The organism is Streptomyces sp. NPDC025833, from assembly GCF_055558055.1.
The window spans coordinates 170,595-282,655 of sequence record NZ_JBVHNF010000005.1 but is presented as its reverse complement, the minus strand read 5'-3'; the positions used below and the strand labels follow the sequence as shown (position 1 = coordinate 282,655).

Annotated in this window: 99 protein-coding genes and 4 tRNA genes (2 of these 103 cut by a window edge); 50 read left to right on the top strand and 53 right to left on the bottom strand. The window is 73.8% G+C overall.

Annotated features, from left to right (window positions below; translation table 11 throughout):
• The 6 genes from ACZ4K2_RS10755 to ACZ4K2_RS10730 form a co-directional block, all read left to right on the top strand.
• Positions 1-1,824: the 3' portion of an ABC transporter permease/substrate-binding protein gene (locus ACZ4K2_RS10755; RefSeq protein ID WP_467471759.1), read on the top strand. 126 nt of this gene lie to the left of the window's left edge; the window shows 1,824 of its 1,950 coding nt (coding positions 127-1,950); its start codon lies beyond the left edge, outside the window; the stop codon is at positions 1,822-1,824.
• Between the two features lie 80 nt (positions 1,825-1,904).
• Positions 1,905-2,840 carry a ribokinase gene (locus ACZ4K2_RS10750; RefSeq protein ID WP_467471758.1) on the top strand — a complete coding sequence of 312 codons (936 nt, stop codon included), beginning with the start codon at positions 1,905-1,907 and terminating at the stop codon, positions 2,838-2,840.
• On the top strand, positions 2,837-3,226 hold the full coding sequence (rbsD, locus tag ACZ4K2_RS10745; protein WP_467471756.1) for a D-ribose pyranase: 390 nt from the start codon (positions 2,837-2,839) through the stop codon (positions 3,224-3,226). Before ACZ4K2_RS10750 ends, rbsD begins: the two co-directional genes overlap by 4 nt.
• A 103-nt stretch (positions 3,227-3,329) precedes the next feature.
• Positions 3,330-4,376 carry a LacI family DNA-binding transcriptional regulator gene (locus ACZ4K2_RS10740; RefSeq protein ID WP_467471753.1) on the top strand — a complete coding sequence of 349 codons (1,047 nt, stop codon included), beginning with the start codon at positions 3,330-3,332 and terminating at the stop codon, positions 4,374-4,376.
• 102 nt (positions 4,377-4,478) lie between these two features.
• The gene (locus ACZ4K2_RS10735) at positions 4,479-5,273 is read left to right on the top strand and encodes a sugar phosphate isomerase/epimerase family protein (protein WP_467471751.1); all 795 of its coding nucleotides are present in this window, start codon (positions 4,479-4,481) and stop codon (positions 5,271-5,273) included.
• Between the two features lie 77 nt (positions 5,274-5,350).
• A complete protein-coding gene (locus ACZ4K2_RS10730; protein ID WP_467471748.1) occupies positions 5,351-6,598 on the top strand; it encodes an MFS transporter in 1,248 nt (415 codons plus the stop codon).
• A 72-nt stretch (positions 6,599-6,670) separates the two neighbouring features.
• Here ACZ4K2_RS10730 and aroA read toward each other — a convergent pair whose 3' ends face one another.
• Entirely contained in the window at positions 6,671-7,906 is a 1,236-nt protein-coding gene (aroA, locus tag ACZ4K2_RS10725) for a 3-phosphoshikimate 1-carboxyvinyltransferase (protein WP_467471746.1), read from the bottom strand.
• Between the two features lie 186 nt (positions 7,907-8,092).
• On the opposite strand from aroA, the gene ACZ4K2_RS10720 reads away from it, so the two are divergent.
• Positions 8,093-9,961, top strand: coding sequence for a glycoside hydrolase family 3 protein (locus tag ACZ4K2_RS10720; RefSeq protein WP_467471744.1), 1,869 nt, complete (start codon positions 8,093-8,095; stop codon positions 9,959-9,961).
• A gap of 63 nt (positions 9,962-10,024) precedes the next feature.
• Here ACZ4K2_RS10720 and ACZ4K2_RS10715 read toward each other — a convergent pair whose 3' ends face one another.
• From ACZ4K2_RS10715 to ACZ4K2_RS10695, 5 genes are all read right to left on the bottom strand, one after another.
• Positions 10,025-11,440, bottom strand: a complete 1,416-nt coding sequence (locus tag ACZ4K2_RS10715; protein WP_467471742.1) for an aminopeptidase — start codon at positions 11,438-11,440, stop codon at positions 10,025-10,027.
• A 104-nt stretch (positions 11,441-11,544) separates the two neighbouring features.
• Entirely contained in the window at positions 11,545-11,934 is a 390-nt protein-coding gene (locus ACZ4K2_RS10710) for a hypothetical protein (RefSeq protein ID WP_467471741.1), read from the bottom strand.
• A gap of 134 nt (positions 11,935-12,068) precedes the next feature.
• Entirely contained in the window at positions 12,069-15,791 is a 3,723-nt protein-coding gene (locus ACZ4K2_RS10705; RefSeq protein WP_467471739.1) for an ABC transporter ATP-binding protein, read from the bottom strand.
• 453 nt (positions 15,792-16,244) lie between these two features.
• Positions 16,245-16,799, bottom strand: coding sequence for a GNAT family N-acetyltransferase (locus ACZ4K2_RS10700; protein ID WP_467471737.1), 555 nt, complete (start codon positions 16,797-16,799; stop codon positions 16,245-16,247).
• A gap of 435 nt (positions 16,800-17,234) precedes the next feature.
• Positions 17,235-18,152 carry a serine hydrolase gene (locus ACZ4K2_RS10695; RefSeq protein ID WP_467471735.1) on the bottom strand — a complete coding sequence of 306 codons (918 nt, stop codon included), beginning with the start codon at positions 18,150-18,152 and terminating at the stop codon, positions 17,235-17,237.
• Between the two features lie 264 nt (positions 18,153-18,416).
• On the opposite strand from ACZ4K2_RS10695, the gene ACZ4K2_RS10690 reads away from it, so the two are divergent.
• Positions 18,417-18,797: a hypothetical protein gene (locus ACZ4K2_RS10690; protein WP_467471733.1), complete on the top strand. Its 381-nt coding sequence runs from the start codon at positions 18,417-18,419 to the stop codon at positions 18,795-18,797.
• A 26-nt stretch (positions 18,798-18,823) separates the two neighbouring features.
• On the opposite strand, the gene ACZ4K2_RS10685 is transcribed toward ACZ4K2_RS10690, so the two are convergent.
• A complete protein-coding gene (locus ACZ4K2_RS10685) occupies positions 18,824-19,747 on the bottom strand; it encodes a serine hydrolase (RefSeq protein WP_467471731.1) in 924 nt (307 codons plus the stop codon).
• 199 nt (positions 19,748-19,946) lie between these two features.
• Positions 19,947-20,705: a GntR family transcriptional regulator gene (locus ACZ4K2_RS10680; protein WP_467472053.1), complete on the bottom strand. Its 759-nt coding sequence runs from the start codon at positions 20,703-20,705 to the stop codon at positions 19,947-19,949.
• Between the two features lie 105 nt (positions 20,706-20,810).
• Between ACZ4K2_RS10680 and ACZ4K2_RS10675 the strand changes: the two genes are divergently transcribed.
• Positions 20,811-21,089, top strand: a complete 279-nt coding sequence (locus tag ACZ4K2_RS10675) for an ATP-binding protein (protein WP_467471729.1) — start codon at positions 20,811-20,813, stop codon at positions 21,087-21,089.
• On the opposite strand, the gene ACZ4K2_RS10670 is transcribed toward ACZ4K2_RS10675, so the two are convergent.
• Genes ACZ4K2_RS10670 through ACZ4K2_RS10660 form a run of 3 tightly spaced genes read right to left on the bottom strand, consistent with a single transcriptional unit; the run spans position 21,086 to position 25,263 of the window.
• Positions 21,086-22,771: a thiamine pyrophosphate-binding protein gene (locus ACZ4K2_RS10670; protein ID WP_467471726.1), complete on the bottom strand. Its 1,686-nt coding sequence runs from the start codon at positions 22,769-22,771 to the stop codon at positions 21,086-21,088. The two genes, ACZ4K2_RS10675 and ACZ4K2_RS10670, sit on opposite strands and share 4 nt — an antisense overlap.
• Positions 22,768-23,748, bottom strand: coding sequence for an agmatinase (gene speB / locus ACZ4K2_RS10665; RefSeq protein ID WP_467471722.1), 981 nt, complete (start codon positions 23,746-23,748; stop codon positions 22,768-22,770). Before speB ends, ACZ4K2_RS10670 begins: the two co-directional genes overlap by 4 nt.
• 54 nt (positions 23,749-23,802) lie before the next feature.
• Positions 23,803-25,263 (bottom strand): sodium:solute symporter family protein, encoded by a 1,461-nt coding sequence (locus tag ACZ4K2_RS10660; RefSeq protein ID WP_467471721.1) that lies wholly within the window; start codon positions 25,261-25,263, stop codon positions 23,803-23,805.
• A gap of 191 nt (positions 25,264-25,454) precedes the next feature.
• Between ACZ4K2_RS10660 and ACZ4K2_RS10655 the strand changes: the two genes are divergently transcribed.
• Together ACZ4K2_RS10655 and ACZ4K2_RS10650 are read left to right on the top strand one after the other, a co-directional pair.
• Positions 25,455-27,047, top strand: a complete 1,593-nt coding sequence (locus ACZ4K2_RS10655) for a helix-turn-helix domain-containing protein (RefSeq protein WP_467471717.1) — start codon at positions 25,455-25,457, stop codon at positions 27,045-27,047.
• A gap of 78 nt (positions 27,048-27,125) precedes the next feature.
• Positions 27,126-27,914 carry a phosphatase gene (locus ACZ4K2_RS10650; protein ID WP_467471715.1) on the top strand — a complete coding sequence of 263 codons (789 nt, stop codon included), beginning with the start codon at positions 27,126-27,128 and terminating at the stop codon, positions 27,912-27,914.
• A gap of 68 nt (positions 27,915-27,982) precedes the next feature.
• Here the strand turns inward: ACZ4K2_RS10650 and ACZ4K2_RS10645 are convergent, their stop codons facing one another.
• The 4 genes from ACZ4K2_RS10645 to ACZ4K2_RS10630 all read right to left on the bottom strand — a co-directional run bounded on the left by ACZ4K2_RS10645 (position 27,983) and on the right by ACZ4K2_RS10630 (position 31,507).
• The gene (locus ACZ4K2_RS10645) at positions 27,983-28,435 is read right to left on the bottom strand and encodes a hypothetical protein (protein WP_467471712.1); all 453 of its coding nucleotides are present in this window, start codon (positions 28,433-28,435) and stop codon (positions 27,983-27,985) included.
• A gap of 304 nt (positions 28,436-28,739) precedes the next feature.
• On the bottom strand, positions 28,740-29,612 hold the full coding sequence (locus ACZ4K2_RS10640) for an acyl-CoA thioesterase (protein ID WP_467471710.1): 873 nt from the start codon (positions 29,610-29,612) through the stop codon (positions 28,740-28,742).
• A 26-nt stretch (positions 29,613-29,638) separates the two neighbouring features.
• Positions 29,639-30,796 (bottom strand): acyl-CoA dehydrogenase family protein, encoded by a 1,158-nt coding sequence (locus ACZ4K2_RS10635; protein WP_467472051.1) that lies wholly within the window; start codon positions 30,794-30,796, stop codon positions 29,639-29,641.
• A gap of 111 nt (positions 30,797-30,907) precedes the next feature.
• Entirely contained in the window at positions 30,908-31,507 is a 600-nt protein-coding gene (locus ACZ4K2_RS10630; RefSeq protein WP_467471708.1) for an SACE_7040 family transcriptional regulator, read from the bottom strand.
• A 97-nt stretch (positions 31,508-31,604) separates the two neighbouring features.
• Here ACZ4K2_RS10630 and ACZ4K2_RS10625 point away from each other — a divergent pair, with 97 nt between their 5' ends.
• The 11 genes from ACZ4K2_RS10625 (at position 31,605) to ACZ4K2_RS10575 (ending at position 45,731) form a co-directional block, all read left to right on the top strand.
• Positions 31,605-33,221 (top strand): carboxyl transferase domain-containing protein, encoded by a 1,617-nt coding sequence (locus ACZ4K2_RS10625; RefSeq protein WP_467471707.1) that lies wholly within the window; start codon positions 31,605-31,607, stop codon positions 33,219-33,221.
• Positions 33,222-33,232: 11 nt separating this feature from the next.
• The gene (locus tag ACZ4K2_RS10620; RefSeq protein WP_467471704.1) at positions 33,233-35,149 is read left to right on the top strand and encodes an acetyl/propionyl/methylcrotonyl-CoA carboxylase subunit alpha; all 1,917 of its coding nucleotides are present in this window, start codon (positions 33,233-33,235) and stop codon (positions 35,147-35,149) included.
• Between the two features lie 17 nt (positions 35,150-35,166).
• Positions 35,167-36,087 carry a hydroxymethylglutaryl-CoA lyase gene (locus tag ACZ4K2_RS10615; protein ID WP_467472049.1) on the top strand — a complete coding sequence of 307 codons (921 nt, stop codon included), beginning with the start codon at positions 35,167-35,169 and terminating at the stop codon, positions 36,085-36,087.
• A gap of 5 nt (positions 36,088-36,092) precedes the next feature.
• The gene (locus tag ACZ4K2_RS10610) at positions 36,093-37,253 is read left to right on the top strand and encodes an acyl-CoA dehydrogenase family protein (protein ID WP_467471701.1); all 1,161 of its coding nucleotides are present in this window, start codon (positions 36,093-36,095) and stop codon (positions 37,251-37,253) included.
• Positions 37,254-37,625: 372 nt separating this feature from the next.
• Positions 37,626-38,672: an ABC transporter substrate-binding protein gene (locus tag ACZ4K2_RS10605; protein WP_467471699.1), complete on the top strand. Its 1,047-nt coding sequence runs from the start codon at positions 37,626-37,628 to the stop codon at positions 38,670-38,672.
• A 56-nt stretch (positions 38,673-38,728) separates the two neighbouring features.
• Positions 38,729-39,583, top strand: a complete 855-nt coding sequence (locus ACZ4K2_RS10600) for a siderophore-interacting protein (protein ID WP_467471695.1) — start codon at positions 38,729-38,731, stop codon at positions 39,581-39,583.
• A 125-nt stretch (positions 39,584-39,708) separates the two neighbouring features.
• Positions 39,709-41,151, top strand: coding sequence for a lysine decarboxylase DesA (desA, locus tag ACZ4K2_RS10595; protein WP_467472047.1), 1,443 nt, complete (start codon positions 39,709-39,711; stop codon positions 41,149-41,151).
• On the top strand, positions 41,135-42,421 hold the full coding sequence (locus ACZ4K2_RS10590; RefSeq protein WP_467471693.1) for a lysine N(6)-hydroxylase/L-ornithine N(5)-oxygenase family protein: 1,287 nt from the start codon (positions 41,135-41,137) through the stop codon (positions 42,419-42,421). The genes desA and ACZ4K2_RS10590 overlap by 17 nt, the downstream gene beginning before the upstream one ends.
• Complete coding sequence (locus ACZ4K2_RS10585) at positions 42,418-42,942, top strand: GNAT family N-acetyltransferase (RefSeq protein WP_467471691.1); 525 nt, start codon at positions 42,418-42,420, stop codon at positions 42,940-42,942. Before ACZ4K2_RS10590 ends, ACZ4K2_RS10585 begins: the two co-directional genes overlap by 4 nt.
• Entirely contained in the window at positions 42,939-44,771 is a 1,833-nt protein-coding gene (locus ACZ4K2_RS10580) for an IucA/IucC family protein (RefSeq protein WP_467471688.1), read from the top strand. The genes ACZ4K2_RS10585 and ACZ4K2_RS10580 overlap by 4 nt, the downstream gene beginning before the upstream one ends.
• Before the next feature lie 66 nt (positions 44,772-44,837).
• Complete coding sequence (locus tag ACZ4K2_RS10575; RefSeq protein ID WP_467471686.1) at positions 44,838-45,731, top strand: DUF4429 domain-containing protein; 894 nt, start codon at positions 44,838-44,840, stop codon at positions 45,729-45,731.
• 21 nt (positions 45,732-45,752) lie between these two features.
• Here ACZ4K2_RS10575 and ACZ4K2_RS10570 read toward each other — a convergent pair whose 3' ends face one another.
• Positions 45,753-47,345 (bottom strand): purple acid phosphatase family protein, encoded by a 1,593-nt coding sequence (locus ACZ4K2_RS10570; RefSeq protein ID WP_467472044.1) that lies wholly within the window; start codon positions 47,343-47,345, stop codon positions 45,753-45,755.
• 165 nt (positions 47,346-47,510) lie between these two features.
• Between ACZ4K2_RS10570 and ACZ4K2_RS10565 the strand changes: the two genes are divergently transcribed.
• Both ACZ4K2_RS10565 and glmS read left to right on the top strand, forming a co-directional pair.
• A complete protein-coding gene (locus tag ACZ4K2_RS10565) occupies positions 47,511-47,768 on the top strand; it encodes a hypothetical protein (protein WP_467471684.1) in 258 nt (85 codons plus the stop codon).
• A 45-nt stretch (positions 47,769-47,813) separates the two neighbouring features.
• Positions 47,814-49,631, top strand: a complete 1,818-nt coding sequence (glmS, locus tag ACZ4K2_RS10560; protein WP_467471681.1) for a glutamine--fructose-6-phosphate transaminase (isomerizing) — start codon at positions 47,814-47,816, stop codon at positions 49,629-49,631.
• Between the two features lie 103 nt (positions 49,632-49,734).
• Here glmS and ACZ4K2_RS10555 read toward each other — a convergent pair whose 3' ends face one another.
• Positions 49,735-50,262 carry a universal stress protein gene (locus ACZ4K2_RS10555; protein WP_467471678.1) on the bottom strand — a complete coding sequence of 176 codons (528 nt, stop codon included), beginning with the start codon at positions 50,260-50,262 and terminating at the stop codon, positions 49,735-49,737.
• A gap of 875 nt (positions 50,263-51,137) precedes the next feature.
• On the opposite strand from ACZ4K2_RS10555, the gene ACZ4K2_RS10550 reads away from it, so the two are divergent.
• The 3 genes from ACZ4K2_RS10550 to ACZ4K2_RS10540 all read left to right on the top strand — a co-directional run bounded on the left by ACZ4K2_RS10550 (position 51,138) and on the right by ACZ4K2_RS10540 (position 53,277).
• Positions 51,138-52,358, top strand: coding sequence for a GlxA family transcriptional regulator (locus tag ACZ4K2_RS10550; RefSeq protein ID WP_467471674.1), 1,221 nt, complete (start codon positions 51,138-51,140; stop codon positions 52,356-52,358).
• 135 nt (positions 52,359-52,493) lie between these two features.
• The gene (gene orn, locus ACZ4K2_RS10545) at positions 52,494-53,096 is read left to right on the top strand and encodes an oligoribonuclease (RefSeq protein WP_467471672.1); all 603 of its coding nucleotides are present in this window, start codon (positions 52,494-52,496) and stop codon (positions 53,094-53,096) included.
• Positions 53,097-53,204: 108 nt separating this feature from the next.
• Positions 53,205-53,277 (top strand) — tRNA-His (locus ACZ4K2_RS10540).
• Positions 53,278-53,389: 112 nt separating this feature from the next.
• Here the strand turns inward: ACZ4K2_RS10540 and ACZ4K2_RS10535 are convergent.
• From ACZ4K2_RS10535 to ACZ4K2_RS10500, 8 genes are all read right to left on the bottom strand, one after another.
• Entirely contained in the window at positions 53,390-54,445 is a 1,056-nt protein-coding gene (locus tag ACZ4K2_RS10535) for a LacI family DNA-binding transcriptional regulator (RefSeq protein WP_467471670.1), read from the bottom strand.
• Positions 54,446-54,570: 125 nt separating this feature from the next.
• Positions 54,571-56,013, bottom strand: a complete 1,443-nt coding sequence (locus tag ACZ4K2_RS10530) for a GH1 family beta-glucosidase (RefSeq protein WP_467471669.1) — start codon at positions 56,011-56,013, stop codon at positions 54,571-54,573.
• 137 nt (positions 56,014-56,150) lie between these two features.
• Positions 56,151-57,065: a carbohydrate ABC transporter permease gene (locus ACZ4K2_RS10525; protein ID WP_467471666.1), complete on the bottom strand. Its 915-nt coding sequence runs from the start codon at positions 57,063-57,065 to the stop codon at positions 56,151-56,153.
• A 14-nt stretch (positions 57,066-57,079) separates the two neighbouring features.
• Positions 57,080-58,072 (bottom strand): carbohydrate ABC transporter permease, encoded by a 993-nt coding sequence (locus tag ACZ4K2_RS10520; RefSeq protein ID WP_467471662.1) that lies wholly within the window; start codon positions 58,070-58,072, stop codon positions 57,080-57,082.
• A 301-nt stretch (positions 58,073-58,373) separates the two neighbouring features.
• The gene (locus tag ACZ4K2_RS10515; protein WP_467471660.1) at positions 58,374-59,693 is read right to left on the bottom strand and encodes an ABC transporter substrate-binding protein; all 1,320 of its coding nucleotides are present in this window, start codon (positions 59,691-59,693) and stop codon (positions 58,374-58,376) included.
• 1,007 nt (positions 59,694-60,700) lie between these two features.
• A complete protein-coding gene (locus ACZ4K2_RS10510) occupies positions 60,701-62,161 on the bottom strand; it encodes a glycoside hydrolase family 18 protein (protein WP_467471657.1) in 1,461 nt (486 codons plus the stop codon).
• 111 nt (positions 62,162-62,272) lie between these two features.
• On the bottom strand, positions 62,273-63,676 hold the full coding sequence (locus ACZ4K2_RS10505) for a sensor histidine kinase (RefSeq protein ID WP_467471655.1): 1,404 nt from the start codon (positions 63,674-63,676) through the stop codon (positions 62,273-62,275).
• On the bottom strand, positions 63,673-64,377 hold the full coding sequence (locus ACZ4K2_RS10500; protein ID WP_467471652.1) for a response regulator transcription factor: 705 nt from the start codon (positions 64,375-64,377) through the stop codon (positions 63,673-63,675). Before ACZ4K2_RS10500 ends, ACZ4K2_RS10505 begins: the two co-directional genes overlap by 4 nt.
• A 99-nt stretch (positions 64,378-64,476) precedes the next feature.
• On the opposite strand from ACZ4K2_RS10500, the gene ACZ4K2_RS10495 reads away from it, so the two are divergent.
• A complete protein-coding gene (locus tag ACZ4K2_RS10495) occupies positions 64,477-65,064 on the top strand; it encodes a hypothetical protein (protein ID WP_467471649.1) in 588 nt (195 codons plus the stop codon).
• Between the two features lie 25 nt (positions 65,065-65,089).
• Here the strand turns inward: ACZ4K2_RS10495 and ACZ4K2_RS10490 are convergent, their stop codons facing one another.
• Together ACZ4K2_RS10490 and ACZ4K2_RS10485 are read right to left on the bottom strand one after the other, a co-directional pair.
• On the bottom strand, positions 65,090-65,956 hold the full coding sequence (locus ACZ4K2_RS10490; protein WP_467471646.1) for a spermidine synthase: 867 nt from the start codon (positions 65,954-65,956) through the stop codon (positions 65,090-65,092).
• Positions 65,957-65,990: 34 nt separating this feature from the next.
• Positions 65,991-66,395, bottom strand: a complete 405-nt coding sequence (locus tag ACZ4K2_RS10485; protein WP_467471642.1) for a hypothetical protein — start codon at positions 66,393-66,395, stop codon at positions 65,991-65,993.
• Positions 66,396-66,665: 270 nt separating this feature from the next.
• Here ACZ4K2_RS10485 and ACZ4K2_RS10480 point away from each other — a divergent pair, with 270 nt between their 5' ends.
• Positions 66,666-68,141 (top strand): hypothetical protein, encoded by a 1,476-nt coding sequence (locus ACZ4K2_RS10480; protein WP_467471640.1) that lies wholly within the window; start codon positions 66,666-66,668, stop codon positions 68,139-68,141.
• 533 nt (positions 68,142-68,674) lie between these two features.
• On the opposite strand, the gene ACZ4K2_RS10475 is transcribed toward ACZ4K2_RS10480, so the two are convergent.
• Complete coding sequence (locus ACZ4K2_RS10475) at positions 68,675-69,271, bottom strand: histidine phosphatase family protein (RefSeq protein ID WP_467471637.1); 597 nt, start codon at positions 69,269-69,271, stop codon at positions 68,675-68,677.
• Between the two features lie 247 nt (positions 69,272-69,518).
• Between ACZ4K2_RS10475 and ACZ4K2_RS10470 the strand changes: the two genes are divergently transcribed.
• The 5 genes from ACZ4K2_RS10470 (at position 69,519) to ACZ4K2_RS10450 (ending at position 75,888) form a co-directional block, all read left to right on the top strand.
• Positions 69,519-70,484: a phosphatase PAP2 family protein gene (locus tag ACZ4K2_RS10470; RefSeq protein ID WP_467471634.1), complete on the top strand. Its 966-nt coding sequence runs from the start codon at positions 69,519-69,521 to the stop codon at positions 70,482-70,484.
• A complete protein-coding gene (locus tag ACZ4K2_RS10465) occupies positions 70,381-71,613 on the top strand; it encodes a hypothetical protein (RefSeq protein WP_467471630.1) in 1,233 nt (410 codons plus the stop codon). The genes ACZ4K2_RS10470 and ACZ4K2_RS10465 overlap by 104 nt, the downstream gene beginning before the upstream one ends.
• On the top strand, positions 71,604-73,193 hold the full coding sequence (locus ACZ4K2_RS10460) for a hypothetical protein (RefSeq protein ID WP_467471626.1): 1,590 nt from the start codon (positions 71,604-71,606) through the stop codon (positions 73,191-73,193). The genes ACZ4K2_RS10465 and ACZ4K2_RS10460 overlap by 10 nt, the downstream gene beginning before the upstream one ends.
• Positions 73,190-74,527 carry an AAA domain-containing protein gene (locus tag ACZ4K2_RS10455; RefSeq protein WP_467471624.1) on the top strand — a complete coding sequence of 446 codons (1,338 nt, stop codon included), beginning with the start codon at positions 73,190-73,192 and terminating at the stop codon, positions 74,525-74,527. The genes ACZ4K2_RS10460 and ACZ4K2_RS10455 overlap by 4 nt, the downstream gene beginning before the upstream one ends.
• Before the next feature lie 263 nt (positions 74,528-74,790).
• Complete coding sequence (locus tag ACZ4K2_RS10450; protein ID WP_467471620.1) at positions 74,791-75,888, top strand: LLM class flavin-dependent oxidoreductase; 1,098 nt, start codon at positions 74,791-74,793, stop codon at positions 75,886-75,888.
• Here ACZ4K2_RS10450 and ACZ4K2_RS10445 read toward each other — a convergent pair.
• Positions 75,867-77,672 (bottom strand): putative bifunctional diguanylate cyclase/phosphodiesterase, encoded by a 1,806-nt coding sequence (locus ACZ4K2_RS10445; protein WP_467471617.1) that lies wholly within the window; start codon positions 77,670-77,672, stop codon positions 75,867-75,869. The two genes, ACZ4K2_RS10450 and ACZ4K2_RS10445, sit on opposite strands and share 22 nt — an antisense overlap.
• A 327-nt stretch (positions 77,673-77,999) precedes the next feature.
• On the opposite strand from ACZ4K2_RS10445, the gene ACZ4K2_RS10440 reads away from it, so the two are divergent.
• Positions 78,000-79,253 carry a M6 family metalloprotease domain-containing protein gene (locus ACZ4K2_RS10440; protein WP_467471614.1) on the top strand — a complete coding sequence of 418 codons (1,254 nt, stop codon included), beginning with the start codon at positions 78,000-78,002 and terminating at the stop codon, positions 79,251-79,253.
• Between the two features lie 79 nt (positions 79,254-79,332).
• Here the strand turns inward: ACZ4K2_RS10440 and ACZ4K2_RS10435 are convergent.
• The 4 genes from ACZ4K2_RS10435 to ACZ4K2_RS10420 all read right to left on the bottom strand — a co-directional run bounded on the left by ACZ4K2_RS10435 (position 79,333) and on the right by ACZ4K2_RS10420 (position 81,289).
• A tRNA-Lys gene (locus tag ACZ4K2_RS10435) sits at positions 79,333-79,406 on the bottom strand.
• On the bottom strand, positions 79,397-79,966 hold the full coding sequence (locus ACZ4K2_RS10430) for a bifunctional DNA primase/polymerase (protein ID WP_467471612.1): 570 nt from the start codon (positions 79,964-79,966) through the stop codon (positions 79,397-79,399). Before ACZ4K2_RS10430 ends, ACZ4K2_RS10435 begins: the two co-directional genes overlap by 10 nt.
• A gap of 108 nt (positions 79,967-80,074) precedes the next feature.
• Entirely contained in the window at positions 80,075-80,443 is a 369-nt protein-coding gene (locus ACZ4K2_RS10425; RefSeq protein WP_467471610.1) for a hypothetical protein, read from the bottom strand.
• 114 nt (positions 80,444-80,557) lie between these two features.
• Positions 80,558-81,289: a maleate cis-trans isomerase family protein gene (locus ACZ4K2_RS10420; protein ID WP_467471608.1), complete on the bottom strand. Its 732-nt coding sequence runs from the start codon at positions 81,287-81,289 to the stop codon at positions 80,558-80,560.
• A gap of 235 nt (positions 81,290-81,524) precedes the next feature.
• On the opposite strand from ACZ4K2_RS10420, the gene ACZ4K2_RS10415 reads away from it, so the two are divergent.
• From ACZ4K2_RS10415 to ACZ4K2_RS10385, 7 genes are all read left to right on the top strand, one after another.
• On the top strand, positions 81,525-82,478 hold the full coding sequence (locus ACZ4K2_RS10415; RefSeq protein WP_467471606.1) for a D-2-hydroxyacid dehydrogenase: 954 nt from the start codon (positions 81,525-81,527) through the stop codon (positions 82,476-82,478).
• A 76-nt stretch (positions 82,479-82,554) separates the two neighbouring features.
• Positions 82,555-83,481: an ectoine/hydroxyectoine ABC transporter substrate-binding protein EhuB gene (gene ehuB / locus ACZ4K2_RS10410; RefSeq protein WP_467471603.1), complete on the top strand. Its 927-nt coding sequence runs from the start codon at positions 82,555-82,557 to the stop codon at positions 83,479-83,481.
• The gene (gene ehuC / locus ACZ4K2_RS10405; protein ID WP_467471602.1) at positions 83,478-84,197 is read left to right on the top strand and encodes an ectoine/hydroxyectoine ABC transporter permease subunit EhuC; all 720 of its coding nucleotides are present in this window, start codon (positions 83,478-83,480) and stop codon (positions 84,195-84,197) included. Before ehuB ends, ehuC begins: the two co-directional genes overlap by 4 nt.
• A complete protein-coding gene (ehuD, locus tag ACZ4K2_RS10400; protein WP_467471599.1) occupies positions 84,194-84,844 on the top strand; it encodes an ectoine/hydroxyectoine ABC transporter permease subunit EhuD in 651 nt (216 codons plus the stop codon). The genes ehuC and ehuD overlap by 4 nt, the downstream gene beginning before the upstream one ends.
• A 10-nt stretch (positions 84,845-84,854) precedes the next feature.
• The gene (ehuA, locus tag ACZ4K2_RS10395; RefSeq protein WP_467472042.1) at positions 84,855-85,631 is read left to right on the top strand and encodes an ectoine/hydroxyectoine ABC transporter ATP-binding protein EhuA; all 777 of its coding nucleotides are present in this window, start codon (positions 84,855-84,857) and stop codon (positions 85,629-85,631) included.
• Between the two features lie 200 nt (positions 85,632-85,831).
• Positions 85,832-86,584 (top strand): IclR family transcriptional regulator, encoded by a 753-nt coding sequence (locus tag ACZ4K2_RS10390; protein ID WP_467471597.1) that lies wholly within the window; start codon positions 85,832-85,834, stop codon positions 86,582-86,584.
• Positions 86,585-86,679: 95 nt separating this feature from the next.
• Positions 86,680-86,753 (top strand) — tRNA-Lys (locus ACZ4K2_RS10385).
• A gap of 54 nt (positions 86,754-86,807) precedes the next feature.
• Here the strand turns inward: ACZ4K2_RS10385 and ACZ4K2_RS10380 are convergent.
• From ACZ4K2_RS10380 to ACZ4K2_RS10365, 4 genes are all read right to left on the bottom strand, one after another.
• A complete protein-coding gene (locus ACZ4K2_RS10380; RefSeq protein ID WP_467471595.1) occupies positions 86,808-87,275 on the bottom strand; it encodes a DUF3592 domain-containing protein in 468 nt (155 codons plus the stop codon).
• A gap of 118 nt (positions 87,276-87,393) precedes the next feature.
• Positions 87,394-87,999 (bottom strand): lytic polysaccharide monooxygenase auxiliary activity family 9 protein, encoded by a 606-nt coding sequence (locus ACZ4K2_RS10375; protein WP_467471593.1) that lies wholly within the window; start codon positions 87,997-87,999, stop codon positions 87,394-87,396.
• A gap of 123 nt (positions 88,000-88,122) precedes the next feature.
• Positions 88,123-89,253 carry an SPFH domain-containing protein gene (locus tag ACZ4K2_RS10370; RefSeq protein ID WP_467471590.1) on the bottom strand — a complete coding sequence of 377 codons (1,131 nt, stop codon included), beginning with the start codon at positions 89,251-89,253 and terminating at the stop codon, positions 88,123-88,125.
• Positions 89,254-89,319: 66 nt separating this feature from the next.
• A complete protein-coding gene (locus ACZ4K2_RS10365) occupies positions 89,320-90,027 on the bottom strand; it encodes a peptidoglycan-binding protein (RefSeq protein ID WP_467471588.1) in 708 nt (235 codons plus the stop codon).
• Positions 90,028-90,212: 185 nt separating this feature from the next.
• On the opposite strand from ACZ4K2_RS10365, the gene ACZ4K2_RS10360 reads away from it, so the two are divergent.
• A tRNA-Lys gene (locus ACZ4K2_RS10360) sits at positions 90,213-90,286 on the top strand.
• Positions 90,287-90,362: 76 nt separating this feature from the next.
• The gene (locus ACZ4K2_RS10355) at positions 90,363-91,052 is read left to right on the top strand and encodes a FadR/GntR family transcriptional regulator (protein ID WP_467471586.1); all 690 of its coding nucleotides are present in this window, start codon (positions 90,363-90,365) and stop codon (positions 91,050-91,052) included.
• Positions 91,053-91,067: 15 nt separating this feature from the next.
• Here ACZ4K2_RS10355 and ACZ4K2_RS10350 read toward each other — a convergent pair whose 3' ends face one another.
• The 13 genes from ACZ4K2_RS10350 to ACZ4K2_RS10290 all read right to left on the bottom strand — a co-directional run bounded on the left by ACZ4K2_RS10350 (position 91,068) and on the right by ACZ4K2_RS10290 (position 104,631).
• The gene (locus ACZ4K2_RS10350; RefSeq protein ID WP_467471582.1) at positions 91,068-91,733 is read right to left on the bottom strand and encodes a class F sortase; all 666 of its coding nucleotides are present in this window, start codon (positions 91,731-91,733) and stop codon (positions 91,068-91,070) included.
• Between the two features lie 6 nt (positions 91,734-91,739).
• A complete protein-coding gene (locus ACZ4K2_RS10345) occupies positions 91,740-92,318 on the bottom strand; it encodes a hypothetical protein (RefSeq protein WP_467471580.1) in 579 nt (192 codons plus the stop codon).
• A gap of 111 nt (positions 92,319-92,429) precedes the next feature.
• Positions 92,430-93,212 (bottom strand): HAD-IIA family hydrolase, encoded by a 783-nt coding sequence (locus ACZ4K2_RS10340; protein ID WP_467471578.1) that lies wholly within the window; start codon positions 93,210-93,212, stop codon positions 92,430-92,432.
• A 77-nt stretch (positions 93,213-93,289) separates the two neighbouring features.
• Positions 93,290-94,771 (bottom strand): alkaline phosphatase family protein, encoded by a 1,482-nt coding sequence (locus tag ACZ4K2_RS10335; protein ID WP_467472039.1) that lies wholly within the window; start codon positions 94,769-94,771, stop codon positions 93,290-93,292.
• 134 nt (positions 94,772-94,905) lie between these two features.
• Entirely contained in the window at positions 94,906-95,961 is a 1,056-nt protein-coding gene (locus tag ACZ4K2_RS10330; RefSeq protein WP_467471575.1) for a 2-aminoethylphosphonate ABC transporter substrate-binding protein, read from the bottom strand.
• Between the two features lie 54 nt (positions 95,962-96,015).
• On the bottom strand, positions 96,016-96,813 hold the full coding sequence (locus ACZ4K2_RS10325) for an ABC transporter permease subunit (RefSeq protein WP_467471572.1): 798 nt from the start codon (positions 96,811-96,813) through the stop codon (positions 96,016-96,018).
• On the bottom strand, positions 96,800-97,669 hold the full coding sequence (locus ACZ4K2_RS10320) for a 2-aminoethylphosphonate ABC transporter permease subunit (protein ID WP_467471569.1): 870 nt from the start codon (positions 97,667-97,669) through the stop codon (positions 96,800-96,802). The genes ACZ4K2_RS10325 and ACZ4K2_RS10320 overlap by 14 nt, the downstream gene beginning before the upstream one ends.
• A complete protein-coding gene (locus tag ACZ4K2_RS10315; protein WP_467471566.1) occupies positions 97,662-98,708 on the bottom strand; it encodes an ABC transporter ATP-binding protein in 1,047 nt (348 codons plus the stop codon). The genes ACZ4K2_RS10320 and ACZ4K2_RS10315 overlap by 8 nt, the downstream gene beginning before the upstream one ends.
• 1 nt (position 98,709) lies before the next feature.
• Complete coding sequence (locus tag ACZ4K2_RS10310; RefSeq protein ID WP_467471564.1) at positions 98,710-99,429, bottom strand: phosphonatase-like hydrolase; 720 nt, start codon at positions 99,427-99,429, stop codon at positions 98,710-98,712.
• A 5-nt stretch (positions 99,430-99,434) separates the two neighbouring features.
• Positions 99,435-100,559: a TIGR03364 family FAD-dependent oxidoreductase gene (locus tag ACZ4K2_RS10305; protein WP_467471561.1), complete on the bottom strand. Its 1,125-nt coding sequence runs from the start codon at positions 100,557-100,559 to the stop codon at positions 99,435-99,437.
• A 132-nt stretch (positions 100,560-100,691) separates the two neighbouring features.
• On the bottom strand, positions 100,692-101,468 hold the full coding sequence (locus ACZ4K2_RS10300; protein ID WP_467471559.1) for a GntR family transcriptional regulator: 777 nt from the start codon (positions 101,466-101,468) through the stop codon (positions 100,692-100,694).
• 46 nt (positions 101,469-101,514) lie between these two features.
• Entirely contained in the window at positions 101,515-102,528 is a 1,014-nt protein-coding gene (locus tag ACZ4K2_RS10295; RefSeq protein WP_467471557.1) for a hypothetical protein, read from the bottom strand.
• A gap of 705 nt (positions 102,529-103,233) precedes the next feature.
• Positions 103,234-104,631 carry an ROK family transcriptional regulator gene (locus ACZ4K2_RS10290; RefSeq protein ID WP_467769954.1) on the bottom strand — a complete coding sequence of 466 codons (1,398 nt, stop codon included), beginning with the start codon at positions 104,629-104,631 and terminating at the stop codon, positions 103,234-103,236.
• A 149-nt stretch (positions 104,632-104,780) separates the two neighbouring features.
• Here ACZ4K2_RS10290 and ACZ4K2_RS10285 point away from each other — a divergent pair, with 149 nt between their 5' ends.
• The 3 genes from ACZ4K2_RS10285 (at position 104,781) to ACZ4K2_RS10275 (ending at position 107,322) form a co-directional block, all read left to right on the top strand.
• Entirely contained in the window at positions 104,781-105,854 is a 1,074-nt protein-coding gene (locus tag ACZ4K2_RS10285; RefSeq protein ID WP_467471554.1) for a Gfo/Idh/MocA family protein, read from the top strand.
• A complete protein-coding gene (locus tag ACZ4K2_RS10280) occupies positions 105,854-106,360 on the top strand; it encodes a heme-degrading domain-containing protein (RefSeq protein ID WP_467471552.1) in 507 nt (168 codons plus the stop codon). The genes ACZ4K2_RS10285 and ACZ4K2_RS10280 overlap by 1 nt, the downstream gene beginning before the upstream one ends.
• Positions 106,361-106,455: 95 nt before the next feature.
• The gene (locus tag ACZ4K2_RS10275; protein WP_467471550.1) at positions 106,456-107,322 is read left to right on the top strand and encodes an LLM class F420-dependent oxidoreductase; all 867 of its coding nucleotides are present in this window, start codon (positions 106,456-106,458) and stop codon (positions 107,320-107,322) included.
• 173 nt (positions 107,323-107,495) lie between these two features.
• Here the strand turns inward: ACZ4K2_RS10275 and ACZ4K2_RS10270 are convergent, their stop codons facing one another.
• The 3 genes from ACZ4K2_RS10270 to ACZ4K2_RS10260 form a co-directional block, all read right to left on the bottom strand.
• Positions 107,496-108,353 (bottom strand): fumarylacetoacetate hydrolase family protein, encoded by an 858-nt coding sequence (locus tag ACZ4K2_RS10270; protein ID WP_467471548.1) that lies wholly within the window; start codon positions 108,351-108,353, stop codon positions 107,496-107,498.
• Between the two features lie 174 nt (positions 108,354-108,527).
• A complete protein-coding gene (locus ACZ4K2_RS10265) occupies positions 108,528-109,238 on the bottom strand; it encodes a YidC/Oxa1 family membrane protein insertase (RefSeq protein ID WP_467471546.1) in 711 nt (236 codons plus the stop codon).
• Between the two features lie 116 nt (positions 109,239-109,354).
• Positions 109,355-109,675: a DUF6412 domain-containing protein gene (locus ACZ4K2_RS10260; RefSeq protein WP_467471543.1), complete on the bottom strand. Its 321-nt coding sequence runs from the start codon at positions 109,673-109,675 to the stop codon at positions 109,355-109,357.
• A gap of 434 nt (positions 109,676-110,109) precedes the next feature.
• Between ACZ4K2_RS10260 and ACZ4K2_RS10255 the strand changes: the two genes are divergently transcribed.
• The 3 genes from ACZ4K2_RS10255 to ACZ4K2_RS10245 all read left to right on the top strand — a co-directional run.
• The gene (locus ACZ4K2_RS10255; RefSeq protein ID WP_467471540.1) at positions 110,110-111,129 is read left to right on the top strand and encodes a tetratricopeptide repeat protein; all 1,020 of its coding nucleotides are present in this window, start codon (positions 110,110-110,112) and stop codon (positions 111,127-111,129) included.
• A gap of 224 nt (positions 111,130-111,353) precedes the next feature.
• Positions 111,354-111,767, top strand: coding sequence for a very short patch repair endonuclease (locus tag ACZ4K2_RS10250; RefSeq protein WP_467471538.1), 414 nt, complete (start codon positions 111,354-111,356; stop codon positions 111,765-111,767).
• Positions 111,764-112,061, top strand: the 5' end (the start) of a protein-coding gene (locus tag ACZ4K2_RS10245) for a DNA cytosine methyltransferase (protein ID WP_467471535.1). It continues 677 nt past the right edge of the window; only the first 298 of its 975 coding nucleotides appear in the window; it begins with the start codon at positions 111,764-111,766; the stop codon falls past the right edge of the window. Before ACZ4K2_RS10250 ends, ACZ4K2_RS10245 begins: the two co-directional genes overlap by 4 nt.

The following is a 112,061-nucleotide window of genomic DNA, read 5'->3' as shown; positions in this document are numbered from 1 at the left end:
TCGGGCGACTTCCTGACGACGGACAACCTGCTCAACATCGGTGTGCAGGCGGCCGTGACGGCGATCCTCGCCTTCGGTGTGACGTTCGTGATCGTCTCGGCGGGCATCGACCTGTCGGTCGGCTCGGTGGCCGCGCTGTCGGCGACCGTGCTGGCCTGGAGCGCCACCCAGCACGGCGTGCCCGTCGTCCTGGCGGTCGTCCTCGCCGTGCTCACGGGCATCGCGGCCGGCCTGGTGAACGGTTTCCTCATCGCCTACGGCAAGCTGCCGCCGTTCATCGCGACGCTGGCCCTGCTGTCGGTGGGCCGCGGTCTCGCCCTGGTGATCTCGCAGGGCTCCCCGATCGCCTTCCCCGACTCCGTCTCGCACCTCGGGGACACCCTCGGCGGCTGGTTGCCGGTCCCGGTGCTGGTCATGGTGGTGATGGGGCTGATCGCCGCGCTCGTGCTCGGCCGGACCTACATCGGCCGGTCCATGTACGCGATCGGCGGCAACGAGGAGGCCGCGCGCCTGTCCGGCCTGCGGGTGAAGAAGCAGAAGCTCGCCATCTACGCGCTGTCCGGCCTGTTCGCCGCCGTCGCGGGCGTGGTGCTGGCCTCCCGGCTGTCCTCCGCGCAGCCGCAGGCCGCCGACGGCTACGAGCTGGACGCGATCGCCGCGGTCGTCATCGGCGGCGCCTCCCTGGCGGGCGGCACCGGCAAGGCGTCCGGCACGCTGATCGGCGCGCTGATCCTCGCGGTGCTGCGCAACGGCCTGAACCTGCTGTCGGTGTCGGCGTTCTGGCAGCAGGTCGTGATCGGTGTCGTGATCGCGCTGGCGGTCCTGCTGGACACCGTGCGCCGCAAGGCGGGGGCGACCCCGGTGGCCGCGGGCGCGGGCGGGCCCAAGGGGCGGCAGGCGGCGACGTACGTGCTGGCCGCCGTGGTGACCGTCGCCGTCGTCGGCGCCACCTCCTTCCTGCACGGCGGCTCGTCCGCGTCGACGAACCCGAGGCTGGGCCTGTCCCTGTCGACGCTCAACAACCCCTTCTTCGTGCAGATCCGCAAGGGCGCCCAGGCCGAGGCGGCGAAGCTGGGCGTGGACCTGACCGTCACCGACGCGCAGAACGACGCCTCCCAGCAGGCGAACCAGCTCCAGAACTTCACCAGCTCCGGTCTCGGCGCGATCATCGTCAACCCGGTGGACTCGGACGCGGCGGGCAACTCCGTGAAGGCTGCCGGCAAGGCGGGCATCCCGGTCGTCGCCGTCGACCGCGGCGTCAACAAGGCGTCCGTGAACACGCTGGTGGCCTCGGACAACGTCGCCGGCGGCGAGCTGGCCGCGAAGACCCTCGCCGAGAAGCTCGGCGGCCGGGGCCGGATCGTCATCCTCCAGGGGCAGGCGGGCACGTCGGCGGCCCGGGAGCGCGCGGCCGGCTTCGCGCAGGGCCTCAAGCGGTACCCGGGCATCCGGGTGCTGGCCCAGCAGCCCGCGGACTTCGACCGCACCAAGGGCCTCGACGTGATGTCGAACCTGCTCCAGGCCCACCCGGACGTGCAGGGCGTGATCGCCGCCAATGACGAGATGGCCCTCGGCGCGGTCAAGGCGCTCGGCTCCAAGGCCGGGAACTCCGTGCAGGTCGTCGGCTTCGACGGCACCCCGGACGGGCTGACCGCGGTCGGGGACGGCACGCTGTACGCGTCGGTCGCCCAGCAGCCCAGCCAGCTCGGCCGGATCGCCGTGGACAACGCCCTGAAGGCGGTCCGGGGCGGCACGGTGGCGCCGACGGTGAAGGTGCCGGTGAAGGTGGTCACGAAGGACAACGTGGCCGGCTTCAGCGGCTGACACGGACGTAAAACGGGCGGGCGGCCCCGGAGGAGCTCCGGGGCGGCCCGCCCACCGTCATCTCTCAGGGGAGTCAACTGATGAACGACTACGACCTCCTGGTCGTGGGGTCGGCCAACGCCGACCTGGTGATCGGTGTGGAGCGGCGGCCGGCCGCCGGCGAGACGGTGCTCGGCGGGGACCTGGCCGTGCACCCGGGCGGCAAGGGCGCCAACCAGGCGGTCGCCGCCGCCCGGCTGGGCGCGCGCACGGCCCTGCTGGCGCGGGTCGGCGACGACGGCCACGGCCGGCTGCTGCTCGCCTCCCTGCGCGCGGCCGGGGTCGACACGGCCGGTGTGCTGGAGGGCGGGGCGCCGACGGGCGTCGCGCTCATCACCGTGGACCCCGGCGGCGACAACAGCATCGTGGTGTCGCCGGGCGCCAACTCCCGGCTGCGTCCGGCGGACGTCCGGGCGGCCACCGGCCTCCTGAACGCCGCCCCGGTGGTGTCGGCGCAGCTGGAGATCCCGCTGGAGACGGTCGTGGAGGTGGTGCGGAACCTGGCGCCGGGCAGCCGCTTCGTGCTGAACCCGTCCCCGCCGCGCGAACTGCCCGCGGAGGTGCTGGCGGCCTGTGACCCGCTGATCGTGAACGAGCACGAGGCGCGGGTGATCCTCGGCGACGCCTGCACCGGCGACGAGCCGGAGGAGTGGGCGCGGCGGCTGCTGGCCGCGGGGCCGCGGTCGGTGGTGGTGACGCTGGGCGCGCGGGGCGCGCTGGTGTGCGACGGCTCGGGCGTGACCCGGGTGGCGTCGGTCGCGGTGGACGCGGTGGACACGACGGGTGCGGGTGACGCGTTCACCGCCGCGCTGGCCTGGCGGCTGGGCGCGGGCGCCTCCCCGGCCGAGGCGGCCGCCTACGCGGCCCGGGTGGGCGCGGCGGCCGTGACGAAGCGCGGCGCGCAGGAGTCGTACCCGACGGCCGAGGAGGTGGCCGCGCTGGGCGGCGGAGCCGGTGAGCGGGGCGGGGTCCGGTGAAGAGGGCGGGGATACTCAACCGCCGGCTGTCCGGCGCGCTGGCCGAACTGGGGCACGGGCACGGGGTGCTGGTGTGCGACGCGGGCATGCCGGTCCCGGCCGGGGCGAACCTGGTGGACCTGGCGTTCCGCGCGGGCGTGCCGTCGTTCGCCGAGGTGCTGGACGGGCTGCTGGCCGAGCTGGTCGTGGAGGGCGCCGTAGCCGCGGAGGAGGTGCGGGCGGCCAACCCGGCGGCGGCGGAGCTGCTGGCGGGCCGCTTCCCCGAGCTGGCCCTGGTCCCGCACGAGCGGCTGAAGGAGCTGGCGGCGGACGCGCGGCTGATCGTCCGCACCGGCGAGGCCCGGCCGTACGCGAACGTCCTGCTGCGCTGCGGGGTGTTCTTCTAGGGGGCGGGCCGCCCGGAACCAGGTCACCCGTCTCGCTGTCTACGAGGGCGTACCGGCTGTCTGCGAAGACGCACGAGCACCTGCGCGACCGGAGGACGACGAGATGACGGTGACCCTGGCGGACGTGGCGGCCCGCGCCCAGGTCTCCCCCGCGACGGTGTCGCGCGTGCTGAACGGCAACTACCCGGTCGCCGCCGCCACGCGCGAGCGGGTGCTGCGGGCGGTGGACGAGCTGGACTACGTCCTCAACGGCCCCGCCAGCGCGCTCGCCGCGGCCACCTCGGACCTCGTCGGCATCCTCGTCAACGACATCGCCGACCCCTTCTTCGGGATCATGGCGAGCGCGATCCAGGCGGAGATCGGCGGGCCGGGCGGGCGCGCGGGCGGGGAACGGCTGGCGGTCGTCTGCAACACCGGCGGTTCCCCGGAGCGGGAGCTGACGTACCTGACGCTCCTCCAGCGGCAGCGGGCGGCGGCCGTCGTGCTGACCGGCGGGGCCGTGGAGGCCGCGCCGCACACGGCGGCGGTCGCGGCGAAGCTGCGCAGGCTGTCGGAGGCCGGGACGCGGGTGGTGCTGTGCGGGCGCCCGCCGGTCCCGGACACCCGGGCCGCCGCGCTGACCTTCGACAACCGGGGCGGGGCCCGTGCGCTGACCGCTCATCTGATCGGTCTGGGGCACCGCCGGTTCGGCTGCATAGCCGGCCCCGCGGACCGGACGACCACCCGGCACCGCCTGGAGGGCCACCGCGCGGCCCTGGCCGCGGCCGGCATCGCGGAGCGTCCCGGCCTGACCGTGTACGGCCGCTACGACCGGCGTTCCGGCTACGAGGCCGCGCTGGAGCTGCTGCGGCGCGATCCCTCCCTGACGGCGGTCGTGGCCGCGAACGACTCCGCCGCACTGGGGGCGTGCGCGGCGCTGCGGGAGTCGGGGCGGCGGATTCCCGAGGACGTCTCGGTGGCCGGCTTCGACGACCTGCCGTTCAGCGTCGACGCGGTGCCGGCCCTGACGACGGTGCGGCTGCCCCTGGCGGAGGCGGGCGCCCGGGCCGGCCGCGTGGCGACGGGCCGCGAGGAGACGCCGCCGGGCGGGGTCGCCTCCGTGCGCGGGGAGCTGATGGTGCGGGGCTCCACCGGAGTGCCGCGGGGGTAGGGCGCCAGGGGCGGGGTCCCTCCGGGTACCGCGGGCGTGACGTGCCATGCGGCGCGGCTCTCCCGGGCATGGTCCTCCTGTCGGGGGGTACCTTCCGAGGACATGAAGCTGGCGTTTTCCACCCTTGGTGTCCCCGGTCTGCCCGTCGCGGAGGTTGCCGCCCTCGCGAACGCGCACGGCTATCACGGTGTCGAGTTGCGCGCGCATCCCGAGGAGCCGGTGCACCCCGGCCTGTCCCCCGCCCGGAGCGCGGAGACCGCGGCCCTGTTCCGGGGCGCGGGCGTCGAGGTGCTGGGCCTCGCCGGTTACGTGCGGGTCGCCGCCCCGGGCGAGGACGCGCCCGTGCTGGCCGAGTTGCGGGACCTCCTGCGGCTCGCCCACGACCTGGGCGCGCCGTTCGTCCGGGTCCTGCCCGGCGCCGACCCCGACCTGCCCCGCGAGGAGTCGGACGCGATCGCCGCCCGGCGGCTCGGCACCGCCGCCGAGGACGCCTCCGCGCTCGGCGTCCGGATCCTGCTGGAGACCCACGACTCGCACCCCACCGGCGCCGACGCGATCCGGATCCTGGGCCCGGTCGGGCACCGGCAGGTGGGTGCCCTGTGGGACGTCATGCACACCTGGCTGGGCGGTGAGCGGCCGGCGGACACCCACGCGGCCCTCGCCCCGCACCTGGGCTACGTCCAGGTCAAGGACGTGGCGTCCGCCGAGGACACCGCCCCGCTGCCGCTCGGCGCGGGGGTGCTGCCGCTCGGGGAGTGCGTGGACGCGCTGACCCGGGGCGGCGGGGACGGCTGGCTGTGCTGGGAGTACGAGAAGCGCTGGTACGAGTCGGCCGAGCCGCTGCCGGGACTCCTCGACCGGGGCCGCGAGCACCTGACGAAGCTGCTGGGCGGTTAATCGCTGGCCCGCGCGGCCGCGGCCGGTTAGCCTCCCCCGGTGATCCAGCCGCCGGGGCCGTGCGCCCGCCTCAGCTCATGAGTCTCGCCCGCGCCTTCCTCGACGTGCGGCCCCTGCGCGCCTCGCCCCCGTTCCGGCGACTGCTGATCGGGCGGACGGTCTCCGTGCTCGGCGGGTTCATGACCATGGTGACGGTCATGTACCAGGTGTGGGACACGACCCACAGCACCGCCTGGACGGGCGCGGTCGGTCTCGCGCAGGCCCTGCCGCTGGTGGTGTTCGGGCTGTTCGCCGGGGCGTGGGCGGACCGCGCCGACCGGCGCCGGGTCTTCCTCGTGGCCACCGTCGGGCAGGCGGCCTGCTCCGTGCTGCTCGCGGTGCAGGGCTTCACCGGGCACGTGCCGGTGGCCGGGGTGCTGCTGCTCGTCGCCGTGCAGTCGGCCTTCGGCGCGCTCGGCGCCCCGGCCGCCGGGGTGTTCCTGCCGCGGCTGCTGCCCAGGGAGCAGGTGGCCGCGGGACTGGCGCTGCAACAGGTCACCGCCCAGTCGATGATGCTGCTCGGGCCCGCGCTGGCCGGTGTGCTGCTGGGCTGGTTCGGCATCGGTGTCTGCTACCTGCTGGACGCGCTCAGCTTCGGCGTCGCCTTCTACGGCGCCTTCGGGCTGCCCGCGCTGCCGCCGGAGGGCGAGCCGTCCCGGGCGGGGCTGCACGGGGTGCTGGACGGACTGCGGTTCCTGGCCGGGCACCGGGTGGTGCGCGGTGCGCTGCTCACCGACCTGGCCGCGACCGTGCTGTCGTTCCCGGTGAGCCTGTTCCCGCTGGTCAACGCCGAACGGTTCGGTGACGACCCGCGCACGCTGGGGCTGTTCCTGTCGGCGCTGGCGGTGGGCGGGGTCCTGGCGACCGGGCTGTCCGGCGCGCTGACCCGGCTCGGCCGGCCGGGGCAGGTGATGCTGTGCGCGTCCGCCACCTGGGGCGCGGCCCTCGTCCTCTTCGGCCTCTCCGGCGGCCCCTGGACGGGGCTGGCGCTGCTCGTGGTCGCCGGGGCGGCGGACGCCACGGCGGTGGTCGCCCGCTCCACCCTGGTGCAGACCCGCACCCCGGACGCGCTCCTCGGCCGGGTCAGCGCGGCCGAGCAGATCGTCGGGCAGGCGGGCCCGAGCCTCGGCAACGTGCGCGGCGGTCTGCTCGCCGGCTGGACCTCCGGGGTGACCGCCCTGGTCAGCGGCGGGGTGCTGTGCGTGCTGGCGGTCGCCGCGGTGGCCGCCGGCACCCCGGAGCTGCGCGCGAAGGCCGCGCCCGCGGCGGAGCCGGGCACGGCCTGAACGGCACCGGCACGGCCCCGCGCGGACGACCGGCCGGGGACCGCCGCGGCCGGACGGGTGCCCGGCCCGCCGTCAGCCGGCGGCGGGCAGCGCGGCGAACGCCTCGTGGAAGCCGGGGAAGGTCTTGCGCACGCAGCCGGGGTCGTCGTACGTCAGGCCGGGCGTGCGCAGGGCGGTCACGGCGAACGACATCACGATGCGGTGGTCTCCGAACGACGTGATCTCCACCCCGGGCGCGGGCGTGCCGGGCCGGATCTCGATCCAGTCCGGGCCGGTCGTCACGCCGACGCCGAGCCGCCGGAGGTTGTGCGCGCACGCCTCCAGGCGGTCGCACTCCTTGACCCGGGTGTTGCCGACGTCCTCGATGCGCACCGGCCCGGAGGCGAACGGCGCGAGGGCGGCCAGCGTCGGCATGGTGTCGGAGATGTCCCGCATGTCGACGGTGAGGCCGCGCAGTTCGCCGGTGCCGCGCACGGTCGTGCGGTCCTCGGCGACCGTGACGTGCGCGCCCATCCGCCGCAGCACCTCCACGAAGCGCAGGTCGCCCTGGAGCGCGCCGGTGCCGAGGCCGGGCACGGTGATCTCCCGGCCCGGGGTGATGGCGGCCGCGGCGAAGAAGTAGCTCGCGGTGGAGGCGTCCGGCTCGACGGCGTAGGTGGTGGCCCGGTAGCCGCCGGGCGGGACGTCGTAGACCGGGCCGTCGCGGACGACGTCCACGCCGAACGCCCGCATCATCGCGAGGGTGATCTCCACGTACGGCGCCGACACCAGGTCGGTGACCCGGATCCGCAGCCCGGTGCGGGTGAGCGGGCCGAGCAGCAGCAGCGCGGTCAGGTACTGGGAGGACTCGCCGGCGTCCAGCACCACCTCGCCGCCCTCGACGCCGCGGGCGCGGACGGTGAGCGGGTGGTGTCCCTCGGCCTCCTCGTGCCGCAGGTCGACGCCGAGGTCGCGCAGGGCGCGGGTGAGCGGGCCGAGGGGGCGGCGGCGCATCTGCGGGGAGGCGTCGAAGCGGTAGGTGCCGTGGCCGGCGGCGGCCAGGACGGGCAGGAAGCGGGCGGTGGTGGCGCCGTCGCGGCAGAAGACGTCGGCCTGGGCGACAGCGGGGCCCCCGGGGCGGCCGTCGATCCGCCAGGCGTCCGGTGCGCGGCCGACCCGGTGGCCGAGCCGGACCAGGCCCTCGGCGAAGCCCTCCGTGTCGTCGGAGTGCAGGGGCCGCACCAGCGTGCTGACCCCGTCGGCCGCGGCGGCGAGGAAGAGCGCGCGGGCGGTGACGGACTTGGAACCGGGGATGTCGACTGCGGCCATGGCCGCATGATGACGGCTCGTGCGCGCCGCGGTCCGGGACGTCCAGGGGCTGGACGCGCGCCCGTGAATACCCGGCGGGCGGCCGCTTCCTGGTTACTGTGCAGTCCCTTGACGGAAAGAAACTTCCCGGATATTGGTGACTCCTCGGAAGTTTCCTTCAGCGGTTCTCCTCCGGAAGGAGCGCACGTGCACGACACCAGCACGGGAAACGAGACCAGCACCGGAAGCGACACCGGCCCGGGCGGCCCGGGGCGCACCGCACGACCGTCCAGACGCACCGTCCTCGCCGCGACCGCGGGCCTCACCGCCGCGCTGACCGTACCGGCGACCGCCCACGCCGCCGCCCCCGACGACCGCCGGCTGCGCGCCCTGATCTCCCGTATGCCGCTGGAGGAGAAGGTCGGCCAGCTCTTCGTCATGCGGGTCTACGGCCACTCCGCCACCGCCCCCGACCAGGCCGACGTCGACGCCAACCTGAGCGAGATCGGCGTGCGCACCGCGGCCGAGCTGGTCCAGCGGTACCGGGTCGGCGGCATCATCTACTTCGCCTGGGCGCACAACACCCGGGACCCGCACCAGATCGCCGAGCTGTCCAACGGCATCCAGCGGGCCTCGCTCGCCCTGCCCCGCGGCCTGCCGGTGCTGATCGCCACCGACCAGGAGCACGGCGCGGTGTGCCGGATCGGCAAGCCCGCGACCCTCTTCCCCGGCGCGATGGCGATCGGCGCGGCCCGCTCCCGCTCCGCCGCGCACACCCTCGGCCGGATCTCCGGCGCCGAACTGCGCGCGATGGGCGTCAACCAGGACTACGCGCCCGACGCCGACGTGAACGTCAACCCGGCCAACCCGGTCATCGGCGTGCGCTCCCTCGGCGCCGACCCGGACGCGGTCGCCGCGCTCGTCGCCGCCGAGGTGAGGGGCTACCAGTCGGCCGGGGTGGCCGCGTCCGCCAAGCACTTCCCGGGCCACGGTGACACCGCCGTCGACAGCCACTACGGCTTCCCGGTCATCACCCACAGCCGCAAGCAGTGGGAGGAGCTGGACGCGGTGCCGTTCCGGGCCGCGATCGCGGCGGGCATCGACTCCGTCATGACCGCGCACATCCAGTTCCCGGCGCTGGACGACTCCGGCGACCCGGCCACCCTCTCCCGGCCGATCCTCACCGGCATCCTGCGCGGGGAACTCGGCTACGACGGGGTCGTCATCACCGACTCCCTCGGGATGCAGGGCGTGCGCACCAAGTACGGCGACGACCGGGTGCCGGTGCTGGCGCTCAAGGCGGGCGTGGACCAGTTGCTCAACCCGCCCTCGATCGACGTCGCGTGGCACGCGGTGCTGAAGGCCGTCCGGGACGGCGAACTCACCGAGGCCCGGCTGGACGAATCGATCCTGCGCATCCTGCGCGTGAAGGCCCGCCGCGGCCTGTTCGACCACCCCTGGGCGAGCCGGGCGGGCGTCGACCGCACGGTGGGCACCGCGTCCCACCTGGCCACCGCGGACCGCATCGCCGAACGCTCCACCACCCTGCTGGTCAACGAGGGCGGTGTGCTGCCCTTCGACCGCCGCAGGCAGCCCCGGGTCCTGGTCGTCGGCGCCGACCCGGCCTCCCCGTCCGGCACCACCGGCCCGCCCACCGGCGTCCTGGCCGCCGCCCTCGGCGAACTGGGCTTCACCGCGACGGCCCTGTCCACCGGCACCGCGCCGTCCGTGGCGACCGTCGACAAGGCGGTCAGGGCGGCCGGGGAGGCGGACGCGGTGGTCGTCGGCACGTACAACGTGACGGCGGGCAACGCGCAGCGGACGCTGGTGGAACGCCTCGTGGCGACGGGCCGGCCGGTGGCCGTGGTGGCGATCCGCAACCCCTACGACGTCGCGCAGCTCCCCTCCGCCCGGGCCTGCCTGGCCACGTACTGCTGGACGGACGTCGAACTGCGCGCCGCCGCACGGGTGATCGCCGGCCGGGTGGCGCCCCGCGGGAAACTGCCGGTGCCGGTGCAGCGGGCGGACGACCCGGCGCGGGTGCTGTACCCGATCGGGCACGGGCTGACCTACTAGAGCGCCGGTGGCCGCGGCAGCGGGGTCCGGGGTGCCGGTCCGGCCGCCGCGGCCGGGCCGGGGCTACGGCCGCAGGCTGTGCTCCCGGCGCACGTCCCGGCCGTCCAGCCGGGCGTCGTACGCCGCCAGGGGCTTCGCCCGGGCCACGGCGGCCGGCGCGACGCCCGCCCACCGCAGGATGCGGGCGGTGGCCAGCTCCTTCTGGTCCGGGGCCAGACCCGCCACGTTCGCGCCGTGGTTCATGCCGGGCGCGGTGAAGACGTAGGAGTCACGGGCGCCCGCGCCGACCCGGAAGCGCTCCGCGCCCCACGGGTCGTTCTGGCCGTAGACGAAGAGCATGTGGTGGGCGTGCCGCCGCACCCAGGTGTCCACGTCCCGCATGGTCCGCGGCTGGAAGCGCATCGGGATGGAGCGGGGCACGTAGTTGCGCGGCGGCTGGTAGCCGTAGCGGACCAGGCCCTTCTCGATGTGCGGGAAGTGGATGGTCGGCGCGCCGAGCTGGGTGCCGGCCTGGTAGTAGTACGGCGTGTACCGCTCCAGCCCCTGGTCGGTGTAGGCGGAGAAGCCGGAGATGGTGTCGATCGAGGTCCAGATCGCGTCGTCGCTCGCCGTGGCCGCGTCCGCCGGGATCGAGCCGCAGTCCGCCAGCAGGCTGTACTGCCAGAAGCCCCACACGTAGTCCAGGACGACCGCCTCGTACGCCTTGTCCAGGCTGCCGACGGTGTCGAAGGTGTAGCCCTGCTCGGCGGCGTACGCGGCGTACCTCTTCTCCAGCGGCGCGCGGCGCACCAGCGCCTCGCGCTGCACGGCGTTCAGCCGGTCGCGGCACTCCTTGGTGCCGACGCGGTCGAAGAAGCGGTCGTAGGCCGAGTCCTCCTCGTTCACCACGTCGTTGGGGGCCACGTACGCCACCACGCCGTCCATGTCGCGCGGGTAGAAGCGCTCGTAGTAGGTGGCCGTCATGCCGCCCTTGGAGCCGCCGGTGGCCAGCCAGTTGGCCGGGTAGAGGCTCTTCAGCGCCCGGAACACGCGGTGCTGGTCGCTGGCCGCCTGCCAGATGTCGAGCTTGGACCAGTCGGCCGGCTCGGGGCGGGAGGGGGTGAAGAAGCGGTACTCCAGGGAGACCTGGTTGCCGTCCGTGATGCGGGTGGGCTCGCTGCGGGACGGGTTCGTGGAGACGTTGTAGCCGCTGGTGTAGAAGACCGTGGGCCGGCTCGTGTCCTTGTGCAGCACGGTGATGCGCTGCTGGAAGGAGCCCCGGTCCGGGTGGCGGTGGTCGACCGGCTGCGTGTACTCCAGGACGAAGTAGCGGTAGCCGGGGTACGGCTTCTCCTGGACCAGGCTCATGCCGGGTATCGACAGCAGCCGGTCCTTGATGTCGGTGGGCTCGGACCCGGCGGCGGTGGCCGCGCCGGCCGCCGTGCTCAGCGTGCCTATCAGCACCGTGAGCGCGAGCAGCCATCTGAGCGCCTTGCGCATGCGCATTCTCCCCTGTGAGACAGATGTGCGCCGGAAGTTATCCCAGCAACAGCCGTCCCACCAGAGGCAGTTTCCCGGCCCGCCCCGGGAACCGGGTCAGCGGCTCAGCACAGGATCCAGTTCGAGCTGATCGCGTACCCGTCCACCGCGCCCCGGATCCAGACGCAGCGGTGGCCGGCGTTCACGGTCACCGGGCCCGCGTGGTACTTGTAGCGGCCCTTGTCGACGACCGGCCGGTTGCCGCGGGCCTGCACGCTGACCGACATGGCGTGGACGCCGCGGACGTTCCTGGCGACGGTGACCGCGCAGACGTAGTCGCCCTGCTTGTAGACCTGGGTGACACCGGTCCGGAACGCCATGATCCGCACCTGGTGCCCGGCGCAGCCGCCGGGCACGGCCTGCGCGGTGCCCGTCGCCGTGACCGTCAGCGCACCGGAGGCGGCCAGCACGGCCGCACCGAGCGCCAGCCGCCGGCGCATCCCCCCACTGTCCACTGCCGTCCTCCCCCGTAGCCGGTCACACTTCACCGCGCCCGTACTGATGTACGACGCACGGGTATACCGGATGGTTGCACGACCGTCGCCGGGGCGGCCCGGCCGGGTCCCGGCGCGGGCCGCGCGCGGCAGGGTCAGCCGGACACCGCCACCGGCTCCCCGGGCTCGGACCGGCCGACGAAGGTCCGCCACAGTTCGGCGTACCGGCCGCCGCGGGCGAGCAGTTCCTCGTGGGTGCCGTCCTCGGCGACCCGGCCGTGGTCCATCACCACCACCCGGTCCGCGCGGGCGGCCGTGGTCAGCCGGTGGGCGACCACCAGCGTCGTGCGGCGCCCGCCGGACAGGCGGTCGGTGGCGTGGTTGACCTGCGCCTCGGTGGCCAGGTCCAGGGCGGCCGTGGCCTCGTCCAGCAGCAGGATGTCCGGGTCGACGAGTTCGGCGCGGGCGAGGGCGATCAGCTGGCGCTGGCCCGCCGAGAGGTTGCGGCCCCGTTCGGCGACCTCGTGCAGGTAGCCGCCGTCCAGCGTGGCGATCATCTCGTGCGCGCCGACCGCGCGGGCCGCCGCCTCCACCTCGGCGTCCCCGGCGTCGGGGCGGCCGTAGGCGATGGCGTCCCGGACGGTGCCCGGGAACAGGTACGCCTCCTGCGGGACGACGCCGAGCCGGTGCCGGTACCCGGTGAGGTCCAGGGTGCGCAGGTCCGTGCCGTCCACCGTGACCCGCCCGGCGGTCGGGTCGTAGAACCGCGCCACCAGCTTCACCAGGGTCGACTTGCCGGCGCCCGTCTCGCCGACGAACGCCACCGTCTGCCCGGCCGGTATCCGCAGGTCGATGCCGGACAGCGCCTCCTCCTCGGTGCCGTAGGCGAAGCTCACGCCCTCGAAGGCGACGTCGCCCCGGAGGGCGGGGACGTCGCGGGGCGCCTCGGCGGTCCCGGTGGACGTCGGCTCGCGCAGCAGCTCCTGGATGCGGCCCAGCGAGACGGTGGCCTGCTGGTACCCGTCGAAGACCTGGGAGAGCTGCTGGACCGGCGCGAAGAACAGGTCGATGTACAGCAGGTAGGCCACCAGCGCGCCCGTCGTGAGCGTGGCCGCCTCCACCCGGCCCGCGCCCGCGATCAGCACGGCCGCCGCGGCGACCGAGGAGAGGAGCTGCACGAACGGGAAGTAGACCGAGATCAGCCACTGGCCGCGGAGGCGGGCGCTGCGGTAGTCGGCGCTGCGCTCGGCGAAGCGCCGCCCGCCGTCCCGCTCGCGCCGGAACGCCTGCACGATCCGCAGCCCGGACACGGTCTCCTGGAGGTCCGCGTTCACCGCCGAGACGCGCTCGCGGGCGAGTTCGTACGCCTTCACGCTCGCCCGGCGGAAGAAGAAGGTGGCCACGGCCAGCGGGGGCAGGGTGGCGAAGACGACGAGGGCGAGCTGCACGTCCAGCACCAGCAGCGCGACCATGATGCCGAAGAAGGTGACGACCGAGACGAAGGCCGTGACCAGCCCCGTCTGGAGGAACGTCGACAGGGCGTCGACGTCGGTCGTCATGCGCGTCATGATCCGTCCGGTCAGCTCGCGCTCGTAGTAGTCGAGGCCGAGCCGCTGGAGCTGGGCGAAGATCTTCAGCCGCAGCGTGTACAGCACGCGCTCACCGGTCCGGCCGGTCATCCGGGTCTCGCCGGCCTGCGCGGCCCACTGCACCAGCACGGTCAGCAGGGCGAGCAGGGACGCCGACCACACCGCGCCGACCGCCGCCGCGGTGACGCCGGAGTCGATGCCGTGCCGGATCAGCACCGGCAGCAGCAGTCCGGCGCCCGCGTCCACGGCGACCAGCAGCAGGCTGACGAGGAGGGGCCGCCCGAAGCCGCGCAGCAGCCTGCGCAGGCCGTAGGAGTCCTCGGGCAGGACGGCGCGCGCCTCGTCGATGTCCGGGGTGTCGGTGGCGGGGGGCAGCGCGGCGACCTGGGCGCGCAGTTCCGGGGTGGCCGGGGTGCCGGCGAGCGCCGGGTCCTTCGGCTCGCGGTCGCCGGTCCACAGCCTGGGGGTCACGCCCCGCTCGGCGTCGAACTCGGCGTCCAGCTCGTCGCGGAGGGAGGTGTCCTCCGGCGGCGCGACCGGGCGGGCGTGTCCCGGGGAGACCCCGCCCAGCTCGTCCGGGTCGGTGAGCAGGCGGCGGTAGAGGGGCGAGCGCTCCTGGAGCTCGTCGTGGGTGCCGAGGTCGACGAGCCGGCCGCCGTCCAGGACGGCGATGCGGTCGGCGAGGTTCAGGGTGGAGCGGCGGTGGGCGATGAGCAGGGTGGTGCGGCCCTCCATGACCTGCTTCAGCGCCTCGTGGATCTCGTGCTCGACGCGGGCGTCCACGGCCGAGGTGGCGTCGTCCAGGACCAGCAGGCGGGGGTCGGTGAGCAGGGCGCGGGCGAGCGCGACGCGCTGGCGCTGGCCGCCGGAGAGGGTGAGGCCGTGCTCGCCGACCGCGGTGTCGTAACCGTCGGGCAGCTCGGTGATGAAACGGTCCGCCTGGGCGGCGCGGGCGGCGGCCTCGATCTCCTCCCGGGTGGCGTCCGGGCGGCCGTAGGCGATGTTGTTGCGGACGGTGTCGGAGAAGAGGAACGAGTCCTCGGGGACCAGCCCGATCGCGGCCCTGAGCGACTCCAGGGTCAGCTCGCGGACGTCGTGGCCGCCGATCAGGACGGCGCCGCGGGCGACGTCGTAGAAGCGCGGCAGCAGCAGGGAGAGGGTGGACTTGCCGGAGCCGGAGGAGCCGACCACGGCGAGGGTCTCGCCGGCCCGGATCTCGAAGCTGAGCCCGCGGAGCACGGGGCGCTCGCGGTCGTAGCCGAAGGAGACGTCGTCGAACTCGACGGTCGCGGGCGCGTCGGCGGGCAGTTCCCTGGTGCCGTCCCGCAGGGTCGGCTCGGTGTCGATCAGCTCCAGGACGCGCTCGGTGCCGGCGCGGGCCTGCTGGCCGACCGTGAGGACCACCGCGAGCATCCGGACCGGGCCGACGAGCTGGGCCAGGTAGGTCGAGAAGGCCACGAAGGTGCCGAGCGTGATGTGCCCGCGTACGGCGAGCCAGCCGCCGAGGGCCAGCATGGCGACCTGGCCGAGTGCCGGGACGGCCTGGAGGGCCGGGGTGTACCTGCTGTTCAGGCGGATGGTGCGCAGCCGGCCCGCGAAGAGGCGGCGGCCGACCTCGCGCAGCTTGCCGGTCTCCTGGTCCTCCTGCCCGAAGCCCTTCACCACGCGGACGCCGCTCACCGCGCCGTCGACCACCCCGGCGACGGCGGCGGCCTGGGCCTGGGCGTACCAGGTGGCGGGGTGGAGCTTGCTGCGGCTGCGCCGGGCGATCCAGTACAGGGCCGGGGCCACGGCCAGGGCGACCAGGGTCAGGGCCGGCGACAGCCACGCCATGATCACCAGGGAGATCACGAAGAGCAGGACGTTCCCGATGGTCATCGGGAGCATGAACAGCAGGCCCTGGATGAGCTGGAGGTCGCTGGTGGCCCGGCCGACGACCTGCCCGGTGGACAGCTCGTCCTGGCGGCGGCCGTCCAGCCGGGTGATCGTCGCGTACATCTCGGTCCGCAGGTCGTGCTGGACGTCCAGGGCGAGCCGCCCGCCGTAGTAGCGGCGGACGTAGGCGGAGGCGTAGACGAGGAGGGCCGCGCCGATCAGGGCGCCGGCCCAGGGCGCCATGGGACGGCTCCGGTCGCCGATCACGTCGTCGATGATCACCTTGGTGATCAGGGGGACGACGGCCAGGACGGCCATGCCGGCCAGGGAGGCGCCGAGGGCCAGGCTCACGTCCCTGGGGTAGCGCCAGGCGTACCCCGCCAGCCGTCCTGCCCATCCCCGCTGCGGTCCCACACCGGTGCCTTCCTGTCGGCCTGTCTGTCCGCAGACACCAACACGTCGGACGCCGGATTTCATCCCGCCGTAACAATCGCCGGGTGCGGCCGGACGGCCGGGCGGGCTCAGCCGCGCACCCGCAGGCGGTGGAACCGGGTCGTCCGCGCCGCGTTCCGGTTGTCGTCGCAGCCCGCAGGCGGCCCGCGCGGTCACATACCGTGACCGTCATGCCCTCAGTGTTGTCCAGCAGGGGGTCGGGCCGGGGCCGCTTCGCGGTGGCGCCGAGGGAGGGGGGCGGCCAGGTCCGCGAGGAGTCCGCTGCCGGCCGGGAGGACGCCGTCCCGGCCCGTCAGGTGCTCGATGCCGCTCGCGTCCGGCGTGGCGGAGGTCGGCCAGTGCCGCGGCCGCCCGCGCTCCGAGCCTGACCGGGGCTGGCGCCATGGTCGTGCTCCCGCGTGCGCGGGAAAGGCGTCACGGGTTCCCGACGCGCCATTCTCGGTCGAGGATGGCGTGGACCACCGAGTCCCGCCATCTCCCGGCTTTCAACACGTGCTCGCGGATTGTGCCCTCCTCGACCATGCCCACGGCGGTCATGGCCCTGGCCGACGCCTCGTTGAGCGGGGAACGCGCACCCCATATGCGGTGCAGACCGAGATCGTCGAAGCCGACGCCGAGCAGCAGCCGCACCGTTTCTGCACCGTACCCCGCGCCCCACACATGCGGACGCAGCGCGAAGCCGATCGTGGCTCCGCGCTGCTGGTGGGGGTCAAGGGCCAGGCGGCCGAATCCGATCAGCTCGTCCGAGTTCCGGTCCGTGACAGCGAGCGCGTATTCGGTACGCGGCGTCTCGGTCACGGCGGCGATCGACCGGGCTACGATCTGGCGGACCTGCTCACGGCTGCGCGGCTCGAAGCTGAGATGCTCGGTCGCTTCTGGGCTGCCGTAGATGGCGAACACCGCGTCCGCGTCCTCGAGTTCCAGCTCCCGGAGGTTGAGGCGTGCGCTGGATCGACTGATCGGGTACATGGCCCCGGAGCCTACCCGCGAGGCAGCGCCGGCCGAGTCGTGGAGAAAGACTCGCGCACGGCGACACGGGTCGGCATCCTGCTCGTCGGGGGAACGGGTGGCCCCCTCGGACCGCAGACCGCCGGGCGGTCGGCCGGACCAGGGAGGAGCGGTCGCCCAGGATGGTGGGCGAGCCGTCCCGGTCGACTGTGCGGGTGGAGAAGTTGCCGGCGAAGGTGCCGTCGTACGTCGTCTTGCCGAGTGCGTCGCTGAAGCCCTCGATCGACACGGTGGCCGAACAGGCGCGGGTGGCGGGAGTGGCGGCGCCGGCGGGCCCGGCGGCGGTCAGCGGGGTGACCGCCGCCGGGCAGGCGGCGAGGGCGCGGGTACGGTTCTCGGCGCATGGCCGTCACCGTGGGACCGGCCGGTGACGCGCGGGGTCCGCGCCGGGAAGCGTCAGCCCCGCGGCGGCACCGGGACCAGCGCCTCGCTCGGCCGGCTGGTCGGGGTGTAGCGGGCGGCTCCGGCGGGGGTCGGCACCAGGTCCTTGTGGATCGCCCTGGCCACGTTCTGGATGGTGGCCACGCCGTAGTCCATGGTGCTGTTGTCCTGCGTGAGCACCGTCATGACGTAGTCGCGGCCGGCGCCGTTGAACGTGCCCAGGCTGTGCACCCGCCAGCCGTGCGTGGAGCGTTGCAGCCAGCCGTTCTTGACGTGCACGGCGACCCCGGACGGCGCGCCCGCCGGGGTCCCCCAGCGCTGGTCCGCGACGACCTGGCCCATCAACTTCAAAATGTACGCACGGGAGTTGTCGCTCAACACGCTGTTCTTCGCGGTGACGAGCTTCAGCAGCTTCTGCTCGTCGTTCACGTTCTCCTGCGTCAGGCCCCAGTAACCGTCCGCGCCGGGCACGGTCCTCGTCATCCCGGCCGCGGTCAGGAAGCCCTTGATCTTCGCCGTGCCGAGCTGCTTCCAGAGCTTGCTGGTCGCGTCGTTGTCCGACTGGGTGATCATGGCCGTGGCGAGGTCGGCCTCGGTGTCGGTCAGGTACCGGTCGGTCTTCTTCGCGTCCCACAGCAGCGCGGCGAGCACGGTGACCTTGACGGTGCTGGCCGAGTCGTAGGCACTGGTGGCCCGCAGGGTGCAGGTCGTCCTGGTGGCGCGGTCGTACAGGCCGATGGCGACCGTGCCCTTGCGGCTGGCCAGCGCGGCCGTGATGTCCTTCTTCAGCTTGGCGGCGAGGCCGGCCTTGGCGGACGTGCACGCGACGGTGGCCGTGGGCGCCGCCGCGGCCGGGACGGCGGCCGGGACGAGCAGCGCGGCACCGAGGACGGCCGCGAGTGCCGCGGCCCGGCCGGATATCCGGTGGGTCATGTAGGGCTTTCCCCCTTGGGCGTGGTGGACTTGGGACTTCCGGTCCCCGCCGCTCTGGTCGCGAACGGTTGTACGCATGTTCGCAGCAAGGGAGTTCGAACGCGGAGGGGGATCGCCGACGGGGCCCCGAGTCGTCGGCGCCGCCCGTGTGCCCTCGTGCGCCCCACCGTGCCTCTTCCACCACTGCCGACGCGGCCACGAAGCTCTTGCGCCACGGCCGCCGTCCCGTCGTGGGCCGGGGGCACGCACAGGGAGGGGAAACCCATGGGGACCACAACCGGCAGACGCCGCACCGCGGTCGGGGCCGTTCTCGCACTGCTGGCGGGGCTCGGCGCCGTCGCGGCCGGGGCGTCCCCGGCGGCCGCGGCCACCGGGGACGTGCTGATCATCCAGAAGGGCAGCGCGGGCAATCTGGTGACCGTGCAGACCTTCCTGTTCCTCCCGGGCATCACCGAGCAGGGCGACGGGGTCCAGGCCGGTGCCACCCAGTTCGCGGTCACCAACCTCACGGACCGGACCCTCACGCTGACGGAGAAGACTCCGGCGGGCACCGTGGTCCACAGCGACACGGTCGCCGCCGGGGGGTCCGGCACCTTTGCCGTGACGGGCGGCGACACCGTGGCGCTCACGGTCCCCGCCGACTAGGTCCGCCCGGTCGGGCCGGGCCGGTCTCAGCCCTGCGGCGGTACGGCGACGAACGCCTCGCGGGGCTGGCTGGTCGGGGTGTAGCGGGCGACTCCGGCGGGAGTCGGCACCAGGTCCTTGTGGATCGCCCTGGCCACGTTCTGGATGGTGGCCACGCCGTAGTTCATGGTGCTGTTGTCCTGGGTGAGCACCGTCATGACGTAGTCGCGGCCGGCGCCGTTGAACGTGCCCAGGCTGTGCACCCGCCAGCCGTGCGTGGCGCGGCTCAGCCAGCCGTTCTTGACGTGCACGGCGACCCCGGACGGCGCGCCCGCCGGGGTACCCCAGCGCTGGTCCGCGACGACCTGGCCCATCAACTTCAGGATGTACGCACGGGAGTTGTCGCTCAGCACGCTGTTCTTCGCGGTGACGAGCTTCAGCAGCTTCTGCTCGTCGTTCACGTTCTCCCGGGTGAGACCCCAGTAACCGTTCGCGCCCGGCACCGTCTTGGTCATGCCCGCGGCGGTCAGGAAGCCCTTGATCTTCGTCATGCCGAGCTGCTTCCAGAGCTTGCTGGTCGCGTTGTTGTCCGACTTGGTGATCATGGCTTTGGCGAGCGACTGCTCGGTGCTCGTCAGAAGGCGGTTCCGCTTCTTCGCGTCCCACAGGAGCGTGGCGAGCACGGTGACCTTGACGGTGCTGGCCGAGTCGTAGGCGCTGGTGGCCCGCAGGGTGCAGGTCGTCTTGGTGGTGCGGTCGTACAGGCCGATGGCGACGGTGCCCTTGCGGCTGGCCAGCGCGGCCGTGATGTCCTTCTTCAGCTTGGCGGCGAGGCCGGCCTTGGCGGACGTGCAGGCCACGGCGGGCGTGGCGGCGGCGGCCGGGGTGGCGGCGGTGACGGCCGGTATGAGCAGCGCGGCGCTCACGGCGGCCGCGAGCGCGCCGGAGCGGCCGAATGCCCGGTGGTTCATGACGGTTTTCCCCCTGGAAGGTCGTACCGGCGTCCCCCTGGACGCCATGGAGCGCGTCTGTGCGCTGCCTGGTGTGACTCGCGGGGACGCACGAAAGTTGTACGCGTGTTCGCAGGGCGGTAGTTCGGGTGACGCGGCCGGGGTGGGGGCAGGTCCAAGTCAGGCGGGAGTCAGCGCACTTGACCGTGCGCGCGGCGGTTCAGACGCCGAAGTCGTACTCCAGCACGTACGCGGCCGAGTCCAGCACCATCTCGTTCAGCTCGACGACCCGGCGCTCGGCGTCGAAGGCGGTCCGCACGACCAGGACCACCGGAACGCCCGACGGCAGCGCCAGCCGCTCGATCTCCTCATGGGCGGGCATCCGGGACCGGATCTCCTCGCGGAAGCGGACCGGTGCGTGGCCGAGGTCCGCGAGCCTCGCGTACGTGCCGCCGGGCCCCGTATCCGGCTGGGTGATCGCTGACCCCGCGACGAGGTCGGCCGGCAGGTAGGACGTGGACAACAGCACCGGCTTTCCGTCGAGGACGAAGCGGCGCCGGCGGATGCAGACAGCCGCGTCCTCCTCCAGCCCCATGACCGCCGCGACGACGGCCGGTGCCGCCCCTTCCGCCACCTCGACACCGTCGACGACCAGTTCCCGGTCCCCGATGTCGGCCGACCACACCGAGCGCCCTTCACCCCACTGCGCACGAGCCAGCCGCTCGATTCCCCGGCGGCGGACGGGTCGGAAGTCCCGAACGAACACGCCGGCACCCTTGCGCGCCTCGGCGATGCCCTCCGCCTGGAGCACACCCAGCGCTTGCCGAGCCGTCATCCGGGCGACGCCGTGCGCGGCCATCAGGTCGTTCTCGCCGGGAAGCCGGTCACCGGGTCCGTACCGGCCGGCTTCGACAGCCGCACGCAACTCCGCGGCGATGCGCTGATATTTGGGCTGACGCCCCGAGCCCCGGCCGCTCATCCAGACCCCTCCTTCGATCATCTCTAGACATCCTAGACATCAAGGGACTCGCACTCCCAGCCAGACAGCGATCACCTGCGACCATCCGGACTCGCATCTCTAGAGTTGCTCTCGGAACTGGTGGGCAACGCCATCCGGCACGCACGGAGACCGGCCGGGCGGCAGATCGGGATGCGCGTCGCCCGGTTCGCCGGGCGGTTGCGCGTGGAGGTCGCCGACGCAGGCCGCGACCTGCCGGTGACGAAAGAGACGGCGACCGACGACGAGCGGGGCCGTGGCCTTCTCATCGTCGGGGTGCTGGCAGCGCGTTGGGGTTGCTGTCCGCGACGGCACGGTATCGGCAAGGCGGTCTGGGCCGAGTTGGTGCTCTCGGACCCCGTCTAACCCAGGTGCGTCGGGGCGAACATCCGCAGGACTGCGGGGAGGACGACCACCGAGGGGCCGGGCGCCGCCAGTGCCTTCGCCAGGTCGTCGGCCAGCGTCTCCGGGCTCGTGCGGATGCCCGGCACGCCGAAGGACTCCGCCAGGGCCGCGTAGTCCGGGCGGGCCAGTTCCGTCGCCGTCGCCCGGCCGAACGCGTCCGTCATGTACTCGCGGAGGATGCCGTAGCCGCCGTCGTCGACGATCAGCCAGGTGACGTTCAGGTCGTACTGCCTCGCCGTCGCCAGTTCGGCGATCGAGTACAGGGCTCCGCCGTCACCGGAGACCGCCAGCACGGGCCGGGTGGGGTCCGCCGCCGCCGCGCCGAGGGCCGCCGGGAAGCCGTAGCCGAGGCCGCCGGCGCCCTGCGCCGAGTGCATGGTGTTGGCGCCCCGGGGGTCGAACGCCGACCAGGCCCAGTACGCCAGGATCGTCATGTCCCAGAAGGAGGGGGAGCCGGCGGGCAGGGCGCGGCGGACCGACGCCAGCACGTCCTGCTCCAGGGTCAGTTCCTGGGACGCGATGCGCTCGGCGACCTTCGCGAGCAGCTCCCGCACCCGCCGCGGTGCCGTCTCGTCCGTCCGCTCCTCCACCGTCTCCAGCAGGGCCTGGAGGGCCAGCCGCGCGTCCGCGTGGATGCCGAGGGCGGGGTGGTTGGACTCCAGCTTGCCGGCGTCCGCCTCGATCTGGATCACCCGGCCGCGGGGCTTGAACGTGTGGTAGTTGGACGACAGTTCACCGAGGCCCGAGCCGACCACCAGCAGGACGTCGGCGTCCTCCAGGAAGTCCGTGGTGTGGCGGTCCTCCAGCCAGGACCGCATCGACAGCGGGTGCTCCCAGGGGAAGGCGCCCTTGCCGCCGAAGGTCGTCACCACCGGCGCGTCCAGCCTCTCGGCCAGGTGCCGGAGTTTGCCGGAGGCGTCGGACCGTACGACCCCGCCGCCCGCGATGATCGCCGGGCGGGCGGCGCGGGACAGCAGGTCGGCCGCCAGCGCCGTCAGTTCGGGACGCGGGACCAGCTCGTCGGGGGTCGCGTCCATCGCCGTCACCACGGGCAGCGACGCCTCGGCCAGCAGGACGTCCTGCGGGATCTCCACCCACACCGGGCCGTGCGGCGCGGTCAGCGCCGACTGCCAGGCGGCCGCGATGGCCGAGGGGATCTGGGACTGGGCGCGGACGGTGTGGACCGACTTGACCACGCCCCGGAACGAGGCGGCCTGGTCGGGGAGTTCGTGCAGGTAGCCGTGGCGGCCGCCGCCGAGGCCCGCCGTGGGGACCTGGCTGCCGATCGCGAGGACGGGGGCGGAGGCGGCCGCCGCCTCCTGGAGGGCCGCGAGGGAGGTCAGCGCGCCCGGGCCGGTCGACAGCAGCAGCGGGGCGGCCTCACCGGTGATCCGGCCGTAGGCGTCGGCCGCGAAGCCCGCGTTGTTCTCCACCCGGAGCCCGATGTAGCGCAGGGAGGAGCGGCGCAGGGCGTCGAACATGCCGAGGGCGTGCTGGCCGGGCAGGCCGAAGACGGTCGTCGCGCCGAGCCCGGCCAGGGTCTCCACGACCAGGTCTCCGCCGTTGCGCCCCGGGGGTGGGTTGAGGGCGGCGGCGATCTGCGCCTGCGTCGGGCGGAGTACCAGGTCGTGGTCGTGGGTCACTTCGCTTCCGCGTCCTTCCGGGCCGCCGCGATCTGGCGGCTCATGATGGTGGTCAGTTCGTAGGCGGTGTGGGAGGCCGCGACCGAGGTGATCTCGGCGTGGTCGTACGCCGGGGCGACCTCGACCACGTCCGCCGAGACGAGGTTGCAGGACGCCAGCCCGCGCAGGATCTCCAGCAGCTCGCGGGAGGTCATGCCGCCCGCCTCCGGGGTGCCGGTGCCGGGGGCGTGGGCCGGGTCGAGGCAGTCGATGTCGATGGAGATGTACAGCGGGCGGTCGCCGATGCGCCGGCGGAGCTGGTCGGCCACCTCGTCGGCGCCGCGGCGGTAGACGTCCGCCGAGGTGACGATGCCGAAGCCCATCTTCTCGTCGTCGGTGAGGTCCTGCTTGCCGTACAGCGGGCCGCGGGTGCCGACGTGGGAGAGGGCGGAGGTGTCGAGGATGCCTTCCTCCACCGCGCGGCGGAACGGGGTGCCGTGGGTGTACTCGGCGCCGAAGTAGGTGTCCCAGGTGTCCAGGTGGGCGTCGAAGTGCAGCAGGGCGACCGGGCCGTGCTTCTTCGCCACCGAGCGCAGCAGCGGCAGGGCGATGGTGTGGTCGCCGCCGAGGGTCATCAGGCGGGCGCCGGTGCCGAGCAGGTCGTCGGCGGCGGCCTCGATGGTGTCGACGGCCTCGTTGATGTTGAACGGGTTCACGGCGATGTCGCCGCCGTCCGCGACCTGCGCGAGGGCGAAGGGGGAGGCGTCCTGCGCGGGGTTGTAGGGGCGCAGCAGCCGGGACGCCTCGCGGATGGCGTTGCCGCCGAAGCGGGCGCCCGGCCGGTACGAGACGCCGGAGTCGAACGGCACGCCGACCACGGCGACGTCGGCGGTGCCGACCTCGTCGAGGCGGGGCAGCCGGGCGAAGGTGGCGGGGCCGGCGTACCGCGGGACGCGGGAGGAGTCGACGGGGCCGCGGGGCGTCTCGTTGCCGCTCATTGAAATGCCTTCTTTCCTGCGCTTCGTCGCGCATGTACTGCTTTTCGTACGACTCTACTGGGGAGCCGGGACCGTTTCGGACGCGAGTTCGGGGGACCGTCCGGCGAGGCGCTCGCGCCAGGTGGCGAGGACCGCCTCATCGGTGGGCCGGGTCGCCAGGGAGACGGCGACGTAGGCCGCGAGGGAGGCCAGCAGACCGTAGTAGCCGGGCTCGTTGGCGAGGATGCCGTAGCCGGCCATCAGGCCGATCACGGCGAGGCCGCCGACGGCCACGGCGGCGAGCGCGCCCTGGACGGTGCCGCGCTTCCACAGCAGACCGCCGAGGATGGGCACCAGCAGGCCGCCGACGAGGAGGTTGTAGGCCACCGTGAGGGCCTCGACCACGTTGTTCAGCGCGATCGCCGTGCCGATCACGGCCACACCCATGACCAGGATGAACGCCCGGTTGCCCGCGACCTCGTCGTGCTCGTCGCCGCCCCGGCGCACCAGCCCGCGCAGCCGGGACCAGATGTCGTTGTTGGCGACGGTGGCGCACGCGATCAGGGCGCCGGAGGAGGTCGACATCACCGCGGCCAGGGCTGCGGCCAGCACCAGGCCGCGCACGCCGACGGGGAGCTCGTCCTTGACGATGGTGGCGAAGGCGTCGTCGGGGCTGCCCAGCTTCGGGTAGAGCACCTTGGCGGCCGTGCCGATCACCGCGCCGGCGACGGCGTAGGCCAGGCAGTAGGTCCCGGCCACCGTGCCGCCCCACCTGGCGGTCCGGTCGCTGCGGGCGGTGAACACGCGCTGCCAGATGTCCTGGCCGATCAGCATGCCGAACGTGTAGATGAGGACGTAGGTGAAGATCGTCTCGCCGCCGATGCCCAGCGGGTCGAAGTACGCGGTCGGCAGCTCGGCCTTCATCTGCGCGAAGCCGCCCGCCTTGGTGACCGCGATCGGCAGCAGCAGGAGCAGCACGCCGATCGTCTTGACGACGAACTGGACCATGTCGGTGAGGGTGATGGACCACATCCCGCCGAGGGTCGAGTACGCGACGACGATCGCGCCGCCGATGACGATCGAGACCGTGCGGTTCAGGTCGAACAGCACGTCGAAGATGGTGGCGTAGGCGATGGTGGAGGTCACCGCGAGCATGAGGGTGTAGGCCCACATGACCACGCCCGAGATCACCCCGGCCCGGCCGCCGTAGCGCAGGTCGAGCATCTCGGAGACCGTGTAGACCCGCAGGCGGGCGATGCGCGCGGAGAAGAAGACCGACAGGGCGAGCAGACCGAGGCCGATGGTGAAGACCATCCAGGCGCCGGAGAGGCCGTACCGGTAGCCGAGGCCCACCCCGCCGATGGTGGACGCGCCGCCGAGGACGATCGCCGCCATGGTGCCGGAGTACATGGCCGGGCCGAGGCGCCGGCCGGCCACCAGGAACTCGCTCTTGGACTTGGCGCGGCGCATGCCCCACCAGCCCATGGCGAGCATGCCGGCGAGGTAGACGACGATCACTGTGTAGTCGACGGCCATGTGGGGCCCTCCTTCGCGCACTGTCCGGTGGCGTGTCGTGCAGATGCTGGGGAATGTGCCGGCAGCGGCTCGCGGGGACATCCGCCCGTACCCGCGGCTGCCGTGCTCACCCGACAGTAGGTGGCCGGAAAGCGACTGCGAAGTGTACGTTTCATCCATGTGAACGGGGTGGGATGGAGGAAGCGCACACCATGCCCGAGCCGATCATCCCCGCGGTCCCGCCGACCCCGCCGGTGGCGCTGCACGCGCTGCTGGCCCGGGAGGACCTCGCCCTGCGGCAGATCGCCGGGCCGGCGGACCCGGGCCTCGTCATCCACGGGGCGCACACCTCGGAGATGTCCGACCCGTACCCGTACCTGCTCGGCGGCGAACTGCTGCTCACCGCCGGCGTGCACATCCCGGCCGCTCCGGCCGGGCCCGCCCCCGGCCGGACACCGCCGGGCCCGGACGACCGTCTCGACGACCGCCTCGACGACTACGTCGCGCGGATCGTGGCCGCGGGCGGCGCGGCCCTCGGCTTCGGGGTGGCCCCGGTGCACGACACGGTCCCGCCCGCCCTGGTCGCCGCCTGCGACCGGCACGGCCTGCCGCTGCTGGAGGTCCCGCCGCAGACCACGTTCTCCGGGGTCGCCCGCGCCGTCTGGCAGTTGATGGCGCAGGCCCGGCTGGCCGAGCTGCGCCGCGTCACCGAGGCCCAGCAGAGCCTGGCGGCGGCCGCCTCCCGCCCGGACCCGGTGCCCTCCGTACTGCGCCAGCTCGCCCAGCGCCTGGGCGGCCGCGCGGTGCTGTTCGGCCCCGACGGCACGGAGGTCGCGGCGGCGGGCCGGGACACGGCGGACGGCGCGGGCGCGGCCCTGGCGGAGCTGGCCGGCGTGGTCCGGCCCGTGCCGCCCCGGCGGGCGCCCGCCGCTCCCCCGGGCGGGCCGGAGCACGCCCGCGCCACCCCGGCCGGTGCTCCCGCCCCCGCCCGGCCGCAGCCCGCCTCCGCGACCGACACCCTCGGCGCCGCGCACCTCGCCGTGTACGCGCTCGGCGCGGACCGGGGCTTCGTGCTCGGCGTGGCCGCCGCCCGGCGCGAACCCGGCGACCACACCGTCGCCTCCGTCGCCGCCGTCCTGCTGACCCTGCTGACCGGCGAGGACCAGAGCGGTACCGGCGCGGCCCGGTCCTCCGCCCTCGTCCGGCTGCTGCTGGGCGCCGCGCCCGAGGAGGTGGCCCCGCTGCTCGGCGCCGGGCCGTGGCGCGTCGTGCACGCCCGGCCGGAGGCGCAGGCGCCGGACCCGGTCGCCGCCTCCGCGCTCGGGGCCGCGCTCGGTTCGCCGCTGGTCGACCTCGGCCGGGAGGTCGTCCGGGTGCTGGTGCCGGCGCACCGGGAACCGGCGCCGCAGCCCGGCTGGACGCTCGGGGCGAGCGCCCCGGCCGAGCCGCACGCGTGGCGGGCCGCCGACACCCAGGCCGCCCGGGCCCTCGCCCGGGCCCGCGCCACCCGCGCTCCGCTGGTCCGGCACGCCCCCCGGCCGGCCCTGGCGGAGCTGGTGGCGCCGGCCGACGCCGAGACCCACGCGCGGGCCCTGCTCGCCCCCCTGGCGGGGCAGGGCGCGCTCGCCGAGACGCTGCGCGCCTGGCTGTCGCTGCACGGCAGTTGGGACCGCACGGCGGTGGCGCTCGGCGTGCACCGCAACACCGTGCGGCAGCGGATCGCCCGCTGCGCGGGCCTGCTGGACGCCGACCTGGACGATCCGGACGTACGCATGGAGCTGTGGTTCGCGCTGCGGCGGGAGTGACGGCGGGATCCGGTGACGCCCGTCCCAGCGGGCGATATACCGGGGACCGCGGCGGCACGCTGCCCCACAATGGGAACCATGCCGATATCCGGGACACCCAGCCGCGCCCAGCTCGTCGACCACCTGGTGCGAACCCGTATCGCGGGGGACGTCGCCACGCCCCGCGAGAACAACCTCTCCCACTACCGTCAGCTCGCCAACGGGGTCCGCAACTTCTGGTTCGGCCTGGAACTGGGCGACCGCTGGACGGACGAGCAGGACGTGCTCGCGGTCATGGCCGAGCGGGTGGGCGTCAACGACGATCCCGAGTACCGGCACGGACAGGACACCATCGACCCCGAGCTGACCGTGGACGCGCTGGAGCGGATGGCCGGGCGGCTGCGCAAGGCCGCCGAGGGACGGCAGCGGGTGCTGTTCGCGACCGGGCACCCCGGCGGCCTGCTGGACGTGCACCGGGCCACGGCTGCCGCGCTGCGCGCCGCCGGCTGCGAGATCGTGGTCGTGCCGGACGGGCTGCGCACGGACGAGGGGTACGTGATGCAGTTCGCGGACGTGGCCGTGCTGGAGCACGGGGCCACGCTGTGGCACACCCACTCCGGCGAGCCGATGCGGGCCGTCCTGACCGGCCTCGAACGCGAGGGGCGACCGCTGCCGGACCTGGTGGTCGCCGACCACGGCTGGGCCGGGTACGCGGGGCAGCACGGTGTGGACTCCGTCGGGTACGCCGACTGCAACGATCCCGCACTGTTCCTCGCCGAGTCCGAGGGGACCGTGCAGGTGGTCGTCCCGCTCGACGACCACGTCGTCAGCCCCCGCTACTACGACCCGATGACGGCGTACCTGCTCGCCGCGGCGGACCTGGGCTGACGGCGGCACCGGCACAGGGGTGCGGCCCCGCAGTGGGGGCCGCACGTCGTGTTCAGTGGGTGGCCGGGTCAGTGACCGCCGCCACCACCGCCGTGGCCGCCACCGCCGCCACCGCCGTGGCCACCGCCACCGCCGCCGTGGCCACCGCCACCGCCGCCGTGGTCACCGCCACCGCCGCCGTGGTCGCCGCCGCCACCATGGTCGCCACCGCCGTAGCCGCCGCCACCGTGGTCGCCGCCACCGTAGCCGCCACCGCCGTGGTCGCCGCCGCCGTAGCCGCCGCCACCGTGGTCGCCGCCACCGTAGCCGCCACCGCCGTGGTCGCCGCCGTAACCGCCGTAGCCGTTGTCGTCGTCGCCCCACGAGTTGTAGCCGCCGTTGTTCCAGCTGTAGGAACCGTGGTCGACGCTCTGGCTCGTCGAGGCGGAGGCGGCTTGGGCCGTGCCGAGCGCGGCTCCGCCTGCCAGCAGCAGGCCGGAGGCGGACAGCGCGACGAGGCGCCTGATGCGCTGTGATCGCATGGGAGTACCTTCCATCTCCATCGTCTCTCGCGGCTCCCGGGGGAGACTGCGAGGTGGATGGCCGTCGCCGCGGCAAAAGGGAAGTGCGGCGCGGTCTTCAGGTGTCACCGCAGCCGGATCGGACGAAACGGCTCTTGACCGATGCCCCCACAGCCCGGCCGGCGCGTGATCGCGTCTTACGGCGCTGCGGCCCGGGGTCCCGCGGTTCCGGAACCCCGCGCACGGGGCATGCCGTTTCCTGCGGCCTTCACTCAGAGAGCCTAGTCCCGCTCGCGCCACCCGTCATCTCGAACGGCGCCACCCGTCACGGCCGCCTCGGGACGCGCACCACGCCCTCCTGGATGACCGTGACGGCGAGCCGGCCGTCCTGGGTGTGGATACGGGCCTGGCCGAGGCCCCGGCCACCGTGCGCGGACGGCGACTCCTGGTCGTACAGCAGCCATTCGTCGGCGCGGAACGGCCGGTGGAACCACATCGCGTGGTCCAGGGAGGCGCCGACGACGTCGCCGACGGCCCAGCCGCCGCGTCCGTGGGCGAGGAGCACGGAGTCGAGCAGGGTCATGTCGGAGACGTAGGTGGCGAGGACGACGTGGAGCAGCGGGTCGTCGCCGAGCTTGCCGTTGGTGCGGAACCACACCTGGGAGTGCGGCTCGCGCGGCTCGCCGTACCGGCCGTACGGCGGCTCGTCCACGTACCTGAGGTCGATCGCCTCGCGGGTCTCCAGGAAGCGCTCGACGACCTCGGGGGCGAGGTGGCCGTAGCCGCGCAGCCGGTCCTGCGAGGTGGGCAGGGTCGCCGGGTCGGGGGCGGGCGGCATCGGAGTCTGGTGCTCCAGCCCCTCCTCGTGCGCCTGGAAGGACGCGGAGAGGTGGAAGACCGGCTTGCCGTGCTGGACGGCGACCACCCGGCGGGTGGTGAAGGAGCGGCCGTCGCGGATGCGGTCGACCGTGTAGACGATCGGCGCGCCCGGGTCGCCGGGGCGCAGGAAGTACGCGTGCAGGGAGTGGGCGGGCCGGTCCGCGGGGACCGTCCGCCCGGCGGCGACCAGCGCCTGCGCCGCGACCTGCCCGCCGAAGACGCGGGGCACGACGGCGGCGCGGGACCGGCCGCGGAAGATGAGCTCCTCGATCCGTTCGAGGTCGAGCAGATCGAGGAGGTCCTGGAGTGCCTGGCTCATGGTGCCTGCCGGTGGCGGCGGGGACCTCAGAGACCCATGTCCTTGGCGATGATCGACTTCATGATCTCGCTGGTGCCGCCGTAGATGCGGTTGACGCGGTTGTCCGCGTACAGGCGGGCGATCGGGTACTCGTTCATGTAGCCGTAGCCGCCGTGCAGCTGGAGGCAGCGGTCGATCACGCGGTGGGCGACCTCGGTGCAGAAGAGCTTCGCGGAGGCGGCCTCGGCGGGGGTCAGCTCACCGGCGTCGAGGGCCTCCGTGGCGCGGTCGGCGACGGCCTCGGCGGCGTCCACCTCGGCCTGGCAGGCGGCCAGTTCGAACTTGGTGTTCTGGAAGTGGGCGACCGGCTTGCCGAAGACGGTGCGCTCCTGCACGTACTGCTTGGCGAACCGGACTGCGGCCTTGGCCTGCGCGTAGGCGCCGAAGGCGATGCCCCAGCGCTCGGAGGCCAGGTTGTGGCCGAGGTAGGAGAAGCCCTTGTTCTCCTCGCCGAGCAGGTCCTCGACCGGCACCTTGACGTCGACGAAGGCCAGTTCGGCGGTGTCGGAGGTGCGCAGGCCCAGCTTGTCCAGCTTGCGGCCGACGGAGTAGCCCTCGGACCTGGTGTCCACCGCGAACAGGGAGATGCCGTGGCGGCGGTCCTCGGCGGTGGGCGCGGAGGTGCGGGCGCAGACGATCACGCGGTCGGCGTGGACGCCGCCGGTGATGAAGGTCTTGGCGCCGTTGAGGACGTAGTGCGTGCCGTCCTCGGAGAGCTTGGCGGTGGACTTCATGCCCGCGAGGTCGGAGCCGGTGCCCGGCTCCGTCATCGCGATGGCCCACATCTCCTCGCCGGTGACGAACTTCGGCAGGTAGCGCTTCTTCTGCTCGTCGGTGGCGAGCATCCTGATGTACGGCAGGGCGAGCAGCACGTGTACGCCGGAACCGCCGAACTGGACGCCCGCGCGGGCGGTCTCCTCGTAGAGGACGGCCTCGAACTTGTGGCTGTCCAGGCCCGCGCCGCCGAACTCCTCGGGCACGTTGATCCCGAAGATGCCCAGCTCACCGAGCTTGTGGTAGAAGTCGCGCGGCGCCTGGCCGGCGGCGAACCACTCGTCGTACACCGGCACGACCTCGGCCTCGATGAAGGCGCGGAGGGTCTCCCGGAACGCCTCGTGATCCTCGTTGAACACCGTACGGCGCACGGCCACCTCCAGGTACCTCGACATGCCTAAGCGCTTGCTCAGAGTCGAAGATACCGGCGGGTACGGCAGTGCGTCCAGGGTGAGGTGTGCCACCCGCCCGGTCCGCGCGACTCACTCCCCGCCGGCCGCCGCGAACGCCCCCCGGGCCATCCGGTGCAGCAGGGCGGCCGTCGCCCCGCGGCCGGGGAGCGTGCCGGCGCGGCCGAGGTGGGGCGTGGAGTTGAGCAGGCCGAAGACCGAGTGCACGGCCGAGCGGGCGGCCGGCTCGGTCAGCGCCGGGTACACCTCGCGGACCACCTCCACCCACAGCTCCACGTACTGCCGCTGGAGCTGCCGCACCAGCTTGCGGTCGCTGTCGCGCAGCCGGTCCAGCTCCCGGTCGTGCAGGGTGATCAGGGGGCGGTCGTCGAGGGCGAAGTCGATGTGGCCCTCGATGAGCGAGTCCAGGACCGCGGGGGTGCCGGTCGCCCCGTCCGCCTCCGCCAGGCGGAGCCTGGCACCGGTGAGCAGCTGGCCGCTGATGCCGACCAGCAGCTCGGCGAGCATCGCGTCCTTGCCGGGGAAGTGCCGGTACAGGCCGGGGCCGCTGATGCCGACGGCCGCGCCTATCTCGTCGACGCCGACTCCGTGGAAGCCGCGCTCGGCGAAGAGCCGCGCGGCCTCCTTCAGGATCTGCTCGCGGCGGGTCGGGGCGTCGGTTCTGCTGACCATGCAGACGATTCTAGACAGCGAGGTTAGCGGTCGTTAACCTGAAGGCGATGGTTAACGCCCATTAACAGGTTCGACCACCGGGTGAGGGGACCGCACCATGCAGGAGGCACCGGAGCTGGCGAGCGCGGCGGACCCCGCGTCACCGGCCTGGCGGGCCAATGAGGAAGCCCATCTCGCGCTCGTGGAGGAGCTGCGCGCCAAGCTGGCCGCGGCGGCCCTCGGCGGCGGCGAGAAGGCCCGGGCACGGCACACGGCGCGCGGCAAACTGCTGCCGCGGGACCGGGTCGACACACTGCTCGACCCGGGCTCGCCCTTCCTGGAGCTGGCCCCGCTGGCCGCCGACGGGATGTACGACGGGCAGGCCCCGGCGGCCGGGGTGATCGCCGGGATCGGGCGGGTCAGCGGACGCACGTGCGTGATCGTGGCGAACGACGCCACGGTCAAGGGCGGCACGTACTACCCGATGACCGTCAAGAAGCACCTGCGCGCGCAGGAGGTGGCCCTGGACAACCGGCTGCCGTGCGTCTACCTGGTCGACTCCGGCGGGGCCTTCCTGCCGATGCAGGACGAGGTCTTCCCCGACCGGGACCACTTCGGCCGGATCTTCTACAACCAGGCCCGGATGTCCGGCGCCGGCATCCCGCAGATCGCGGCCGTCCTCGGCTCGTGCACCGCGGGCGGGGCGTACGTCCCGGCGATGAGCGACGAGGCCGTCATCGTCCGCAACCAGGGCACGATCTTCCTCGGCGGCCCCCCGCTGGTGAAGGCCGCCACCGGCGAGGTCGTCACGGCCGAGGAGCTGGGCGGCGGCGAGGTGCACTCCCGGGTCTCCGGCGTCACCGACCACCTCGCCGAGGACGACGCGCACGCCCTCCGGATCGTCCGGAACATCGTGGCCACGCTCCCGGCGCAGCGGCAGCCGCCGTGGGAGGTGCGGCCGGCGACCGAGCCGAAGGCCGACCCCCGCGGGCTGTACGGGGCCGTCCCGGTCGACTCCCGCACCCCCTACGACGTGCGCGAGATCATCGCGCGCACGGTGGACGGCTCGCGGTTCGCCGAGTTCAAGAGCGAGTTCGGGCAGACCCTGGTCACCGGGTTCGCCCGCATCCACGGGCACCCGGTCGGGATCGTCGCCAACAACGGCATCCTGTTCGCCGAGTCCGCCCAGAAGGGCGCCCACTTCATCGAGCTGTGCGACCAGCGCGGCATCCCGCTGGTGTTCCTGCAGAACATCTCCGGCTTCATGGTCGGCAAGGACTACGAGGCGGGCGGCATCGCCAAGCACGGCGCCAAGATGGTGACGGCGGTCGCCTGCACCCGGGTGCCGAAGCTGACGGTCGTGGTCGGCGGCTCGTACGGCGCGGGCAACTACTCGATGTGCGGCCGGGCCTACTCGCCCCGCTTCCTGTGGATGTGGCCCAACGCCAAGATCTCCGTGATGGGCGGCGAACAGGCCGCCAGCGTCCTCGCCACGGTCAAGCGGGACCAGTCGGAGGCGCGCGGCGAGGACTGGCCGGCCGACGCCGAGGAGAGCTTCAAGGCGCCCATCCGCGCCCAGTACGAGCGCCAGGGCAACGCCTACTACGCCACCGCCCGGCTCTGGGACGACGGCGTGATCGACCCGCTGGAGACCCGTCAGGTGCTGGGCCTCGCCCTGACCGCCTGTGCCAACGCGCCGCTGGGAGAACCCCAGTTCGGCGTCTTCCGGATGTGAGGAGGGGAACCGTGTTCGACACAGTGCTGGTGGCCAACCGCGGCGAGATCGCCGTACGCGTGATCCGTACGCTGCGCTCGCTGGGCGTGCGCTCGGTGGCGGTCTTCTCCGACGCCGACGCGGACGCGCGGCACGTGCGGGAGGCCGACACGGCGGTACGGATCGGTCCGGCGCCGGCCGCCGAGAGCTACCTGTCGGTGGAGCGGCTGCTGGCGGCCGCCGCCCGCACCGGCGCCCAGGCCGTCCACCCGGGATACGGCTTCCTCGCCGAGAACGCGGGCTTCGCGCGCGCGTGCGAGGAGGCGGGGCTGGTGTTCGTCGGCCCGCCGGCGGACGCCATCGCCCTGATGGGCGACAAGATCCGGGCCAAGGAGACGGTGCGGGCCGCCGGGGTGCCGGTGGTCCCCGGCGGGCGGGACCCCGAACTGGCCGAGGCCGCCCGCGAGCTGGGGGCGCCGGTGCTGCTGAAGCCGTCCGCCGGCGGCGGCGGCAAGGGCATGCGGCTGGTGCGGGACCTCTCCCTGCTGGAGGAGGAGATCGCCGCCGCCCGCCGCGAGGCCCGCGCGTCCTTCGGCGACGACACCCTGCTGGTGGAGCGGTGGATCGACCGGCCCCGGCACATCGAGATCCAGGTGCTGGCCGACGGCCACGGCAACGTGGTGCACCTGGGCGAGCGCGAGTGCTCGCTCCAGCGGCGGCACCAGAAGATCATCGAGGAGGCGCCCAGTGTGCTCCTCGACGAGCGGACCCGGGCCGCGATGGGCGAGGCGGCCGTGCAGGCGGCCCGCTCGTGCGGCTACCGGGGCGCGGGCACCGTGGAGTTCATCGTCCCGGGCAACGACCCCGCGCAGTACTACTTCATGGAGATGAACACCCGTCTCCAGGTGGAGCACCCCGTCACCGAGCTGATCACGGGGCTGGACCTGGTCGAGTGGCAGCTCCGGGTGGCGGCGGGCGAGCGGCTGGGCTTCGCGCAGGAGGACGTGACGCTGACCGGGCACGCGGTCGAGGCCCGGATCTGCGCGGAGGACCCCGCGCGCGGCTTCCTGCCCTCCGGCGGCACGGTCCTGGCGCTGGACGAGCCCCGGGGCGAGGGCGTGCGCACCGATTCCGGGCTCAGCGAGGGCACCGAGGTGGGCAGCCTGTACGACCCGATGCTGGCCAAGGTGATCGCCTACGGCCCGGACCGCGGGACGGCGCTGCGCAGGCTCCGGGCGGCCCTGGCGGAGACGGTCACGCTGGGCGTGCAGACCAACGCGGGCTTCCTGCGCCGGCTGCTGGCGCACCCGGCCGTCGTCCGGGGCGAGCTGGACACCGGGCTGGTCGAGCGGGTCGTGGACGACCTGGTCGGCACGGACGTGCCGGAGGAGGTCTACGAGGCGGCGGCGGCCGTGCGGGCCGAGGCGCTGCGGCCCCGCGCCGAGGGCTGGGTCGACCCCTTCTCGGTGCCGGACGGCTGGCGGCTCGGCGGCACGCCGAAGCGGCCCGCCTTCCCGCTGCGGGTGCACGACCCGGTGACGTACACCCCGCGGGGCACCGCGACCGTCACCGGCACCGCGGTCCACGTCACCCTGGACGGCGTCCGCCACACCTTCCGGCGGGCCGCCGACTGGCTCGGCCGGGACGGCGACGCCTGGCAGGTGCGGGACCACGACCCGGTGGCCGCGTCCCTCGGCGGGGCCGCGCACGCCGGTGCCGACTCCCTCACCGCGCCCATGCCCGGCACGGTCACCGTGGTCAAGGTCGCCGTCGGCGACGAGGTGAGCGCCGGGCAGAGCCTGCTGGTGGTCGAGGCGATGAAGATGGAGCACGTCATCTCCGCCCCGCACGCCGGCACCGTCGCCGAGCTGGACGTGACCCCGGGCAGCACGGTCGCCATGGACCAGGTGCTGGCCGTCATCGCACCGCACGAGGAGGCCGCCCCGTGACCCCCGAGGGACTGCCCATGGTCGTACCGGCCCAGGACCTGCCCGCGCGGGTGCGGATCCACGAGGTCGGCGCGCGCGACGGGCTCCAGAACGAGAAGTCCACCGTGCCGACGCCGGTCAAGGCGGAGTTCATCCGCCGGCTGGCCGGTGCGGGCCTGACCACGATCGAGGCGACGAGCTTCGTGCACCCACGGTGGGTGCCCCAGCTCGCCGACGCCGAGGACCTGTTCCCGCTGGTCGGCGATCTGGGGGTCGACCTGCCGGTGCTGGTCCCCAACCAGCGCGGCCTGGACCGGGCGCTGGCCCTGGGCGCCGGGCGCGTGGCGGTGTTCGCCAGCGCCACCGAGTCCTTCGCCAAGGCCAACCTCAACCGCACGCTGGACGAGTCGCTCGCGGTGTTCGAACCGGTGGTGCGGCGCGCGAAGGACGCGGGCGTGCACGTGCGCGGCTACGTGTCGATGTGCTTCGGCGACCCGTGGGAGGGCGCGGTGCCGCCCCACCAGGTGGCCCGCGTCTGCACGGCCCTGCGCGACATGGGGTGCGACGAGCTGAGCCTCGGGGACACGATCGGGGTGGCCACCCCCGGCCACGTGCTCGAACTGCTCGGCCTGCTCAACGGGGCGGGCGTGCCGACCGACGAGATCGGCGTGCACTTCCACGACACCTACGGCCAGGCGCTCGCCAACACCCTGGCCGCTCTCCAGCACGGCGTCACCACGGTGGACGCCTCCGCGGGCGGCCTCGGCGGCTGCCCGTACGCGAGGTCCGCCACCGGCAACCTCGCCACCGAAGACCTCGTATGGATGCTGCACGGACTCGGCATCGAGACAGGGGTCGACCTCGGCCGTCTGACCGCCACGAGCGTGTGGATGGCCGCTCATCTGGACCGGCCCAGCCCGTCCCGTACCGTCCGCGCCCTCTCCCACAAGGACCAGTGATCAGCATGGACCACCGTCTCAGCCCCGAGCTGGAGGAACTCCGCCGCACGGTGGAGGAGTTCGCGCACGACGTCGTGGCGCCGAAGATCGGCGACTTCTACGAACGCCACGAGTTCCCGTACGAGATCGTCCGCGAGATGGGCCGCATGGGCCTGTTCGGCCTGCCGTTCCCGGAGGAGTACGGCGGGATGGGCGGGGACTACCTGGCGCTCGGCATCGCGCTGGAGGAACTGGCCCGGGTGGACTCCTCGGTGGCCATCACCCTGGAGGCGGGCGTGTCGCTGGGCGCGATGCCGCTGCACCTCTTCGGCACGCCGGAGCAGAAGCGCGAGTGGCTGCCCCGGCTCTGCGCGGGCGAGATGCTCGGCGCGTTCGGCCTGACCGAGCCGGACGGCGGCAGCGACGCCGGGGCGACCCGCACCACGGCCCGCCTGGACCCGGACACCGACGAGTGGGTGATCAACGGCACGAAGTGCTTCATCACCAACTCGGGCACGGACGTCACGGGCCTGGTCACGGTCACCGCGGTCACCGGCCGCAAGCCGGACGGCCGCCCGGAGATCTCGGCGATCATCGTCCCGTCCGGCACCCCGGGCTTCACGGTCGCCGCCCCGTACTCCAAGGTCGGCTGGAACGCCTCGGACACCCGTGAACTCTCCTTCCAGGACGTCCGGGTGCCCGCCGCCAACCTCCTCGGCGAACAGGGCCGCGGCTACGCCCAGTTCCTGCGGATCCTGGACGAGGGCCGCATCGCCATCGCGGCGCTCGCGACGGGCCTGGCCCAGGGCTGCGTGGACGAGTCGGTGAAGTACGCCCGCGAGCGCCACGCGTTCGGCCGCCCGATCGGCGCCAACCAGGCCATCCAGTTCAAGATCGCCGACATGGAGACGAAGGCGCACACGGCCCGTCTGGCCTGGCGCGACGCGGCCTCCCGCCTGGTGTCGGGCGAACCGTTCAAGAAGGAGGCGGCGGTGGCCAAGCTGTACTCCTCCACGGTCGCCGTGGACAACGCCCGCGAGGCCACGCAGATCCACGGCGGCTACGGCTTCATGAACGAGTACCCGGTGGCCCGCATGTGGCGCGACTCCAAGATCCTGGAGATCGGCGAGGGCACGAGCGAGGTCCAGCGCATGCTCATCGCCAGGGAACTGGGTCTGGTGAGCTGAGCCCGTCCCGCAGAACCGGGACGGGCGCCCCGGTCCCCCGCCGGGGCCGCGGGCGCCCGCCCCGTCACCCCGCCGACCCGGAGTCCCGGCCGTCGCCGGGGCGCGGCACGGCGGGCTCCGGCCACGACCCGGCGCCATGAGCGGACCGCCTCGGGCACCTGGTCGAGCGGCGCCGTCAGTGCGGACAGCGCCGCCGAGATCTGACGCCACTCCCTTTGCCGGTCCGCCAATTCCGGCCGGTGCGGGGGCCGTCGGCGGGCTCCGCGGGCCGCGGGCCGGGACCCGCCCTCTGGACATCGACTGAGGTTAGGCTAACCTACCTTCGAACTTGTCCGGCGGGCGTTCCCGCCCCGTTCGAAAGCAGTCATACCCATGCCCCAAGCCCGTGCCACCCACCTCACTCGCCGCGGCCTGCTCGCCGCGGGCGGCGCCCTCGGACTCGGCGCCGCGCTCGCCGCCTGCGGGGACGACACGGGCAAAGACGGCGACACCGGTACGGCGGCCAAGAGCGGCACGTCCGGCCCCTGGTCCTTCAAGGACGACCGCGGCACGCCCGTGAAGCTGGACAAGGTCCCCGCGAACATCGTGGCGTTCACCGGTGTGGGGGCCGCGCTGTACGACTACGGCATCCAGGTCAAGGGCGTCTTCGGCCCGACGACGACCACCGCGGGCAAGCCCGACGTCCAGGCCGGCGACATGGACGTCAGCAAGGTGACCGTCCTCGGCAACACCTGGGGCCAGTTCAACATCGAGAAGTACGCCTCCCTCGCGCCGGACGTGCTCATCTCCACGATGTTCGACGGCGCCGGCACCCTCTGGTACGTCCCGGAGGAGTCGAAGAAGAAGATCGCCCAGCTCGCCCCCAGCGTCGGCATCTCCGTGTACGACCGCCGGCTCACCCAGCCGCTGGAGCGCATGTGGGAGCTGGCCGAGTCGCTCGGCGCGGACATGAAGGCCGCCGAGGTCACCGACGCCAGGAAGCGCTTCGAGGGGGCCGCCGCCCGGCTGCGCGCCGCCGCCAAGGCCAAGCCGGACGTCAAGGTGATGGCCGGCAGCGCCAGCGACCAGCTCTTCTACGTCTCGGGCAGCAACCTCTCCATCGACCTGGAGTACTTCAAGTCGCTCGGCGTGAACTTCGTGGAGCCGCCGGAGAGCGCGAAGAAGGAGGGCGGCGGCTGGTACGAGTCGCTGAGCTGGGAGAACGTCGACAAGTACCGGGCCGACATCATCATGATGGACGACCGCACCTCGGCGATCCAGCCCGCCGACATCACCAAGGCCACCTGGAAGAAGCTGCCCGCGGTGAAGGCCGGCCAGGTCATCGCCCGCTCCCCCGAACCGATCCTGTCCTACGACAAGTGCGTACCGCTGCTCACGAGTCTGGCCGAGGCGCTGGAGAAGGCCCGCAAGGTCGCGTAGGGCCCGCCGCCCGCGCTCCCCACATCTGAACACCTGACATCACCTCAGGAGCCCCCATGACGACGGCCGTGGCCGCCCCGTTCCGTTTCTTCTCCCTCCAGGTCGTACGGACGAGGCGGCTCGGCCCGTCCCTGGTGCGGGTCACCTTCGCCGGTGCCGACCTGCACGCCTTCCACTCCGACGGGCGGGACCAGTCGCTCTCGCTGTTCCTGCCGCACCCGGGCCAGCCCGAGCCGGTCGTCCCGCTGGAGCTGGGGGACGGCTGGTGGCAGGGCTGGCGCGAACTGCCGGACGACGTACGGGCGGTGATGCGCTCGTACACCCTGCGGGCGCTGCGGCGTGACCACCTCGGCCACACGGCCGAGATCGACATCGACTTCGCCCTGCACGGTGTCGGGCCGGGCGCGGCCACGCCCGCCGGACCGGCCTCCCGCTGGGCCGCGGGGGCCGCCGCGGGCGATCGGGTGCTGCTGCTCGGGCCGGCCGTCGCCGACAACCGGGCGATCCGTTTCCGCCCGCCCGCGGACACCGACCTCGTCGTCCTGTGCGGCGACGAGACGGCCCTGCCGGCCGCGACCGCGATCCTCGAATCCCTGCCCGCGGGCACCCGGGTCCGGGCCTGGCTGGAGGTGCCGCACGCCGCGGACGCGCAGGACGTGCGCACCGAGGCCGACGCGGAGATCACCTGGCTGGTGCGCGGCGCCGGGTCCCCGCGGGCCGCCGACGCCGTGCGGGCCGGCGGACTGCCGGCCGCCGAGCGGCCGTACGCGTGGATCGCGGGCGAGTCCGGGCAGGTGAAGGCGGTGCGACGGCACTTCGTCGGCGCGTGCGGGATGGACCGGCGGCGCGTCACCTTCGTCGGCTACTGGCGGCAGGGCATGACGGAGGAACAGCTCCGGGCCGCGGAGTAGCCCCACCCCCGGCCCGGCCGTCGACGTGACGCCGGTCACCGGGGAGAGCCATGCCCCGTAGGTTTGAACTTAGGTTAGGCTAACCTAAATTGATCAAGCGGACCGTCCCCTCGGAGGACCCCCACATGCGCTCGCACCTGCTCAATGGCCTCACCGCGGAGCACTACCGCCGCTCCGTGACCGAAGGAGTCGAGCGGGTGGCGGCCAAACTCGCCACCACCGACCGTCCGTTCAGCGGCGTCACCGTGGACGCCCTCGCTCCCCGCATCGACCGGATCGACCTCGACCGCCCCCTGGGCGACACCTCCGCCGTCCTCGACGAGCTGGAGGACGTCTACCTCCGGGACGCGGTCTACTTCCACCACCCCCGCTACCTCGCCCACCTCAACTGCCCGGTCGTCATCCCGGCGGTGCTCGGCGAGGCCGTGCTCTCGGCGGTCAACTCCTCCCTGGACACCTGGGACCAGTCCGCCGGCGGCACCCTCATCGAGCGCAGGCTCGTCGACTGGACCACCGCCCGCATCGGCCTCGGACCCGCCGCCGACGGCGTCTTCACCTCCGGCGGCACCCAGTCCAACCTCCAGGCGCTCCTCCTCGCCCGGGAGGAGGCCAAGAGCGACGACCTCGCCCGGCTGCGCGTCTTCGCCTCCGAGGCCAGCCACTTCAGCGTGCAGAAGTCCGCGAAACTGCTCGGCCTCGGGCCGGACGCCGTCGTCGTGATCCCCGTCGACCACGACAAGCGCATGCAGACGGTCGCCCTCGCGAACGAACTGGAGCGCTGCGCGCAGGGCGGCCTGGTACCCATGGCCGTCGTCGCCACCGCCGGCACCACCGACTTCGGCTCCATCGACCCGCTGCCGGAGATCGCCGAGCTGTGCGCCCGGCACGGCGTCTGGATGCACGTGGACGCCGCCTACGGCTGCGGCCTGCTCGCCTCGCTGAAGTACCGCGACCGCATCGGGGGCATCGAGCGCGCCGACTCCGTCACCGTCGACTACCACAAGTCCTTCTTCCAGCCGGTCAGTTCCTCCGCCCTGCTGGTCCGGGACGCGGCCACCCTGCGGCACGCCACCTACCACGCCGAGTACCTCAACCCGCGCCGCATGGTGCGCGAGCGCATCCCCAACCAGGTGGACAAGTCGCTCCAGACCACCCGCCGCTTCGACGCCCTCAAACTGTGGCTCACGCTGCGCACGATGGGCGCCGACGGCATCGGGCAGCTCTTCGACGAGGTCTGCGACCTGGCCCGGGACGGCTGGCGGCTGCTGGCGGACGACCCCCGCTACGACGTCGTCGTCGAGCCCACCCTCTCCACCCTCGTCTTCCGCTGGGTCCCGGCGTCCGCCACGGACCCGGCCGAGGTGGACCGCGCCAACCTGCACGCCCGCAAGGCCCTGTTCACCTCCGGCGACGCCGTGGTCGCGGGCACCGAGGTGGCCGGCCGCCAGTACCTGAAGTTCACCCTGCTCAACCCCGAGACCACGACCGCCGACATCACCGCCGTCCTCGACCTGATCGCCGGCCACGCCGAGCAGTACCTGGGAGTGTCCCTTGACCGCGCGTCCTGAGAGCCCGACCAAGACCTACGACTTCGTGGGCATCGGGCTCGGCCCCTTCAACCTCGGCCTCGCCTGCCTCACCGAGCCGATCACCGAACTGGACGGCGTCTTCCTGGAGTCCAAGCCGGACTTCGAGTGGCACTCCGGCATGTTCCTCGACGGCGCCCACCTCCAGACCCCGTTCATGTCGGACCTGGTCACCCTGGCCGACCCGACCTCGCCGTACTCCTTCCTGAACTACCTGAAGGAGAAGGGCAGGCTCTACCCGTTCTACATCCGCGAGAACTTCTACCCGCTGCGGGTCGAGTACGACGACTACTGCCGCTGGGCGGCCGGCCGGCTGAGCAGCGTCCGCTTCGGCACCACGGTCACCGAGGTGACGTACGAGGACGAGCTGTACGCCGTCCGCACCGGGGCCGGGGACGTGTTCCGCGCCCGCCACCTCGTGCTGGGCACCGGCACGACTCCCTACCTCCCGGACGCCTGCGCGGACCTGGGCGGGGACTTCCTGCACAACTCCCGGTACATGCACCGCAAGGCGGAGCTGCTGGACAAGGAGTCCATCACGATCGTCGGCAGCGGGCAGAGCGCGGCCGAGATCTACCACGAGCTGCTCGCGGAGATCGACGTCCACGGCTACCAGCTCAACTGGGTGACGCGCTCCCCGCGGTTCTTCCCGCTGGAGTACACCAAGCTGACCCTGGAGATGACCTCCCCGGACTACATCGACTACTTCCGTGAACTGCCCGAGGAGACCCGCTACCGGCTGGAGAAGCAGCAGAAGGGCCTCTTCAAGGGGATCAACGCGGACCTGATCGACTCCATCTTCGACCTGCTGTACCAGAAGAACGTGGAGAGCGGCGACCGCCCGGTGCCCACCCGGCTGCTCACCAACTCCACGCTGCGCACGGCGGCGTACCGGGACGGCGCCTACACCCTCGGCCTGCACCAGGACGAGCAGGGCAAGGACTACGAGATCCGCACCGAGGGCCTGGTGCTCGCCACCGGCTACCACTACACGCCGCCGGCCTTCCTCGCCCCCATCCGCGACCGCCTCCGCTTCGACGGCCGCGGCCGCTTCGACGTCGCCCGCAACTACGCCGTCGACGTCACCGGCCGCGGTGTCTTCCTGCAGAACGCGGGCGTCCACACCCACAGCATCACCAGCCCCGACCTCGGCATGGGCGCGTACCGCAACTCGTACATCATCGGCGAGCTGCTCGGCACCGAGTACTACCCCGTCGAGAAGACCATCGCGTTCCAGGAGTTCGCCGTATGACCTTCACCTTCCGTGCCGTCGACCCGCAGCGCGACGGCGGACTCCTGCACTCCTGGGTCACCCACCCCAAGGCGGCCTTCTGGATGATGCAGGACGCCACACCGCGGGACGTCGAGCGCGCCTACCGGGAGATAGCGGAGGACGAGCACCACCACGCGCTGCTCGGACTGCGCGACGGCGTGCCCGCCTTCCTGATGGAGAAGTACGACCCCGCGCACCGGGAGCTGGCCGGGCTGTACGAGGCGCGGCCCGGTGACGTCGGCATGCACTTCCTGACCCCGGCCACGGACACGCCCGAGCACGGGTTCACCCGGGCCGTGATCACCGCCGTCATGGCCCACCTGTTCGCGGACCCGGCGGTGGAGCGCGTCGTCGTCGAGCCCGACGTCCGCAACAAGGCCGTGCACGCCCTGAACGCGGCCGTCGGCTTCGTGCCCGAGCGGGAGATCGACAAACCGGAGAAGCGGGCCCTGCTGAGCTTCTGCACGCGCGAGCGGTTCGAGAAGGCGGTGACCGCATGACCCTCGCCGACTCCGTCGCCCACCTGTCCCCCGAACGCTGGGCCGAGGCCAACCGGCTGCTGCTGCGCAAGGCGCTCGCCGAGTTCACGCACGAGCGCCTGCTCACGCCCGAGCCCGAGGAGCCCGGGGAGCCCGGGGAGCCCGGGGAGCCCGGGGAGCCCGGGGAGCCCGAGAAGGGGGACGGCGGCCGGTACGCCGTCCGCAGCGACGACGGTCTCACCTCCTACCGGTTCACCGCCGTGCGCCGGGCCCTGGACCACTGGCAGATCGACCCCGGTTCCATCTCCCGGCACCGGGACGGCGCCGAGCTTCCGCTCGCGGCCCTGGACTTCTTCATCGAGATGAAGGAGTCCCTGGGACTGAGCGACGCGATCCTGCCGGTCTACCTGGAGGAGATCTCCTCCACCCTCTCGGGCACCTGCTACAAGCTCACCAAGCCCCAGGTCACCTCCGCGGAGCTGGCGGCGAGCGGTTTCCAGGCGATCGAGACCGGGATGACCGAGGGCCACCCCTGCTTCGTCGCGAACAACGGGCGGCTCGGCTTCGGCATCCACGAGTACCTGTCGTACGCGCCCGAGACGGCGCACCCCGTCCGGCTGGTGTGGCTGGCCGCGCACCGCTCGCGGGCCGCGTTCACGGCGGGCGCCGGGATCGAGTACGAGTCCTTCCTGCGCGAGGAGCTGGGCGGGGAGACGGTGGAGCGGTTCCGTGCCGTGCTCACCGGCCGGGGCCTCGACCCCGCCGACTACCTGTTCATCCCGGTCCACCCCTGGCAGTGGTGGAACAAGCTCAGCGTCACGTTCGCCGCCGAGGTGGCCCGGGGCCACCTCGTCTGCCTCGGCGAGGGCGACGACGAGTACCTGGCCCAGCAGTCGATCCGGACCTTCTTCAACAGCAGCGCCCCGCACAGGCACTACGTGAAGACCGCCCTGTCGGTGGTCAACATGGGCTTCATGCGCGGACTGTCGGCCGCCTACATGGAGGCCACCCCGGCCATCAACGACTGGCTGGCCCGGCTCATCGAGGGCGACCCGGTGCTGAAGGCGACCGGTCTGACGATCATCCGGGAGCGGGCCGCCGTCGGCTACCGGCACCTGGAGTACGAGCGGGCCACCGACCGGTACTCGCCGTACCGCAAGATGCTGGCCGCGCTGTGGCGGGAGAGCCCGGTGCCGTCGCTGCGGGACGGCGAGTCCCTCGCGACCATGGCCTCCCTGCTGCACGTGGACCACCGGGGCGCCTCCTTCGCCGGCGCGCTGATCGCCCGCTCGGGACTGACGCCCACCGAGTGGCTGCGCGGGTACCTGCGGGCCTACTACACCCCGCTGCTGCACAGCTTCTACGCCTACGACCTGGTGTTCATGCCGCACGGCGAGAACGTGATCCTGGTCCTCGCGGACGGCGCGGTGCGGCGGGCGGTCTACAAGGACATCGCCGAGGAGATCGTCGTCATGGACCCGGACGCGGCCCTGCCGCCCGAGGTGCGGCGGATCCGGGCCGAGGTCCCCGAGGAGACGAAACTGCTGTCGATCTTCACGGACGTCTTCGACTGCTTCTTCCGCTTCCTCGCCGCCCACCTCGCCACCGAGGGCGTCCTGGACGAGGACGGCTTCTGGCGCACGGTCGCCGAGGTCACCCGCGAGTACCAGGAGGCGAACCCCGCACTGGCCGACCGGTTCCGCCAGTACGACATGTTCGCGCCCGAGTTCGCGCTGTCCTGCCTCAACCGGCTCCAGCTCCGGAACAACCAGCAGATGGTGGACCTCGCCGATCCGTCCGCCGCGCTCCAGCTGGTGGGGACCCTGAAGAACCCGATCGCCGGGTTCTGACCCCCGGGGGCCCGGCGGTCCGCGGGACCGCCCGGGCCCCCGGGGGCCGGGTGGAACAATCGCCCCATGGCGGAAATCATCCAGAAGGACGGCACCTGGGTCCTGGACGGCGATGCCGTGCGCATCACCCCGGGCCGGGACGGGAACGTGGGCCTGCTCCGTCGCGCGCTGGGGGAACTCCGCGTGCCGCTGCGGGCGCTGGCGGGCGTCTCCTTCGAACGGGGCCGGCGGTCGGGCCTGCTCAGGCTGCGCCTGCGCGACGGCGCCGACCCGCTGCTCCGGGCGGCCGGAGGCCACCTCGCGGACGCGCAGGACCCGTACCGGCTCGCCGTGGAGCCGGACCGGTACGGCGTCGCCGAGTACCTCGCCGACGAGGTGCGCACCGCCCTGCTGCTGGACGGCGTCTCCCCGGAGCCGGTCGACGCGTACCTGCTGCCCGGACCGCCGCTGCCGGTGTCCGCCTCGGCCGGGGACGGCACCGCGGGTTTCGACGGGGAGCGGGTACGGCTGGAGTGGAACTGGAAGACGGAGGAGGCCAAGGCCGCCGCCGGCCCCCGCACGATCCCCCTCGCGGACGTGACGGGGGTGCGGTGGCAGCCGGCGGCCGGGCTGGAGAACGGGTACCTGCGCTTCCTCGTGCGCGGCGCCCCGGCCTCCCTGCCGGCCAAGGACGACCCGAACGCCGTCGAGCTGTGGGGCTTCCGCAGGGACCCGCTGATGGTCCTGGTCGCGGCGGCGGTGCAGGCCCGCCTGCCGCACCCCGCGGCCACGGGTCCGCGGGCGCCGGACGAGGTGCCGTCCCCGGACGAGGTGCCGTCCCCGGCCGGGGAGCCGGCCGGGGACGACGACCACGACGTGCTGCTGCGCCGGCTGCGCGAGCTGGGCGGGCTGCACCGCGACGGGGTGCTGACGGACGAGGAGTTCGCCCTGGCCAAGCAGGCGATCCTCCGGCGCATGTGAGGACCGTCCGCCGCGCGGGCCCTACTTGGCCCGGCGGGACACCGTGAAGTGGTCGATGCGGTCGCCGGTCTCGGCGATGCCGGACACCTTCAGCGTGGTCTGGTGGCCCCGCGGCGCGGGCACGACGTCCACGCGCAGGAAGGAGTAGTTCAGGTAGCGCACCCGGGACCAGGCGACGGCCTCGCCGGCCCTGCCGTCCTTGGTGTTGACGAACGAGGCGACCGAGTCGACCTCGTGCTCGTGGCCCTCGTAGGAGTCCGGGGCGGAGAAGGCGTACAGGCTGCGGCCCGCGGCGCCCGCGGTGACGTAGACCACGCCCTCGGTCTCGGGGTAGGCCGTGCCGCCGATCGGCAGCTTCTTGGTGACCTTGTCGCCCTTGATCACGTCGGTGCGCTCGTACTGGTGGTTGTGGCCGTTGATGACCAGGTCCACCGTGTACTTCTCGAACAGCGGCACCCACTCCTGGCGCACTCCCCCCTCCGAGGCGTGCGCGGTGGAGGTGCAGTAGGCGCAGTGGTGGAAGAAGACGACGACGAAGTCGATGTCCTTCGCCGCCCGGTACCGCTTGAGCTGGGTCTCCAGCCAGGTCGTCTGCGTTCCGCCGGAGATGCCCAGGTTCGCCGGGATCTCGAAGGAGACGTCGTTGGCGTCGAGCGAGATGACCGCCGTGTTGCCGTAGACGAAGGAGTAGACGCCGGGCAGGTTCCGCCGGTCGGGGCCGTTGGCGGGGAGGGTCCAGCGGGCCTCCTCGCCGCCGTAGCCGTTGGGCGAGTACCAGGCCTCCATGTCGTGGTTGCCGTACGCCGGCATCCACGGGACCTGCTTGGCGACGGACTCCGTCTGGTGCAGGAACTGGTCCCAGGTGCGCGCGTCGAACCCGTTGTCGGTGCTCTTGCCCTGGCCGGCCGGGTCGCCGTAGGCGATGTCACCGGCGTGCAGATGGAAGGCCGGGTCCTGGCCGAGGATCAGGGCGTTGTTGGCCAGGCCGTGATATCCGACACCCTCGTCGCCGAAGGCGGTGAAGGTGAACGGCGCCTTGGCGGCCGGGGCGGTGGTGAAGGTGCCCAGGGTGCCCAGCAGGTGCGGCTCGGCCGGGTCGAAGCCCTGGTGGCCGACGCCGTAGTAGTACGTCCGGCCGGGGCGCAGGTGGGTGAGTCCGGCGTGCACGTAGTACTGGGTGTGGTCGCCGCCCGCCCCGACGCCGGCCGGGGTGTAAAGCGGGCGGACCTCCGCCTCGATCCGGTGGGAGAGGTCCCAGGGGTGGGCGCCGATGCGGATGAACGGCTTCCTGACGGCGACCGGGACCTGCCAGGAGACGGTGATCTCGGTGCGCGGGTCGTTGCCGAAGGCGAGGTGGCGGCCGAAGGGGGCGACGAGCGCGCCGTCGACCGGCTCGGCGGCGGGGGCGGTGCTCCCCCGCCGTCCGGCGGCGGGCGCGGGTGCCCCCGGCACGGCGGCCCGGGCGGTGGCACCCGGCACGAACGCGCCACCCACGACGGCGCCGAGCGTGACGGCGCCGCCCCTGACCAGCGTGCGCCGCGAGAACCTGGAGCGCAGGTAGTCGTGCTGCTCGGCCATGCCCATGCGCTCGGCCAGCTTCTCGGGTACTCCCATACGAGGTATGTCCATGGCGTCTGAAACTCGTTGGTTCGGGCAACGGGATACCGGACGCAGGGTGGACGGTCCGCGAACAGAGCACCATGAGAGTTTCAACAGGGGTCTGCCCGATATCGGGCACGCTCCTTGCGAAACGGGCGCCGGTACCCGAGGATCTACCGGGTGCACGACGAACTTGTTGATCACCTGACGCGGTCCACGGCCCTGAGCCGGGGCGAGGCGCTGCGGGTGGTGCAGGACGTGCTCGCCTACTTCGACGAGACGACCCAGGACTTCGTCCGTCGCCGCCACCGCGAACTCCAGGCCCGGGGCCTGGTGAACGCGGAGATCTTCGAACGGATCGAGGCGGACCTGAAATACCGGGCGGTGGCGCCGCCGGAGCTGACGCTCAGGCAGCTGCGCCGCATGGTCTACGGCTGAGAACAGCCGCACCGGACCAGCGACAGCCAAGGGATACCTCTATACATGTGCGGAATTGTCGGTTACATCGGGAAGCGTGACGTCGCCCCCCTCCTCCTGGAGGGCCTGCAGCGGCTGGAGTACCGCGGCTACGACTCCGCGGGCATCGTCGTCACCTCCCCGAAGACCCCCGGCCTGAAGATGGTCAAGGCCAAGGGCCGGGTGCGCGACCTGGAGGCCAAGGTCCCGGCGCGCTTCAAGGGCACCACCGGCATCGCCCACACCCGCTGGGCCACCCACGGCGTCCCCTCCGACGTGAACGCCCACCCGCACATGTCGGCCGACCAGAAGGTCGCCGTCGTGCACAACGGCATCATCGACAACGCCGCCGACCTGCGCCGCAAGCTGGAGGCGGACGGCGTCGAGTTCCTCTCCGAGACCGACACCGAGGTCCTCACCCACCTCATCGCCCGCTCCACGGCCGAGAAGCTGGAGGACAAGGTCCGCCAGGCGGTCCGGCTGATCGAGGGCACCTACGGCATCGCCGTGCTGCACGCCGACTTCCCGGACCGGATCGTGGTGGCCCGCAACGGCTCCCCCGTCGTCCTCGGCATCGGCGAGAAGGAGATGTTCGTCGCCTCGGACATCGCCGCGCTGGTCACGCACACCCGGCAGATAGTCACCCTCGACGACGGCGAGATGGCGACCCTCAAGGCCGACGACTTCCGCACCTACACCACCGAGGGCACGCGCACCACCTCCGAGCCCACCACGGTGGAGTGGGAGGCCGAGTCGTACGACATGGGCGGCCACGACACCTACATGCACAAGGAGATCTTCGAGCAGGCCGACGCGGTCGACCGCGTCCTGCGCGGCCGCATCGACGACCGCTTCTCCACCGTGCACCTCGGCGGCCTCAACCTGGACGCCCGCGAGGCCCGGCAGATCCGCCGCGTCAAGATCCTCGGCTGCGGCACCTCGTACCACGCGGGCATGATCGGCGCCCAGATGATCGAGGAGCTGGCGCGCATCCCCGCCGACGCGGAGCCCGCCTCCGAGTTCCGCTACCGCAACGCGGTCGTCGACCCCGACACCCTGTACATCGCGGTCTCCCAGTCCGGTGAGACGTACGACGTCCTCGCGGCCGTGCAGGAGCTCAAGCGCAAGGGCGCCCGGGTCCTCGGCGTGGTCAACGTGGTCGGCTCCGCGATCGCCCGCGAGGCGGACGGCGGCATCTACGTGCACGCGGGCCCGGAGGTCTGCGTGGTCTCCACGAAGTGCTTCACCAACACCACGGTGGCCTTCGCCCTGCTCGCCCTGCACCTCGGCCGCACCCGCGACCTCTCCGTCCGCGACGGCAAGCGGATCATCGAGGGCCTGCGCAGGCTGCCGCAGCAGATCGCCGAGATCCTGAAGCAGGAGGAGGACATCAAGCGGCTCGCGGAGAGCTACGCCGACGCCCGCTCGATGCTCTTCATCGGCCGGGTCCGGGGCTACCCGGTGGCCCGCGAGGCCTCCCTGAAGCTCAAGGAGGTCTCCTACATCCACGCCGAGGCCTACCCCGCCTCCGAGCTGAAGCACGGTCCGCTGGCCCTCATCGAGCCGGCCCTGCCCACGGTCGCGATCGTCCCCGACGACGACCTGCTGGAGAAGAACCGCGCGGCGCTGGAGGAGATCAAGGCCCGCGAGGGCAAGATCATGGCGGTGGCCCACCGGGAGCAGGAGAAGGCGGACCACACCATCATCGTCCCGAAGAACGAGGACGAGCTGGACCCGATCCTGATGGGCATCCCGCTCCAGCTCCTCTCGTACCACACGGCGAAGGCCCTGGGCCGGGACATCGACAAGCCGCGGAACCTGGCGAAGTCGGTCACGGTCGAGTAGGTCCTCCGCGGGACGGACCCCCACGTGCGCCACCGGACACGTGGGGGTCCTTCCGTGTCCGCCGGCAGTCTGCGCGCGCGTGTTCCACGCCGCGCGGGCCGGGTCAGGGGATGACGATCACGGGGCGCCGCGCACGCCTGGCGAGCCGCCCGGCGACCGAGCCGAAGATCCGCCCGACGATGCCGTGCGTGCAGCCGACGACGATCGCGTCCGCCTCGTACTCCCGCCCCACCTCTTCGAGTTCGTGGCAGATGTCCCCGCCCCGCTCGACCAGGATCCAGGGCACCTCGGCCAGGTAGTCCGCGCAGGCCAGCTCCAGCCCCAGGACCTCCGTGCGGTGGTCCGGCACGTCGACGAAGACGGGCGGCTCGCAGCCGGCCCACACCGTGGTCGGCAGCCGGTTGGCGACGTGGACGATGATCAGGCCGGAGTGGGAGCGGTGGGCCATCCCGATCGCGTAGGCGAGGGCGCGCTCACTGGAGGTGGAACCGTCGAAGCCGACGACGACTCCGTGCCGGAAGGCGGGATCGCACGAGGGGCGTGAGTCTTCCGCCGCCAGGGGATCGGCCGCCGTGGGATCGGCGACCGGCCGCTTGCGGTCCGCGGGTTCGAAGAATTCGTGACCGGCCATGGCTGTCTCGGCGTCGTGATCCTTTATGGTGGGAGGACAGTGTGCGGCGGAGCTGTGTCCGGGAAACATCTTCCCAAGCCCATACCCCCAAGGGTACGGCGGCACGCCTCCCGAGCCCAGATACCGCGCACGCTCCGTGAGCGGGTCCCCCGCCATCCGCAGGGGTTCACCGGAGCATGCACGAGCCGCGCCCGTAACGCAATGGTTGCTGCCCCGTACAGGCGGTTTGCACGGGATTCGCGGATGTACGCCCGGTGACCGGCCGGGCGGACGGGCATGGAACCGGGGTGAGCGACCGCTCCGCGGGGTACCGGGGACCCGGGCGCCCGTCCGGCGGCGCCCCGCACCGGGCGCGGCTCGCCGGCCGGCGCCGCGGGCACCGCGCCGGAGCGTGCCGCCGGCGGGCCGGCGGCCGCCGCACCGCGGCGACCGGTGCGCCGTGCGTTGCGCCGCGCAAAGAGGGGGACGCGGGACCCGGCGACAGCACCGGTCGACTGACCTGTTTCCGCACCTGGGAACGCTGCTTTTCAGCCAACTTCTGGATACCGCCCCGGAGGGGTTCCGACCACCCCCCAACCCCCGTTCCACCTGCACGGAAAGGGTCCACGGGCCGCTGCGCACCCTACGCGGTTTGGCCACTGCGACAAGGCGTACTTCCCTGCACGGCTCACGAGTGCAACGCTTCGTGATCGAATGCTTCACGCCAAGTTGTCATGTCGACAATGTCCGGCGTGTCGAACTGGTCACCGTGAGACCGCGGGAGCCAGTAAATTCGATCTTGATGTCGTACGGCGGGGGACTCGTGCAGGACCGAGGGGAAACGTGCAGGAGCGACACAACCGAGGAGCCGCGACCACCGAGGGGGGCTTAGCAGTATGAGCCACGACTCCACTGCCGCGCCGGATGCCGCGGCCCGGAAACTGTCCGGGCGCCGCCGCAAGGAGATCGTCGCGGTGCTGCTGTTCAGCGGCGGCCCCATCTTCGAGAGTTCCATTCCGCTGTCGGTGTTCGGGATCGACCGCCAGGACGCCGGCGTGCCGCGCTACCGCCTGCTGGTGTGCGGCGGCGAGGAAGGCCCGCTGCGGACCACGGGGGGCCTGGAACTCACCGCGCCGCATGGACTGGAGGCGATCGCCCGCGCCGGAACGGTCGTCGTACCGGCCTGGCGCTCGATCACCTCACCGCCACCGGACGACGCGCTCGACGCGCTGCGCCGGGCCCACGAGGAGGGCGCCCGCATCGTCGGCCTGTGCACGGGCGCGTTCGTGCTCGCGGCCGCCGGACTGCTGGACGGCCGCCCGGCCACCACCCACTGGATGTACGCGCCGACGCTGGCCAAGCGCTATCCGTCGGTGCACGTCGATCCGCGGGAGCTGTTCGTCGACGACGGCGACGTGCTCACCTCGGCGGGTACGGCGGCCGGCATCGACCTCTGCCTCCACATCGTGCGGACGGACCACGGCAACGAGGCGGCCGGCGCGCTCGCCCGGCGCCTGGTGGTCCCGCCCCGCCGGTCGGGCGGCCAGGAGCGCTACCTCGACCGGTCTTTACCCGAGGAGATCGGCGCCGACCCGCTCGCCGAGGTCGTCGCCTGGGCGCTGGAACACCTCCACGAGCAGTTCGACGTGGAGACGCTGGCGGCACGCGCCTACATGAGCCGCCGCACGTTCGACCGCCGGTTCCGGTCGCTGACCGGGAGCGCCCCGCTGCAGTGGCTGATCACGCAGCGGGTGCTCCAGGCGCAGCGGCTGCTGGAGACGTCGGACTACTCCGTGGACGAGGTGGCGGGCCGGTGCGGCTTCCGCTCCCCCGTCGCGCTGCGCGGGCACTTCCGCCGCCAGCTCGGCTCGTCCCCCGCCGCGTACCGGGCCGCCTACCGGGCCCGCCGGCCGCAGGGCGACAAGCCGGGTGAGATGGAGTCGGCGCTGTCCGGCTCCGGTCAGCCGGGCGCGCCCGCGGGCCTGTCCGGTCCCGGACCCGTGTCGCAGGCGCCCGCTCTGCTGCACGAGCACCGGGACGGCGGGGTGCCGATGCAGAGCCGCCGGGCCGCGGCCGGCGCGGTGGGCCTGCTGCCGGGACCGCGCAGCGGCAACTGAGCGGAGCCGGGACACGGGAGCGAAGGGGGCGGGGCCGGACTCCGTCCCCTTCGCCGTGTTCCGCCGCGGCCGCGCGCCGGCCGGGTCGCCGCACGGCCGGTCCGGCGCGGCGCGGCGCGCCGTAAGGTGAGACACATGAACGATCGCATGGTGTGGATCGACTGCGAGATGACCGGTCTCTCGCTGTCGGACGACGCGCTCATCGAGGTGGCCGCCCTCGTCACCGACTCCGAGCTGAACGTACTGGGCGAAGGGGTGGACATCGTCGTCCGCCCGCCGGCCCGGGCCCTGGAGACGATGCCGGAGGTGGTGCGGCGGATGCACACCGCGTCCGGGCTGCTCGCCGAGCTGGAGAACGGCACGACCCTCAAGGACGCCGAGGCGCGGGTCCTGGCCTATGTGCGGGAGCACGTCAAGGAGCCCGGCAAGGCACCGCTGTGCGGCAACTCCGTGGGCACCGACCGGGGCTTCCTGCTGCGGGACATGCCGACCCTGGAGGACTACCTCCACTACCGGATCGTCGACGTGTCCTCGGTCAAGGAGCTGGCCCGCCGCTGGTACCCCCGGGCGTACTTCAACAGCCCGGAGAAGAACGGCAACCACCGGGCCCTCGCCGACATCCGCGAGTCGATCGCCGAGCTGCGCTACTACCGCGAGGCCGTCTTCGTGCCGCAGCCCGGTCCGGACTCCGACACCGCGAAGGCGATCGCCGCCAAGCACGTCGTGTCCGCCGGCTAGCCCGCCCACGGGGGCCCCGCGCGAAAACCTGTGCGCGAGCACCCCTTCGGACCCTGTAGACTTCTTCTCGGCCGGTCGGGGAAACGACAAGTTCCACCACCGGTCGTGGTGGGTGTAGCTCAGCTGGCAGAGCACCTGGTTGTGGTCCAGGATGTCGCGGGTTCAAGTCCCGTCACTCACCCTGAGTCGGAAGCCGGTGACTCGTCGAAAGACGGGTCATCGGCTTTCGCGTTGTCCGGGCGTCCCCGGGCCGCCCCCGGCGCGGGCGGCCGGGGCGGCGGAGTGCGCCGCCGTCAGGACGACGCCCGCACGACCAGTTCCGTGGGCAGGACCGAGTGGTGGGGGTGCGGCCCCCCGGACGCGGCCGGGCGGCGGTCGGCGATCTCCGTGAGCAGGAGGCCGATCATCGCGCGGCCCATCTCCTCGATGGGCTGGCGGACGCTGGTGAGCGGCGGGTCCATGTGGCGGGCTATGGCGGAGTCGTCGTACCCGACCAGGGCGACGTCGTCGGGGACGCGGCGGCCCGCCTCGCGCAGCACCTGCCGGGCGCCGGCGGCCATCACGTCCGAGCCGGCGAAGACCGCGTCCAGGTCGGGGTACCGGTCGAGCAGGACCGTCATCGCGCGGCGGCCCCCCTCGTCGGTGAAGTCCCCGGGCTCGACGAGCAGCTCGTCCACCGGGTGGCCGGCGTCCCGCAGCGCGTCGCGGTAGCCGGCGACGCGGCGCTGGGCGCCGTAGACGTCCAGCCGGCCGGTGATGTGCGCGATCCGGCGGCGGCCCCGGCCCAGCAGGTGCTCCACCGCCGAGCGGGCGCCGCCGTAGTTGTCGGAGTCCACCGAGGTGAGCGACTCGCCCGCCGAGCGAGGGCCGCTGATCACGGCCGGGATCTCCAGCTGGGCGAGCAGGTCGGGCAGCGGGTCGTCGGCGTGCACCGAGACCAGCAGGACGCCGTCGACGCGGTGGGCCGCGAGGTACTGCGCCAGGCGCTGCCGCTTCCGGTCGCTGGCGGCGAAGATCAGCAGCAACTGCATCTCGGTGTCGGAGAGTTCCGCGCCGACCCCGCGCAGCATGTCGGAGAAGTACGGCTCCGCGAAGAACCGGGTCTCCGGCTCGGGGACGACGAGGGCGACGGCATCGGTGCGGTTGGCCGCGAGGGCGCGGGCCGCGGTGTTGGGGACGTAGCCCAGCTCGGCGACCGCCGCCTCGACGGCGGCGCGGGTGGCGTCGCTGACCCGGGGCGAGCCGTTGATCACCCGGGAGACCGTGCCCCGTCCGACCCCGGCCCGGGCGGCGACCTCCTCCAGGGTCGGCCGCCGGCCGCCCCGGCCCCTTCCACCGCTGCCCGCCATAGTCGCCGCCTTCCGCTCACCGCCGTCAGGCCAGGAATGTAACAGCCGGGCAGGCGGCGCCCCCGATCCCGCGGGCGCCGGCGGGCGGGCCCGGAGCCCGGGCCCCGCCCGCCGTCCCGCGCAGGTCAGCCGGGCAGGCCGTGGCGCCGGATCACCTCCGTGTACCAGTGGGCGCTGGCCTTGGGGATGCGGCGCTGGGTGGGGTAGTCGACGTAGACGGCGCCGAAGCGCTTCGAGTAGCCGTAGGACCACTCGAAGTTGTCGAGCAGGGACCACAGGAAGTAGCCGCGCACGTCGGCCCCGTCGGCGATGGCGCGGCGGACGGCGTCCAGGTGCGCGTGCAGGTAGGCGATCCGCTGCGGGTCCTCGACGCGCCCCTCGGGGGAGGCGTAGTCGTCGAAGGCGGCGCCGTTCTCGGTGACCATGAGCGGCAGGTGCGGGTACGCGGCCGACAGTCCGGTCAGCAGCGTGTGCAGGCCGTTCGCGTCGATGGCCCAGTTCATCGCGGTCACGTCGTCGTTGGCGAGGTGGAAGGCGACGTCCTCGGACCCGGTCCACGGGGAGTGGTCGCTGGCGCCGTGGCCGTCGTCGCGGGTGCTCGCCGTTCCGTCGGCCGGCCGGGAGACCACGGTCGGCGAGTAGTAGTTGACGCCGAGCATGTCGATGGGGCGGGAGATCTCGGCCAGGTCCCCGTCGTGCATCAGCCGGTCCCAGTCGACGAGGTGCGCGGTGTCGGCCAGCAGGTCCTCGGGGTAGACGCCGTCCAGCAGCGGGCCGGTGAAGATCCGGTTGCCGACCGCGTCGATGCGGCGGGCGGCCTCGGCGTCCTCGGGATCGCCGGTGAGCGGGCGCACCTGGTGCAGGTTCAGGGTGATCGACGTCTTGGCGGACGACGGCAGGGCGGCGCGCAGCGCGCCGACGGCCCGGCCGTGCGCCAGGTTCAGGTGGTGCGCGGCGCGCAGGGTGGCGGCCGGGTCGGTCCGCCCCGGCGCGTGCACGCCGGAACCGTAGCCCAGGAACGCCGAGCACCAGGGTTCGTTCAGGGTGGTCCACACCCCGACCCGGTCGCCGAGGGCGCGGGCCACGAGGTCGGCGTAGTCGGCGAAGCGGTGGGCGGTGTCGCGGTGCGGCCAGCCGCCCAGGTCCTCCAGGTCCTGCGGGAGGTCCCAGTGGTAGAGGGTGGCGACGGGGGTGATGCCCGCCGCCAGGAGCTCGTCGGTGAGACGGCGGTAGAAGTCCAGGCCGCGCTCGACGGCGGGCCCGCGTCCGGTGGGCTGGACCCGGGACCAGGAGACGGAGAACCGGTACGCCTGGAGACCGAGCCGCTTCATCAGCGCCACGTCGTCGCGGTACCGGTGGTAGTGGTCGGCGGCGATGTCGCCGGTGTCGCCGTTGCGGACCTTGCCGGGGGTGTGGCTGAAGGTGTCCCAGATGGACGGGGTGCGGCCGTCCTCGGCGGCGGCGCCCTCCACCTGGTAGGCGGCGGTGGCGGCGCCCCAGACGAACCGGGCCGGGAAGGACTGGTCCGAGGCCTGCTGGGCCGTGGTCTCGGGTCGTACGGCGGTCATGGTGAGAACGCTCCCAAAGGGGGTGAGGAAGGGACGGCGGACGGTGGTCCGGCGTGCGGGGGGCGAGAAGGGCGGGACGCCGGGGCGTGCCGGGCGCCCGGTCCGGTACGGCCCGCCGCGGGGCGGTGTCGTGCGGCTCAGCCCTTGACCGCGCCCGCCATGATCCCGCCGACGATCTGCTTGCCGAAGACGATGAAGACCAGCAGCAGCGGCAGGGTGCTGATCAGCGCCCCGGCCATGACGATGCTCTGGTCGGGGGTGTAGGAGGCGCTGAGCTGGCCGAGCGCCACCTGGAGGGTGGGGTTCTCCTGGTTCAGCGCGAGGAAGGGCCAGAAGAAGTCGTTCCACGCCTGCACGAAGGTGAGCATGCCCAGCACCGTCATGGCGGGCCGGGCCACGGGCAGGACGATGCTCCGCACGATGCGGAAGTTGCTCGCGCCGTCGACCTTGGCGGCCTCGATCAGCTCGTACGGCAGGGACTCCAGCAGGTACTGGCGCATGAAGAACACCCCGAAGGCGCCGACCAGGGTCGGGAAGATCACCGACTCCAGCTTCCCGCTCCACCCGATGTCCGACATCATCATGAACAGCGGGACGACGCTGAGCTGCGGCGGGATCGTCAGCGTGGCGATGACCGCGGTCATCAGCGCGCCGCGGCCGCGGAAGCGCATCTTGGCGAAGGCGTATCCGGCGAGGGTGCAGAAGAAGAGGGTGGCGGCGGTGATGCAGCCGGCCACGATCACGCTGTTGACGATGGCCTTGCCGAGGTGGGCCTGGTCCCAGGCCGTCTGGAGGTTGCCCCACAGCCGGCCGCCCGGCACCAGCGGCGGCGGGTCGTCCAGGACGCGCTGCTGGTCGTGCGAGGCGGCCACCAGCGTCCAGTACAGGGGGAGGGCGGAGCCGAGGCCGACGAGGATCAGCGCGGCGTAGGTGAACGGTCCGCCGTCGAGCTGCCGGCCGGCGCCCACCCGGAAGCGGCCACGGCCCCTGTCCGCGGGGACCGGTGCCGGGCCGAGGCCGGGAACGGTGGTGGTGGGAGTGGTCGTGGTCATCGATGTCGCTCCCGTCAGGCCGCGTTCTTGCGCACGAACCGGCCGACGATCCAGTTGATCAGGGCGATGAGCAGCAGCAGGACGAGCATGGCCCAGGCGACGGCCGCCGCCGGGCCCAGGTGGCCCAGCTTCCAGCCGTAGTTGAAGAGGTAGATGCTGAGGGTCTCGTACTGGTGCTCGCTGCCGCCGATCGAGCCGAGCGTGCCGCCCTGGAGCAGCAGCGGCTCCCCGAACAGCTGCATCGAGCCGATGGTGGAGATGACGACGGTGAACAGGATCGTCGGCCGCAGCGCGGGGACGGTCACCTTGCGGAACTGCTGCCAGCGCGACGCCCCGTCGATGGCGGCCGCCTCGTACAGGTCGGTGGGGACGGCCTGCATGGCCGCCAGGTAGATGAGGGCGTTGTAGCCGGTCCAGCGCCAGATCACGATGACCGAGATGGCGATCTTGGACGTCCACTCCCCGTTGCCCCAGTCGGTGTTGCCCGCGCCGAAGAAGTGCAGCACCCAGTTGAGGATGCCGCCGTCGGCGCGGAAGACCAGCGCGAAGACCAGGGCGGCGGTGGCGACCGAGGTGGCGTACGGGGTGAGGATGACGGTCCGCCAGAACGTGCTGGCGCGCAGCTTGTAGTTGAGCAGGTGCGCCAGGCCGAGCGCCACCAGCAGCTGCGGGACGGTGGAGAGGACGCCGATGACGAACGTGTTCGTGACGGCCGTCCAGAACTCGGAGTCCTGGAGGATCTTGGCGAAGTTGTCCCAGCCGACCCACTGGGACTGGTCGAGGCTCGTCATCTCCACCCGGTGCAGGGCGATCCAGCCGGTGTAGAGGAGCGGGTAGAGCCCGAAGGCGCCGAAGATCAGGAAGAAGGGGGCGATGTAGGCGTACGGCGACGCCTTGTCGTCGAAGCGCCACAGCCGGGCGCGCCAGGCGGCGCGGTCGTGCGGGGCGGCACCGGTGCCGCCTGGCGGCGGGGTGCCGACCCCCCGGACGGGGGTTGTCGTTGCCACGGAGGGAGTCCTTCCCTGGAGGTCTCGGCCGGGTGGGGCGGGGGGCGTGCCGGGGACCGGGGTCGGTCCGCCCCTGCCCGCGCCGGATCGGTGCGGTGGCGAACGGCCCACGCCTCGGCCGCAAGGTGCGTGCGGGGTGCGGCCCGGCCGCCGGGCCACCCCGGATGATGCGGCGGCGGTGCCCGTCGCCGGGCCGCCGGGTGCTCACCGGATGCTCACCCGGGCGAGGGGCGGGCGCCGCCCGGCGGGCCCGGACGCCCGGTGCGGCCGGGCTGCGTCGGCCCGGGCGGGGCGAGAGGCTCTAGCCGAGTGCCTTGTCGACCGACTCGGTCGCGGCCTTCCACGCGTCGTCGGGCGCGGTGCCGCGCTGTTCCATGTTGTTGATCTGCGTGGAGATCGCGTCCTTGATGACGCCGTCCTTCGGGCCGAGCACCGCCTCGGGGATGGACTTGGCCTCCTCGGCGTAGATCTGCCCGATGGGGGCGTCGCTGAAGTAGGGGAGCTTGGCGTTCTTCACGTCGGCCAGTTCGTAGGCGCGCTTGTTGGACGGGAAGACACCGATCGCCTTGAACACCTGGGCCTGCTGCTCCGGGGCGGTCAGCCACTTGACCAGTTCCGTGGCCTCCTCGACGTGCTTGCCGCTCTTCGGTACGGCCAGGAAGGAGCCGCCCCAGTTGGCCGCGGTGGAGCCGGGCGCCCGGGAGATGTCCCACTTGCCCTTGTAGGAGTCACCGGAGTTGGTGGAGATCTGGCCGGCCATCCAGGCGGGGCAGGCCACGGTGGCCACGCTGCCCTTGCGCAGCGCCGCCGTCCAGGCGTCGGTGAACTGGGGCAGGCCCTGGGACAGCTTCTTGTCGGCGGCCTCGGCGGCCAGGTTCCAGCCCTGCCGCACGGACTGGCTGTCCTTGTAGACCGGCTTGCCGTCGGCGTCGTAGTACTGCTCGGCCGCGGAGCTGACGACCGCGTTGTACATGGCGGACGCCGAGTCCATGAAGTAGGTGCCGGAGGGCGCCTTCTTCTTGTACCGCTCGCCGAGCCTGAGGTAGTCCTCCCAGCCGCCGGCGACGGCCTTGGCGACGGCCTCGCGGTCGCTGGGCAGGCCCGCCTTCTCGAAGAGGTCCTTGCGGTAGCACAGGGACATGGGGCCGATGTCGGTACCGGCGCCGATCACCGTGCCGTCCTCTGCGGTGGCCTGCTTCTCCTTCCAGGACACCCAGTCGTCCACCTTGATCTTCTTGCCGAGGTCGGCGAACCTGCCCGCCTGGGTGTCGACGACCTCCTTGATGCGCCCGACCTCGATGCCCGTGACGTCCCCGAGGCCGCTGCCCGTGTTGAGCTGCTGGAGCAGCTTCGGGTAGTAGTCCTGCTCGTTGGCGGTGGTCTCTTCCTTGACCGTGATGTCCGGGTGCAGCTCGTGGTACTTGGCGAACAGTCCGGCCTCCTTGTAGCCGAACTGCCCGAAGTCGGCCACCGTGAGGGTGATGTTCCCGTTGGCGTCCGCGCCGTCCGAGTCGTCGTCGCTGCTGCAACCGGTCAGCAGCAGGGCGGAGGCCGTCAGGACCGTCGTGGCCAGAGTCGCTGCTCTGTGGCCTTGACCACCGCCGGTACGGGTGATGCGCATTCCACTACTCCTTGTTCCAGGGGGAACGGGACCTCAGGAATCGGACCGCCGGGCGCGGCGGTTCGGGGCCTGTCCTCTCGGTGCGCGCGACGGCTGGTCGACAGCACCCGGCGTACGGGAGAAAGGTGCTGGTCAACGCTGTGTCGAGCCCGGCAGAGGGAAAGGTTACGGATGGGTGTGACCCGAGCGGAAGAGAGCCCCGGTCGCCCCGTGGGATCGCTCCCACGCGGCATGCCGGAAGACTCGTTGGTGCCGGGCCGGGTGTCAAGACTTGAAGACGGCCTTGTTGCGCAAGCGTTTTTTCCACGTCACGGGAACGTGTCGCGCGGACACCGGCGCGCGGGCCGCCCGTCGGCTGTCGCGCACAGCGTCGGGGCAGGTCACCGGCGGGCCGGTCCCCGCTTCCGGCCAACCGGGGCGGATCGCGCGGCGGTTGGCGCGCGGGCGGGCCGGGGCGCGGGGCCCGCTCTCCGGAGCGCCGGAAGGTGAACGATGAGTTCTGCGGAACCGGCCCGGCCACGGCGGTCGTTCACCGGCCCCAGCCGCACGGGCCCGGCCGCGGCGGGGGTGCCGGGCGCCGCGGACCGGCCCGCCTGCCCTCCCCCGGGGCCGTCCAGGACGTGCCGGACTCACCTGCGTCCTGCGGCAGTTGCGGCCGGTGCTCGCGGGTGATGAGCAGGGGTACGAGCGGTTCCGCCCCCTGGCCCGCCGCCCAGCGGGCTGACGGCGGGCCGGTGATGGCAGCCCGGTGACGGCGGTCCCGCGCCCCTCTTCCGTCATGGGAGCGCTCCCATGCATAATGTGGACACTTCACTCCGGGAGATCCCTCATGCCCCCACCGACGACCGCCGGCCCTCCTCCCGCCTTCCCCCGGGCCGCCGCGATGCCGGCGCACCGGAATGACGGGGCGGTACGGGAGGACGGCCGCACTCCTCCCGACACACGCCGGAGGGGCGCGGCCCTCCCCCCGGAGTACCGCGCCCCCGTCTGAGACCCGGGTGGCCGGGTCAGTTGTAGGCGCCGAACGCCTTCGAGAAGGCGAACGCGTCCTGGGTGACGGAGCTGCACGTGGCGTCGGCGGTGGGCTTGGGACCGCCGGGGCAGCTCTTGTCGCGCGTGGCGGACCACATGGACAGCCAGCCGAGGCCCTTGGACTTGGCGAAGTCCACCAGCTGCGTGGCGTCGTCGACCTTGAAGACCTCGGTGGAGACGTCGTTGACGCCGATCATCGGGGTGACCGCGACCGTCTTCCAGGCGGCCTGGTCGGACAGCCCCAGCACGCTCTTGACCTGGGCCTGGGTGGCGGTGGCGGCCTGCTCGGCGTAGGTGCCCATGTCACCGCCGTACGAGGCGCCGTAGTCCATCGCCATGATGTTGACGGTGCTGGTCCGCACGCCGTTGGACCGGGCGTTGGCGAGGAGGTTCACGCCGTCCTGGGTGAGGCCCTCCGGCATCACCGGGAGGGTGAAGGAGACGTCCAGGCCGGGGTGCTGGGCCTGGAGCTTGGCGATGGCCTGGGCGCGGCGCGTGTTGGCGGCCGTGTTCGGCAGCGCGCCGCCCTCGACGTCGAAGTCGACCTTGGTCAGCTTGAACGCGTCGACCGCCTTGCCGTAGGCCGCCGCCAGCGCGTCGGCGGAGGAGCAGGTGGTGGCCAGCTCCGAGCCCGAGGCGCCGCCGAAGGAGACCCGGACGTCCCCGCCCTTGGCGCGCAGGGCGCCGATCTGCGCGGCCACGCCGTCGGCGGTCAGGTCCGTGACGCCGCCCCACTTGGGGGTGCAGCCGCCGCCGTCGGTGACGAAGGCGAGGTTGTAGTTCTTCACACCGGTGGTGTCCGCCGCGCCGACGAGGTCGAACGCCGGGTACAGCGAGGTGTCGACGTAGGGCGCGAAGCCGGCGGAGCCGGTGGTACCGGTGCCGGTGCTCTGGGACGGCGTCGGGGTGGGGGTCGGCGTGGACGTCGCGGTCGGCGTGGACGTCTTGGTGGGGGTCGGGACCGGGGACGGGGACCCGGTCGGCCGGCCGCTCGGCTCGGGGGTGGCGCCGCCGTCCGCGGAGCACTGGGCGCCGTCGATGCGGCAGCCCGTCGGGTCGCCCGCGCCGCTGACCACGAAGCCGACGGTCACGGACTTGCCCGGGGCGATGCCCGCGGTGTCCCACTGGGCGGGCTTGACGGTGACGTGCCGGCCGCTGACGCTCGACTCGCCGTTCCACAGGGAGGAGAGCGTGGTGCCCGTGGGGAGGTCGAACTCCAGGGTCCACGTCTTCTCGGCCTGGCCGCTGTTGTTGGTGACGACGTACTGGGCGGTGTAGCCGTTCGACCAGTCGCTGGTCCGCGTGTAGGCGGCGTTCACGCCGGCCGCGTTGGCCGTCCCGGTGAGCAGGACCGCACCGCCGCCGATCACGGCCGCGGCCACCAGGCCGCCTATCGCCTTGCTCCTGCCGCTGATACTGCGCCGGTGCGTGCTCATGCGCGTGCCTGCCTTCGTTCTCCACCGGGGGTGTGGTGCGGCAGCACGCTAGCGGGCCCGATCCGGACAAACGCCCTGTTCGGGGCGGCGGTCGGTGTCCTTATGCCGCACTTAAGGAAGCGATCGGGACCGGTTAAAGATGGCGCGCGGTCCGCGTCGCCGTACCGTGCCGCGGTGGCCGCGGCCCACCGGTCCCCGGCCGGCCGGACCAGCGGGCCGGAACCGGACGCGCACCTCGGTGCCGCCCAGCACCGAGGCGCCGATGCGGACGTCGCCGCCGGTGGACTCGGCGAGCCGGCGGACGATGTCCAGGCCCAGGCCGGTCGAGCCGGTGGCGCCCGAGCCCCGGCCGCGGGCCATCGCCGCCACCGGGTCGGGTATGCCCGGGCCGGCGTCCGAGATGAGCACGATCACCGCTTCCTCCCCGTCGTGCAGGTCGACCGCGAAGGCGGTGCCCTCCGGGGTGTGCCGGAACACGTTGCCGAGCAGGGCGTCGAGCGCGGCGGCCAGGTCGGCGCGGGCGACGGGCAGCCGCACCGGCCGCCCGGTGCCGGCCACCCGCCACCTGCGGCCCTCGTCCTCGGCGAGCGCGGACCAGAACTCCATGCGCTCGCGGACCACTTCGGCCGCGTCGCAGCCGGCGCTGGGTCCGGCCGCGGCCGTCTGCGGCTTGGCCTCCCGGGCCGTCCGGATGATGGTGTCGACCTCGCGCTCCAACTGGGCGACGGCCGCCCGGGTCTGCTCGGCGGCCGGTCCGGCGCCGAGGGAGGCCGCGTTCAGCCGGAGGACGGTGAGCGGGGTGCGCAGCCGGTGCGACAGGTCGGCCGCCAGTTCACGCTCGTTGGCGAGGAGCTGGACGACCTGGTCGGCCATGGAGTTGAACGCGACGGCGGCCAGCCGGAGTTCGGTCGGCCCGTCCTCCGGCACCCGGGCGCCCAGCCGGCCCCCGCCCAGGTCGCGCGCGCCCTCAACCAGCCGCCGCGCCGGACGCACCATGCGCACCCCCAGCCGGTCGGCGACCGCGACCGAGCCGATGATCAGCGCCAGTCCGACGGCCGCGAGGACCGCCCAGGCCGTGCCGACGCCGTTGGTCACCTCTGACTCGGGGACGTACACCTCGACCACCGCGATGGCGCCGGAGCCGAGCGCGACCGGCTGGAGCAGCGTGGAGCCGCCCGGCACGGCGACGGTGGAGGCGCGGCCGAGCCGCCGTACGGCCCGGACGGCGTGGGCGGGGGCGCGCCGCCGGCCGAGGTCCAGCGCGGCCCGGCCCTCGGCGGCCGGCAGGTGGACGGCCATCCCGGCGTCGGCGCCGGCCGAGGCCACCACCCGCTCCAGTTCGTCCCGGTCGGTGGTGATGGACAGCGCGGGCGCGACCGCGGCGGCCTCCCGCTCGGCGTTCGAGAACGCCCGGTCGCGGGCCATCTCCTTGACGACCAGGCCGAGCGGCACGGCGAAGGCGGCCACGACCATCGTGGTGACCGCCAGGCAGACCTTGACCAGCGCCCATCTCATCGCGGCCCGCTCTCCGCGGGCGGTTCGAGCTTGACGCCGACGCCGCGCAGTGTGCGCAGGTAGCGCGGCCGGGCGGCCGTCTCGCCCAGCTTGCGGCGCAGCCAGGACAGGTGGACGTCGATGGTCTGGTCGTCGCCGTAGGACTGCTGCCAGACCTCGGCGAGGAGTTCCCTGCGCGGGACGACGACCCCGGGCCGGCCGGCCAGGAAGGCGAGCAGGTCGAACTCGCGGCGGGTGAGGTCGAGCCGCACCCCGTCCAGCTCCGCCCGGCGGCGCAGCGGGTCGACGGTCAGCCCGCCCACCCGGAGCACGGCCGGGGGCTGGTCGCCGGCGCCGGCGGACCGGGCCCGGCGCAGCACGGCCGCGATCCGGGCGCAGAGGTGCTCGACGGAGAACGGCTTGGTGAGGTAGTCGTCGGCACCGGCGTTGAGCAGCCGGACGATCTCCGCCTCGTCGTCCCGGGCGGTGGCGATGATGACGGGCACGTCGGTGATGCCGCGGAGCATCTTCAGCGCCTCGGAGCCGTCCAGGTCGGGCAGTCCGAGGTCCAGGACGACCACGTCGAAACGGAAGTGGGCGGCCTCGCGCAGCGCCTCCAGCGCCGTCCCGACGCTGCGCACCGTGTGGGCGGCGTCGGTGAGCTGCCGGATGAGCGCCGAGCGCACGAACTGGTCGTCCTCGACCACGAGCACACTTGCCATGCGCCGCACCGTACGCCATGCGGCCGGGCCCGGTCCGGGCCTGTGGACGGCTGCCCCGTTGTGGACAACCCCCGTGACCGGTGCGGCAGTATGGCGCCGATGCGCAGAGGACTCGTACACGTACTGGCCTGGCTGCTCGCCACCGGGGCGGCGGCCACGCTGTCGTGGTGGGGCGTGCACACGGTGATGGCGGGGACGGCGTACGACCCTCCGCGTGCCCTGCCGGTGACGCCCGCCGACGCCGACGCCCCGGTCCGGGACACGGCGCCCGCGTCCCCCGCACCCCCGTCCCCGGCACCCGCGTCCACGACCCCGGCGTCCACGTCCCCGGCATCCGCCCTCGCCTCCGATGCCGCCCCCTCCGCCGTCCCGTCCCGCCCGCGGCCGGCCCCGCCGGCGCCGGCTCCCACCCCGACCACGGCCCTCTCGCGGACCTCGTCCCCGACCGCGTCCGCCTCGGCGCCGGGCCAGGTCAGGTCCTACGACACGGACGGCGGCCGGGCGGTGTTCGACCTGCGGACGGCCGACGCCACGCTGGTCTCGGCCACTCCGGCCACCGGCTGGTCGATGCAGGTGTGGAAGACGGAGAGGTGGATCCGGGTGGACTTCGGCCGGGGCGCGGACCGGGTGTCGGTGTTCTGCACCTGGCACGACGGACCGCCCCGGGTGGAGGTGGGCACCTACTGACCCGGGCTGGCCTGAACGGAACCCCCTACCGGAACACCGAGGGCGGCGGGGCCGGGGAGGCCACCGCGGCGGCGTCCGTCACGGGCGCCGCGCCGCCGGTGAAGTCGGTGAGCGGGCGGCCGTGTTCGACCCGGCCCGGGTGCGGGTCGGAGGCGGCCCGGCGGGTGAGTTCGGCGAGCGGCAGCGGCAGGTCGGAGGCGACGAGGACGGCGTTGCCGAAGCGCTTGCCGCGCAGCACGGCCGGGTCGGCGACCAGCGCCAGTTCACCGAACCGGGCGGCGGCGGTGGCTATCTGGCCGCGCAGGTGGGCGAGCGGCGGGCCGTCGGCGAGGTTGGCCGCGTAGACGCCGGACGGCTTCAGGGCCCGGCGAACCTCGTCCAGGAACTCGGTGGAGGTGAGGTGGGCGGGGGTGCGGGCGCCGCTGAACACGTCGGCGACGACCAGGTCGGCCCAGCCGTCGGGGACTTTGGCCAGGCCCGCGCGGGCGTCGGCCGCGCGCACCCGGATCCGCGCGCCCGGGTCCAGCGGCAGCTCGCGGCGGACCAACCGGACCAGGGCCGCGTCCCGTTCGACGACCTGCTGGGTGGAGCGGGGGCGGGTCGCGGCGACGTACCGGGCGAGGGTGAGGGCGCCGCCGCCGAGGTGCACGGCGTGCACGGGCCTGCCGGGCGGGGCGGCGAGGTCGATGACATGGCCGAGGCGGCGCTGGTACTCGAAGGAGAGGTACGCCGGGTCGTCCAGGTCGACGTGCGACTGCGGCGCGCCGTCGATCAGCAGCGTCCAGGCCCGGCCGCGGTCCGGGTCGGGCACGAGCTGCGCCAGCCCGCCGTCGACCGCCTCCTCGACGGCCGCGGCCGCCGTTCCGCGCCGGGTGTTCCTGGACCTGCCCATCCGTCCATTTTCGCAGCCGCCGCGGGCCCGCGCGTCACCGGCGGCTGTCGGCCGCCTCGATCAGCCGGGCCGCCTCCCCGAGGGCCCGGCGCAGCACCGCCGGGTCGGTGGCGAGATCGGCCTCCCCGGGCGGCAGCAGCCAGTCGGAGCCCTCCACCGGCGGCTCCGGGTCCAGCCGCAGCCCCCGCCCGTTCGTCTCGGTGCAGGTGCTGCCGGGCACGTCCCAGCAGGCGGCCGTGCCGGCCGGCACCAGGAAGCCGAGGGTGTCGCAGCCGTCGTCGTGGAGGACGGGCCCCACCGCGTCCGCGGCGCCCCGCCGCAGGATGTCGACCGCCTCCAGCCCCTGGCGGGCCGGTACCGTCACGAGGTCGCACGCCGGGTCGCCCGCGGCGGACGACGACGGCGACGTACGAGGTTCGTTGCTCTGGCTGGTCACCATGCCGGCCTCCACCACACTGCCCTGTTGCGGTCCACGGGGTACAACGCGCGAACCCGTCAACGGCAACGGCGGAAGTGCGCCGCAAAGGATGGCACTTCATGGCAGATCGGGGACGAGACGTCCGGTTTGTAGCCGAACTCCGCGTGGCGGGGCCGTCACAGCGGGTACGTTCATGCCCGCCGGGACCGAGGCGTCACACGGGGCGACTCGTCCCGGAACCGCCCGCGGAACCGGCATGGTTCGACGGTTCGCACGAGAGGACCCCCGGCCATGGCGTCGTCGACGGTGACCTCGTCACAGCCCGAACGGCCACCCCGGCCGAACCCGGCCTTCCGGCGGCTGCGCGGCCGCCGCTCCCCGGCCGAGTTCGCCGCGCTGGTGCGGCGGGCGGCGCGCGAGATCGGTGAGCGCGTGAGCTGTGACGCGCGCTACATCGGCCGGGTGGAGGCGGGCGAGATCCGCTGTCCCAACTACGCGTACGAACGGGTGTTCCTGCACATGTTCCCCGGCCGCACGCTCACCGACCTCGGCTTCGCGCCCCGCTCGTCCGTCCGCGGGCGCGCGGCGCGCACGGCCGCCGAGCCGCCGGGGACCTCCGGCCCGCCCGGCGGGCCGACGAGGGCGGCCGGGCCGTACGGCGGACGGGAACCGCACGCACCTCCCCCGCGTTCCCGGCTCCGGCCGGGCCGGGGGGACCCCCATGAGAAAGACCCCCTGGACCACGAGGAGAGCGACGTGCTGCGTCGCGCATTCATGACCGGCGGCGCAACGGTCGCCGCCGCCACGCTGGCCCCGCTGGGGCTCACCACGGGCGCCGCGGCGGCGCAACGGCCCGCGCGGCGCGCCGGCACCCCGGAGGCGGTGGCGCTGGAGGAGGCGGTCCGCCAGATCCGGCTGCTCGACGACCGGCACGGCGCGGACGGCCTGTACCGGCACGCGGAGGCCCCGCTGCGCGCGGCGTACGCCCTGCTCGACGCGGGCGCGACCCGGCAGACGACCGCCGCCCGGCTGCACTCCGGCGCCGGTGAACTCGCCCTCTCCGTCGGCTGGCTGGCCCATGACTCCGGCCGCTTCGGCGACGCGCGTTCGCACTACGCGGAGGCGCTGGCCACCGCCCGGATGACCGGGGACCCGGCGCTGGAGGCGCACGCCTTCTGCAACACCGCGTTCCTCGCCCGGGACGCGGGCCGCCCCCGGGAGGCGGTCCGGGCCGCGCAGGCCGCGCAGCGCGCCGCCCGGCCGCTCGGCTCCGCCCGGCTGCTGTCCCTGCTGGCGCTGCGCGAGGCGGGCGGCTGGGCGGGGCTCGCCGACCGCACCGGCTGCGAGCAGGCGCTGGCGCGCGCGCACACCTTCTTCGCGCGGGGCCGCTCGGACGCCGACCCCGAGTGGATGAGCTTCTACGGCGAGGCCGAGCTGGCGGGGCTGGAGGCGCAGTGCTGGTCCGCGCTGGGCGACTGGCGGCGGGCGTCCCGGCACGCGTGGCGGGCGGCCCGCACGCAGAATCCGCACTTCACTCGCAACATCGCGCTCTACACCGCCGAGCTGGCCGACGACCTCGCCCGCGAGGGCCGGCCCGACGAGGCGGCGGCCGCCGGGCTGCGGGTGCTGGCCCTGCTGGACCAGGTCCAGTCCTCCCGCGTCCAGGGCATGCTGGCGGGCACGGCACGGGTGCTGCTGCCGCACCGGCGGGCAGCGGGGGTGTCCGAGTTCCTCGACCGGCACGCGTCCCTGCCGAGGCGCGTCTAGCGGGACGGCGCCGTGACCGGCGGGGGCACCGGACGGCGGCCTGGCCGGCGGGACGGCCGGCGAGCCCCAGGGGGACGAGCCGGGGCCGTCGGCCGGTGCACGGTCCGCTGCCGGGGCTGCGGTCACCGCGCCCCGGCCCGCCACCGACCCAGCTCCACCGGACACCGCCTCCCCGCCGAGGCGCGTCAGCGGGACGGCGGCGGGACCGGCGGGGTGGCCGGCGGACTTCGTGGCCGGCAGGCGCCGGGCGGGCGAACCAGGGCCCTCGGCCGGTACGCCGGCTCCCTCGGCCGGCACACGGCCCGGCGCCGCGGTCACCGCGCCCCGCCCCCGCCACCGACCCCGCTCCACCGGACACCGCGTCCCCGCCGGGACGCGTCTGGCGGGACGGCACCGGACGGCGGCCTGGCCGGCGGGACGGCCGGCGAGCCCCAGGGGGACGAGCCGGGGCCGTCGGCCGGTGCACGGTCCGGTGCCGGAACCGCGGTCGCCGCGCCCCGCCGCCGACCCGCCCCCGGCTCCCGGGGTGCCGCTCAGCCCGCCAGGTGGCCCAGGTCGTTCCAGCTCTCGATCGCGGGTTCGCCGTACGCCCAGCCCAGGACGGACAGCGAGGTCGGGTTCAGCCGGATGCGGGCCGCGAAGTCCAGCGGCAGCCCCAGCCACCGCGCGCCGATGGACCGCAGGATGTGCCCGTGGGCGAAGACCAGGACGTCCCGGTCGGCCGAACGGGCCCAGGACACCACCTCGTCCGCGCGCGCGGTCACCTCGGCGGTGCTCTCCCCGCGCGGCACACCGTCCCGCCAGATCAGCCACCCGGGCCGCACGGCCTGGATCTCGGCCGGCGTCATGCCCTCGTAGGCGCCGTAGTCCCACTCCATCAGCGTGTCCCAGCGCTCGGCGCGCTCGCCGAACCCGGCGAGTTCACACGTCTCCCGCGCGCGGGACAGCGGACTGGTGCGCACCTCCACGCCCTCCAGCCCGTCCAGCGGGGGCCGGTGCAGCCGCTCGCCGAGCAGCTTGGCCCCGCGCCGGCCCTCCTCCAGCAGCGGCACGTCGGTCCTGCCGGTGTGCTTGCCGGACAGCGACCACGCCGTCTGTCCGTGCCGGGCCAGCAGGATGCGCGGTGCCATGGGAGACCTCTCCGGGAGAGTGACGTCACATGGACGCCACGGGAACGACGGCGGAACACGGTGCCCCCAATCATCGCGCACCAGGTCGGCAGGCAACCCGGCGGGCGCTCTCGGCGTCTTCGGAAGCCGAGCACGCGCCAGGTCGCGACCGCGCGCCCCATGGGCGGCGCGCGGACACCGTAAAGTGGCACGGTCGCCCGCGCCGGGGCGGCCCGCACCGCACAGCAGAAGGGGGAGGGCGATCGGATTGCCGCAGACCGAGACACCGGGCACCGAGGTGGCCCCCCGCTCCCGGCTGCGCTGGTGGACCGAGCTGCCGCTGATCGTGCTGGTCTACGGCTGCTACTCGGCCGGCCGGCTCCTCGCGCGCGGTGACGTCTCCGGCGCCGTCGACCACGGCCTGGCGATCCTGCGCATCGAGAAGGCACTGCGCCTGGACGCCGAGCACCCGCTGAACCGGCTGTTCACCAAGGAGCCCTGGCTCGGGGTGCCGGCCGACTTCTGGTACGCGTCGCTGCACTACCTGGTCACGCCCGCCGTCATGGTGTGGCTGTTCCGCAGGCACGCCCGGCACTATCGCGCGGCCCGCACCTGGCTGATGACGTCCACGTTCATCGGCCTGATCGGCTTCACCCTGCTGCCGACCTGCCCGCCCCGCCTGCTCTCGGCCGGCCACGGCTTCGTGGACACCATGGCGCAGTACAGCTCGTACGGCTGGTGGGGCGGCGAGGCCAGCGCCCCGCGCGGCATGGGCGGCATGACCAACCAGTACGCGGCGATGCCGAGCCTGCACGTGGGCTGGGCCCTGTGGTGCGGCGTGATGCTGTGGCGGTACGGCGGCACGCGCACGGCCAAGGTGCTCGGCGTCGTCTACCCGCTGGTGACCGCGATCGTGGTCATGGGCACCGCCAACCACTACTTCCTTGACGCGGTCGCGGGCATCGCCGTGATGGGCGTCGGCCTGCTGCTGGCGCCGTACGTGCTGCGGGGCGCGAACCTGGTCAGGACCCGGCTGCGGCACCGCGCCGCCCCGGTGGCCGCACCGGCCGCACCGGTCGCGCCCGGCACGGGTTCCCCGAATGTCAGTGGCGGATGCGAGACTTCCGCGGGTGAGCGAATTCCACGGCAGCGCGAGTCGCAGCGAGACCCCGCGGCCGGACCGGACGTCTCCCCCACCGACGCGGGCGACGGGGCTCCGGCACCGGCTCGCTGAGCTGCGCGGTCCCGGCCGGCCGGCCAAGTCCCTGGACGCGCGCGCCCTCGCGGCGCTCGCCGCCAACCCCGGCTGCTCCCGGCGGGCGATCCTGGACGGCGCCGGGGTGGACAAGGCCCGGCTGGCCACCGCGCTGGGCGCGCCGTCCGGTTTCGGGCAGTCCCAGTTCGCCCTGACCCGGGGCAACGCCTTCGAGGCCCGGGTGAAGGCGGACGGCGGCGCCGAACTGCTGCGGCTGGCACACGCCCGGCTCGACCCGGGCGCCGAACCGCCAGCCGCCGCGGCGGTGCCCGACCTGAGCGCGCACGGCCCCGAGGGGCGCACGGCCCGTACGGCGCTGGCGCTGCGCGAGGCCACGCGGGCCGGCGGCTGGACGCTGCTGGACCATCCGATGCTCGCCCTGGACGTGGCGGGTTCGCTCGCCTTCCTGGAGCCGGACGCGGTCGTGGTGCACCCCGACGGAAGCTGGTCGGTGGTGGAGATCAAGTCCTTCCCCATGGTGGACGGGGCCGCGGACCCGGCCAAGGTGGGCGCGGCGGCCCGGCAGGCGGCGGTGTACGTGCTGGCGCTGGAGGAGGTCGCCGCCCGGCTCGACGGCGCCCCGCGGGTGCGCCACCGGGTGCTGCTGGTGTGCCCGAGGGACTTCTCCAACCTGCCCACCGGCTCGGCCGTGGACGTCCGCAAGCAGCGCGCGGTCACCGCACGCCAGCTCGCCCGGCTCACCCGGATCGAGGAGATCGCCGGGACGCTGCCCGAGGGCACGTGCTTCGCGCCCGACCGGCCCGCCGAGGAGCTGACGGCGGCGGTGGCGGCGGTTCCGGCGACGTACGCGCCGGAGTGCCTGTCCACCTGCGAACTGGCCTTCCACTGCCGGGACCGGGCCAGCGCGGACGGCGCGGTCACCCGCCTGGGCCGGCCGCTGCGGGCCGAGCTGGGCGGCCTGGCCACGGTCGGGGAGGTCCTCGCGGCGGCCCACGGCGCGAGCGGCGACCCGGACGACCCGGCGGTGGCCGCGCTGCGCCGGGCGGCGGCCCTGCGCGCCGAGGCCCTCCGGGCGGCCGAGGAGGCCGCGGCCCTGCGCGCGGAGGCCGCCGGGGCGGCGGCCGGGGAGGTCACCGCGTGTCCCTGATCACCACCCTCGCCCGGCTGGAGGCCGTCGGCAGCGGTCTGGCGCAGCCCGCCGCCACCGTCCGGCACCGGCACCTGTCCGGCCATCCGCTGGTCTTCGTGCCGCTGACCACCGCGGGAGAGGCCGGCGCCCCGCTGGGCGCGCTGGTAGGCACCGACCGGGACGCGCCCCGGCTGCTGGCCGTGCCGCAGCCCCGGGACCGCGACCTGCGCTTCACCTTCCTCGCCGACCTGGCCGACGTCGTGCTGCCCTACGTCGACGGGTACGCCTCGGCCGTGGAGGAGGCCGAGCGCACGGAGACCGACCCGGAGACCGGCAAGCGGGTCAAGGTGGCGGCCGAGCTGTGCGCGGACGCGCCCCAGCTGATCGTGCCGAGCCGCCCCGGCCTGGACTTCGTACGGCTGCTGGGCCGCTCGACGCGGTTCCGGCGCACCGCCGAGCAGGACCCCGACGCGCCGTACCCGGCGCCGCCCCGGGTGCCGCTGCTCGGCCGCTGGCTGACCCACTACGGCGAGCGGGCCCGGGTGCCCGGCTCCTCGCTGCTGCTCGCCATGACCGACCTGCTCTCCCGGCACTGGGCGACCGGCCAGTCCGGCCTGGAGGACCAGCACCTGGGCGCGCTGCTCGCCTGGATCGACCCGCCGGACGGGACGACCGGCGCGGAGGCCGCCCGCCGCGCCGAGCTGGCGCGGGACGCGGCCGGACAACTGCTGTGCCCGCCGGCCGGACCCGCCACCGACCCGGCGTTCGACAACAGGCTGCTGGCCCCGGCGATCGAGCGCTACGACCGCGCGCGGACGGCGCTGGCCGCCGCCGAGGACCCGCTGGAGGCCGACGGCCGGCTGGCCGCGCTCACCGCGGCCGAGCGGGACGTCCGCGACCTGGTCGCCAGCCGCACCCGGCCCACCTGGGACGCGGTGTGGCGCGGCCTGGACCTGCTGCGGGCGCTGCCGGCGGGCGCGCACGTCGAGGGGCGCTGGACCCGGGACCGCTGGTCGTTCACCGGGCACCGGGACCGGGTGCTGGCCGGCGAGCCCCCGCAGCCGCGCCGGGACGACGCGGTGACGGCGGCGAACAAGCTGGCCACGCGCGAGCGCGAGCAGGCCCGGCTGGAGGCGCAGGAGGCGCTGGACGACCCGCTGGAGATGGCGGGGCGACGGCTGGCCGGGGAGGCGTTCGCGGGCGAGGTGACCGATGTCGTGATGGCGTACGGCGAGGGCAGACGGCCCGTGCCGCGCCCGCTGGTGACGGTCCGCACGGAGGACCGGCCGCACCTCGCGGAGCGCGCGAAGGTGTACCGCTCGCTGGACGGCAGGCCCCAGACGGCGGAGGTCGCCGGCCACGAGGACGACGGGGTGCTCGTGCTGCGCGTCCTGGACAAGATGGGCCGCGGCAAGGAGCCCGAGGCCGGTTCCGTGCCGGAGAAGGGCGACCGGGTCTGCTTCACCCTCTTCGAGCACGAGCAGCGCGGCGGCGCGAAGCTGCCCGATCCCGAGGAGACCCCCTGGACGCACGGCGGCCCGCCGGGCGAGCCCGTGCCGGAGGCACCCGACGGCATGACCGAGGAGGACGTGCTGTGACGACCGTCGACTTCGATCCCGCAGCCGCGGCCGGCCGCGCCACCGACGCGATCCTGCGCGACACGCTGCACGGCACCGAGCGGGGTGTGGTGGTGGACTCGCCGCCGGGCGCCGGCAAGTCGACCCTGGTGGTCCGCGCGGCCCTGGAACTGGCCGCCGCCGGGCGCCCGCTGATGGTGGTGGCGCAGACGAACGCGCAGGTCGACGACCTGGTGCTGCGGCTGGTCGAGAAGAACCCGGACCTGCCCGTCGGCCGCCTGCACAGCAGCGACGCGGACGCGTACGACAAGGCGCTGGACGGCCTGCCGCAGGTCCGTACGTCGGCGAAGGCGGCCGACCTCGGCGGCCTGCCGGTCGTGCTGTCCACCGCCGCGAAGTGGGCGCACGTGAAGGTGGACGAGCCCTGGCGGCACGCGATCGTCGACGAGGCGTACCAGATGCGCTCGGACTCCCTGCTGGCCGTGGCCGGGCTGTTCGAGCGGGCGCTGTTCGTGGGCGACCCCGGGCAGCTCGACCCGTTCGCGATCGTGGGCAGCGAGCAGTGGGCGGGGCTGTCGTACGACCCCTCGGCCTCGGCGGTCAGCACGCTGCTGGCCCACAACCCGCAGCTCCCGCAGCACCGGCTGCCGGTCTCCTGGCGGCTGCCGGCCTCGGCGGCCCCGCTGGTCTCGCACGCCTTCTACCCGTACACCCCGTTCCGCAGCGGCACCTCGCACGGCGACCGCCGGCTGGCCTTCGCCGTCCCCTCCGACGGCTCCGGCCCGGACCGGGTGATCGACGAGGCCGCGGAGTCCGGCTGGGGCCTGCTGGAGCTGCCCGCCCGGCACACCCCGCGCACGGACCCGGAGGCGGTCCGGGCGGTGGCCGCGGTGGTCCGGCGGCTCCTGGACCGGGGCGGCGCGGCGGTCTCGGAGCGCTCCCCCGACCCCACGCCGGTGACGGCCGACCGCATCGCCGTGGGCACGGCCCACCGCGACCAGGCGGCGGCGGTCCGCGCGGCCCTGGCCGAGCTGGGCGTGCCGGACGTCACGGTCGACACCGCGAACCGCCTCCAAGGCCGGGAGTACGACGTCACGGTCGTCCTGCACCCGCTCTCCGGCCGCCCCGACGCGACCGCGTTCCACCTGGAGACGGGCCGCCTGTGCGTCCTGGCCTCCCGGCACCGGCACGCGTGCATCGTGGTCTGCCGGGCCGGCGTGACCGGCCTGCTGGACGACTACCCCGCCACGGAACCGGTCCAGCTCGGCACCCTGGTGAAGTTCCCGGACGGCTGGGAGGCGAACCACGCGGTCCTGGCCCACCTCGCCGAACACCGGATCCACTGGCGCCCCTGACCCGGCCGGCCTCCCCGCCGGACGGAGTCCGGCAGCCGCCGCAGGCGGCCCACAAGCACAGCCCGGACGGCTGGGAGGCGAACCACGCGGTCCTGGCCCACCTCGCCGAACACCGAGTCCACTGGCGCCCCCGGCACCGGCCCGATCGGCCCTCCCGGCCCCGGCCCGATCGCCCCCCTTGGGCCGCGGGTGTGGAATAAACGGGGACTCCCTCCTGTTAGTGCGCGGAGGACAGTGCAGGCTCGTAATCAGGAGGCCATACCGTGGCGGCAGACGAGGCAGACGAGATCCGGGGCCGGGTGCACGGGACCTCCCCCGTCCCCCTCTCCGTGCTGGACCTGGTGACCGTCGGCGCGGGCAGTACCGCCACCGACGCCCTGCGGACCAGCGTCGCGCTCGCCCGGCTGGCGGAGTCCCGCGGCTTCCACCGGTACTGGGTCGCCGAGCACCACTCCATGCCCGGCGTGGCCTCCTCCTCGCCCGCGGTGATCCTCGCCCACCTCGCCGCCCACACCGACCGCATCCGGCTCGGCTCGGGCGGCGTCATGCTGCCCAACCACGCCCCGCTGGTGATCGCCGAGCAGTTCGGCACGCTGGAGGCGCTCGCGCCGGGCCGGATCGACCTGGGGCTGGGGCGGGCGCCGGGCACGGACGGGGCGACGGCCGCGGCGCTGCGCCGCACCGAGACCCTGAACGAGGGCGCCGACGACTTCCCGCAGCAGCTCGCCGAGCTGACCCGGTTCCTGGACGACGACTTCCCCGACGGACACCCGTACGGCCGGATCCACGCGATCCCGGGCCCGGTGCAGGGCAGTTCCCCGGGCGGCGTCCAGTCCGCGCACCGGCCGCCGGTCTGGCTGCTCGGCTCCTCCGGCTTCAGCGCCCGGCTGGCCGGCCTGCTGGGTCTGCCGTTCGCCTTCGCGCACCACTTCTCGGCGCAGAACACCGTCCCGGCCCTGGACCTGTACCGGCAGACCTTCCGCCCCTCGGCGGTCCTGGCCGAGCCGTACGCGCTCATCGGCGTCTCCGCCCTCGCCACGGACGACGAGCGGGAGGCGCGCCGGCAGACCCGGGCGATGGCGCTGAACATGCTGCGGCTGCGCACCGGCCGGCCGGGCCTGTTCCCGGACCCGGAGGAGGCCGAGCGGCACGAGTTCAGCCCGATGGAGGAGGAGTTCCTCGCCTCCTGGACGACGAACATCGTGCAGGGCACGGCCGACGAGGTCCGCTCCGGCCTGGACGACCTCCAGAAGCGCACCGGCGCCGACGAGCTGATGCTCGTCTCCCACGCCCACCGCGGCGAACTGCGGCTGCGCTCCTACGAGCTGATCGCGGACGCCTACGGGTTGCCGACCGCGTAGGACCCCGTCCCCAGCAGCTCGGAGATACGATCCGGCGGCACCGGGCGGGAGTACAGCCAGCCCTGTCCGGTGTCGCAGCCGATCCGGCGCAGCCGGGCGGCCTGGGCCGACGTCTCCACGCACTCCGCGGTGACGGTCAGCCCGAGCCGGTGGGCGAGCTGGATCATCGCCTCCACGACGACCTCGTCGGCCGGGTTCGGCACGCCCCCCTTGGCGGACTCCTCGTACTGGAAGCCCCGGACGAAGGAGCCGTCCAGTTTCAGCGTGGAGACCGGCAGCCGGCTGAGGTAGGCGAGGTTCGAGTAGCCGGTGCCGAAGTCGTCGATGGCGATGCGCACCCCCATGTCGCTGAGGGCCTGGAGCGCCTGGAGCGGGCGGCCCGCCGAGCCCATCACCGCCGACTCGGTCAGTTCGAGCTGGAGCAGGTGCGGGGCGAGCCCGGTCTCGGCGAGCACCTGCGCGACGTCGGCCACCAGGTCCGAGTCCCACACCTGCCGTACGGCCACGTTCACGCTGACGAAGATGGGCGGTTCGCCGGGGCGGTCGAGCTGCCAGCGGCGGGCCTGCCGGCAGGCGGTGGCGAGCGCCCAGCGGCCGAGCTGCACGATCGACCCGTCCTCCTCGGCCAGTCCGATGAACCGATTCGGCGTCAGCGTGCCGAACTGCGGGTGGTGCCAGCGGATGAGGGCCTCGACGCCGTTGAGCCGGCCGTCCTCCATGGCGACCAGTGGCTGGTATTCGAGGACGAACTCGCCGCGCTCGATGGCCGGGCGGAGCGTGGAGGACAGCGCCTGGCGGGTCATGCGGTGCGCGTTGCGCTCCGGGTCGAACAGCGTCCAGCGCCCCTTGCCGTCGGCCTTCGCCCAGTACAGCGTGGTGTCCGCGGCCTGCATCAGACCGGTCGCGGTCGTGCCCGCCGCGTGCCGCTCGACGACGCCGATGGACGCGGTCAGCGACAGCCGCTGCCCGGCCAGGTCGAAGGGCTCCTGCAGCGCCTTCAGCGCGGACTCGGCGAGGTCGGCGAGCTGTTCGGTGCCGGTGGAGTCCTCCACCAGCAGGGCGAACTCGTCGCCGCCCAGCCGGGCCACCAGGGGGGTGGCGGCGCGGGCGGTCCCGGACCGGTCGGCGACGCGGGTCAGGCGTTCGGCGACGGCCGCGAGGAGCCGGTCGCCGAACCGGTGGCCGAGGGTGTCGTTGACGGCCTTGAAGCCGTCGACGTCCAGGTAGCACAGGCCGATGCGGCCGGTGCCGCCGTGCGCGTACGACTCCGCCTCCAGCGCGGCCGTGAGCCGCTCGAAGAACAGTGTGCGGTTGGGCAGCCGGGTCACCGGGTCGTACATCTGCAAGTGCCGTAGCTGCCCCTGGAGTTCGCGGCGGGCGCTGATGTCGGCGACCGACAGCAGGACGCCGGGCTCGCCGCCGCCCAGCGGGACGACGGTGATCTGGAGCCACACCGCGTGCCCCCCGGGGTGCTTGAACCGGCGGGTGCAGCGCAGGCGGGCCCGCCGGCCGCGCAGCACCTCCTGGTAGGCGTGCCGGCCGCGGGGGTCCGAGGCCAGGTCCACCAGGTCGGCGGCGACCCGCCCGGTGAGCGTGTCCGGATCGATGCCGAGCACTTCCCCGAGGGCCGGGTTGGCGGCGGCGACGAAGCCGTCGGGCCCCACGACCGCCATGGCGAGCGGTGCGGCCGCGAAGACACGGTGATAGGTGGTCTGGTGACTGTCTGTGACGGCTGACCGGTCGAGGTCTGCCGCGGGCGTCGGCCCTTCGGACGTTGCGTTCACCGCTCGCTCCCGCAGTGCACTCGATCTCTGTCCGTGCCGGAAAGTGTGCCGATCATAGAGGCTGGCCCCGGGCCCTTCCAGCCGCATTCCAGTGTCCCGGACCGAGCACAGGTTCCGACAGATCGTTTCTGCCCGCACCTGGACACGTTCTTCAGCCCCCCGACCAGTTGTGACGTTCCGTGAATGGTTCGGGATACCGCGCGCCGGAGCACAACGGCGCACCGCAGCGGCGCGTTCACCCTTCCGGTGCAGGCAAACAGGGCATATCGCTATGAATACCAGCAATCTGGTTGCGGGTCCCGCCAACCGCACCCGGAGGTCACGTCCGTGCCCAAGCTGCGCAGCACCGCCGCCGTGTGCACCACGCTGTCGGCGCTCGCCGCGACCTCGATCCTCACCGGCCCGTCGGCCGCCGAACCGTTCTCCCCGGCACCCTGCGCCGTGCGCCGCACCGAGGCCCACCACTCGGAGGGCGTGGACACCTGGAACGCCGCCTACCCCCGCCCGGCCGGGGTGCGCGACGCCGTGCTGGTCTTCCTGTCCTTCCCGGACGCCACCCCCCGCACCACCCCGGCCGAGCTGACGGCCGACCACTTCCCCGCCACCAGCGACTTCTACGAGCAGGCCTCCTACGGCAGGTTCACCCTGCGCCCGCACCCGCTGGGGCACTGGCTGCGCATGCCGCGGCCGTCGGCCTCCTACGCCATGCGGCGGGACTGGGCCGCCGAGGACCGGGCCGCCTACCTGCACGACGCGTTCGCCGTGGCGGACGAGGAGGTCGACTTCTCGCGCCACCAGGTCGTGTACCTGATCGCCGACCCGGACGCGCCCGGGGTGGACTCGGACGCCACCAAGGTCGTCAACCTCGACACGCCCCTGCGCGTGGACGGCACCGAAGTCCGCCGGGTGGTCACCGTGTTCGAGCACCACCCGCCTGACCACCTCGTCCTCGCCCACGAGACCGGGCACGTCTTCGACCTGCCCGACCTGTACCACCGTCCGGTCGACGGCAAGGGCGACTGGGACACCCATGTGGGTGACTGGGACCTGATGGGCAGCCAGTTCGGGCTGTCCCCGGACCTGTTCGCCTGGCACAAGTGGAAGCTCGGCTGGCTGGATCCGCGCCAGGTGGTGTGCGTGCGCGGGGCCAACCCGACCCGGCTGACCCTGGAGCCCCTCGCGGCCGGGCCGGGCGTCCCGGCGCGGGGCACGGCCGGCGCCCCGGCCTTCGGCCTCGGCCACGGCGCCAAGCTGGCCGTCGTGCGCACGGGCCCGGACAGCGCCCTCGCCTTCGAGGCGCGCGGCGCGGTGGGCAACGACCGCGCCTCCTGCCGGCAGGGGATCCTGGTCTACCGGGTGCGCGGCGGCTCCGCGTCCGGCGACGGCCCGGTCCGGGTCGTGGACGCCCACCCGCGCACCGGGGCCTGCTGGGAGAACTCCGTCTACCCGCCGCTGGCGGACGCGCCGGTCGCGCTCGGCGAGAGCTTCACCGTGCCCAGGGACGAGGTGAAGGTGGAGGTGGAGGGGCGCACGGCGTCCGGCGCGTGGAACGTGAGGATCACCCCGGGCGCCGGCCTCTGACCCCGGCGGCCGGGGCCGGAGAACGACGATGGCGAGCCGGTTCCACGCTCTGCGTGGACACGACTCGCCATCTGCAACGTGCGCCGCCAGGGACTCGAACCCCGGACCCGCTGATTAAGAGTCAGCTGCTCTAACCAACTGAGCTAGCGGCGCCTGCTGACGTCGTAGACCTTAGCATCCTGGTCGGCGGGAGGAAAAATCGAAATCCGCACCGCGGCCCGGGCGGCCCGCACGGCCGCCCAGAGCACGACCTCGGGGCCGGGCAGCCAGGGGTGCCGGGAGTCGGGCGCGACCAGCCAGCGGGCGCCGCCCGAGGCGTCGCCGCCGGTCAGGGGCGGGACGGTGACCGCGTCCCCCGTCCCGTGGCACAGCAGCGGCGGCACCTCCCGCGCCCGCCGGGACCCCCACTCCTCCCAGGCCAGCAGCGAGGGCAGGCGGTGGGCGGTGCCGGGGGCGGCGAAGAGCAACGTCCGGCCCCGGAACACCGCGACCGGGCCGGCTCCCGCCCCCTCGTCCCACAGGCGGTCCAGCATCCGGCGCCCGAAGACCACCGGGACGCTCACCACGTCGAAGACCGTGCCGCAGGGCAGGACGACCGGGGCGTCCGGCCGCTCCCGCCACAGGGCGGCCGTGCTCCGGGGATGCGGCCCCGCCGAGGCGAGCCAGGCGATGCCGTCGGGGGTGGCACACGTGACGTTCGGAGCGCTGCTCATGACGTCCATGTGTACAGCGTGTGAGCGGCCCACTCCACTCGGTCGCGGAAAACGGGGACAGCCGTCGACCGGGAGGAGTACCCTGCCCGCCTGGCATATGCCGGGTGGCTACAGCGAGTCGGCGGGCGTCCGCCCCTCGCCCTCCCCGCGCATCAGGTCCCGGCCGAACTCGACCATCTTCTTCGCGTAGTCCTCGGTCCACTCCGCCCGGTCGGCGATGTCCGCCGGGGTGAGCCGGTCGAAGCGGCGCGGGTCGGCGAGCTGGGCCGCCGCCACGGCCTGGAACTCCACGGCCCGGTCGGCGGCCGCGCGGAACGCCTGGGTCAGCTCCGTCGCCCGGGACAGCAGCTCCCGCGGATCCTCGATCGACTCCAGGTCGAAGAAGTGCTCGGGATCGGAGACCGCCTCCGCGGGCTCGAACAGCAGGGGCGCGGGGCGTAGCCGCGGTTCGTCACGACGCGGCGTGGGCTCCGCCATGTCTTTCTCTCCTCCTCGTACGGTTCGCCGGCCCCCTTCGGGTGGGCCACCGTCCATTGTCCCGCGCCCGCGCAAGGGGGCGTGCGGCCGAGGAGGGGCGGACCCGCGCCGGGCTCAGACCTGCACCAGCGGCTCCCGGGTGAACAGGGTCCCGAGCGCCGGCGCGTTCACCCGCCGGTCGGCGAGCCTCAGGCCCTCCCACACGGTGACCTGGTTGGCCGTGAGCACCGGCTTGGACAGCGCCTTCTCCAGCAGTCCGAGATGCGCGGCGGTGTGCAGGGAGGTGTCCGGCAGCAGCACGGCCTCCGCGTCGGCGGTGTCCGCGACTCGCGCCAGCGTCAGCACCTCCTCCTCGCCCCAGGTGGCGGCCTCGGCCGCCGCGACGATCCCGGAGGACCGCGTCCCGGTCACCTCCAGGCCGCCGGTGCGCAGGAAGTCCGCGAACAGCGCGGTGACGTCGGCAGGGTAGGTGGCGCCGACGGCGACCCGCCGTACGCCGATCTCCCGGGCCGCGTGCAGGAAGGCGAAGGACGTCGAGGAGGCCGGCATCCCGGCCAGCCGGGCCAGGGTCCGCACCTGTTCCTGGGCGCCCGCCCAGCCGTGGACGAAGCCGCCGGCGGTGGACGCCCACACCACCGCCTCGACCCCGGCCAGCCGCAGCTCCTCCACTCCCTCGGCGAGCCGGTCCGCGGACCCCGTCTCCGGCGGCGCGCCGGGGCGGTACACGTCCCCGCCGGTCTCGGTGTGGACCAGGTCCACCCGGATGTCGCTGCCCAGGAGCTGCTCGATGCGTGGATAGTCGTCCTCGGCGGAGTGGCCCGGGTAGAGGAGTCCGAGTGCGGTCATGTCCAGCCTTCCTGCCGTTCGTCCTGTCCTTCGGGGCGGTGCGGGCGGTACGCGGGCGGCGGCGCCCGGCAGAGCCCCGCGGTCCGGGTACCCAGCCGTCGCGGGGCCGCCCACATCGTGACCTGGTTGGCCGAGACCACCGCTGTCCCGGGGCCGGTACGCCCGTGTTGACGAAGGTGGGTCCGGGTGCGAGCGTGGTCCGTCCGCGCATGCCAGACGCCGGGAGCCGCCCCGCATGACGCCGACACCGCCCACCGTGCTGGTCCTGGACGCCGACCCGCCGCCCCGGCTCGGCCGCCTCACCGGTCGCGCCCGGATCGTCCGCACGGACGCGGAGCACCTGGCCGAGCGGCTGCCCGCCGCGGACGTGCTGCTGGTCTGGGACTCCGCCTCGCACGCGGTGCGCCGGGCGTGGCCCGGCGAGGGGCCCCGGCCGCGCTGGGTGCACGCGGCGAGCGCGGGGGTGGACCATCTGATGTGCCCGGAGCTGGCCTCCTCGGACACGGTGGTGACCAACGCGCGCGGGATCTTCGACCAGCCGGTCGCCGAGTACGTCGCGGCCCTGGTGCTGGCGGCCGCCAAGGACCTGCCGCGCACCCTGGAGTACCAGGAGGAGCGGGTCTGGCGGCACCGGGAGGCGCGCCGGGTGGCGGGCACGCGCGCGTGCGTGGTCGGCTCGGGTCCGGTCGGCCGGGCGATCGTCCGCACGCTGAAGGCGCTGGGGGTGACGACGGCGCTGGTCGGGCGGGTGCCCCGGACCGGTGTGCACGGCCCGGACGACCTGGACCGGCTGATCTCCCGCGCGGACTGGGTGGTCGCGGCGGCTCCGCTGACCGAGCGGACCCACCACCTGTTCGACGCCCGCCGGTTCGGCGTGATGCAGCCCTCGGCGTTCTTCGTGAACGTCGGCCGGGGCGCACTGGTCGACGAGGAGGCCCTCGCCCGGGCGCTGACCCGGCGGTGGATCGCGGGGGCCGCCCTGGACGTGTTCGCCGCCGAACCGCTGCCCGCGGACAGCGCGCTGTGGGAGCTGCCCGGGCTGGTGGTCTCACCGCACATGGCCGGTGACACGGTCGGGCGGTGTGACGAACTGGGGGCGCAGTTCGTGGAGTTGTACGAGCGGTGGGCGGTGGGCAGACCCCTGCCGAACGTGGTCGACAAGAAGCGCGGTTACGTCCCCGGCCACTGACCCCGCGGGGTGCGTGCGGGCGCGCGCCGGAAAACCGGGGCGCATACCCCGGATGCGCTTGGGTAGCTGCGCCGCCATGGCTCCACCACTTGGCAACGACGTACAGATCATCCGGCCGGAACACAGACACAGCCGCCGCTCGGTCCTCGCGGGCGTCTGCGCCCTCGGCGCCCTCGGGGCCCTGGGTGCCGCGGGCTGCACCCGGGTGGCGGCGGCGTCCGGCGAGAACGGCGGCGACCTGCTCGGCCGGCTGCGCGCGCAGGGGGTCGTGCGGCTCGGGATCGCCGGCGAGATCCCGTTCGGGTACATCGACACCGACGGGCAGCTCACCGGTGAGGCCCCCGAGCTGGCGAAGGTGATCTTCAAGCGGCTCGGGGTGGACCGGGTGCAGCCGGTGCCGACGGAGTTCGGCTCGCTGATCCCGGGGCTCAACTCCCAGCAGTTCGACGTCGTGGCGGCGGGGATGTACGTGAACGCCGAGCGCTGCAAGCAGGTGATCTTCGCCGATCCGGACTACCAGATGCTGGATTCGTTCATCGTCCGCAAGGGGAACCCGAAGGGGCTGCACTCCTACCGGGACGTAGTGGAGAAGAAGGCGAAGTTCGCCACCGGCACCGGATACGCGGAGATCCAGTACGCGGTGGAGGCCGGGTACGAGGAGAGCGACATCCTGATCGTCCCCGACCAGGTCGCCGGGCTGAACGCCGTGGAGGCGGGCCGGGTCGACGTCTTCGCCGGCACGGCGGTGACCGTCCGCGCGGTGGTGAAGAAGTCCGCCAGGACGGAGGCCACGAAGCCCTTCGCGCCGCTGGTCGGGGGCAAGCCGCACACCGACGGCGGGGCGTTCGCGTTCCGGCCGACCGAGACGGGGCTGCGGGACGCGTTCAACGCGGAGCTGCGCAAGCTGAAGAAGAGCGGGGAACTGCTCCGCATCCTGCGGCCCTTCGGTTTCACCGAGGCCGAGATGACGGACCTGACCGCGAAGGAGCTGTGCGGCGGATGACCTCGGGGCTCTGGGAACTCGTACTCGAGGGCGTGTGGACCACGGTCCGGTTGCTCGTCCTCAGCGCGCTGCTGGCCACGGCGGTGTCGTTCGCCGCCGGCCTCGCGCGCACCCACCGGCTGTGGGTCGTGCGCTTCGCCGCCGGCCTCTACACCGAGGTGTTCCGCGGCACCTCGGCGCTGGTGATGATCTTCTGGGTGTTCTTCGTGCTGCCCGTCGCCTTCGGCTGGCAGCTCGTGCCGATGTGGGCGGGCACGCTGGCGCTCGGCCTGACGTACGGCGCGTACGGCGCGGAGATCGTGCGCGGCGCGCTGGGCGCGGTCGAGCCGGCGCAGAAGGAGGGCGGGATCGCGCTCAGCTTCACGCCCTGGCAGCGGATGCGGCTGGTCGTGCTGCCGCAGGCGGTGCCGGAGATGATCCCCTCCTTCTGCAACCTGCTGATCGAACTGCTCAAGGGCACCGCGCTGGTGTCGGTCATGGGCATGGGCGATCTGACCTTCAGCGCCAACCTGGTGCGGCTCGCGCTCCAGGAGAGCGCGGAGATCTACGCCTACGTGCTGCTGATCTACTTCGCGATCGCCTTCGTGCTGACCCGGCTGATGCGCGGTCTGGAGAAGCGGCTGAAGGCCGGGGTCGGCAAGGACGCCGGGACGGAGTCGGCGGCGCGTGAGCTGAAGCGGGCGCAGACGACCGGAGTGGGGGGACGGGTCGCGTGAAGTGGGACTGGAACGCCGTGAGCGACTTCATGCCGGACTTCTGGCAGGGGCTGCTGGTCACCCTGGAGGCCGTGGCCCTCGGGTCGCTGCTCTCCTTCTCGCTGGGCCTGGTGTGGACGCTGCTGATGCGGGCGCCGACCCGGTGGGTGCGCTGGCCGGTCGGGGTGGTCACCGAGTTCGTGCGCAACACCCCGCTGCTGGTGCAGCTCTTCTTCCTCTTCTACGTGCTGCCCGAGTGGGGCCTGACCTTCTCGGCGCTGGCCACCGGCGTGTTCGCGATCGGCCTGCACTACTCGACGTACACGATGCAGGTCTACCGGGCCGGCATCGAGGCGGTGCCGGCCGGGCAGTGGGAGGCGGCGACGGCGCTGAACCTGCCGCGGGGGCGGACCTGGACCGCGGTGATCCTGCCGCAGGCGATCCGCCGGGTCGTGCCCGCGCTGGGCAACTACGTGATCTCCATGCTGAAGGACACCCCGATGCTGATGGTGATCACCGTGCTGGAGATGCTCGGGCACGCCCGGCTCTTCTCCCAGGAGCACTTCCAGTTCACCGAGCCCCTGACCGTGATCGGGGTGGCCTTCATCCTCATCTCCTACCTGGCCTCCCTTCTGCTGCGAGCCCTGGAGCGACGTCTTGTCCGCTGACACCCCCCTGATGAAAGACCCCGACGCGGCCACCGGGACGGCCGTGGCCGGTGGTGAGCTGATCCGCCTGGAGGGCGTCACCAAGCGCTTCGGGGCCAACACCGTGCTCGACGACCTGAACTTCTCCGTCGAGCCCGGCAAGCACGTGACGCTGATCGGCCCCTCGGGCTCCGGCAAGACGACCATCCTCAGGCTCCTGATGACCCTCACCAAGCCGGACGAGGGCACCATCACCGTCGACGGGCAGCGGCTGTACCCGGCGCCGGAGAAGCAGGTCCGGGAGGTCCGCAAGAAGATCGGGATGGTGTTCCAGCAGTTCAACCTGTTCCCGAACATGTCGGTGCTGCGGAACCTGACCGAGGCCCCGGTGCGCGTGCTCGGCCTGTCGAAGGACGAGGCCGAGGCGCGGGCGCGGGAGCTGCTGGACCTGGTGGGCCTCGCCGACAAGTGCGACGCGAAGCCGACCCGGCTGTCCGGCGGGCAGCAGCAGCGGGTGGCGATCGCCCGGGCGCTGGCGATGCGGCCGCAGGTGCTGCTGCTCGACGAGGTGACCTCCGCGCTCGACCCGGAGCTGGTCGCGGGCGTGCTGGACCTGCTGCGGGACATCGCGCGCAGCACCGACATCACCATGCTGTGCGTGACCCACGAGATGGGGTTCGCCCGGGACATCTCCGACCAGGTGCTGATGTTCGACTCGGGCCGGGTCATCGAGGCCGGGCCGCCGGAGCGGATCTTCGGCGACCCGGAGCAGGAGCGGACCCGGGAGTTCATCAGCGCGGTGCTGTGAACCGGGACGGCCACCACCGGGCGTGAAGTGCCGAGGTCCAGCCGTCGGGACATTCCCCTGGCATGTGCCAGGGGGGTTCCGCCGCAGTTGGGGGCACGGGCGCACGGGGTGCAATCTCGCCAACCCCCTCTCCCCGGTGGCCGCTTCGCGGTTATCGTGGGACGAGCCGCCGACCCGGATCGCGGCCGAGGGGGACCGACATGAGGATCGAGCCGACCGCCCCGTACCACTCCGCCCAGGACGCGCTGCGCGTGCTGGAGACCGTGGCCCGCCACCCCGCCGGCGCCACCGGCACCGAGCTGGCCCGCCGCACCGGCCTCGGCTCCGAGCGGCTCACCACACTGCTGCTGATGCTCCGCCGCGAGGGCTACGTCGAGCAGATCGCCGACGGGGCGTACGTCACCGGTGACGCGCTGCGCCGGCTCGCTTCGGCGCACGACCGGGAGCGGGCCCTGCGCGACAAGCTCCAGCACACCCTGGACCGGCTGCGCGACTCGGTCGGCGCGGCCGTCTACATGAGCCGGTACGTCGACGGCGAGGTCCGGGTCACCCAGTACGCGGCCGGGCCGGGCACCCCCGCGGTGAACGAGTGGGTGGACTTCCGCTGCTCCGCCCACGCCACGGCCGTCGGCAAGAGCCTGCTGACCCAGCTCGACCACGACGCCCGCCGCGACCACCTCGCCCGGCACAAGATGGCCCGTCTCACCTCGCGCACCATCACCAGCGACAAGCTGCTGCTGTCCCGCCTGGAGTCGCAGCCGCCGACGGTGCCGGTGCTCGACCTCCAGGAGTACGCGGTCGGCACGGTCTGCGCCGCCGTGCCGATCACCGCGGGCGCCTCGGTCGGCTGCCTGGCCCTGTCCCTCCCGGTGGCGGACGCGCACCGGCTGAAGCGGGCCGCGGAGGCCCTCAACCGCAGCGCGGCACCGGTGATGCTCTCCCTGGCGATCTAGGGGGTCCGCGGGTGGTCACGAACACCCCTCGGGACCAGGTAGTATTTTCTTCGTCGCCGGCCGCGGGAGAGAAATCCGCGGGAGGCGGGAGTCATGCGCCGCTAGCTCAGTTGGTTAGAGCAGCTGACTCTTAATCAGCGGGTCCGGGGTTCGAGTCCCTGGCGGCGCACGTGATCGAAGGGCCCCTCGCGAGAGCGAGGGGCCCTTCGGCGTACTCCGGGGGTCACGGCAGCAGGCCGCCGGACTCCGTGAACATCATGTGCGCCACGACCATGAAGACCAGGCAGAAGGCGACGATCAGGCCGAGGAAGGCCAGCAGGCAGCCCGACTCCGCGACGAGCCTGCCGCGGGACGGCGGGAGCGCGGTGGCCAGATGGGGCCGGTCCGGCAGGTAGCGCACGGTGACGAAGTCGCCCACCTCGACGGTGCCGGCTCCGCCCTCCTCCTCGAACCGGACCGTCCGGCCCTCACCGGTGGTGTACTCGTAGACGTGGTGCATGGTCGTGTGCACCGACGTGTCCCCGCCGCCGCCGTGGGTCGTGGTGTACGTCCGCAGGCAGCGCCCCTCGGCCGTCAGCCCGTGCGCCCACGTCCTGCTGATCTGCCGGGAACGCCGGACCAGCCGGTACGCCGCGTACCCCGCACCCGCGATCATCAGGGTCGGCACGAGGTAGAAGAGCGATGCGAACATGAGGTTCCCCCGAGGTCGGTACGCCGCTCCGGAAGACCGGCGTAGCGGGAACCTATCCGGCGGGGTCTCCGCCGGCCCTCAAGGGAACCTCAGCTTCGGTGCCGTGACGGCTCGTCGATCAGAAGGTGACGTCCGAGCAGGCGTAGAACGCGTTGCCCGTGTCGGCGACCGTCCACACCGCGAGGACGACGTGGTGCCCGCTCAGACCGGACGGCAGCGTGCCGCTGTGGCTGAGCGTGGACGGCGGCTGCTGGTTGTTGTAGGGCACCGTCAGGAACGGGGTGAGGTTGAGGTCCGAGCGGGAGAGGTTGTGGTTCTGGTTCCAGCCCGGCTTGGTGACGTAGTACCGGAAGTCCGTCGTCGCGTGCCGCGCGGTGAACTGCCAGCGGAAGGTGTACGACTGCCCACCCGTCACCTTGGTCGTGGGCCAGGCCGCGCCGGACGGCGTCGTCGGCGCGCTCAGCTGGCCGAACGAGCCCTTGCCCCCGTTGCAGATCTGGCCGTCGGCGGGTCCGCCGGCCGGGAAGCCCTTGGGGCCCTCGACGCTCTGCGGCTCCCACTGGATCTGGCCGCAGTTCGCCACGGTGCCGTTCTGGCAGAGCTTCTGCCTGCTGATGGGGAGGTCGGTGTAGCCGTGGCCGCTGGCACCGCCGGTGGAGAGCGCGAACGCTCCGGCGGTGACCGCGCCCAGTACGACCGCGGTCATCTTGGTCTTCGTGCGCATGCTGCCGCTCCTGGGGAACGTGGGGAGTTCGATGAGCCGTGCGGGTAGGTCTAGACCAAGCGTCAGATTATTGCGATAGGTTGAACATGTCCATACCAATCGCAGAACCGTCGCGGTCCGCCGCTACACCGGCTCCCCGCGCCCCGAGCAGAACGCCACCGTCAGGTCCCGCACCAGCACCTTGCGCTCGTAGTCGTCCAGTTCGACCAGACCGCGTACGGTCAGCCGGGTCACCGTGTCCTCCACCGAGTCGACCACCGAGGTGAGCATGGTGGCCCGCTGCCGGGCGTCCAGCGCGGCGATCCGGCGCCGGTGCACCGCGGCGGCCACCTCGGGGGCGTAGTCCACCCGCACCGGCCGCACCGAGAACACCTCCAGGCCCACCGGCGCGCTCTCCGCGGCCACCAGCCGGGTCAGCGCGTCCCCCGCCGCGGCCGTCCCGCCCCGCGTCCCGCCCACCGGCTCCACCGGCACCCGCGCCAGCGCCGCCTCCACGCAGCCGCGCAGGTACGCCTCATGGTCCTCGACACCGAGCAGGGCCCGCGCCGTGTCCCGCACCCGCCACGCCACCAGGACGACCACCCGTAGCGCCATCCCGTCGGGATCCGTCGCCGGCAGCACCTCGCTGCGCCAGTGCCGCAGCCGCACGTCCACCCGGCGGCGCAGCACCAGCGGGTTGACCCACAGCAGCCCGGTGCGCCGGACCGTCCCGCGGTACCGGCCGAACAGACCCAGCACCCAGGCCCCTCCGGTCCGCCCCCGGGCCAGCCCGCCGAAGCCGGCCGCGCCGAGCAGAGCGGCCCCCGCGTACGCGGCCCACTGCCCCGGACCGAGCCCGGCGCCCGCGTACGCCGGCAGCCGCAGCGCCCGCGCGGCGAGCGACGGGAGCAGCCCCGCCCACCAGGTCGTGGCCAGGCAGCCGACGAGCCCGCAGGCACCGGCGAGCAGCCCGGCCGCCCCGGGCAGCACCCGCGCCGGGCGCTCCGCCAGCTCCGGATCGGCCTCCGGTAGCGACCGCCCGCGCGCCGGCGCCGGGCGGCGCGGCCGGGGCTGCTCGCCGGTGCCCTGCCGGCGGGCCACCACGGCGGGCCGCGGCGGCACCCGCACCGGGTCGGCGTCGTCCCGGAACAGCAGGTGCACGGGGATCTCGGTGGTCGCCCCGGTGTGGATCAGGCGGGGCGGCCGGGTGCCGGCGGCGGCCTTGTCCGGCTGCCCCTCGGCTCCGGGCGGTGTGTGCGATGTCGTCGTACTCATGCGTGCTCCAGCCTCCGCGCCAGACGCGTCATGAACAGGGGTGGGTTGAAGAGGAGGGGGCGGGGCTCAGGCGAACAGGCGGCGCCGGGTCTCCGGTCCCGGCCGGCCGTCCGCCGCGCCGCGCCGCCTGCCCTCGGTGCGCCGGAACGCCTCGACGGCCCGCCGGTCCGCGTCGCCCCGGCGCGGGCCCGGGGCGGGGGCGTAGAACCGGCCGAACCCCTTCCGGACGAGCTGGGCGCGGACCAGGGTGACGTGGTCGCCGGCCGCGCCGGGCCGGAAGTGCCGCCGCCCCGGACAGCCGGGCGCCCCGTGCGGGGCGCCGGCCCGCCGGGGCACCGCCGCCGGGCCGGCGCCGGCCGCTTCGCGGGACAGGCCCTCGTAGCGGTAGGGGACGTACTTGGAGGTGTCGTTCCAGTAGGGGTACGGGGTCGCCCGGCGGCGGGTGTGCGGGGGTGTCTGCTCGTAGACCGTGCATGAGGTGTGCGCGTGGTCCGTCCGGCCGCCGGAGATCACGACGTGCGAGCCCTTCTCGGGGTTGTCCGGGTGGTGGCGGAGGAGGATGTCGCCGGGCTGCAGCTCCGCTTTCCCGATCTTCACTCCGCACCGGTCGAGGCTGCCCGTCCACTCGTCGCCCGGCAGACCCCGGGTCCCCCCGCGGGCCGCGGAGTGGCTCAGGCCCGCCGCCGGGCGCGCCGCCCGCCGCCGGCCGTGGACACGACCGGGACAGGCGCAGTCGCTCGCGGGATCGATGTCCTCGAACACCGGAGCGGTCATGCGATCTGCCTCACATTCGGGGGTGATGCGTCCGCGAGTGTGCACGTTGATCAGTTTCCCCACCGCGTCCGGAACGCGCATTCCGACGGTCCGAACGATGTACGCGGCCCCCCGGGCGCCGGACGGCCACCCGCGGGTGGTCGGAGGCACCCCCGGACGTCGGGTAGAGTTTTCCCTGTCAGCAGGCGCCGCTAGCTCAGTTGGTTAGAGCAGCTGACTCTTAATCAGCGGGTCCGGGGTTCGAGTCCCTGGCGGCGCACCGACGGAGAAGCCCCTCGCGGAAGCGGGGGGCTTTTCGTCTGCCCTCCCCCCGAATGGCCGGATACCCTCTGGCCATGGCAGCCCGGGACCTTCAGGAGCGGATCAAGAAGCTGATCGTGGACCAGCGGCTGCCCTCGGGCGCCCCGCTGCCCACCGAGCCCGAGCTGATGCGGCTGCTCGGGGCGAGCCGGAACTCGGTGCGCGAGGCCCTGAAGGCGCTCCAGGCCATGGGCATCGTGGAGATCCGGCACGGCTTCGGGACCTACGTCGGCGCGATGTCGTTCGCCCCGATGATCGAGGGCCTGGCCTTCCGCACCGTCGCCGGGCACTACCGCGGCGAGGACTCGCTGCTGCAGTTGCTGGAGCTGCGCGAGGCCGTGGAGACCGGGCTGGTCTCGCGCCTGGCCGGGCGGCTGCCGGAGGCGGACCTGACGGAGCTGGAGGCGCTCGTGCGGCGCATGGAGCGGGAGGCCGCCGAGGGGGCGGGGCTCGCCGAGACCGACCGCGCCTTTCACGCCACCCTCTACCGGGGGCTGGACAACGTGCTGCTGGGCGAGGTGCTGGAGGCGTTCTGGGACGCCTTCCACCGGGTGCAGCGGGACCTGCTGGACGTGCCGCAGGACCCGCGGGTCACCTGCCGCCAGCACCGGGAGATCCTGGACGCGGTCCGCTCCGGCGACTCCCCGCGGGCGGAGCGTGCCATAAGGGACCACTTCGGCAACGTCCGCACCCGCCTGTCCCGGGTCGCCGTCCTGCGTCCCTGACCCGCCGCGCCCCGCTCAGCCGACCGTCCCGGTGAGGTACGACGAGACGACCACGTTCGCCTCGTAGCGGCCGGTGGCGCGGTCGAAGGCGCCGCCGCAGGTGATCAGGCGCAGCTCGGCGCGGCCCGGCTCGCGGGGCCCGTACGCCAGGCGGGCGTCGAAGCCGTCGCGGGGCAGGACGCGGACGTCGTCGACGGTGAACTCGGCGACCTTCCCGTCCGCGCGGTACACCCGCACCTTCCGGCCCGGCTCCAGCGCGCTGAGCCGGTAGAAGACGGCGGGCCTGGTCGCGGTGTCGACGTGGCCCACCAGCACGGCGGGTCCGGCGGCGCCGGGCTCGGGGCCCGCGCCGTACCAGCCGACCACGCCCGGCTGGTCGTAGGGCGGCGGGTCGACCGCGCCCCGGGCGTCCAGGCCGCGGGCCACCACCGGCGCCTGGACGCCCAGGGCCGGGATGTCGACGCGCTGGGGCGCCGCCCCGGTGAGCGGGCGCGCCGCGGGCGGCAGTCCGGCGGTCCGGCCCAGGGCGAAGACGTCGCCCGTGGCGGGACCGGCCGCGTCCGCTCCGGCGCCGGTCACCCCGCGGCCCCACAGCCACAGCCCGAACAGCAGCAGGGTCCAGGCCAGGGCGGCGACGAGCCGTCCGGTGCCGGTGCCGCGCCCCTGGTCGTCGTCGGACATGGGCGCTCAGCGGGTGTCGCGGCCGCGGCGGGCGCGCAGCCCGACGGCGACCGCGGCGATGCCCGCGAGCGCCAGCCCGGTCGTCGCCCGGCCGGCGTCGATGCCGGAGCCGCTGGTGGCCACGGTGGCGAAGTGCGCGGTGCCGCCGCCGCCCGCCTCGACCGGGGCGACCGGCGAGGCGGAGGAGGCGGGCGGACCGGTGGGCGCCGCGGACCCGGCCGTCCCGGGCCCGCCGACCGCGAGGGAGCCGGTGATCACCCGGTCGGCGCAGGTGACCTTCACGCTGTAGGTGCCGGGCCGCAGGTCGGTGCGGATACGGGTGTCGCCGGCCAGGGCGCCCGTGACGCGGTCCAGGATGCCGGCGGCGCCGGTCAGCCGGGCGTCGGAGACGAAGGCGGAGGAGGCGGCCGTGCCCTGCCCTCCGGTGCAGCCGCCGACCCGCAGGGCGACGTCGGTGCCCGGCGCCGGGGCGGCGGGGGTCACCGTGACCGAGCCGCCGTCCGCCGCGTGGGCCGCGGGAGCGGCCGTGGCGACCGCGGCGGCGGCCAGGATTCCGGTACAGACAGTGAGGTGAAGAGAGCCCATCGTGAACCTCCAGACATGAGGAGGCTCCCCCGGGCCGGGCGCCCCCGCATCCTCGGGAGGCGCCCCACTGCTCCGAACGGGTGACGAGGTTTCCGCCGGCCGGACCCGCCCTCAGATCACCAGGTCGACCAGGTCGGCGATGGAGTCGACGACCTGCGAGGGGCGGAACGGGTAGCGGTCGACGTCCTTCGGCTGGGTGACGCCGGTGAGCACGAGGAACGTGCGCATCCCGGCCTCCAGACCGGCGAGCACGTCGGTGTCCATGCGGTCCCCGATCATCGCGGAGGTCTCCGAGTGGGCCCCGATCGCGTTCAGCCCGGCCCGCATCATCAGCGGGTTGGGCTTGCCGACGAAGTACGGCTTCTTGCCGGTGGCGGCGGTGATCAGGGCGGCCACCGAGCCGGTGGCGGGCAGGTCGCCCGCGGTGGAGGGGCCGACGTTGTCGGGGTTGGTGGCGATGAACCGGGCGCCGTCGTTGATCAGCCGGACGGCCTTGGTCAGCGCCTCGAAGGAGTAGGTGCGGGTCTCGCCGAGGATCACGAAGTCCGGGTCGTGGTCGGTGAGGATGTAGCCGATGTCGTGCAGCGCGGTGGTCAGGCCGGCCTCGCCGATGACGTAGGCGCTGCCGCCGGGCCGCTGGTCGTTCAGGAACTGGGCGGTGGCCAGGGCCGAGGTCCAGATGTTGTCCACCGGCACGTCCAGGCCCATGCGCCGCAGCCGGGCGTGCAGGTCGCGGGCGGTGTAGATGGAGTTGTTGGTGAGCACCAGGAAGGGCCGGCCGGACTCGCGCAGCTTCTTCAGGAAGGCGTCGGCGCCGGGTATCGGCACACCCTCGTGGATCAGGACACCGTCCATGTCGGTGAGCCACGACTCGACGGGCTTGCGGTCTGCCATGTTGTGCGTCTCCTGGCGTTTCTACGGGCGGGCAGCGGGGGCGCCGGAACCACGGCGTACCGACGCCCCCAGCCTAGTCAGGCCCGGACGATCCTGACCCCGTCGATCACCCAGAACCAGTTGTTGCCGCCGGTGTACCGGAAGCGGACCCGGGCGCTGGACGCCCCGGCGGGCACCCGCAGGGTGAGGGTCTCGGTGCGCGAGGGCACGTCCGCGGTGTACGTGCGCACGCTCACCGGGGTGCCGCCGTCGTAGGAGACGAGGACCTCGCCCTTCTGCGGGGCCTCGTGCCGGTAGAGGGTGGTGTACGTCAGCACGGCCGTGCCGCCGCCGGTGACCGGGTAGGCCGGGCTGACCAGCGTGGAGTCGAAGGTGCCGGTGACCGTGCGGTCGCTCCACTCGTCGCCGTCGGCCACCGCGAAGACGTTCCGGGCCCGGATGTTGCCCTCCCGGTTCTGGTCGCGCTGGGCCTGGGTCCAGAACTCGTCGGTGGTGAAGGACCAGCCGCGCCACTCGGTGACCCCGCCGCCGCCCATCGCGGAGTTGTCGACGGACCAGCCGGCGGGCGGGGTGTGCGTGAAGCCGAGCAGGCCGGCCGGGATGCCGGTCTCGTCGGCGCGGGGCTGGAGCCGGTCGCGCAGCGTGTCGAAGTCGTCGGGCACGGGCTGCTGGACCGGGCGGCCGTCCAGGTCCCAGGCGGGGTCGAGGGCGATGCCGAGGTGGGCGAGGGCGGACGCGGCGACGTCCGGCATCTTCACGTCGTGGCGCACCGAGCCGGGGGCGAGTGCGGGGCCGGTGGCGATGAGGAAGGTCTGCCGCTCCTGGAGGGTGGAGCCGCCGTGGCCGCCGGCGTCCGTGTGGCCGTGGTCGGCGGTGACCATGATCAGCCAGTCCTCGGCCGCGTAGGTGGGCCGGGCCTTCACGGCGGCCACGATCTGCCCGACCTGCGCGTCCGCGCCGCGGATGGCGTCCAGGTACTGCTGGGAGGCGGCGCCGTAGGTGTGCCCGGCGTGGTCGATGTTGTCGAGGTGGACGAAGACCGCGTCCGGGTTGCCGTCCCGCAGCCGCGCGACCGCGCGGGAGGTGGTGCCGGTGTCGTACTCGGCGCTCGGGGTGGAGACGCGGGTGTCGACCTTGGCCGAGAACACCGTGTCGGTGATCGGGTTCCAGGACGCGACCGCGTAGGTGGACAGGGCGGGCTTCGCCGTCTCGGCGCGGGTCAGGAAGTCCGGGTACTGGGCGAAGCGGGCGCCGGTGAAGTTGTTGTCCTTGACGTTGTGCTTGTCGGGCCAGACACCGGTGATGATCGTCGACCAGCCGGGGCCCGACATGGTGGGCGCGAGCGGATTGGCGTAGATGCTGCTGGGCGCGGTGAGACCGGCGGCCGCCAGGGCGTCCAGGTTCGGCGCGTCGGCGTCCTTGATCCGGCCGAGCAGGGCGCCGTCCAGGCCGATGACCAGCACCTTGGGGGTGCGGGCGGCCGCGCGGGCGACGGTGGCGAGCGGTCCGGCGGACACCGCCACGGCGGCGGCGGAGACGAGGAAGGTGCGGCGGGACATGCGGGACGACACGGAGGGCCTCCGTAGGGAAGGGATGGGCGTGTGCGTGCGGGCATGACACCGCCCCCGGCGGTACCAGGGGCGGTGCGGTGGGACGTGGTGCCGTGCGGCCGGCGGCCGGGGGGCCGCGGGGGTCAGCTTCCGGTGGCGGACTTCCAGGCCTCGACGTACGAGGTGAGGTTCTCGTCGATGTCGGCCCAGTCGGGCTCGAAGACCTCCACGCCGTCCATCAGCCTGGTCAGCGCGATGGCGTTGGCGTCGGTGGCCTTCACGTCCCGGCGGGAGCTGAACCCGCCGCCGATCTCGCTGACCTCCTGCTGCTGCTTCCGCGCGAGCATGAAGTCGAGCAGCTTGCGGCCGTTCTCGTCGTGCGGGGCCTTGGTGACGAGGCCGGCCGCGTAGGGCAGGGCGAAGGTGGTGGGCTTGCCGGCGGTGCCGGCCGGGAACCAGATGCCGAGGTTGGGCATGGTCTTGGTCTGGGCGTAGTTCATCTGCACGTCGCCGTTGGCGACGAGGAGTTCGCCCTTGTCGACCTTGGGGGCGAGCTTGCCGGTGGAGGCGGACGGGCCGACGTTGTTGGCCTGGAGCTTCTTCAGGTAGGCGAGGGCCTGGTCCTTGCCGCCGAAGTCGTGCATGGCCTTGATGAGCACGGCGGTGCCGTCGCCGGCCACGCCCGGGGTGGAGTACTGGAGCTTGTTCTTGTAGCTGCCGTCGAGGAGTTCGTCCCAGGTCCGGGGGGCCCGCTTCAGCTCCTTCTTGTTGTAGACGAAGCCGAAGTAGTTGTTGACGACGGACGTCCAGGTGCCGTCGGCGGCCTTGTCGGCGCCGCCGACCTGGTCGGCGCCCTGCGGGACGTACTTCTGGAGCAGGCCCTTGCTCCCGGCCTGCTGGATGAAGGGCGGCAGGGTGACCAGCACGTCGGCCTGCGGGTTGCTCTTCTCGCGGACGGCGCGCTGCACCATCTCGCCGGAGCCGCCCTCGACGTACTCGACCTTGATGCCGGTCTGCTTCGTGAAGTCCTTGAAGACCTTGTCGTACCAGCCGTCGCCGTTCTCGCCCTTGAGGCCGTCGGCGCTGTAGACGGTGACGACCTTGGCGTCGGAGGCGGCGGAGGAGCCGCCGCACGCGGCCAGCGCGGGGGTGGCGAGCAGGGCGAGGGCTACGGCGAGCGCGAGGCGGTTTCTGGGCATGGCAGGGCCAACTCCTGGCGTGGTGAGGGTGTTCGGGGAGGAGAGGAGGAGGGGTCAGCGGTACGACGCCCGGGTGCGGACCCGGGAGACGGCGAACAGGACGAGCAGGGTCGCGGCCATCAGGACCACGGCGACGGCGGAGCCGGTGAACAGGGCGCCCCGGTCGGTGGCCGCGTAGATCAGGACGGGCAGCGGGGTCCAGCCGGGCGGGTAGAGCATCATCGTGGCGCTCAGCTCGCCCATGGAGAGGGCGAAGCACAGGCCGGCGGCGGCGGTGAGCGAGGGCAGCAGCAGGGGCAGCCGCACCCGGAGCAGGACGTACGAGGGCCGGGCGCCGAGCGAGGCGGCGGCCTGCTCGTAGGCGGGGTCGAGGCGGGTGAGGGCCGCCGACACCGACTGGTGGGCGAAGGCCGTGACCAGCACGGTGTGGGCGCTGATCACGATCCACCGGGTGCCGTTGAGCAGCAGCGGCGGCTGGGAGAACGCCACCAGCACGGCCAGTCCGACCACCACCGACGGCACGGCGACCGGCAGCACGAACAGGGCGTCCAGCACCCTGCGGTACCGCTTGCGCAGCGCCGCCCCGGCCAGTGCGGCCCAGGTGCCCGCGGCCAGGGCGAGCAGGCTGGCGGTGACGGCGGTGACCAGGCTGGTGGTGAGCGCCTGGAGGGCCTCGCCGCGGGTCGCGGTGCGGTAGTTGGCGCCGGTCAGGCCCGAGGGCAGGACGCCGGACCAGTGGGTGGCGAAGGAGGCGCCGAGGACGACGAGGAGGGGCAGCGCGAACAGGGGCAGGAAGAGGACGAGGAACACCGCCCACACGGCCCACCTGGCCTTGCGGCTATGCACCAGCACGACGGCTCACCACCCGGTACAGGCCGTACAGGCCCACGGAGATCAGGACGTTGACGACGGCGACCGCGCAGGCGCCCGGGTAGTCGGACTCCAGGATCGCCTTGCCGTAGACGAGCATCGGCAGGGTGGTGACCCCCTTCGCGCCGGTGAACAGCACGATCCCGAACTCGTTGAGGCACAGCACCAGGACGAGGCTGCCGCCGGCCGCGAGCGCGGGCAGCGCCTCGGGCAGGATCACCTGGCGCACGATGCGGGGTGCCCGCGCCCCCAGGGACCCGGCCGCCTCCAGCTGGGCGGTGTCGAGCTGCCCGAAGGCGGCGAGCAGCGGGCGCATCACGAACGGCGTGAAGTAGGTGACCTCCGCCAGCAGCACGCCCCAGGGCGTGGTGAGGAACTGGAAGGAGCCGACGATGCCGGTCGTGCCGTAGATGAACAGCAGCGCCAGGGTGATGAGGAAGGACGGGAACGACAGGTACACGTCGATGAAGCGGGCCACCGCCTTCGCCCCGGGGAACGGCACGAACGCGATGACCAGCGCCAGCAGGAAGCCCAGGAGCAGGCAGCCTGCGGTGGAGGCGAGGGCCAGCCAGACGGTGGTCCACAGCGCGTGCCGGAACGCCTCGGAGGCGAAGAGGTCGGCGTACGGCTGGAGCGAGGTGCCTCCGGTGTCCGGCCGGAGTGACTGCCGGAACACCAGGGCCAGGGGGTAGAGGAAGAACAGGGCGAGGGCGGCGACCGGGGGCAGGGCCCACAGCAGCGACCCGAGGGAGCGCCGGGCCGCCTCCGGTGTGCCGGCGCCGCCGCGCGGGCGGGCCGTCCGGGGCACGGCCGGCGCCTCGCGTACCGCCTCAGCCATGGGCCACCCCCGCGGGCAGCAGCACCGCGTCGTCGGGGGCGAAGTGCAGGGACACGGTGTCGCCGTGGGCCGGCGGGTCCTTCAGCTCGCGCACGTCCGCCATGACGGGGTGCCCGTCGACCTCGACGTACAGCCGGTGCGTGGAGCCGCGCCACTGGATCTCGGTGACGGTGCCGGTGATCCGGTTGGGTCCGTCGCCGAGGCCGACGAGGTGCGGCCGCACGCACAGGGTGGCCCGCGCCCCGGCGACCGCGCCGCCCGTGTCGACCTTCAGCTCGGTCGCGGCGAAGCCGACGCCCGCGGGGCCGACGGTCACCGGCAGCAGGTTGGCGTTGCCGACGAAGGACGCCGTGAACGCGTTCGCCGGGGCCCGGTACAGCTCCCGCGGTGTGCCGCACGCCTGGAGCCGCGCCCGGTCCATGACCGCGATCCGGTCCGCCAGAGTCAGCGCCTCGACCTGGTCGTGGGTGACGTACAGCATGGACAGGTCGGGCAGTTCCCGGTGCAGGCGCGCGAGTTCCGCGAGCATGCCGGAGCGGAGCTGTGCGTCCAGCGCGGACAGCGGCTCGTCCAGGAGCAGGACGTCCGGCCGGATGGCCAGCGCCCGGGCGATGGCGACCCGCTGCTGCTGCCCGCCGGACAGCTCGCGCGGGTGCCGGCGGGCGTAGCCGGCCATGCCGGTCATCTCCAGCGCCTCGGTGACCCGTTGCCGGATCTCGCCCTTGGGGGTCTTGCGGGCCTTCAGTCCGAAGGCCACGTTGTCGTCGACCCGCATGTGCGGGAAGAGCGCGTAGCTCTGGACGACCATGCCGATGCCCCGGCGGTACGGCGGCAGGTCCGTCACGTCCCTGCCGCCGAGGAGCACCCGCCCGGACACGGGCCGTACGAACCCGGCGACCGCCCGCAGCGCGGTGGTCTTGCCGGAGCCCGACGGCCCGAGCAGCGCCATGACCTCGCCGGGCTCGACGGTCAGGTCGAGGGCGTCGAGGACGACGTTGCCGTCGTAGGCGACGGTGACGGAGTCGAAGCGGATGCCCATCTCACCGGTCTCCCGCGAGGAGGGTCGGCAGGTCGGCGACGGAGTCCAGGACGTGCGTGGCGCCCGCGGCGCGGAACGCCTCGTCACCGTGGGCGCCGGTGCGCACCCCGGCGACCAGCCCGGCGCCCGCGCGTACGCCGCTGAGGACGTCGTAGGAGGTGTCGCCGGCCACCGCGACCTGTCGTACGTCCTCGGCCGCCTTGGTGCGGAGGAACGCCTCCAGCACCATGTCCGGGTACGGCCGCCCGCGCCCGCCGGCGTCGGCCGGGCACAGGGTGAGCGGTACGAGGCCGTGCCAGCCGAGCGCGGACAGGATGGCGTCCTGGGTGACGCGGGCGAAGCCGGTGGTCAGGACGACGGTACGGCCGCCGGCGGTCAGTTCCTCGATGGCCTCGCGGGCCCCGGGGACCGGCGCGATCAGCCCGGCGTCGACCGATGCGCCGTACGCCTCCTCGAAGGCGGTGTTGGCGCGCCGGGCCCGCTCCTCGTCGCCGAACAGGTGGCGGAAGACGGAGATCTTGGACTCGCCCATGGTGGCGCGGACGTAGGCCAGGTGCTCGGCGTGCTCGGCGGAGCCGGGTTCCACGCCCAGTTCGGTGGCGGCGGCCTCGAAGGCGCGCTCGACCAGTCCGCCGTCGGCGACGGTCGTGCCGGCCATGTCGAGGACGACGAGGCGGATGTCGCCGGGGGTGCCCCCGGGGATGTCGGTCGGGTTGTTCATGGAGCTCACCAGCCCAGTTCGTTCGCGGTGGTCTCGGCTATCGCGGGGGAACAGGTCATGCCGCGCCCGCCGGGCCCGGTGACCAGCCACACCCCCTCGCGCACCTGCCTGCGGTACACGACCCGGCCGGGGTCGGTGCACTGCGCGTACACCCCCGCCCAGCGGCGCCGCACGCGCGGCAGCGGCCGGCCGAGCAGGTCCTCCACGACACCGGTGAGGTGCTCGTACGGCTCCTCGACGGTGTCGAAGGCGAAGGGGTGCTCGTACTCGTGGGTGTCGCCGATGGTCAGGCCGCCGTCGGCGCGCTGCACCATGAGGAGCTGCATGCGGTGGGCGGCGGCGGTCTCGGCCTGCGGCTGGCCGGCGTTGAGCTCGTCCAGCGCCGGGGAGGCGTAGGCCGGGTAGTAGCGGAAGCTGTCGGCGTCGGCGACCGAGGTGGTCAGCGGCTCGCCGAGCGGGTCGGTCTGCATCATCTGGAGGCGGACCCGGCGCACGGGGAGTTCGGGGCCGGCCAGTTCGCGCACGAGCCCGCCGAGCCAGGCACCGGTGCACAGGACGACCGCGTCGGCGTGGTGCACGTCGCCGTGGTCGTCGCGGACGGTGCCGGGGCCGGTCACCTCGCGCACCTCGCGGCCCGGCAGGAAGGTGTAGTCCGGGGACTTCAGCAGTTCCTCGCGCAGGGCGAGCTGGGCGGTGCGGGGTTCCACGGCCGCGTCCCGCTCGCAGTGCAGGGCCGCGGTGAACTCGCCGCGCAGGGCGGGGTTGACCGCGCGGGCCTCGTCCGGGGTGAGCAGCTTGTAGCCGCGGTCGGCGGCGTCGGCCCGGGCCACGGCGGCCTCGGCGACGGCGAGTTCCAGGGGCCCGCGGACCGGGGTCAGCGATCCGTTGGCCCGGAACCCGAGCGCCGGGATCCGGCCGCCGATCTCCTCCCACAGCTCCCGCGCCCGCAGGGCGGTCGCCAGCTCTTCCCCTCCGGCGCGCCCGCTGACCCAGATCTGCCCGAAGTTGCGCAGCGAGGCGCCGCGCGCCTCGGCCTCGCGTTCGATCTGGACGACCTGGTGGCCGCGTTCCACTGCTTGCCAGGCGTGCATGGTGCCCACCACGCCTGCTCCGACGACTGTCACTCTCACGGCGGCAACGCTCCTCGTGATGCGGGAACCGGAGACATCCGGCTGTCAACGAGAGCGTGAACGACCCATCACGTTTGGGCTAGACCCGTTACCTTTCCGTGATGTTGGACGGGTGGTTCATACAGGGGTGTTTCAGCCGTTCTCGGGCTGGGTGGTGCCTTCGAGGTGGGTGGTGAAGGAGAACCGGTCCCCGCGGTACAGGGACCGCACCCGCTCCAGCGGGCGGCCCGCGGTGTCCCGCGAGACCCGGTGGATCAGCAGCATCGGCATCGCGGGCGGGGTGCCGATGAGCAGGGCCTCCCGGGGTGTGGCCAGCACCGTCTCGATGCGCTCGTCGGCGTCCCCGAAGGCGATGCCCTGGGCGGTGAGGTAGGCGTAGAAGGAGGAGTCCGGGTCGAAGTCGCCGCCCAGCCCCGGCACCCGCTCGACGGCGACGTAGGTGCTCTCCAGACCGACCCGCTCGTCGTCGGCGAGCAGCACGCGCTCCAGGTGCCAGACGGGCTCGCCCCGGGTCAGCCCGGTCTCGGCGGCGAGCGCCTGCGGGCACGGGAACCGGTCCAGGGTGACGAGGGTGCGGCCGGGCGTCCGCCCCTGCCGCCGCACGCCCTCGGTGTAGCTGGCGAGGGACAGCGGCTGGGCCAGCTTGGGCCCGGCGACGACCGTCCCGCGGCCCCGGCGGCGCAGCCGCCCCTCCAGCACCAGCTCCCGCACCGCCTGCCGCACGGTCTCGCGGGCCACGTCGTACCGCTCGGCGAGGTCGCGCTCGGTGGGGATCACGCCGTCCTCCCCCAGTTCCTCCAGCAGTCCGGCGATCCGCGCCTTCACCGCGTAGTACTTGGGGATGCGCCCGTGCTCGGGGATGCCGGAGCGGACGGGGGCGCCGGGGGCCTGGTCGTTGGGGTAGTCCACCAGGGGATCGTCGCAGACCCGCCACCGGACGGGGGACGGAACCCGTTCAGCGGCGGCCCCGGGCCAGCAGGAACGCGCCCACGCCCACGCCGGACAGGACGACGACGGCGGCGAGCAGGCCGAGGGCGAGCCCCGGCCCGGTGCCCGCCAGTTCCCGCGCCTGCTCGGCGAGGGACGGCGCGGCGTCCGGGGCGCCGGTGCCGGCCGCGGTGGGCGGCGCGCTGCCGGGGGTGGTCGGCACGCCGGGGGCTCGCGGGTCCCGGGTGCCGGGGGTGGCCCCCGGGTCCCTGGTGCCCGGCGGGACCCGGGCGTCGTGGGTGCCCTGGGCGTCCCGGGCCGCCGTGTCCCGCGGGTCCCCGTCGGGCCGTGCGCCGTCGTCCTCCCGCGGCTCCCGGGCCTCCTGTGCGTCCGGGGGGTCCCCGGTGTCCCGGGCGTCCTCGTCGCGGGCGATCGTGAAGCGGTAGGCGCCGGACTCCCCGACCCACTCGCCGTCGTCGCCCCGCCGCTGCACGGCGGCGGCACCGGCGGTGACCTCGCCGGGCGGGGCGTCGGAGGTGAGGGACAGCCGGACGCGGACGCTGACGGTCCCGCCGGCCGGCACGGTGAATCCGGCGAACCCGGGCGCGTCCAGCACTCCGACCAGTTCCTGCTCGTCGGTGGTCTCGAAGGTCACCGGCCGGGCCCGGGGGCCGTCGTAGAAGTCCAGGTGGGGCTGGTCCGCCCGCAGGGCCCGCTTGCCGTCGGTGAGGACCACGACCGGATGGACGCCGGCGCAGGTCCGCACGGTGGTGTTCGTGAGGTCGATGTACCAGGTGCCGAACCCGCCGCCGGCCTCGTAGGACTCCGGCCCGCCCCGGATCCGGGTGGCCAGCGGGAAGGTCCGCGCGTCGGTGCCCGCGCAGGCGGGCTCGGCGGGCGCGTACACGGCTCCGGCGTACGCGGCTCCGGCGTACGCGGCTCCGGCGTGCGCGGCTCCCGCCGGGAGGAGGAGGGGGACGGCGGCGGTGGCGACGGTCGCGGCCAGGCCGTGGGACAGGGACGTGGACGTACGCAGTCGCATGAACACATGAGCATGCCGGAACGCGTCGGAGGCCCGGCTCGCCACCCCGAACCGACCGGCGCCGTCCGCCCGATCAGCGCACACCGGGCGGCTCGGGGTGCTCGGCGCCGTCGGCCCGCCGCAGGGCGCGGGGGTGGGGGCCGGGCCGCCACACCGGCACCGTCCGCCCCGGTCGGCACGTACCGGACGGCCCCGCGTGGTGCCGTACGCCGTACGGGGTGCCGGGGTGCCGGGGTGCCGGGTGGCCGGGGGTCAGGACGTCAGCCGGATCCGGCGGCCGGCGTCCCCGTGGTCGGCGCACTCCCGGCAGGGGTCCGGGTCGCCTGCGCGCTCCCGGCACGTCCACGCGGTCCCGGACGCGCGGACGGCGACGGGTGCGCCCGCCGAGGCCCGCCAGACCTTCGGGTACGCGGCGGCCACCCGGTCGGCGGTCGCGCAGGGCACCTTCGGGGCGGCCCATACGGCGAGGCCGGTCGCCCGTCGGTCCCGCGGAAGGCGGCCGCCCCGCGGTCCGCGCCCGTACCGGGGCCGGTGGCCGCGGGCGCCCGGCCCGGTGCCGCGAGGCAGAGCGCGACGGCCGCCGGCAGCCCCTCGGCCGTTGTCGTCCTGGTCGTCCGCACGTCGTACCCTCCTTCCCGCACGGGAGGAGGCCGGAGGCGCCGGGTACCCGGACCGCCCGCCGGCCACGCCGCGCCGGGCGCGGCCTCACGCGTCCCCCCGGCCGAACAGCGGCGCCAGCAGCAACTGCGCGGCGCCCTCGGCCACCACCCGCTCCCCCCTCGGCGCGACCCGCACCGGCACCGGCCCCTCGCGCGTCCCCTCCCGCCGGGCCCGCGCCCCCAGCACCTCGCCGACCCCCCGCACGTACGCCCCGGGCGACCGGGCGACCGTACGGCCCCCGAGCAGCACGGCGTCGATGTCGAGCAGCCCCACCAGGTTCCCGGCGGCGACCCCCAGCACCCGCGCCGCCTCGGCCACCTCGCCGCGCGCCGCCGCCCCGAGGCACAGCACCTCCACACACCCCCGGTTCCCGCACTCGCACAGCGGCCCGTCGAGCTGGATCACCTGGTGCCCGAACTCCCCGGCCCCCGTCCGCGCGCCGCGGTGCACGCTCCCGTCGATGACCAGCCCGGCGCCCAGCCCCGTCCCCAGGTGCAGGTAGGCGAACGACCCGCCCGCGCCCTCCGCCGTCTCCCCGGCGCCCCCGGCCGCCAGCCCGAGCGCCGCCGCGTTGGTGTCCTTGTCCACCACCACCGGCACCCCGAGCCGCTCCGCGAGCGCGTCCCGCAGCGGGAACCCGTCCCACGTGGGGAAGCCGGTGACCCGGTGCAGCACGCCGTGCACATGGTCCAGCGGTCCGGGCAGCGCCACCCCCACACCCAGCAACGTCCCGACCCCCACGAGCCCCGCGACCCCACCGGCCGCACCCATTCCCGTGAGCCCCGCCACCCCACCAGCCGCACCCGTTCCCGCGAGCCCCGCGACCCCGCCGATCGAACCCGCCCCGGTCGTACCGGCGCCGCCCGAGCAACCGGCGCCCGCGCCGGGGCCGTCCCAGGCCCCGGCGACCTCGCGGCCATCGGAGGCCCCGGAGCCGCCACCGCCGGGTATGCCGCCATCCGAGCCGCGGCCACCGCCCTCCGAGTCACCACGGGCGCCCGGCGCCCCCTCCGCCACCGACACGCCGCCCGGTCCCGCCGGTCCCCCGCCCGCCAGGTCCGCCGCCACCTCGCGCACCGCCGCGCACACCGCCCCCAGCACGGCCTCCGCGCCCGCCCCGAGGTCCAGCGCGCCGTACCGCTCCGCCACCACGGCCCCGACCAGGTCCACGAGCACCACACGCAGTTCGTCGCGGTCCAGGTGCACCCCGACCGCGTGCCCCGCCTCCGGCACCAGCCGCAGCACGGTCCGCGGCTTGCCCCCGGTGGACGCCCGCCGTCCGGCCTCCGCCGCGAAGCCCTGCTCCCGCAGCCTCCCGGTGATCTTGCTGACGGCCTGCGGGGTCAGCCCGGTGCGCTCGGCCAGCTCCAGCCGGCTGATGCCCCCGGCCCCGGCGTCCCGCAGCAGCCCCAGCACCAGCGCGGTGTTGTGCGTGCGCACCAGGCCCAGGTTCGCCCCCGCCGGCCCGGCGACCCTCGGCCCCCGCCCCGCCGCCGGTCCCGGCGCCCCGCCCGTCGTCGCCCTTGTCCTGTCCACGACCCCATTCTCCCCACCGCTTGCACTTCCGCAACAGCGTTGCCAAAGTGGAGGGCATGACTGCTACCCCCCTCCGCGTCGGCCTGATCGGCTACGGCCTCGCCGGCTCCGTCTTCCACGCCCCGCTGATCGCCGCCACCGAGGGCCTCGCCCTGGACACGGTGGTCACCTCGAACCCGGAGCGGCAGCAGCAGGCCCGTGCCGAGTTCCCGGACGTGACGACGGCCGCCTCCCCCGAGGAGCTGTTGGACCGCGCCGCCGGCCTGGACCTGGTCGTCATCGCCTCGCCGAACAAGACGCACGTCCCGCTGGCCACGGCCGCCCTGAAGGCGGGGCTGCCGGTGGTCGTGGACAAGCCGGTGGCCGGCACCGCCGCCGAGGCCCGCGGCCTCGCCGCCCTCGCCGACGAACGCGGCCTGCTCCTCTCGGTCTTCCAGAACCGCCGCTGGGACAACGACTTCCTGACCCTCCGCCGGCTCCTCGCCGACGGCGAACTCGGCGACGCCTGGCGCTTCGAGTCCCGGTTCGAACGCTGGCGCCCGCATCCCAAGGGCGGCTGGCGCGAGTCCGGCGACCCGGCGGAGATCGGGGGTCTGCTCTACGACCTCGGCAGTCATGTCGTCGACCAGGCCCTGGTCCTCTTCGGTCCGGTCACCGAGGTGTACGCCGAGGCGGCCGTCCGCCGCCCCGGCGCCGAGGCCGACGACGACACCTTCCTCGCGCTCACCCACGCGAACGGCGTCCGCTCCCACCTCTACGTCTCCGCCACGGCCGCCCAGCTCGGCCCGCGCTTCCGGGTGCTGGGCTCCCGCGCGGGCTACGTCAAGCACGGACTGGACCCCCAGGAAGCGGCCCTGCGCGAGGGCAGTCGCCCCGGCACCACCGCCGACTGGGGCGTGGAGGACGAGGCCCTGTGGGGCCGCATCGGCTCCGGGGAGTCCCCGCTGACCGGCGGCGGCACGCCCGTGCCGACGCTCCCCGGCGACTACCCCGCCTACTACTCGGCCGTCGCCGCCGCACTGCGCGGCACCGGCCCCAACCCGGTGACCGCCCTGGAGGCGGCCGCCGCCCTCGACGTACTGGAAGCGGCCCGCAGGTCCGCCCGCGAGAAGGTCACGGTGACCCTCTGATGTCCGATCCGATGTCCGACCCGGCCACGCCCGGACCCGTCCCGACCGTCGAGGAGCTGGAGGCGCAGCAGCGCCGCCTGGTCCTGCGCCGGTTCACCTACGACGACGCCTGGGCCCTCGGCTCCCTCCTGGTCGGCATGGCCCGGGACCGCCGGGCGCCGATCGCCGTCGACATCCACCGCGGCGGCCAGCAGCTCTTCCACGCGGCCCTGCCCGGCTCCACCCCGGACAACGACGTCTGGATCGCCCGCAAGCGCCGGGTGGCGAAGCGCTACGGCGCCCCGTCCTACCTGGTCGGCGCCCGTTTCCGGGCCAAGGGCACGACGTTCGAGGAGTCGTCCCGCCTGGACCCGGACGTGTACGCGGCCCACGGCGGCTCCTACCCGATCACGGTGGAGGGCGTCGGCGTGATCGGCGCGGTGACCGTCTCCGGGCTGCCCCAGCTCGACGACCACCGGTTCGTGGTGGAGGCGCTGGAGGAGTTCATCCGCCGTTCGTCCGACTGAGGGAACGGCGGGAATTCCCGCGGGACGCCACCCGGTTGGCACGGAGCGAGGCTGTGAGGATCACCGCACCGCCCACCACCGGAGGGACACGCCCGATGACCACCGCACTGAAGGAGACCGTCGGCCGGTACGGCGTCTGGAGCATCGAACTGCGCTCGGAGGACCCGGACCGGCGCGGCGAACTGGACGAGGCAGCCGCCGAACTGGAGGAGCTCGGGTACGGCGCGCTCTGGCTGGGCGGCAACAGCACCGCGGACCACGCGGCCCCGCTCATCGGGGCGACGCGCCGCCTCGTGGTCGGCACCAGCATCCAGAGCGTCTGGCAGCAGGACGCCGAGGCGACGGCGGCCGCCTTCGCCGAGGTGGAGACGGCGCACCCCGGCCGGTTCGTGCTGGGCCTCGGCGTGAGCCACGGCCCGCTCGTGAAGGACTACAGCCGCCCGTACGCGGCGATGACCGGGTACCTCGACGAGCTGGACAAGGCGGGCGTGCCCGCCGGGCGCCGGGTGCTCGCCGCGCTCGGCCCGAAGATGCTGGGGCTGTCCCGCGACCGCGCGGCCGGCGCGATCCCCTACCTCGGCACGCCCGAGCACACCGCGCGGGCCTGCGAGATCCTGGGCGCCGGACCGCTGCTCGCCCCGGAATTCAAGGTGGTCCTGGAGTCCGACCCGGCCCGGGCCCGGGAGACGGCCCGCGCCTACCTGCACCCCTACCTGCAACTCCCCAACTACACCGGCAACTTCCTGCGCCTGGGCTTCACCGAGGACGACATCGCCGACGGCGGCAGCGACCGTCTCCTCGACGCGGTCTTCGCCTGGGGCGGTGAGGACCGGATCCGCGAGCGCGTCGCGGCCTTCCACGAGGCGGGCGCGGACCACGTGGCCCTCCAGGTGGTGACGGCGGAGGCGGGCGCCGCCCTGCCGAGGGAGGAATGGCGCAGGCTGGCCGCCCTGCTGGCCTGACCGGACACCGTCCACGCGCCGCCGTCAGCGGACCGTAGTCCACGGCCGGCCAAGCCCCGTCCGCCGCCGACCGCCGACCGCCGACGGCCGTGGACGTGTACCGTCCGCGGCCGGCGGCGGAGCCGCGGTTCCCCGCCCCTTCCCGCGCGGGGCGGTGATGCCGGTCGCGCCGGTTACGCGTCCTTCAGCTCCTGCCGCTGCCGGCCGAGCCCCGGGATCTCCAGCTCGACGACGTCCCCGGCCCGCAGGTACGGCTTGGGCTCGGGCCGGCCCATCGCCACTCCGGCCGGGGTCCCGGTGTTGATGACGTCACCGGGGTACAGCGTCATGAACCGGCTCAGGTACCGCACGACCTCCCCGACGGGGAAGATCTGCTCCGCCGTCGAGCCGTCCTGCCGCAGCTCCCCGTTGACCCACAGCTTCAGCCGGAGGTCCTGCGGGTCGGCCACCTCGTCGGCCGTCACCAGCCACGGGCCCAGCGGGTTGAACGTCTCGCAGTTCTTGCCCTTGTCCCAGGTGCCGCCCCGCTCGATCTGGAACTCGCGCTCGGAGACGTCGTGCGCCACCGCGTACCCGGCGACATGCGCGAGCCCCTGCTCGGCCGAGTCCAGGTAACGGGCCGTACGGCCGATGACGACCGCGAGTTCGACCTCCCAGTCCGTCTTCACCGAGCCGCGCGGCACCAGCACCGTGTCGTCCGGCCCGACGACCGTGTCCGGCGCCTTGAGGAAGACGACCGGCTCGGCCGGCGTATCGGCGCCCGCCTCCCGGGCGTGGTCGTGGTAGTTGAGCCCGATGCACACGACCTTCCCGATGCGGGCGAGCGGCGGCCCGACGCGCAGCCCGGCCGCGTCCAGCGCGGGCAGCCCGCCCGCCTCGGCCGCCGCCCGTACCCGGCCGAGCGCGCCGTCGTCGGCGAGGAACGCGCCGTCGATGTCGTCCACGAGGCCCGACAGATCCCGCAGTGTCCCTTCGGCGTCGAGCAGTGCGGGGTGCTCGGCCCCGGCCGTACCGACTCGCAGCAGCTTCATGGTCACCATCTCCCTCGATCGCGGGGCGCCCCGCCGACGGGTGCAGCCATCGGAGGACTGGCTGATCCTCCAATCACGTCGTCCACTCCGCAAGACCCTGTTCACGTACTGGACCGTAACCCCGGCCCGGCCGACGGTCCGGAACACCCGGCTCGGCGACGCCGAACGCCCTGCTCAGCGGTACAACAGGGCCTGTTCCGCCGCGCTCCAGGCCGTGGTGGTGACCACGTACAGCGCGGCGGCCAGCGGAACGACCGCCACCGTGACGAGCGTGAAGTAGGACAGGAACGGAGCGATCCGGGCGATCCCGGCGAGACCGGGCACCTGGTCGCCGCCGGTGAGCGGGGCGGGCTGCCGGGCCGCCGTCCGCCTGGCGCGCCGGAAGTTGACGGTGGCGACGGCCGCGACGACGGCGAACAGGACGAGGTAGACCAGTCCGGCCGGGCCGGCCGGCCCGCCGTCGGAGAGCGCGTCGGCCCAGCGTCCGCCGAGCGGCGCCGCAAACAGCCGGTGGCCGAGCAGGCCGTTGGCCTCGCCGCCGATCGTGGTGCTGGAGAAGAGGTGGTAGAGGAGGAAGAAGGCCGGCATCTGGAGCAGGGTGGGCAGGCAGCCGGCGACCGGTGACACCTTCTCCTCGGCGTGCAGTTCCAGCACCGCCCGCTGGAGCCGCTGGGGGTCCTCGGCGTGCTTCTCGCGCAGCCCGGCGATCCTCGGTTGGAGCGCGGCCTGGGCGCGCCTGCCGCGGGCCGCGGCCCGGGACAGCGGATGGACGAGGAGCCGTACGAACGCGGTGAACAGGACGATCGCGGCGGCTGCCGCGGAGGCGTGGAACAGGGGGGTCAGCAGGTCGGCGAGGTGCTCGACCAGGCGGGCGAAGACGGACATGGGTGAGCCCTCCGGGGGTCTCGTCGTGCCGGAGGCGACCGGCTGATCCGGTCGCGGGGAGAGATCGGCATGACGACCCGCGCGAGGTCACGTGCTGACGTGGGAGCGGACGTGCCCTACGCGGCGGTCGCCGGACCCGTGTGTCCGGGGGCCCGGGGCCGCCGCCGGCCGGGCGCGTCGGGGTCGCGCTGGGGCAGGAAGGCCGTACGGCGGGCCCGGTCGCGTATCGCCGTGCGGACGCGGGTCGGGGGTACGGCGGGCACGGCACGCGCGGCGAGCAGGGCGCAGGCGGCGAGCGCGGCGGCGGCGGTCGCGGTGGCGGCGAGGGCCACGGCGGCGGTGAAGGCGCCGGTGCCGAGGAGGGCGCCCTGGAGCAGCAGCAGGTGCGCCAGGAGCATGAGCGGGACGAGGGGACGCGTGGCGGCACGGCTGCGCATCGGCGCTCCCCCTTTCTCTCTTCCCGTCTCTTCCCGTCTCCTCCCGCGGCCGGTGGGCAGGCGCGCGGACCGGTCTCCAGAGGCTCCCGCAACCGCTCCGGCCGAGGCAACACCCCACCGGCCGGTTCCGCGGACACGGAGTCCGGCCCCGGGCTCCCACCGCGACAACGTCCGCGACGGGCGGGAGAGTTCCCCGCGCGGCACCCGTCCGTCCTCGCACGGCACACCGCCGCCGGTCGGGCAGGCGCGGCACCTCGGTACGGACCACCCGGCGACCCCGTGCCGTACGCCCCCTGACGCCCCCTGCCGTACGCCTCGCCGCCCGCGGCCTCCGGCGCCCCGCGGCACCCGAGACGTGACGCCGTCCCCGGACCGGTGCTCCCCGCCCCCACCACGCCGCACGTTTGTCACCGCCCGGCAGTACGGTGTCCCCCATGCGCCCCGACACTCCTGCCGAGAACGTCGACCACACCGCCGAGGCGGCCCGCCTGGAACGGACCGCCGGCCTGTACCCCGAGGACGCCGAGACCCTCCTCCTCAGGGCGGCGGCCCACCTGGAACTGTCCGGCGACCGCCCCGCGGCGACCACGCTCTACGACCGCCTGCTCAGCTCCGCGGGAGGGCTGGACAACCCCCACCTGGTCCGCGCCCTGAAGGCGTCCAACCTCTGGGAGTACGACCACGAGGCGGAGGCCCGGGCGATCATCGACGGCATCCGCGCGGTGGCCCCCCGGGACCCGGCCCCCTGGGTGATCGCGGCCGAGGCCCTGGAGTCCCACGACGAGCTGGAGGCCGCGGCGGACACCTTCACGGAGGCGGCGACCCTGCTCCTGCGGGACACGGCGGAGCCCTCCCCCGGCACCCACCCCGTCCTCTACGGCCGCCACCGCGTGCGCCGCATGCTGGGCCTGCCGCACGACGACTGGGACACCCTCGCCGACACCCTCCACACGTCCCCGGTCCCCCTGGACGAGCTGCACGACCCGAAACGGGTGTGGTCGCTGGGCTCGGACAATCCGGCGGAGCTCCGGGCGGAGATCTCCCGCCTGCGGGCGGAGCTGGGCGCCTACCGGGAAGCCCTCTCCCGCCCGTTCCCGGTGGCGGTCCTGCACTGGCCGGCCCCGGAGCTGGCGGAACTGCTCTCGACGTACCCCACGCTGTCCTCGGAGTACCCCTCGCACGAGGACCACCTGACGACCATAGAGTCCTCCCTCCGCGAACTCGCCGCCTCCGGCACCCCCAACCTGGGCATCGTCACGGGCACGGTCCCGTCGTACGAGGCGTTCGCGGCCTCGGAGGGCACGTCCCCGGACGACGCCACCCTGCTCCCCCAGTACGCGACGACCCTGGCCTCCCGAGGCCGAGCCACCGCCTGGCCCCCACAGCGGGGGGCGGAGTGCTGGTGCGGGGAGGGGGAGTCTTATGGGGGGTGTCACGGCCGATCCGAGAGCTGAGCGCGTCTTTGCAGCTCGGCTTCACTGAGCAGATGACCGGATCGACCCGGACCGGCCCCGGGCCCCGGTGCACAGGCGCCCCGCACTGTGATGGAATCGACACCACAGCCGTGGTCCGGTGGCTCGATCGGCACGGGCTCGGCTGCCGGCAGGACCGAGCACGATCGTGAGGCACAGCCGCGTTGAGCACGATGAAGCCGTCGTCGCCCGCCGTCTCGGCACGCATGAGCAGGCAGGTGAGCAAGGACACGACGGCGGAGCTGACGGTTCGCAGACTGCTGCACGCGGCAGGATTGCGCTACCGCGTCGAGTACCCGGTGCCGGGCATGGCCCGACGCAGGATCGACGTGGCTTTCACCTCGGTCAAGGTCGCCGTACTGATCGACGGCTGCTTCTGGCACGGTTGCCCTCTGCACGCCACGCAGCCGAAGTCGAACGCGGAGTGGTGGCGGCAGAAGTTGGACCGCAACGTGGCCCGGGACGCGGAGACCACGCAGCACCTGGAGGCCTCCGGTTGGCAGGTCCTGCGGTTCTGGGAGCACGAAGCGCCTGACGCGGTGGCGTCACGAATAGGGCAAGCGGTTCGACTTCGCCGTGCGGCTGAGGAGAACAGAAGATCCGGAGGGAGATCTCGATGACCGGGGGGACATTCGTCGACGTGTGTGCGGGGGCGGGCGGCCTGGCCCTGGGGCTGGAGCGGGCTGGATTCAGTCCGCGGCTCCTTCTGGACAGCGAACGCCACGCGTGCGACACACTCCGCGCCAACAGAGCCCACTGGAACGTGCTGCAGGCGGATCTCCTCGACTTCGACCCCGTGCACCACCCCGAGGTGTACGACGTCGATGTGCTGTCCGCCGGCCTGCCCCGAGTCAGGTCGAGCGCCACGGTGACACGCGAGTCCTCGGACACCGAGGTACGTCTCATCCGGGCGA

Excerpts from the sequence above, each read along its gene's own strand:
- ACZ4K2_RS10610 (WP_467471701.1), top strand. The coding sequence starts at position 36,093 with ATGGACCACCGTCTCAGCCCCGAGCTGGAGGAACTCCGCCGCACGGTG.
- ACZ4K2_RS10645 (WP_467471712.1), bottom strand. The coding sequence starts at position 28,435 with ATGCGATCACAGCGCATCAGGCGCCTCGTCGCGCTGTCCGCCTCCGGC.
- ACZ4K2_RS10355 (WP_467471586.1), top strand. The coding sequence starts at position 90,363 with ATGGCAGCCCGGGACCTTCAGGAGCGGATCAAGAAGCTGATCGTGGAC.
- desA (WP_467472047.1), top strand. The coding sequence starts at position 39,709 with ATGCGCTCGCACCTGCTCAATGGCCTCACCGCGGAGCACTACCGCCGC.
- ACZ4K2_RS10530 (WP_467471669.1), bottom strand. The coding sequence starts at position 56,013 with ATGACCGCCGTACGACCCGAGACCACGGCCCAGCAGGCCTCGGACCAG.
- ACZ4K2_RS10575 (WP_467471686.1), top strand. The coding sequence starts at position 44,838 with ATGGCGGAAATCATCCAGAAGGACGGCACCTGGGTCCTGGACGGCGAT.
- ACZ4K2_RS10485 (WP_467471642.1), bottom strand. The coding sequence starts at position 66,395 with ATGGTGACCAGCCAGAGCAACGAACCTCGTACGTCGCCGTCGTCGTCC.
- ACZ4K2_RS10275 (WP_467471550.1), top strand. The coding sequence starts at position 106,456 with ATGACCACCGCACTGAAGGAGACCGTCGGCCGGTACGGCGTCTGGAGC.
- ACZ4K2_RS10295 (WP_467471557.1), bottom strand. The coding sequence starts at position 102,528 with ATGCGACTGCGTACGTCCACGTCCCTGTCCCACGGCCTGGCCGCGACC.
- ACZ4K2_RS10660 (WP_467471721.1), bottom strand. The coding sequence starts at position 25,263 with ATGGCCGTCGACTACACAGTGATCGTCGTCTACCTCGCCGGCATGCTC.
- ACZ4K2_RS10285 (WP_467471554.1), top strand. The coding sequence starts at position 104,781 with ATGACTGCTACCCCCCTCCGCGTCGGCCTGATCGGCTACGGCCTCGCC.
- ACZ4K2_RS10255 (WP_467471540.1), top strand. The coding sequence starts at position 110,110 with ATGCGCCCCGACACTCCTGCCGAGAACGTCGACCACACCGCCGAGGCG.
- ACZ4K2_RS10330 (WP_467471575.1), bottom strand. The coding sequence starts at position 95,961 with ATGCCCAGAAACCGCCTCGCGCTCGCCGTAGCCCTCGCCCTGCTCGCC.
- ACZ4K2_RS10630 (WP_467471708.1), bottom strand. The coding sequence starts at position 31,507 with ATGGTCAGCAGAACCGACGCCCCGACCCGCCGCGAGCAGATCCTGAAG.
- ACZ4K2_RS10510 (WP_467471657.1), bottom strand. The coding sequence starts at position 62,161 with ATGAGCACGCACCGGCGCAGTATCAGCGGCAGGAGCAAGGCGATAGGC.
- ACZ4K2_RS10265 (WP_467471546.1), bottom strand. The coding sequence starts at position 109,238 with ATGTCCGTCTTCGCCCGCCTGGTCGAGCACCTCGCCGACCTGCTGACC.
- ACZ4K2_RS10740 (WP_467471753.1), top strand. The coding sequence starts at position 3,330 with ATGACGGTGACCCTGGCGGACGTGGCGGCCCGCGCCCAGGTCTCCCCC.
- ACZ4K2_RS10625 (WP_467471707.1), top strand. The coding sequence starts at position 31,605 with ATGCAGGAGGCACCGGAGCTGGCGAGCGCGGCGGACCCCGCGTCACCG.
- ehuC (WP_467471602.1), top strand. The coding sequence starts at position 83,478 with ATGACCTCGGGGCTCTGGGAACTCGTACTCGAGGGCGTGTGGACCACG.
- ACZ4K2_RS10345 (WP_467471580.1), bottom strand. The coding sequence starts at position 92,318 with ATGGGCTCTCTTCACCTCACTGTCTGTACCGGAATCCTGGCCGCCGCC.
- glmS (WP_467471681.1), top strand. The coding sequence starts at position 47,814 with ATGTGCGGAATTGTCGGTTACATCGGGAAGCGTGACGTCGCCCCCCTC.
- ACZ4K2_RS10570 (WP_467472044.1), bottom strand. The coding sequence starts at position 47,345 with ATGGGAGTACCCGAGAAGCTGGCCGAGCGCATGGGCATGGCCGAGCAG.
- ACZ4K2_RS10690 (WP_467471733.1), top strand. The coding sequence starts at position 18,417 with ATGGGGACCACAACCGGCAGACGCCGCACCGCGGTCGGGGCCGTTCTC.
- ACZ4K2_RS10490 (WP_467471646.1), bottom strand. The coding sequence starts at position 65,956 with ATGGGCAGGTCCAGGAACACCCGGCGCGGAACGGCGGCCGCGGCCGTC.
- ACZ4K2_RS10280 (WP_467471552.1), top strand. The coding sequence starts at position 105,854 with ATGTCCGATCCGATGTCCGACCCGGCCACGCCCGGACCCGTCCCGACC.
- ACZ4K2_RS10615 (WP_467472049.1), top strand. The coding sequence starts at position 35,167 with ATGGTCGTACCGGCCCAGGACCTGCCCGCGCGGGTGCGGATCCACGAG.
- ACZ4K2_RS10695 (WP_467471735.1), bottom strand. The coding sequence starts at position 18,152 with ATGACCCACCGGATATCCGGCCGGGCCGCGGCACTCGCGGCCGTCCTC.
- ACZ4K2_RS10480 (WP_467471640.1), top strand. The coding sequence starts at position 66,666 with ATGGCGTCGTCGACGGTGACCTCGTCACAGCCCGAACGGCCACCCCGG.
- speB (WP_467471722.1), bottom strand. The coding sequence starts at position 23,748 with ATGAGCGGCAACGAGACGCCCCGCGGCCCCGTCGACTCCTCCCGCGTC.
- ACZ4K2_RS10320 (WP_467471569.1), bottom strand. The coding sequence starts at position 97,669 with ATGGCTGAGGCGGTACGCGAGGCGCCGGCCGTGCCCCGGACGGCCCGC.
- ACZ4K2_RS10605 (WP_467471699.1), top strand. The coding sequence starts at position 37,626 with ATGCCCCAAGCCCGTGCCACCCACCTCACTCGCCGCGGCCTGCTCGCC.
- aroA (WP_467471746.1), bottom strand. The coding sequence starts at position 7,906 with ATGGCCGCAGTCGACATCCCCGGTTCCAAGTCCGTCACCGCCCGCGCG.
- ehuA (WP_467472042.1), top strand. The coding sequence starts at position 84,855 with ATGAAAGACCCCGACGCGGCCACCGGGACGGCCGTGGCCGGTGGTGAG.
- ACZ4K2_RS10310 (WP_467471564.1), bottom strand. The coding sequence starts at position 99,429 with ATGAACAACCCGACCGACATCCCCGGGGGCACCCCCGGCGACATCCGC.
- ACZ4K2_RS10555 (WP_467471678.1), bottom strand. The coding sequence starts at position 50,262 with ATGGCCGGTCACGAATTCTTCGAACCCGCGGACCGCAAGCGGCCGGTC.
- ACZ4K2_RS10735 (WP_467471751.1), top strand. The coding sequence starts at position 4,479 with ATGAAGCTGGCGTTTTCCACCCTTGGTGTCCCCGGTCTGCCCGTCGCG.
- ACZ4K2_RS10650 (WP_467471715.1), top strand. The coding sequence starts at position 27,126 with ATGCCGATATCCGGGACACCCAGCCGCGCCCAGCTCGTCGACCACCTG.
- ACZ4K2_RS10515 (WP_467471660.1), bottom strand. The coding sequence starts at position 59,693 with ATGCGCATCACCCGTACCGGCGGTGGTCAAGGCCACAGAGCAGCGACT.
- ACZ4K2_RS10505 (WP_467471655.1), bottom strand. The coding sequence starts at position 63,676 with ATGAGATGGGCGCTGGTCAAGGTCTGCCTGGCGGTCACCACGATGGTC.
- ehuB (WP_467471603.1), top strand. The coding sequence starts at position 82,555 with ATGGCTCCACCACTTGGCAACGACGTACAGATCATCCGGCCGGAACAC.
- ACZ4K2_RS10580 (WP_467471688.1), top strand. The coding sequence starts at position 42,939 with ATGACCCTCGCCGACTCCGTCGCCCACCTGTCCCCCGAACGCTGGGCC.
- ACZ4K2_RS10525 (WP_467471666.1), bottom strand. The coding sequence starts at position 57,065 with ATGACCACGACCACTCCCACCACCACCGTTCCCGGCCTCGGCCCGGCA.
- ACZ4K2_RS10380 (WP_467471595.1), bottom strand. The coding sequence starts at position 87,275 with ATGTTCGCATCGCTCTTCTACCTCGTGCCGACCCTGATGATCGCGGGT.
- ACZ4K2_RS10340 (WP_467471578.1), bottom strand. The coding sequence starts at position 93,212 with ATGGCAGACCGCAAGCCCGTCGAGTCGTGGCTCACCGACATGGACGGT.
- ACZ4K2_RS10420 (WP_467471608.1), bottom strand. The coding sequence starts at position 81,289 with ATGACCGCACTCGGACTCCTCTACCCGGGCCACTCCGCCGAGGACGAC.
- ACZ4K2_RS10550 (WP_467471674.1), top strand. The coding sequence starts at position 51,138 with ATGAGCCACGACTCCACTGCCGCGCCGGATGCCGCGGCCCGGAAACTG.
- orn (WP_467471672.1), top strand. The coding sequence starts at position 52,494 with ATGAACGATCGCATGGTGTGGATCGACTGCGAGATGACCGGTCTCTCG.
- ACZ4K2_RS10655 (WP_467471717.1), top strand. The coding sequence starts at position 25,455 with ATGCCCGAGCCGATCATCCCCGCGGTCCCGCCGACCCCGCCGGTGGCG.
- ACZ4K2_RS10370 (WP_467471590.1), bottom strand. The coding sequence starts at position 89,253 with ATGAGTACGACGACATCGCACACACCGCCCGGAGCCGAGGGGCAGCCG.
- ACZ4K2_RS10730 (WP_467471748.1), top strand. The coding sequence starts at position 5,351 with ATGAGTCTCGCCCGCGCCTTCCTCGACGTGCGGCCCCTGCGCGCCTCG.
- ACZ4K2_RS10375 (WP_467471593.1), bottom strand. The coding sequence starts at position 87,999 with ATGCGCACGAAGACCAAGATGACCGCGGTCGTACTGGGCGCGGTCACC.
- ACZ4K2_RS10335 (WP_467472039.1), bottom strand. The coding sequence starts at position 94,771 with ATGTCCCGCCGCACCTTCCTCGTCTCCGCCGCCGCCGTGGCGGTGTCC.
- ACZ4K2_RS10750 (WP_467471758.1), top strand. The coding sequence starts at position 1,905 with ATGAACGACTACGACCTCCTGGTCGTGGGGTCGGCCAACGCCGACCTG.
- ACZ4K2_RS10260 (WP_467471543.1), bottom strand. The coding sequence starts at position 109,675 with ATGCGCAGCCGTGCCGCCACGCGTCCCCTCGTCCCGCTCATGCTCCTG.
- ACZ4K2_RS10680 (WP_467472053.1), bottom strand. The coding sequence starts at position 20,705 with ATGAGCGGCCGGGGCTCGGGGCGTCAGCCCAAATATCAGCGCATCGCC.
- ACZ4K2_RS10475 (WP_467471637.1), bottom strand. The coding sequence starts at position 69,271 with ATGGCACCGCGCATCCTGCTGGCCCGGCACGGACAGACGGCGTGGTCG.
- ACZ4K2_RS10685 (WP_467471731.1), bottom strand. The coding sequence starts at position 19,747 with ATGAACCACCGGGCATTCGGCCGCTCCGGCGCGCTCGCGGCCGCCGTG.
- ACZ4K2_RS10430 (WP_467471612.1), bottom strand. The coding sequence starts at position 79,966 with ATGAGCAGCGCTCCGAACGTCACGTGTGCCACCCCCGACGGCATCGCC.
- ACZ4K2_RS10390 (WP_467471597.1), top strand. The coding sequence starts at position 85,832 with ATGAGGATCGAGCCGACCGCCCCGTACCACTCCGCCCAGGACGCGCTG.
- ACZ4K2_RS10700 (WP_467471737.1), bottom strand. The coding sequence starts at position 16,799 with ATGTACCCGATCAGTCGATCCAGCGCACGCCTCAACCTCCGGGAGCTG.
- ACZ4K2_RS10250 (WP_467471538.1), top strand. The coding sequence starts at position 111,354 with ATGAGCAGGCAGGTGAGCAAGGACACGACGGCGGAGCTGACGGTTCGC.
- ACZ4K2_RS10500 (WP_467471652.1), bottom strand. The coding sequence starts at position 64,377 with ATGGCAAGTGTGCTCGTGGTCGAGGACGACCAGTTCGTGCGCTCGGCG.
- ACZ4K2_RS10600 (WP_467471695.1), top strand. The coding sequence starts at position 38,729 with ATGACGACGGCCGTGGCCGCCCCGTTCCGTTTCTTCTCCCTCCAGGTC.
- ACZ4K2_RS10415 (WP_467471606.1), top strand. The coding sequence starts at position 81,525 with ATGACGCCGACACCGCCCACCGTGCTGGTCCTGGACGCCGACCCGCCG.
- ACZ4K2_RS10715 (WP_467471742.1), bottom strand. The coding sequence starts at position 11,440 with ATGCGCAAGGCGCTCAGATGGCTGCTCGCGCTCACGGTGCTGATAGGC.
- ACZ4K2_RS10350 (WP_467471582.1), bottom strand. The coding sequence starts at position 91,733 with ATGTCCGACGACGACCAGGGGCGCGGCACCGGCACCGGACGGCTCGTC.
- ACZ4K2_RS10495 (WP_467471649.1), top strand. The coding sequence starts at position 64,477 with ATGCGCAGAGGACTCGTACACGTACTGGCCTGGCTGCTCGCCACCGGG.
- ACZ4K2_RS10425 (WP_467471610.1), bottom strand. The coding sequence starts at position 80,443 with ATGGCGGAGCCCACGCCGCGTCGTGACGAACCGCGGCTACGCCCCGCG.
- ACZ4K2_RS10585 (WP_467471691.1), top strand. The coding sequence starts at position 42,418 with ATGACCTTCACCTTCCGTGCCGTCGACCCGCAGCGCGACGGCGGACTC.
- ACZ4K2_RS10640 (WP_467471710.1), bottom strand. The coding sequence starts at position 29,612 with ATGAGCCAGGCACTCCAGGACCTCCTCGATCTGCTCGACCTCGAACGG.
- ACZ4K2_RS10535 (WP_467471670.1), bottom strand. The coding sequence starts at position 54,445 with ATGGCGGGCAGCGGTGGAAGGGGCCGGGGCGGCCGGCGGCCGACCCTG.
- ACZ4K2_RS10365 (WP_467471588.1), bottom strand. The coding sequence starts at position 90,027 with ATGACCGCTCCGGTGTTCGAGGACATCGATCCCGCGAGCGACTGCGCC.
- ACZ4K2_RS10315 (WP_467471566.1), bottom strand. The coding sequence starts at position 98,708 with ATGGGCATCCGCTTCGACTCCGTCACCGTCGCCTACGACGGCAACGTC.
- ACZ4K2_RS10270 (WP_467471548.1), bottom strand. The coding sequence starts at position 108,353 with ATGAAGCTGCTGCGAGTCGGTACGGCCGGGGCCGAGCACCCCGCACTG.